Here is an 86,638-nt window from a genome sequence, read left to right as displayed (position 1 = left end):
TGACCTGGAGGCGCGCGCGAAGCAGCTGGACGCCACCTATGACTTCCGGCCCCTCATTAGCGCTCGGGGCTGGCTGCCGCCGGTCATCACCGAGGCCGTGGATGTGGCGCACCTCACCCCCGACCAGATTCGCACCGCGAGTCACGTGTACGAAATCATCCAGCCCGAGCGCTTCGTGAGCAACCCGCCGACGTGGCGGGGCTGGCTGATGGCCGGGCTCAGCACCGTGCCGCCGGACGAGCCGGTGGGCGGGCTGATACCGGAGAACGGCGTTCAGCGAGACATCTGGCAGGCGGCGGTGAACGAAGGCTGGGCGGAAGGGCGCCAGAGCGCCGATGAGACGCTGGAGGCCAACGTCAACCGCCTGACGCGCGACTACAACGGCATGCTGCAGTACGTGCTGCTGCGCCGTCAGAACCTCATCACCGCCCCGGTGGTCACCGAGCGTCAGCAGACGGTCACCGGCGACAGCAACAAGCTCACCACCGGCGACCGCGAGCGTCGCCTTGAGTCACGCGCCGGTTTTGTCACCGACAAGGCGAAGTGGAAGCCGGTCATCAATACGGAGAAACGCTGATGTCAGCCTCGGGACTGGAACTTTACGACTTTGGTGGCGGGCTGAACGCCGATACGCTGCGCGGCTTTATGGTGTGGTGTGCGCACAATAACGTGAGCGACATACACCTGCAGGGCGACAACCATTTCGTGGTGGGCCGCTACGGCCGCCTGCTCAGGGCGAGTCCGTTCGTGGTAGCGGACGACACCCTGTCCAAGCTGATGGACGAGGTGTTTACCCCGGAGCTGCGCCCGAAGGTGCGCGGCGGGGTGGCCGTTGACCGCGCGATGCAGCTCGACGGCGACATGACCGGCCGCTGGGGCCTGAACCGCGGCGAGCGCATCCGCTTTCGCGTGAACCTGCTGCAGGGGACGGCGGGGCGTCAGGACAGCACCATTGCCTGGACGCTGCGAGTTATCCCCTCGGACATTCCGCCGCTGGACAGTCTCGGGCTGGAGCCGGATCTGATGGCCAACCTCCTGCCAGCGGAGGGCATCGGGCTGTGGGGCGGTATCACCGGCTCGGGCAAGAGCACGTCGCTGGCCGCCTCCTATCGCTACTGCCTGGACACGGACCCGGACCGCAAGGTCACCACCAAAGAAGACCCGATCGAGTTCATCCTCGGGCGGTCGGGCGACGTGCTGCCGCCCCTGCAGTCGCAGGTCGGCAGGGACATTCCCGACTTTGCCAGCGGTATCCGCGCAGACCTGAGGCGCGCGCCGTCGGTTATCGGGGTGGGGGAGATGCGCGACCGCGAGACCATTGACGTGGGCATCCGCGCCGGTCAACTCGGTCACCTGATGCTGTCCACCACGCACATCAACTCGCCCGGCGAGGTTTTCCCCCGCCTCATCAACGAGTTCCCCCATGAAAGCCGCGACGCCATGGCCTGGTCGCTGCTGGGCGTGCTGCAGTACGTGGTGGTGCAGAGGCTGCTGCGCACCACCGACGGTAAGCGCGTTGCGGTGCGCGAGTACATCCTTTTCGACTACTACCTGCGCGAGAAGCTCGCCGGCATGCCGTGGTCGCAGTGGGGGGCGCACATTAACAACATTATCCGGCTGGAAAAGCGCCGCATCGTGGATCAGGCCTGGCAGCTGTTCCGCACCGGCCGCATCGCCGAATCCGAGCTGGCGGTGGTGATGTCGCCGCTCCAGCGCCGCGAGTTTGAGGAGGGCATCGCGTGAGTGAATTCAAAAAAGAGGATTACCCGCCGGGGTTCTGGCGGTGGGCGGGCAGCCCGCTGAACTTTCTTGGCATCCCCGCCTGGTTGTTTCTGCTTTATCTCTTCTGGTTCCGCTTTCCCGCCATGAACACGATTTACATCGTGACCGGCATCATCGCCGTGTTCCGCCTGCTGAAAGCCTTCGGCTGGGGCGTCACCGAGCTGCTGACGCGTCTGGCCCGCCTTGCGCGCGGCAAGAGCCTGAGCGGCCGTCCCTGGTGGTACCGGCGCTACACCGACGGTGAGTAGCCGTCTCTGACCCTGTAACAGGAGGCATCATGAGTACAGCTGACTACCCGGTATGGCTTGCGGTCCTGCCGGACCAGCGCGACACCGCGCGCGCCGACGCCGGGAAGCACCCGGACGGGCGCAGCGCGATCGCGTGGGATAAAGAGGCACAGCTCTGGTACGCCCGCCCGGGCGCGGACCTGAGCCGGCTGCAGGCCTGGCTCCCGGACCCGTCGCGGCGCAGTGGCGGCGGCGATCCGCAGACTGAGTTTCTGGACGCGCTGACCGACGCCGGGCTGATTATTGACGGCCTGCCGGTGATGGACGGTGAGATACACCGCGTGTCGGTCACCGACGGCCCCAAAGGCAACGGCGACGGCGTCTACCGCGGCTATCTGAACGGCAGCAAGCCGGGCGGCTGGTTCATCAACTACTGGACCGCCAAAACGCACAAGGACATCACGAAGTGGAAGGGCACCGGCGGTGAGTCAGACCCGGTGGCCCGTCTGCACATGAAGGCGGTTGCCCGCCAGTCCCGCGATGACTCCGCGCGACGCCTGGCCGACACGCACGCCCGGCAGACGGCCAAAGCGAAGGCGCTCTATGAACGCCTTCCGCCCGCCGACCCGGACCACGCCTATCTTCAGCGTAAGGGCGTGACGGCGGATGACGGTATCCGGCAGACGCGTAACGGTGCGCTGGTTATCCCGTTTCAGGACGTGGACGGTGTGTTCCGCACGCTGCAGTACATCCCGCCCGACGGCGAAAAATACCTGTTCTCCGAGGCGCCCAAGGCGGGCCACTTCAGGGTGGTGGGCGGAACGCTCACGGACGGGGAGCCCATCCTGTACGCCGAAGGCTATGCCACGGCGCGCAGCCTGAACGAAGTGACCGGTCGCCCGGTGGTGATGACCATTGACGCCGGGAATATGCTGAACGTGGCGAACGTGCTCAGCGCCCGCTACCTGAAAAGCCCTCACCTGTTCATGGTCGACTTTGACCACAGCAAGCCGGTCAACACCGGGCTCGTGATGGGTGAGCAGGCCGCGCTTAACACCGGCGGCAAAGTGATTATCCCTGACTTTACGGCCGCAGAGCGCGACGCAGGCCTGACCGATTTCAACGATGTGCACCAGTCCCGCGGTACTGAGGCCCTCCGGGCTGATCTCCTGCCGCAAATCAATCAGGCCCTTGCCGGCCTTAACTATAAGGAAAACGTCATGGCCATACCTGACGACGCACAGCCTGCGCCGGATAATGTACCTGCCGCGTCTTTGGACCCTGCAGCGGACTCCACTCCGGCACGCCGCCCGGGCACGGCCAAAGAGAAAACGGGTGAAATTCTGAAGCTGCGCGATGAGGGGCTGAAGCCTGCGCAGATTGCGGAACAGCTCGGCATCGGGCAGACCAGCGTTTACCGCATCCTGAAGGCGCAGCAGCCTGAATCTGCGGCGCCAGCCGCACCGGCCGCCGGTGGCAATGATTTGCCCGCTACGTCACCCGAAGCACCGCAGCCGGTTCCTGCCGCTTCAGCAGACGCCACCGCCGTGCCAGAGCCGGTCGTCCCGGCGCCTGCCGTGGCAGAGGCGCCTGTCGTCCCCGACCCGCAACCGGCACCCGCAGCGGCGGCTGAGGCTGATATCCTGCGCGCGCCGCCGGCTATTCAGGGCGAGCTGCGCGGAGCGCTGTCTGCCCTGATTCAGGGCAGCATTACCCCGGGGGCGTTTCAGGACACCGCCGATCGCCTGCAGCGCGAACTCAGCCAGGTGCGCGAGTCCGGGACCTACAACGACGCTTACGTCAGCGAAACGCAGGCGGTGTTTGACAGACTGACCGGTGGCGGGCTGGCAGTCAGCGAGCGTCCCGGCATGTTAAGCCGCGCGCTGAGCGCTGCGGGCCTGAAGGACAGCGACACCACGCTGTCTCTGCGCAGCAGCGGCCAGTCAGATGTGCGAACCATTCCGGCTCAGATCCAGTCGCTTTATACCCGCCTGGCGGACGGCGAGCTGTCGCGTCCGCAGCTGGAAAAGGCGCTGCGTGAGGTGCGCAACGATCTGCGCCGCGCCGAGTTGTCCGGTCAGCAGTCGTCCGCAGACGTTCAGTCATCCTGGGCGGCGTTCGGGCGCCTTGACCTGGCCGCCGGCGAGACGGAAGGCCGGGCGGTGACCGCAGCCGTTGCCTCACTGGCTGCGTCCCAGGCCGCTGCCACGGCACCTGCTGAAGCGGCCCCGACGGTCGCTGACGTTTCGGCGCACGCGGTACGGCCAGAACAAGCTGCCACCCCTGACGCCTTCTCTGCCTCTTCTGAAACAACAAAGCCGGTTCAGGATGCGCCTGCGTCAGAAGCATCACCGACCACTCCTGTTGCCGCAGCTGAGGCCACGACCGTTTCTGAACCGGCAGTGGCAGAGCCTGCAGCGGCAGTCGCTGATTCTGTACCTGTCCCGAACATGCCTGACGTTCAGCCATCCGAAGCACCACCGGCACCGCGTGCTGGCGCGGAACAGTCCGCCCCCGCCAGCACGGAGATACCGGACTTCAGCGCGGGCTTAGCCGACATCAATGAGCGCCTGCGGGCGCTGAAAGACGAAGCGGCCAGTCTGGATACGGACGTGCTGGCCATGCGGACGGGCGCGCTCATTAATGAGCGGATCGCGCTGACGGAAATGTGGTCGCAGGGTAACGATACTGAAAATGTTCGCTGGCCATCGGAGGAAAGCGAGGCGCTGGAGGCCGAGCTGCGCGCAGCTCTGGAGCAACGTCCTGACGCGCCACCTTTACCGCAGGCGGCTTTCGGTGAGGAAAACGCCATTCTGGTCGGCGCGCCTCGCGTGGCACCGCAGGACGAGGATAACCCTGCCTCTTCCGGGGCGTCATCGTCCCGCATCGATACCGATAAACTGCTAAGCCGCATCACGCACGACAGGCATCCGGACGGCAAAAGCGTTGTGTACAAGCTGGACGGCGAGCCTGCGTTTATTGACCGCGGTAACCGCCTGGTCATGGCGGAAGGCGCCAGCGCGCACGAAGAAAAAGTGCTGGCCGCGCTGCTGACCGCCGCCAATCACTATCAGGGCCGTATCGAACTCACTGGCAGCGATGAGTTTAAGGCGTTTGCGATCGGCGTAATCGTGGCCAACAAGCTGGACGTGAGCATGAAGAACGCCAGCCAGCAGGCCGACCTGGATGCTGCCCGCCGTGCTGCGGGCCAGCCCGTCACGCCAGCCGCCCCTGCCGATGCGGTGCGCGGCGACCCGCCGGCCGCCTGTGCCGCTGACGCGCCGCCAGTGACGCCCGCAGCCCCAACTGGCGCGCCTCAGCAGGCGACACAACCCGTGACAGCGTCACCGCCGCCAGTCACCACGCCCGAACCTGCCGCCCCGCGGATTTCGGCTGAGGTGCACACTCCGGCAGAAAAGGCCCGCGAGCCCATCACCGGTAAAGTTACCGCCTGCGGTCAGGCTCCCTTCCGCTTTGAAAAGGACGCCAGCGAGAGCACCTTTATTACGCTGCGTACGAAAGAAGGCTCTCAGACGTTCTGGGGTAAAGAGCTGGCCGGCCTGCTGCGCGAAAGCAACCTGCAGCCCGGGCGCATGGTCACACTGCAGTGGCTGGGCGAGCAGCCGGTCACCGTGAAGGTGCCACAGAGAAACGATGAGGGGCAGGTCACGCATTACAAGAGCGTTGACACGCACCGCAACCAGTGGTCGCTGGCACCGGCAGGCGGCAGCCGCGTCCAGACCGGCGGCACTGAGCTGGTATCGCTCTCTGCCGTTGACGTGAACCGTTACCAGCAGATACAGCACGTGCTGGTGAGCCGCCTCGGACTCGATATACAGGCGCCTCCGAAGCCCGCCGATGGCCTGTACTGGCTGAAGCCTGACGGGCAGGGCAGCAGCGTCCCGGGCGACCCACTGTCGGCGCCACGCCCGGAACATAACGACCGCGCCGGCACGGCGGTGATGTCGGCGTGGGGCGATGACGGCCGGCCGGACCTCTATCTGGTTCAGGGGGACGGCCACTACCTTCAGGGCGTGGTGCGGCAGGACGGTGCGTATCAGCACGTTCTGGTCAGCCTGCCGGACAACAAGGGGGCGCCGCCGATGGTGATTAACCTGCTCACCCCGGAGGGCGCGAAGCCCATCGGCAGCGGTAACGGCATCAACCGCTCAAACGGCCAGCCCGTGCCGCGCGAGCACGTGGTGGTGAAGCTTACCGGCGACGATCAGCCGCGCATCGCGAAGCTGGACGCGCCCGCCGACCTGCCCGCCGCGCTGCACGCCCGCCTCGGATACGACGAACGCTACAAAGCGGAGTCAGGCTGGGTAAAGGACCAGCCGGCAGCAGCACCACAGGCAGCACCGGCCACGCCGCCGCGGCCGGCCCAGTAATCGACCCATCCGGAGACTTCACATGACAAACAAAACAGCGACCGCCCTTGTGGCGGTCTTTTTCTGCTGCACCGCCTTTGGTGCCGGCGCCGCGACCTGCCGCGCGGGCAGCGCGGCGCAGACAGGCAGCGAGGCGGGCTATAACGCAGCGAAGAAGGCCAGCGACGCGTGGGCGGCCCGCGAGAGCCAGACGTCCGATCAGCTGCAGAACTGCCTGTCCGGCATCCGCAATATCTCCATCAGCCTGCCCAACCTGCCGAGCCTGCAGGACATCATGAATCAGGCGTCAGAGAAGGTCTGCGGGGCGCTGACGGACAAAATCAACAGCAACCTGCCCACCAGTATCGACCCGTGGCAGTCCTACGGCCTGTAAGGAACATCGCATGCAGAACCCCCAACCCGCAGTGCCGCCTGAGGAGGCGGCCGTGGTCCTGACCGACCCGAATATTTACGAGCACGCGGTACACGCCCAGCACGAGCGAACGCTGGGCGCCCGGTTTGCACACCGCTGCCTGACCGTCGCCGTCTGGAGCCTCATCGTTAACGGGATTCAGGCGATTACCATCGGCGTGCTGATTTATGTGCTGCTCAACATGCCCGGGCACTACGTGGCCACCGAAAACGGGCGCATCACGCCGTTTTACCCGACGGACAAGCCGGTGTGGAGCGAGAGCGACGTGCGTCAGTTCGGCGCCGAGACCATCAGCAAGGCCTTCACCCTGGACTTCGTGCACTACCGCGACCAGATGACGGCGGCCTCGCCGGACTTCTCTGAAGAGGGCTTTACCGGCTACAACCAGGCGCTGACCACCGGCTCCAACATTCTGTCGCTGGTGAAGGACAAGCGCATGAACCTCACCAACACCGTAGAGCCGGGCGTCATTACCCGCCGCGGCGTTATCGGAGGGCGCTACACGTGGGAGTTCCAGTATCCCGTCACGATGCGCCTGCAGGGGCAGAACAGCAGCAGCCCGCCGCTGCGCTACATCTTCACGCTGCGCATTCAGCAGGCCGACGTGCGCCTCAAGCCGCGCGGGCTTGAGGTCACGCAGACCATCACCAACAACGCAGGATAATCCTATGAGCAACTTTCGCACGCTGGCCCTGTGGCTGGCGCTTTGCGGCAGCGCGGGTGCCGCCACGTCAGCGGGGACCTCCCCGGCGGCCGGTACCGACGGCGGGTGGCGCTCCACCGCGTCCGCCAGTGGCGGTGCAGCCACCGGTCAGGCCGCATCTGCTCAGGCAGCGGGCACGCCTGCCGCTGCAGGTCCGCTGCCCGGACAGGCGCTGCCGCCGCCGTCATCGGTGTCTTACGATCAGGCGCAGGCGACCATCGCCCCGCTGACGCCGGAGGAAATCCGTCAGCTGCGCGCGCAGCAGACCGAGCAGAACCGGGCGCTGGCCACGCCGGGCATCACGGCGGTGCCGCGCATCACCGCGCAGACCGTGAGCCTGCAGCCGGGCGCGAGCCTGCCGCTGGTGCGCACCGCGGTGAACTGGCCCGCCACGGTGAGCTTTATCGACAGCACCGGCGCCCCCTGGAAAATTCTCGGGGACCCGGTGAGCGGCTCGCCGGACATCGACGTGAAGTGGATACCGGGCATGTCCTTTATGGTCATCACCGCAAAGCGCGACTTCGTGAACACGCTCATTACCGTGGGGCTGGAAGGCCTGCCGGTGCCGCTGCAGATAAGCGTGATGAGCGGCGAGGCCGACACCGCGAAGAAGACCTGGACGGTGGACGCGCGTCTTGACCTGCGCATACCCCGCCGCGGTCCGGGGGCGGCGCCCGACGCGCCGGGCCCCTCTCGCATCGGCCTGCACGACGACGTGCTGCAGGCGTTTCTGGACGGCGTTCCGCCATCGGGTGCGAAGCGCCTGAAGACAACCGGCAGCGTGCCGGATACGGCGGTATGGCAGCAGGGCGACGACCTCTACATCCGCTCGCGCGCGGACATCCGCGACGAGTTTGACACCACGCTCTCTTCCGCCGACGGCACGCACCTGTGGAAGCTGCCGCTGACGCCGCGCGTGGCCTTCTCAGTTGACGGGCGTACCGAAGCCCTCAGCATTGCCCTGGAGTAATCATGAGCGATCAACAGAACACCGGCGGCAACAACATCCGCCTGATGATGGGCCTGGTTTTTGGCGCTGTCGTGGGGGTGGTGGGCGGCGGCTACGCGCTGTGGAGCTGGCTTGCGACGCCGCCGCCCGCCGTCTCCCGCGTGGACCTGACCCGCGTCACGGGCACCACCCAGACCCGCGCGCAGGAGCAGCCGGCCTACCGCGAGCTGCTGCGCGAAAACAACGCCCGCGGGGCGCAGACGGCGGCGGCCTCGAACCAGAGCTTTATCGCCAGCATTCCGTTGCAGCAGGACGTGACGACGCCTGCTGAGCCGCCAAAGGCGGCACCGGTGACGGTGGCGCAAACGCTCCCCCGCCCGCAGAGCAGCGGGCGCACGCCGGAGCAGGAAAAGGCCCTGGCGGAGGCGCGGCAAAAGTCACTGGCTGCTTTGCTGACAAAGATGCAGGCGGAGACCAAAGCGGGTGAGCTGCCCCCGGCGCAGGTGCTGGGCGGTAAGGATGGGGGATGGACGGACTGGCGCGACTCGCTGCCCGGCAGCTATGTGCAACAGGCCGCCGCGCGCAGCCGTCAGAACGCGGCAAACACACCGCCGGCTTCTGTCGTTGTCGCGCCTTACTGGCGCGGTCCGGGTGAGATTTACACCGGAATAAATTCCGATAACGGCACCACGCCGGTGCTGGGGCGCATCACAACGGGCCAGTACGCGGGCGCGGTGCTGAAGGCCCCCGAAGGGGCGAAGCTGTCCGGGGACGGCGTCATCATTCACTTCACCACAATGGCGCTAAACGGACAGGACTATAAGGTGGACGCCTACGCGTTGCAGGACGATACGCTCGTGGCCAACATCGCCTCTGACGTTGACCATCATTATTTCCGCCGCGTCGTGCTGCCCTCAATCTTCGGAGGAACCGGCGAAGCGGGGCAGCTTTACGCGCAGTCCAACACGCAGCTGCTGAGCAACGGCTTTAACGCCGTCACTGCCCGTCCCGGGCTGCCCGATCCTACTGCTGTAGGAGGCGTAATTCTCGGCGGCATGGCTCAGCGTGCGGGACAGGTGCTGACCAGTGACGCCTCCCGCCTGCCGGACCGCACCGTCACCGTAAAAAACGGCGAGGTCGTTGCCATCCAGTTTATGCGCGGGGTGTACAGCACCGATGCCGAGTCGACTCAGGGCGCGACGGGAACAACGGGCAGCGTGCCATTACCCGCTTCCCTGAGCAGCAACCCGACCCCGACCGCTGCGGAACTGCGCGCGGAAACACAGACGCGCATCCGCGCGGCCGAACAAAGAGGAATCCCCCGTGAATGAATTCGATCCGCAGCCAGCGGTGAGCGCGCCCGATAACGCGCCGGTGCCCGCGCCGCCGGTACAGAAAAAAGAAAGCCTGCTGACGCGCAAGCTCTGGCTCGGGCAGTCGCTGCCGTGGCTGGCCGGTGGGGCGATCGTCCTCCTCGCCGCCAGCTGGTTTCTGCTCGTGCCGTCCTCCTCCGCGCCGGACGCCGGACAGCTTGCCTTCGGGCAGGACCCGGGCTTTGGCAGCGTGCAACCCGCGCCAGCGCCAGCGGCCTCCCCGGTCACGCCGGCTCCTGCGCCCGCCCCGCCGCAGACAGGCGGACTCAGCGTGCCGGCCGGCGCCCTGAACGATCCCGCAGCCGGGGGCAGCGTGCCGGATGACGTGGTGAAGCTTATCCACGAGGGCCGCGAGTTTGAAGCGGCTAACCGTGAGGCAATCACCCGCCTGTCGGACACGGTGCGCGCCCAGAGCAGGGCGCTGACCACGCTTCAGCAGCGGCTTGAAGGGGTGGAAAAAGAAAATGCGCGGCTGGGCAACCTGGTCACGGTGCTGGCCGTGAGGCCGGACGCGGCGCCGGGTCATGCCGCGGCAGGCCAGAAGCGCACGCGCTCCGCGCTGTCCGGGATGCGGCTGGAAAGCCTGCAGAACGGCATGGCGTGGATCAGCTGGCAGGGCCGGACGTGGGCGGTGCAGGCGGGCGACAGCCTCGGCGGCGTCACGGTGCGTGAGGTGAATACGGACGACCGCAGCATCACGACCAGCGCCGGCGTGCTGCGCTAGGAGGCGTCATGGGAGGATCGCTCGACGGCATCACCATGCTGTCAAATCTGGCCTCGGGGCTGCTGAGCGCGGGCATTAACCTCGCGCTCACGCTCGGCATTCTTTTTGGCGTGGTGGGCTCCAGCGGCTTTCTCGCCCGCCAGTCCTGGCTTGCCCGCAAGGCACCCGGGCAGGCGGCGAGCGGCGGCGCTGTCATTGCCTGGGTGCTGCTGTGCTGTGGGCTGGCGGGACTCGACCAGCTTATCGGCGCGGGCGCGCGTCAGATGGGCTGGCAGGTCTCGTTTGACGCCATCAGCTACGTTGACCAGGGCACGTTCGGTCAGGGGGCGGTGGCGGCCAACGCCCTGCTGACCCTGCTGCGCATGATTGGCGTCTGGTTCGCGCTCTCCGGCGTGCTGCTGTGGCGCCGGTCAAAAAAAGACGGCCACACCGGCCTGACCGCCGGGAACGACGTGAACACTGGCACCGCGAAATTTATCATTGGCGTGATGTTTATCTGTAATCCCTACCTGCTTGACGCCATTCAGAAAACGCTCGGACTGCACTGACGCAGACGGCGGAAATTCCGTCCTCACGGACGATTTAACCGGCCATCCGGCCACACTCATTCTTTAAGGAAAACACCATGATGACTCGCCTTTACTGCGCGCTGTACGCGCGCGCCCTGATGCTGTCGGAAGCTCTGCGCCGCCGGATGCTGCGCGTACTCTCCGCCTGGCTTGCGTTCATTTCACCGATGGCCATGGCCGACGGGGACATCGCTGATATTTTGAACCGCTTTGCCGAAGGTTCCAGGTCCGGCACGACCAGCGTGCTGGTAATGGTGCAACTGGCTGGGGTGTGCGGCGTTATCGGCAGCGTTTTTGCGGCCAAGGGGATGAAGAACAACCCGCAGATCAAACTCTGGATGGTCGCTCTGGGGCTGGTCACCAGCCTGCTGCTGCTGGGCATACCAGAGTTGATCAAGCGCGGCCAGACGCAGATGGGCATGACGCCGGTCAGCGTGGGTTAAGTCCGGATGCCGCCCCGCAGCGGGCGGCTATGTTCTCTTTTTTTTTATTTCCCTGAGTCTTTTCATGAAACAAATTTTCCGCACAGCGTTCGACGCGCTGGCGCTTTCTGCCGGCCTGTCCGGCGCCGTTTTTGCTGCCCAGCCGGTCAGTGACGTCATGGTCAGCCAGAAGCCGGACCAGATGAACGCTTCCGTGCAGCTCATCAACAGCAGCATGCAGCAGATGCTCATTGCGCTGAACCAGAGCGCGCAGAACGGCACCTGCTGGCTGGACGGTAAAGCCTTCAGCCAGGGCGCCGTCGCCACGGTGGCGGGGCATGCATCCGCCTGCGGCTTGCAGCACAAAACCGGCTGGCCACAGTGGCGCCCGGTTACAGAACATAATCCGGAGTTGTTCGGCGAATAACCTTCGACCGAGCGTTCTTTTCCACAGGAGGCTGACAATGAAGCTCTACCATATTGATAAAGCAAGAGACTATCGCAGGATTATGCTGGACGTGCTTGAGGTCTGCCCCCGCCCTTTCAGATACAAAATCATGCAGCATATGGCGGACATACGGGACGAGGGTGATTTTATTGCGGATACCTTCGCGGATCATCTGCATAGCGATCACTTGCAGTTCTTTTACCGCCTGAGGAGCAGCCGTTTATTCAGGCATGTCACGCCTCATCAGGTTGCTCTGCTGCGGAGCATCGTGGACAGGCTTGAAGAAGCCTATCGCTATGACACAGGACAGGCATTCAGGTTTGAGACTGCTGAGGAAAGGCAGGTAAGCAGAAAAGAATGGCAGGTAATCATTAGAAAATGTCGCGAAGTAAACCGACGCCGGAGTGAGTGGGAGCAGAAACATCCCCACCTGTCAACTCTTTCGTACTTTCTACAGTCTACGCCCTTTAAATTTTTTTTATTCGCCATTTTAGTCTGCTTGTTCACCATTTTTGTCTGCGTGCCGTTCGCTCTGGCCGTGACGAATTTTGTGTCAGGCAGCTGGCACCTGGATCTCTCTTTCCTGCGCTTAAGGTAATGCAGCGGCACGCTTCCGTTTGCCCCTGACTCAATTCCCCTCCCGACAGGACCCATTATGAATGCTTACAACGCCCCGGCTGCCGTGGCGGATTCGCTCATGCCGCTCATGCCGCTCATGCCGGACGTCAGCGGCGAAGACACGCCCCCGCGACCCGTTTCTGTTGAACCCGGCCCGGCCTGCCGCTGCTGCGGCACGCGGGCACAGCGACTCTGGCAGGGGCCGGACGCACAGCCGCTCTGCACGCTGTGCTGGCTGACCTTCAACCTCGACAGCCCCACCGCCGCGCACGGGCATTTCGCCTGGCTGCCGGACGCGCCGGCGGCGGACATCATCAACCTGCAGCGCCGGGCCCTTATCGGGCTGCGCAGCGACAGCAAAGCGGTGCGCAAAACGTCCCGCCGCCTCTGGAACTGGCTCGCCCGCCACGCGCGCGAGGTGGAGGGCATGTGGGGCACCTCCCGCACCAGTGAGTTTGCGGCGGCTTTTCGTCAGCTGCCGCCGGCGAAACGCGCGGTGCTGCAGCAGCAGCTGGAAGGCTGCGTGCTTATTCTGCCTCACGACGTGTTCAGTGACCTGACCCTGCTGCTGCCGCTGGGGCGCACCGCTGCAAGCGCCGTGCACACCCCGGCCTGGAATACCTATACCCGGAGCGACCTGTATGCCAAACCGCCTCATCCGCTGGACTGAAGAGATTATCACCGCCGCGACGCGCTTTGCCGTGTCGCGCGACCTGCCCGACTACTGCGACCTGCACACCGTTGTGCGCCTCAGCGACGACGATCGCATCCGCCATCCGGAGCTGAAGGCCCCCTATATCGGTGTCACTCAGAACGGCGACTTTGTGACGGTGTATGAAGTGGCCGGCAGCTACCGCGAGCCTGACGAAGATCTGCCGGCCACGTACGACGACGCCTGGCAGGGCCGGCTTGACCGCATGACCGAGTCGCTGACCGCGCATTACCGCTTTGCCGGTCACAAACTCAGTACCGTGCACGAATGCGATCCGGACGGGGGAGAGGCTGAAATCAGACGGCTGCTCAAACCGCAGTATCAGTCGCTGAAGCGCACCGGCCTGAAGCTGGATTATCTGCTGGACGAGCAGGTAACGAAGCTGTCGCCGTGGGTGAACGCCGAGCGCACCTGGCTTGTGTGCTACACCGGCCGCGGGGTGCTCGCCGGGCACGAACTGCGTGATGAAAACGCGCGTATCAGCGAGCTGGTCAAGGGCAGCCCGACGGCCGTGTTTGGCCAGAACCCGCTGCTGACCGAGCTGCCCGGCCTGAAAATTCGCCATGACGCCTTTCTTTCTCAGGTGGAGCGCGCGCTCGGCGACAGCGGCAAGGGCGTGCTGATGCGCCGCATTGACGTCCACGAGGCGGGCCGCGTGCTGCGCAGGCAGGTCGACCCGGGCACCGGCGAGCACTGGCAGCCGCTGCTGCCGGACGATCGCATCGTGGCCCGTGGCGTGCGGCAGGGCGACGACACCACGCCGTTTCTGGCGCCCTGGCTGAACTTTCAGGTGATGGGGACGAACGTCCAGGAAATCCAAAACAACCTGCTGAAAATCAGCGGCGTATGGCACGGCACGATCGCCGTGAACCTCGGCCCGCAGAACCCGCAGAGCTTTGCGAAGCTGCGCGAGCTTATTCCCCGCAGCGTGCCGTTCCGCATCCGTCAGGACCTGATGCCCGGCGGCATGCGCCGCCTCAGCGGAAAGCACGGCGTGCTGAGCTTCAGCGAGTGGGTGCCCGGTCTGAGACCCATCTTTCAGTCGATTTCGATGCTGGCCGCGCGCGAGATGCACGAGCCGGTGTGCGTGATGACCATCACCGCGGCCACCTGGGGAGACTCGCCCGCGACGGTGACGCGCAACCTGACGCTGCTGCAGCAGGCGCTGACCTCATGGGGCATCTGCGGCGTCACCCAGACCTTCGGCGACCCGGTGAAGGCGTGGGTGGCCACGCTCACCGGGTCATCGGCGGCAAGCGGGCCGTGCCTGATGTATCCGCCGTTGTCGGAGGCGCTGAACCTGCTGCCGCTCTCGCGGCCCACGACGGCGTGGAACGAAGAGGGCGATGCTCTGTTTGTGGGGCCGGACGGCAAGCTGATGCCGGTGGCGCTGGCGGCCTCCAACCAGACCAAGAAAACGTCCATCGTCGCCGGCGAATCCGGGGGCGGTAAATCGGTGTTTATCAACCGTCAGCCCATCATTCTGGCCATGTCCGCCCAGCGGCAGCTGCCCTTCTTTGCGGGGATTGAGAAAGGCTTCAGCGCAACGGGCATGACATCGATACTGCGGGCGGGCCTGCCGCCCGAGCGTCAGGACGAGGTGCTGAGCATCATCCTGCGCAACGACGTTAAATACTGCCGCAACCTGTTCGATATCCAGCTGGGGATGCGGGCACCGCTCAGCTACGAAGCGGAATTTATGGAAAATGCGCTGGCAGCCCTGTGTATCGACCCCGGGACCGGCGAACCGCCTAACGGGCGCGACACCCCCGCGATTCTGCGCCGGCTTGTCAGCGATTCGTTTAAGGCTGCACGCGAGGATCCGCGCCGCTATGAGCCCGGGCTGGTGCCGCCGGTCGACGCCGCGCTGGATGACGCCGGCATCTGGGAGAAGCATCCGGGATACCGCGACAACGCCACCTGGTATGAGGTGTGCGACCTGCTGCAGGACGCCGGCAAAACCGACGCCGCGCAGCTGGCGCAGTTTCAGGCCGTGCCGGAGCTTGCCGACATGTCGCCGCGCCTGCTCAGCGAGGATTACAGGAGCATGTACGGCACCATCCAGCGCGACGGCAGCAGTGAGGCCCTGATTGGATATATCGCCCGCTGCCTGAGCGACGCCTGCGGCCAGTACCGCATGTTTGCCGGGCGCACGCGCTTCATGATCAGCCCGAAGGCGCGCGTGATTACGGTCGACATTCAGTACGTGGCCGGGGACAAGTCAAAGGCGGGCTACCTGCAGACCGGGATGATGTACCTGTTCGCCGGGCACATCGCGGGCGGTGACTTCGTGCTGCCGCAGTATCAGGATGAGCTCTTTCCCGCGCTGCACGAACGCTGGCACGCCCTGCATCGCGCCCGCGTGCAGCAGCTGGACGAAGAGGTCAAAACCAAACAGTACGACGAGCTGCACAACGCGAAGGGCGTCCCCTTTATCTTCCCGATGCTGGAGACCGCTGACCGCGAGCAGCGTAAGTTCGGCGTGCGTACCGTGCTGGCTTCGCAGTATTTCCGCGACATGCCCGAGGCGCTGCGCCAGTCGGCTAACTCCGTCTATATGGTGGGCGTGGATCCGGAAGACCGCCGGCTTCTTAAAGAGCGATTTAAGGTGCCGGACGTCACGCTGGACCGCTTTGAGCGCATGGGCAGCGGGCCGTCGGCGGACGGCAGCGGCGTGCCGTTCCTCGGCATTTTCCGTATCAAAGGGGGCAGCACCATCGCCCACATCATGAAGAACACGGTGGGACCGGAGGAGCTGTGGGGCCACAGCACCACGCCGGTGGACATGTCGCTGCGCCGCACGCTGGAAAAAGACGTCGGCGCCGCGACCACCCGCCGCATTCTCGGCCGCTTCTTCCCGAACGGCTCTGCCGAAAAAGTCATCGAGCACCGCCGGCGCAACGCCGGTGAGGAGCGCGGCGACAGCGTCATCCGCCAGCTTGCCACCGAGCTTATCGATAAACAGGGCTACGACCTCTGACCCTTCAGGAGTGCTGATATGCAACCATCCACACAGTGGCGTCCCGCGGGGCGCCGGCTGCTTGCCGCCTGCGTGCTGGCGGCGCTTTCCCCCGGTGCCCTGGCCTATCCGACCGAGGAAATGAGCAGCGTTCCCATTCAGACGCAGGTGATGCCCGCGCTGCAGACCATGCAGGCCACGCTGGCTGAAATTCTGGCGGCCGAGCAGGAAACCGGCACGGCGGTGGTGCAGTCCTCGGACAAAACCACCACGGCCATCACCGAAGCGGCGCGCACCCAGCGTGAAGCGGATAACTTCAACCGTCAGGCGGACCGGCTGGAGAAGGCGCGCGCGGCCTACACCGTGCCGGACAGCATCTGCAGCGAGTCGGCCTCCGGTACGGCCTCACAGGTGAGTCAGGCGACCCGGGCATCGGCGTCGAAGCTTGCCGGCGGTAGCGGCGTATCGAGCGCGGCCGTGCGTGAAACGCTGGCCAGCCTCCCGGTCTCACCCCGACAGGGTGGCTACCGCAGCGCGCTGATTCACGCGGCCTACTGCACGGCGGAGGAGGCGGAACTCTACGGCGGCACCGGACTGTGCCCGTCCGTCTCTCAGCTTCCGGGCGGCGACACCGAAGCGCGTTCGCTTTACGACGGGGCGGGCCCGGCGGGTAAAGACCCCGAGCTCACCTTTACCCAGGCGCAGACTGATGCGGCGATGGCTTACGTGAAAAATTCGGCGAAGCTCGACGCCGGGCGCACGCCGGGCAAGGGTGAAATCCAGACCGCCACCGGGCAGGAGTATCAGGGCCTGCTCACGCAGTACAAGGCCATGCAGAGCGCGGCGATGCAGCCGCAGCTGGACATGGTCGCGGCGAGCCAGCCGCAGGACGCCACGCAGGCGGCGCTCACCGAGGCGCGGCAGGCACCGTCGGCGGAAAGCTACTTCCAGCAGACCGCGTCGGCGCAGGCAAAGCAGACCGGCACCATGAGCGAGCGCGAGTTTGAGGCGTTCGAGGTCGGGCGGCGCTACGCCAACACCGCGTGGGTCACCGACCTGCAGGGCATGGACGGCGACAACCTGGCACGTGAAATGGCGCGCCAGCAGAGTCTGGCCAACTGGCTGGCGCTCGGCATCAAAAACGAGCTGCGTCAGGCCAACATCATCAGCGGCCAGCAGCTGGCGCTGGCGGCAAAAAATGAATACGCCCCGCAGCTGCAGGCACTGTCCTCGCAGATGAGCGCCGGCGTGAGCGCAAAGTAATCCCTTACGGAGCATTCCATGACGACAAGCGGTACCTTCGCGCCGGCCGCCGGCGCGCTTTCTTCCCTGCTGGACGCGGCCGCCGGCCCGATTCTGGTGCTGGACCCCTGCGGTGCGCTGTGGGAGGGCTTCTGGCAGGCGCCCCGCTGGAAAACGCTGTGGCAGGCGTGGCGCCTGGCCCCGGGACAGACGCAGGAGGGGGACGTCTGGGACGTGCTGGGCGCGCTGCGCCACGTCCGCGCGACGGACGGCTGCGAGGCACTTGCCGCCGCGCTCTTTCCGGCAGATGCGCACAGCGACCTGACGCGCAACCTCATGACGTGCGTACTGGCGTTCGCCGACGATACGGGCCACTTCATCGGGCGGTCATCCGGGCTCGGCGCGCTGGCCGGTCAGCTGTGGGCCGATGACCTGTGGACCGCCATTGCCCGCTGGAGTCGTCAGTATCCGCATCACCCGTCGCTGCAGGCGGCGCGGGCGCTGCTGACACGTGAAGGGGCCGGTGAGTCTGTTCTCGCCATCAGTCACCGCATGGCCATCTTCCATCACCCGCACGTGGCGGAGACGTTCACGGGCGCGCCGGGGTTCAGCCTCAGCGCGCTGCGCCAGCGTCCGGGACAGGTCATTTTCCTGACGCCTGACATCCGCTGCATGGAAAGTGAGGAGCTGACGTCGGTGTACGGCTTCCTCTTTAATGCGCTGCAGGCGATGGCAGCGCTTCACCACGTGGCGTTTTCACTCGCTGAGCCCGCCCTGACCGCAGAAGGAGATCCCCTGTGAAAAAGTCTGATTCAGCCGCTCCGCAAGGCAGCACAAAAAAGGCCCGCATCACGCCGAAGCGCGTGGGCTGGATAGCGCTAAACGTTGTCCTGCCGGCGTGGGAGATCTCCAGTGTGACCCGTCACGCAGGGCGCAACGTCTCGCGCCTGTGGCAGCGCATCCGCGACGTCACGGCCGGGCGCGGCGCCGGTGACTACCGCCCTGCGGACTGGTCGCAGGCGGTGGCGGACAGTGGCATGGCGCCTGCGCGGCTGGCGCGTAACTTTCGCGTCAGCCGCTGGATCTGGTGGGGACTGATGTGGCTCACCGGCCTGCCCGCCGCCGGTTTTCTGCTGATGCTGACGGCCGCCGGCAGCAGCGTGAGCGGTACCGGCTGGCTGCGCGTGGGCTGCGTGGTGCTGGTCCTGCTGCTGCTCGCCGCTACCGGCTTTGTGCAGGCGCTGAAGGCGAGCTATCGCCTGTGGCAGCTGACAGAGAAGCGGGTGTCGGCGTCAGAGGCGGGGAGTTTTCAGGCGTACCTGCAGGAGACGCGCTGGTGCCGTCAGGTGCTGAGCGGCGGGCTATTGTGAGGATAAGGGCATATGCGAAATAACAAACGTGAAGAAATCATGATCCGCCTGATCACACTGCTGGACGATGCAGAGCTGGGTGAACGGGGTGATACCATTTTACACCTGCTGCACAGCGCGCGGCAGGCCAGCCGGGCGCGTGACTTTATGGCCGGACAGCACTGCCTTGATGCCCTGAGTCAGCTGCGTAAAGCCCGTCACAGCCTGCGGGTGGCTGGCGCGTCAGAGCAGGTTCTGACCCCGCTGGAGTACGCCGTCGAGCTGCTCCTGCCGGTGTGTGAGGACGCTCTGTCGGATCAGCGTGCACTTACCTTTGCACACTCGCAGGTGTGGCGTGTTCTGGTGCTCCTGTTCCTGCTGCCTGCCGGACTGGCGCTGACCGTAACGGCAGTGGTCTGGAGCACTCGCCAACTGCTGCAACTCTGAACGTACCGGGAGGAACTGAAATGTATATCCGGCTGGATGTGTTTGCCGGCCTGCTGAACGTCAGGCCGGGTAAATTGCTTCACGCCGCGCGGACGAACGGGGTGCTGGACGGCATGACGCTGCCCGCCCGCCGACAGGTGCGCGGAGCGGCGCTGATGTTCGATCAGGCAGAGGCCACGGCGTTTGCAGAGAAGTGGCACGCGCGGGAACCGGAAGCGGGACCTGCGGCATCCGGCGCCCCGCTGATGACGCTCAATGCCGTTGCCCGGGAGGCGGATATTCCGCCGCTAGTGCTGTGGCAGGCGGCGAATCGCGGAAAGCGCCTGCGCGGCGTGGCGCTGCCCGTGGCCGCAAGAGAGGGCGGGCAGCTGCTGTTTGAGCCGGCGGCGGTGGCGAAATTTGTGACTGAATATCGCCTTCTCCAGCACAAAAAGTAATTTAAATTCAGCCTATTCGCGGTGATGCGCACATCCCTTTTGCGTCAATATGCCGTTTCCGCATTGATACCCCACCCATGAGAAAAAAATGACCCGAACCGAATGGCTGATGAAGTTCCGTCGGTGCCAGACCCTGGACACGCTTGAAAAGGTTTATGAGCACCTGAGCTACACCGGAGATGCTCAGGAAGCATTTGTGATGACTCAGGCCTATGACCACCGTAAGGCGGAATTAGCCGCCGGCAAACTGTTTGATCGCGTGCCCATGCACGTCTGGCAGTACGTGAAGTAAATCCTTCTGACACCGCCTTTCTCCGGGCGGCGTCCGCCCGCCGGTTAAACACCGGCGCACTCAGAGACCCTTATCATGTTGAACAAAACACTGAGCGTCATCGCCCGGGTGGGCATGGTCGTATTCTTCATTTATGCATTGTGGCCACACATCATTACCCTCCACGACCACGCACAGTCGGGGAACATGACACCGGTGGAGTGGATGGTGATGATTGGTTCTGTGCTCTTCGCCGCCGACTTTGCGCTGGCGCTGGTTTTCATAGCGATGCTCGTTGCGTTCAGCGTGTTTTCCGCTGGCGTCCGTGTGCTGAAACATCATCTCACCCTCATCCTGCGCGACGCGGCCTCGCTGCCGTGCGGTCGCTGATAACGCCTTAACACCGCCGCACTGCGGCCTTCACTTATTCCATCCGGTCAGCTCCTGACCCGCAGGTAATCCATGAAGCTACTGACAAAAATTCAGGCGGCGGCTCTGCTGTGCGCCGCGTCCTGCCCGGCGCTCGCCGACGGCGTGGACTATCAGACCATCAGCGACGCCGCCAGTAAAACCGGAGACCTTTCCCGGCAGGCGCTGGTGATGATTTTCGGCGACGTGGTGATTTCGCCATTTCAGCCCGGGCAGGCCACGCTCATCGGCTCGCTGTTCGCGCTGCTGAACGGCGTGCTGTGTACGGTGGCGCTGGTGTGGTTCCTTATCGTGACGCTGAAAACACTGTTCAAGGGCGGGCAGGACGGTAAGGTCTTCAGCGCCGGACGCTCGATGCTGCACCCCGTGATGAGTTTTGCCGGCTTTATTACGCTGATCCCCACCGCGTCCGGATGGTCGCTGTCGCAGCTGGTGATGCTGTGGGCGGCCTCCACCATGGGCATCGGCAGCGCCAACCTGCTGACCGACAAGGCCGCCGACATGATAAGCAGCGGGATGTCGCTGGTCGTGCAGCCCACTGCGCCCTCCACGCGATCGGCGGCGCGCGCGGTGTTTGAAATGAACCTGTGCAAGTACGCCACCAACCGCGAGCTGTCCTCGCTGTATCAGGACGGGCAGGCGCGCACGGCGCTGATGGAAACGAAGGGCGGCAACGGCGACTACACCACCGGCAACGGCAGCGCGCTGTGCGGCAGCGCCCGTATCCCCGAACCGTCATCGGGGATGCTCGACAGCCTTTTCGGCTCAGCCGTGAACACGGCGAGCGTGACCACGGCGCAGCGGGGCGCCCTGGATACGATGCAGTCCACGCTCGATGCCGCCGCGCAGGCCTATGTCGATGCGTACCTAAGCAAGCGTGACCAGGACACAGGCACGCTGAGCGACCCGGAGACCACGATTCAGAATGCGGCCGCGGCCTATGAAACCACGGTCAACAACGCGCTGAACCAGCTCAACTATCAGGATTCGCTGCAGAGCCAGCTGATCTCGCAGCTCAAAACCTACGGCTGGATTTCGCTGGGTGCCTGGTATAACACCTTTGCGACGGCCAACAGCAAGACAAGCGAGGTGGCCAACGCGGCCCCGGTAACGTCAGGCGCAAGTCTCCACGGCGAAACGGGCACCGGCGATCTGTATCATCAGGTGCTTGCAGCGTACCGGTCTCAGGTACAGAACAGCACTTACACCGCGCCGCTGGGGACGCAAACAGCTAAGGATGATGGTGCGGCAGCAAATGCAACAGATCCAGATGCAGTATTCACCGGTATATTCAAATCGCCGATGCAGCAATTGACCAATTTTATTGCTACCAGAGAATTTGGCACTGACGCGGATTTCTCACATCAGGTTAATCCGCTTATTAAGATGCAGACCATCGGTGACTACACTTTGCTTGGAGCCGAAAGTGCGTTAACTATTTACAATCTCGCGTATGCAACTGCTTCTGCGGCAGATAACTCAGTTTTGGGTAAGATTAGCGGGCTTATTTTTGTTAATTCCGGAGCGGTAGTTAAAGACGCCCTTACGGCACTCTCGCCGCCTTTTTATTTTGTTTTATTACTCCTGTTTGCCTTGGGATTTTCACTGGCCGTGTTTCTGCCTGCGGTGCCGTTTCTGTACTGGATGGTCGGGGTATTCAACTGGATTGTCAGCGTCATGGTGGGTTGTGCCGCGGGCCCGATGTGGTCTGCGACGCACCTGGGGGCTGAAGAAGATAAGGGCAGCAGAAGTGCATACGGCTATATCTTCCTTATCGATATGATGCTGCGCCCGTCACTGATGGTGCTGGGATTCTTTTTTGCCTCCGTGGCAGTGATGGCAGGGGGCACACTGCTGAATCTGATGTTTGGTACGGCTATTGCTAACGCTAACGCAGACTCAATTATTGGCCTGTTCAAACTTGTAGGATGGCTGTGCATATACGCCCGCATCGCGACGTTTGGTGTCACGCGGGTATTCGGGCTGCAGGCCACGCTGGCAGACTATGTGATCACCTTCCTGGGTGGTGCAGGTATGGCCGGCATCATGGGCGGACTGGTCGATGACGTCAAAGGGATGTTTGCTGCTGCAGGCGGTGGTGCGCGTAGAGCGCCAGGGTTGCAGAAAGTGCAGAATAGCGGATCAAATAAAGAGGACGGAATCAAGTAATTATACCTGGTATTATGCACAGGTATGGGTATAATTTAATCAGAGGATTAGCGGCAGGAGGATGCCATGAAAACCGTACAACGTCATGATAACTGGCTGGATTATATTTGGGCTTTAACTCGTACCCTCTATTATTTTTTGGTACTTCCCAGCCTCGGATTCATTGCCCTTGCGAGTATTATTATTTATTCAAGTAAAGGTCCCACCGAGCCAGGTGCAGGCATGGGCTTTTTCTTTACGTTAGTTTGGTGTGGGATCTTACTTCCTTTAGGCTACCGTCGTTTCAGTATTACGCGTCGTCGTCGCCAGCTCAAAAAGATGGTCGCTTTGCTGACCAGCGATGAACGCTTCAGCCCGCAGAAGCAGCATCAGGTGCTTGATGTGGGGCGCGGCAAGTATCTGGGTATCGATACAAAACACGGCACCATCCTTTATATTCATATGGTCAAAAAGGGCATCGTGGACGTGATGGGGCTCACCATGGATGACTGGACGGACAGCGAACTGGAAGGCGGCACGCTGCGCGTGAAGACGAAGAGTCCTGACCTGCCAGAGTTGAGCATTAATGTACATCCGATTGCTGGCAGGGAATTGCTGAATACGCTGGGTGCGATGAGCCATAACAGTTATTCAGAGCCGTACCCGAAGGAGCCATGGCCGTTACACGTTGGTATCCAGAGCCGCTTTGTGGAATATGAGCACAACGTGGTGGTACCGCAGGCCGCCAACTTAGCCTGACACTGACATCCTGACGCTTTTCCTCTGACACCGGCCACGCGCCGGTGTTTTCTTATCTGCAGTCTGACGGGCTTCCCGTCTCCGTTTCCGGACACTCTCACATGTACTCCCAACATCCGAACGCCGCCGGCAGTAACGAGCCGGCCATGGTGCTGATTACCCTTTGCCTCACGGCACTGCTGTGCTGGCTCTATTTTGCCGACTTCGTGCGCTGGAGCTGCTGGCTACTTTACTGGCTGTGGCGTATGGCGGACTTTCCGCACATCCATCGCTACGCCGCCGAACGCATCAACCTGCTGGCTGCCACCGGCAACGGCGCCGAGGCGGTCAGCCTCAGCGAATGGCAGAGCGTGCTCAACGCCACGGCCGGCATCCTGTTCGTGCCGATGGTGCCGCTGATAGCCGTGACCGGCTGGGCGCTGGCGCGTCACCCCGCGCTGGGCTTTCGCAGCCGTCGCGCGATCGACATCCACTCACTGCCCCGCGTAATGGCCACCTTTGCGCCTTCCGTTATTCCCGTGCTGGCCGGGCATCGCGGCGACGGGCTGATGAACGACACCACCGCAGAAAATGCCTGGGCGCTCAAGCCGGAGGAGTTTGCGGAGCAGCACGGCCTGATTAAGCGCCGGATGCTTGACCGCGACGCCGCACGCGCTGTTTTTGACGCTCAGACTGGTCCGGTCATGACGTCACCGGACCAGTGGCAACTGCATGAGCGCGCGCTGCTGGCCGTGTTCGGGCTGCAGGTGTTTGCGGATGACCGGACGGCGGCAACCACCCTGCTGGACGACCTGAACCGGTCCTGCATGACCCGCCGGCTATTCCGGGCGCCGGAGTTCCGCAGCGTCCCTAACTGGAAGGTCTCCGAGGCGCAGGTCGGCAGGGTGCTCGCCTGCCCGGGCGTGAGCGAGTGGCTGAAGGGGCACGGCACGGTGCGCTCCGCGCTGGCGGGACTCTATGGTCGCGACCTCAGGCTGCCGCCGGCGCGCTTTCGCTGGCTGAAGGGCTGTGACCGCACGCTGTGGTACGGCCTGCACAGCGCCGATACCGCCAAGGTGTTTGTCGAGGGCGCGGGCATCGTGGCGCAGGCTCGCGCGGAGCAGATGGCCAGAAAGTTAAGCCTGCCCCGTCCGCCGCTGATGACGGATGAGGCGATTACGGGGCTCCAGTACGAGCTTGAATCGCTCGGCCTCGTGTATCCGCGCGATGCCCGGACCAGGCGTGCAAAACCTCAGCGCGAGGTGCCATTCCCGGACGCTCTGTATCTGCCCGACACGGGCGAAACCGAATTTACCGATGGCGCCGGTGTGCGCTGAGAAAAGGATATGACCATGAATTTTTCACGCAGAGAAGGCCCGTTCGTGGCCAAAATTAACGGCAACCTGCTGAGTGTCCATCGCTGTCAGACTGAAGAAAAATGGGGTGCGGAGTCAGGAACGCTGACAGGGAATGGTATCAGTACGTTGTTCTTTTGTTCTCTCCGTCAGATGCCGTGGTTTGTGGTGCATAGTGACGGGCTCTACGCTCAGAACGCACATGACGCGCTGACACCTCTTTACAGGGGGGAGGACGCAGCGCAGCTGCTTAGCTGCATTACTGGCCTAGTGACCACTGCAGCAGGAAAACGCCGTATCTGGCATGCGTTCGGTGGATGCTCTCTGGCAGTCGCGCTGGGGCTGCTGACGTGGTTTGCGCATGTGCCGCAGCCGGCCAGGATGGCGGAAGGGGCAGATTTACTCTCTACAGTGGGCGTTTCACCAGTATCCAATGCCCCGGCCATGACCTCATCATTTAAAAATGGCGGGCGCACTGACACTCCGGTACTGCCACAGCAACTGCAGCAGCGGCCTGCACCCCCAGCCCCTCCTGCCGACGGGTGGGACATGCCGCAGAGCGTGCGCGCAGAGCTGCCGGGCAATCTCAGAAAAGCGGCGGCCCGTGGACTGTTCACCGTGGCGCTTTCAAGTGGCCACGCGCGCACGATTTACGTATTCGCCGATCCGGCGTGCCCGAACTGCCAGCGCATGGAGCGACATTTTGAAACCGCAGCGGGCGTCGTCAACGTGGTGGTTTTCCCGGTCACCATTGAGGGCCGCGAGGCGTCGCTTAAAACGCTGACGCCAGTGATGGCGCTACCGAAGGCTGATCGTCCTGCGGCCTGGAAGCAGCTTTTCGCTGCCGATGCCGGCATCGGTGTGCCGGGCGCAACGCAGGCCGCGCCGGTGGTGACGGATGAGAAGAAGGCTGAAACGGCGCGCGCGGCGATTGGCGTCAACGAGGTTGCCTTCCGGGCCTACCGCCTGCCGGGCACGCCGTGGACGATTTCTGATGACGGGCGCTATGTACCGCAGAGCGTGCTGAGCTCGCCGGCGGCGCTGATAGCGTTTCTGAACGGAGGGGAGCATGTCGGACAATAATTCCACGCTGGATAACGCGCGCGTTAACCGGCACGTCGGCCGCTCCTGGCTGACAGATATGCTCAGCGAGGGCGGCTCGCTGTTCTGGGCCATGCCGGCGGCGGTGGTCGCGGGGCTCATCTGGCCCGCCACGCTGCTGCTGAGCCTGCCGGTGCTGCTGTTCTGGTCGATGGTCGTGGCGCCGGCCGGCCGCTGGAAGATGCCGATGCGCATGCCAACAGACATGAACCGCGACGACCCCTCCACCGAACGGCAGGTGCCGGCCAGGGTGCTGGGCTTTCTGCCGGTGGCCAGCATCCGCATTCACACCGGCCGCGCTGCCGGTATCCTGTACGCCGGCTACCTGCGCGGCAAAGACGCGGGGCGGGAGCTGTGGCTGTCGATGGACGACCTCACCCGGCACGTGCTGATGTTCGGCACCACCGGCGCCGGTAAAACGGAGACGCTGATGGGCTGGGTGTTCAACGCGCTGTGCTGGGGTAAGGGGCTTATCATCTCTGACCACAAGGCGCAGAACGACGTAGCGCTATCCGTAATGTCCATGGCGCGCCGATTCGGCCGCGAAGACGACCTGCGCGTGATGAATTTCATCACCGGGGGCACCTCGCGGGCGCAGCAGCTGCTGGACAACGCCAAAGGCCGGCCGCAGACCAATACCACCTCCGTGTTCGGGCTGGCGCAGGAAACCTACACAGTTAACCTGATGGACTCCATGCTGCCCAAAACCGGCAGCAGCGGCGGTGAGTGGCAGGAAAAGGCCAAGGCCATGAACCAGGCGCTGATTTTTGCACTGGTCTACAAGTGCCGGCGCGAGGGCACGACGCTGTCCCAGCGGACCATTCAGCAGCACCTGCCGCTGCGCAAAATCGCCGGCCTGTACATCCAGGCGGTGGAGGAGCAGTGGCATGAGGAAATCCGCCACGTGCTGCAGAACTACCTCGATACGCTCTCCGGCTTCGACATCGACAAGGTGGCCACGCCGTCGGAGTGGGATCCGGAGGCGAACCGTCAGCACGGCTACCTGATGCAGCAGTTCACCCGCATGCTGAGCCTGTTCAGTGACACCTACGGTCACGTGTTTGCACGCGACGCCGGCGACATCGACCTGCGCGACGTGGTGCACAACGACCGCATCCTGATCGTGCTGGTGCCGGCGCTGGAGCTTTCCTCCAGCGAGAGCTCCACGCTCGGCCGGCTTTATCAGTCGCAGCTGGCCATGATTTTAAGCCAGGACCTCGGCGAGAAGATTGAAGGGCGCCCGCAGGAAAACATGAAGGTGCGCCGGTACAGGGACCGCTTCCCTTTCCTGTGGATCATTGACGAGGTCGGCGCCGGTTACAGCGAGAAGCTCGGCGAGCTGGCCACGCAGATCCGCTCGCTGGGCTACTGCCTGCTGCTGGCCGGCCAGGAGGTGCAGCGCCTGAAGACGGCGGCGGGCGACGCGGTGTGGACGCTGATTGCCAACATGGGCACGCGCATCACCGGCAGTATCCGCGACCCCAAAGACACGCTGGAAATCCTGCAGCTGATGGCGGGCACCGAGTACCGCGCGCACATGGGCAGCATGGTGCAGCAGGGCGGTATTCTCGGCGGCTGGAACGATGACACCCGGCTGCAGGTGAGTGAGAAGAAAAAGGTCGACGTCGATGAAATTAAGGCGCTGCAGGAGGGCGAGAGCATCACGCTGTTCCGGGGGGAGGTCATTCGCGGCAGCTCGCTTTACATAAAAGATGCCGACAAGTTTTCGCAGGACGCGGTGCGGATAAACCGCTTTGTTGAGGTGAGCCCGCCATCCGAGCAGCAGCTGCTGGCTACCATGCCGTTTCGCGAGCGTCGCAGCTATGTGCGCGCTGATCGCGTGCAGCACATCTTACGCGTGCTCGATGCGGCACCGGGTCCGCAGGATACCCGCCGCTTGGTGATGACCGACCCGGCGCTGGCCACCGTCTGTGAGTTTGACCTTGAGTGTAAGTATAGCTGGAAGCGATCGCCGGCGGCCGCGGTTCGGGCGGCGGTTCTCTGGAACATGGTGCTGGCCAGCCTGCCGGCGCAGGGGCGGGGGTATAAGGTCCGGCTTCGTGAACCGCGACTGATGGGGGTGGCGCGCGAGGCGATTGAAAAAGCCGAGCAGAACTACGTGCCTCTGGCGCATGAAAATGTAAGGGAGTTTAGATAACCAGTTGTTACATATGATGATTGGTAGCAAATGGTTAAAGCTTTAGAGGCTGAGGTCGATAAGGAAAGTCAGACTGCTCCAAAGTCTGCCACGATTCAATTTGAACGTGGGCAACGCTGAACTTCTTAAGGGCCTGTATGGCCCTCTTTTTTTGCCTCTGCGACATGAATCTTCAGACTTATTGCCGGCCACGGCCGACTAACTGCAGGAACAAAACATGAAACTGACCTTTGCAGCGATCGCCATGGCGATCTCGCTGAGTTTTGGCGCGTGTGCGTCAGCCGGTTCTCCATCCATTGACGTGGGATTTTCGCCTGAAGGCAGCGCGGAACAGCTGGTTATCCGCACGCTGGACGACGCTCGGGAGAGCATCCGGTTGATGGGCTACAGCTTCACGTCACCTGAGGTGGTGAAGTCTCTGGTCGCGGCGAAGCGGCGCGGCGTGGACGTCAGGGTGGTTGTGGATGATAAAGGCAATCGGAGTAAGGCCAGCCAGGCTGCAATGAACGTAGTGATCAATGCCGGCATTCCGCTGCGAACCAACGGCCAGTACAAAATCATGCATGACAAGGTGATCATCACGGACGGGCAAAACGTTGAGGTTGGGTCATTTAACTACACCCGAAGCGCAGCGGAGTCGAACTCCGAGAACGCGCTGGTCGTTCGCGGGGTACCCTCGCTGGCGCAGATGTACCTGACGCACTGGCAGTCACGCTGGGATGACGGTACGGACTGGCGATCAACTTACTGAAATCCGCTTTTAAATTCTGAGTGCGGTCCGCGCGCCAACGCTGATCACACTCCTGCTTAAAGTTAAGTCGCTGATTTATGAGTTATGTAGTATTCTCTGCAAAATTCGCTCTGAATTTAGTGGAGGAGGCAGAGATGTCGCAGTCAGCTAACGCAGTCACTTCCTCAGCAGGATCTAAGCGCCCATATCGCAAAGGTAATCCGTTAAGTGCTTCTGAAAAGCAGCAGGCAGCTGTGGCCAGAAAAAAACTGACTCATAAAGAAGTTAAGATTTTTGTGCGCAATCCAATAAAAGACCGGCTTTTGGTCGAGTGTGACAAACAAGGCATGACTCAGGCTGAGTATATTGAACGTCTTTTAGAACAGGCATTTGAAGCTAGCAATAAGTAATGGCATTACTTTCTTGTCGTATGTCTGTTGAAGTGATAGATTGCAAACCGTAAAGAATTCTGGCGGGCCACGCCGCAAGGTGGCAGGAGACTGGTACTGACAGATTACTGAAGGCCAGAAAAAAGAAAACCCCGATAATCTCTGAGTTTGGCGACTGAGGAAGATTAACGGGGCTCACTGAATCTGCATAGAAGCTGTTGCTCTATGCGGGGAGTATAGTTTTATGCCCGGAAAACTGCAATACCTTCTGTGCGTACTCCTTCTGTGCAACATAAGCGCAGGAAGGCGTGACTGAACAGGTATCTGAAAACACTTCATTTTACCGGCAGGTAAAGAATCCTAATCCTGAATTTATTCCGGAGAAAGGAAAGAAAACGCTGCCGTTCTGCGAAAAACTTCGTGAGAAGGCGGTGGGCTTTACGCAACGCGTAGAATTCCAGATGCTGGTTGCGATGTCGATCGCCCGTGGCGAACGCAAACGCCGGCCACCAAAGCTCCGCATGCGCGCGCTGGAAGCAACGCTTCAGGCAATGTGCTGGTACCTGAATCCGCTGGCCAACCGCGTGGGCGCCTCGCTCACGACTATGAGCATCCGCTGCGGACTGGCCACGGAGAAAAAACGTCTCTCGATCACCCGATTCACGGGTGCCTGCCATACGCTTGAGCAGCTGAAGCTCATCACCTACAACACCGAGTATGATAAAGAGATCGGCTGCAACATTCCGACTGATATCACCTTCACACCGCTGATGTGGCAAGTGCTGGACGTGTCGGAGGAAGCCGTTGCAGCAGCGCGCCGTAGCCGTATTGAGTGGGAAAACCGCCAGCGTGAGAAGAAGGGGTTACCGCGCGCAGACGCCGGTGAACTCATTAACGCCGCCTGGGCATTCGTGCGCGAACGCTTCCGCGAGTACCAGAAGTCGCGCCGCGAACACGGTATGAAACGTCATCGTGCGCGTAAAGACGCACCGCGCAACCGTAAAGACATTGAGCAGCTGGTCCGCACTCAGCTGAATAAAGATATCGTTAACGGTCGCTTCTTTGGCGGCCTGGACGCGGTGAGAGCGGAAATCGAGCGCCGCGTGACGGAGCGTATGAAGATGTCGCGTGGCCACTATGCGCGGCTTGACGACGACCAGCTGGTTACCACCTGACGCGTTTCTGACATCATTCGGTTTCACTGACTGGCGCTTTGGCGCCGGCTTTCCCGTGTCCGCAAACCGGCCAGAAAGGCCGCTTTTTATCTTCACACCCTCTCTTTCAGCTATCCGGTTTGCGCCGGAGGCCCACGCTCGCCTGTTATTCCCATTCCGTATAAATATCATCCACTTTTCGCTGACATCCTCCATAAGTCCAGGTCAAACCCAGCCCATAAATTCACCGGTGCAGCGACGTTGAGGTCACGCACTGGTGCGTTTTTGAGTTATCCACATAAACCGCGAGAGGGTATTAAAATAATCTCCTGACCGAATAGCCGGTTAACTGCTATCCGGACTTTTTACAAACCGCGATGATCCTTTTAAAAACCCGATCTACCTTCTTTTAAAGATCTGTTATTACTTACCTTTAAAAATAAAACCTATACGGCTTCGCCATGTGAACAAGTTAATGCCCGCCCTTGCAGCGAACTGACGTTCGCGCCGGTTCGCTGCAGTCGCTACGCGCCTGAAGGTAGCTCCCGCAAATTGCGGGCAAAAAAACAGCGGTTACAGCATGACCACATCCATCTGCAGTAAACCCAAAACCATTAAAATCGTGCTTATCTCAGAACCAAGCGAAACCCACCCTGAAAAGCGCCGCCGCCCCGGCCCAAAGGGCCGGAACAGAGTCGCTTTATAGATGGATGATGTAACTACCTCTGACGTCGCTGTCACTCTGAGGCCCGCGATAACTATCTTTCGTCTGCGACCATCTGACTTATGCGCGCCTGAATGGCCGCTGCTTAAACGGCGTCTGGCAGGGAGGGGTTGGGCTTTCGCCACCATTGAGCCTGTAACCGGCTACGCCGGGCTGACGGCGCCAGTTGGCTCCTGAACCGTCCTTAGCTATTTAGGGCGCCTCCATGCCGCTGACGCGTCATTCAGGGGCAGGCTGCGCACTGCTCGCCGGCCTTTGCAGTTGCAGGATGTGTGTTACTTATGAAAAAACACGTAAGCTAGTAGCACTCACTATGGATAGGGGAAGTCAGGCAGATGAGAGATGGGACGGTAACACAGTTAGTTGATGAGATTGAAATACTTGCAGAGGCTGTTAAAGCCTCTCCCGCAGAGCTCATGGCTGCGCTAAGTATTATCATTGTGGAAAACCTGAACGCTCATGAAAGTAATATCCTGAAAGTGGACGCCGGTGAGCAGCGCTTACTTATAACCCTCGAAGGGCCGCCTCCTGCGCGACATTAATGAGGGTTGATGGCCAGAACCCATTGTGATGACCAACAAATTTTTCGTTACCCATTTGCCGGTAATCTAACTGCTGACTAATCTGGTATGCGCTTCGTATTTTCCACGAAGGCTACACACAGCACGCACACGATGCGAGAGACTTTCCACCCTGTCCAGTTTATGTCCCCGCTCTGGCGGGGATTTTTTTTGTCCACTTTTGCATGCAGCCTTCTTTCAGTCGGTTGCCTCATGAAGTTGCTCAATCAGTTCTTTTCCCTGATTGTGTATGTTTCCCACGGCCTTACTTACCGGATGCCATGTAAATTCTTTCTCCGGAATGGCTGCATCATGAGCAATTTCCTCTGCCCGCTCAGGTGATGTATCAGCACTCAGCCATTCACGGACGGCGTCAGCAGCGATCACTAGCGGCCTGCGATCGTGGATGTCGACCATGCCCTGGTTGCTCGATGAGGTCACAATGACAAACCCTTCCTTACCGTGGTCCTGTCCGTAAGGCTGCTTACCGATGGCGGCAAAAAACAGAGGCTGCTTTTTTCTGTGGTAGATAAAGAACGGCTGCTTTTTCCCACCCTCTTTCTGCCATTCGAACCAGCCGTCAGCCGGCACAATGGCGCGCCCGTGGTTCCACAGCGGCTTAAACATGCGCCCGCTCGCTGCCGTTTCGCCGCGTGCGTTAATGAGCGGCTGCTTATCCCACCACTCCGGGCCATAACCCCAGAACACGGGATCGAGGTGCAGCGCATCCTCACGCTCGCTGAGGAGCAGCACCTTTGTGCCTGGCGCCACGTTGAAGCGGCCAATGGGCTCCGGATCAAACGTGATTTCGTCTGGTTTCAGTCCGAGTGCGTCAAAATATTCATCACGGCTGCTGTACTGCGCAAATCGTCCACACATAGACACCTCCTGCTGTAAGGATAGCGGGGTATACTGACGTCAGGAGGATTTAACATGAAACACAATTTAGCCGCACGAAGCACGGAAGAACGCGCAAAGGTCAACGTGGATCTTGCCGCCTCAGGCGTGGCGTACAAAGAGCGCCTTAACCTTCCCGTTATCCCGGCCGAAGCTGAAAGGCAGCAGCCAGAGGAATTGCGTGAATACTTCAGGGAACGGCTGCAGTATTACCGTAATCTGGCACTGCAGTTCCCGCGCGGGACCGATCTGGTTTATCAAAAGGAACCGAAGGGAGAATGAAAGGCGATGACGTCCGGGGCAGGTATGGACATAAGCCCCCTGGCAGGGGCCCGGTTTACTTCTGATGCGATGAGGCTGGCGATCCCAGCATAATGCCGATCATCGAGAGCCCGGTAATAAACAGCCCTGCAATCACGATCACGCCGGTCAGCTCTGTCACCTGATTCATGTCCATCCATGAGTTCATCAGATGAGCGCCGTCATTCAGCAACGTGCGTAACCCTGCCGGCAGCCAGGACGACAGAGCCTGGGCGCCGCCGTCAATTAATTTCGTCAGTTCATTGGGCATGGTTTCGTTATCCCTGGATAAATCAGTGGTGAATTTTTGCGAGATCGTCGTCTGACAGCCCGGTCAGTTCCCTTACTGAGTCCAGCGGAATGCCTTTTGCCAGCAGGTTGCGCGCAACCTCCATTTTACCTTCCTGACGCCCTTCCTGACGCCCTTCCATGCGCCCTTTCTCCAGGCCCTTCTGCTCAAGCTGCTGTGCAATCGTCATCAGTTCGTCCTCATGCTGCGGCACTCTCTGCGCCAGGTTGCGTACGAAGGCTTCGGCATCGTCAGTTTCGCCCGCCTGTACGAGGTAGTTTATCAGCGAAACCAGCTGCTGTCCCGTCAGGTGACCGGCCATCAGGGTGGCGGCCAGCCGGTCCAGCAGGTCGGCAAGGTCGCGCCGGTGAATGTGCTTCTGCAGCAGCGTAAGCGCCGCCATGCTGCGATGGTTCATGATCTCCTCGTCCGGGATAACCGTGACGTCGACCAGCGGGAACGGAGCGCCGTAGAGGCTCCCGGCCAGTGCCGGGTCGTCAAACTCCTGCAGCCAGTCGGTGGAGTACGGGTACGGGCTGCGCCGTCCGGTGTAGAACAGCACGGGAATGACCAGCGGTAGCTTTTTATGGCCAGCATCGAGGTGGCGCTGCATGGCGGCCACGGCGTAGCGCATCAGGCGGAACGCCATGTGGCGATCGGGCGTCGACTGGTGCTCGATGAGCACGTGAATGTAGCCGTCGCCGGCGGCGGTTTTCAGGCTGTAAAGTACGTCGCTGTAGTAGGCGCGAAGGCTTTCCTCCACGAAGCTGCCCGACTCAAGTTTTAGCGTGCTGAGGTCGCAGACGGCGCGAAGCTCCGCTGGCAGGTGCAGCTCGATAAAGTCACGGGCGGTATCGGGATGCGTCAGGAAGGCCTTAAAGGCCGCATCGTGAGGCACCGGTGTCGTTTTTTTCACGTCTGGTTCCTTTCTTCTCAGGCCGGGGGAAGCGACGGCAGGCCCAGCGCGGTGACCAGTGACTCCGCGGTCATCGGCACGCTGAACCATTCCTGGTTGGATAGCACCACGCGGCATTCCTTCCCGTATTTATCTTCGCGAATAAAAGCAATCAACTCTTTCTGGATGACCCATATTTTATTTTCCCCATCCCGTAAAGTGACCAGGTTCGCGGGCGAACAAGCCGCCGCAGAGTAGCTCTCTGATGTGCTTCTGACGTTGGTATCAAACATCATCAAAATCCTTGTTTTCCGTTTTATATGAGTATTTAGTTGCCGGAAGAGTCCGGCTTATTACTGCAACTGCCGCTGCTTGAGCCCGCAGACATGTCAGGAGTCATACGGGCTTCTAAGCAAAGGAGCGTTTACTTCATGGACATAAGGCTTAACGTGAAATGGCTCCGGATTTTTCAGGTAGTCTGTCAGCGAGATAATTTTCCCCGCCTGTATTGCTGTGGTAATCCACTGACTGAGTCGCGCTTCATCCACTTTCAGCTCTGAACGAGGAATGAATGCCATCCTGATGTTCTCGCTGTAATGTACAGGCTGGAGATAGCCAATATGCTCACCGACCAGCTCACTCAGAGACAGCTGAAAGCCAGTGTCAGCGTCTCGTCTGTACCCCGTGGCGTCTTCCTTTTGTGGCCGGTAAATGAACGCAACATACCGGGCCTCCAGCTCGCGAACGGCTTCAGTATCGATAGACAGATATTCCACCACGGCTTCCCTGTTATAGGTGAGGTTATCCCGGAGAGCCTGATAAATAACCTTGGCCGCGTGGTGAGAACCGCCGGTATTTGAAACCACATACCGCTTGTACCATTCGTAGTACAGAACGTTGACCGGCCCGTCCGGTCTGAATCCTTCACGCTCTATGTGCCGGACATTTTCCTGCCAGTCCTGCAGGTTTTCCGATCGCAGATTCTTACCCGGGAACATCCCTTTTCCCCATGAGGACAGGTTTTTGTACCAGCTGCCATTTATGTGCGGGTTATGGCCTTTACCAAACCCTTTGGAGGCCGTCAGGCTCTCTATTTTCCTGAAGTCGAAATCAGGAACAGCAGAATTAGTTGAAGAAACAACTTTGGCGAGGATACGCTGAAGTTCCTCAGGCAGGTGCTCCATTGAATAACCCGTGAAGACGGTATCCAGCCTGAGCATCGTATCGGCATCAGCCGTCGGTCGATAGAGGGTGACGTCATCAAGAAAAAGCAGTGCTGCTTCGTTCATTCTGTAGCTGAAATTTTTGCGAATTAGCCAGTCAGTCTGATGGATCAGTGCAGCGCGGATGCGCATGAATAAATCATTCATTTAGTAATCTGTTCCTTGCCGTCACAAATCTATATGCGTTGTTTGTAGAGAAATACAAAAAAACTCGCGCTTTAACATCACTAAAACAAGTAAGCATGGTAACAAAAAATAGGCTGATTTAATATTAAAATGATGTCTAATTAATATCATAAATAATTCTTTTTACTGTTTTTTAATACTAGAATCAAATGTGCCAGATTAAGATTAAATCTGAGAGGAAGTCACTTGTCATCAGTGTTTTTAGGGGGAATGATTTACCCGTGAAAGCGGATCTTGTTTCTCAGATACGCGCAAAAGGATAAAGTGATTTCTATGACCAATCATTTATGAAACTGAAGGGAATCTCATGATAAATCTGATAATGAATGTGAATGATAGAGACTGGAAGGTCCCTGTAGGCGAGCTTGCTTACAGCTCGATGCCACTGAGTCGTTATCTGGAATACACGAGTGACCGGCTTTCGGTCATTTTCAGAGAGATTAACCAAACGGTCCTCGATGACCTCAAAGTTATGCCCTGTCTTCTAATGACCGAGTTCGTCAATGAGCAACGCCTAGACGGAACCTCGCGCTTATATTCCAATATCCGAGTAGGCGTGCTTGAAAGCGTGGCCGTCAAAGGGAAGAATTTAGAGTATTCGGTTCGCATTCACTATGTTTTTGAAAGAGCGAACGTCGATAACTACAGAGCCCTCGCCGACCGGTTCTTCTATCACCTGTTTGAAACAATGAGAACCCACTGGGCTATCAAAGAAGTCAGCCTTCCTGAGGTGATGGGCGCTTTTAATCTATATGTCCCGCTTCCCAATCCGGCAGCTCCTGTTGAAGAACCGCCTCAGCTGCATGCTCCTGTCGAAGAACCGCCTTTGCCGCAGCCTGTAACATCTGTAGAAGAGTTTCTGCAGAAAGTTAACGAATTTCAGGCTCAGGAAGGGCAGGAGGTGTTTTACCGAGGACATAGCGATTACCGATACAAGCTTGAACCGTCCCTGTTCCGGTCTGAGAAGGCCGTGCCGCTGTACCGGTACAAAGAAAAGAACATGATTAACGAGATCCTTACTGCCCATCCGGCAGAGTTTTATCAGGACCATTTCATGATTGATAAACTTGTCCGCATGCAGCACTACGGGCTGCCTACTCGCCTGCTGGACGTAACGGCCAATCCGCTTGTTGCCCTATATTTCTGCTGCGCCGACATGCTGGATAAAAACGAAGAGGAAGAGAAGATTGGAGATGTAAAAATCTTCTCCGTCCAGGCGGACGAGATCAAATTTTACAATTCTGACACCGCCAGCTGCATTGCTAATCTGTCGCTGCTAGATATGGATGACAAAAATACACTCATCCCGGAAACTGAAGTTCCACTTGATGAGCGTGGTGAAGGTTCTGCAGAATTGAAAAGGCTAATTCATTTTATCCGTGCGGAAAAACCATACTTTGAGAATGCAATTCGTCCGGGAGACTTGAGCCGTATCCTGTTTGTCCGTGGAAGAATTGCTAATCAAAGGATCTCATCTCAGTCCGGAGCATTTCTGCTCTACGGGCATGAAGCTGTGTTACCTGATACCGGACACAGTGGTCTCAAAATAGACCGTATATATGTCAGCAACAAGAAAGAGATTCTTCTGGAGCTCAGCAGGCTTAATATTAAACCGAGCACCATTTATCCCGGCATAGAGGAGACGGCCAAGGAAATCGCCCGCCGGACGAAAGGTGAAGAGACACTTAACAGGCTGAAATGAACAAAAGCGTTCACGAAGTGGGATGAATAAGGTCCGATGGCCAACTTTTATAAGCCTGAACGCTGGGAAATCGGTCAATGCTTAAAAGGTTGAGCGCCTAGATGAGATTGCCGGCTGGCATGCCAGCTATCGTGTGATGTGAACATGTCGGGCAAACTAGATGAGGTACTGGATCATCCATCCCTCTAGGTGAATGCTCATAGGGTAAAATAAACTTATAGGCAATGGAGATAAAACATCAATCTAATGAGTTTCTTTGCTCCTAAAGCAGTTTAAATGGACCCAGCATGCCGGCCTGAACCAGCGTTCCGAGAGCGCTCAGGCAGGTAAATACGACTGCAAGACCGCTCCAGAAAAGCGCCCAGGTCTTATCGCGATGATCCTTTTCATCCTGTTTAGCTTTAATCTTGTATTCTTCCAGCGTAGCAAGCGCTTTTGGTTCTGGAGCATAACTTCCAGTATTGATGAGTTTAAGATCGCCACTGGCTACCAGTGAGTTAAGAATAAACGTGGTTTTAGACATGAATGAATCACTGTCTGGATGATACATCCAGAAGAATTTGTGAAGTCTCGTTAAAATTTGAACCGTATAGACAGGTTCGCGCATGTTACTTTCAAAGTATATATCTGTTAACGCCTCCAAAATTGTCTGTCGACTGCTTAGCGTTAAAGGCCTTTTATTAAACTGAGCCTGTATACTTTTATTTTTTTTGTATAGTTAATGCAGCCTGTTTTTTATCTATTGAATTTTTTCCATTGAGTTGCTCAAGTCCGTTATATTTAAACTGATAACCCTTATACCAGTGCTCAACATAAAATTGGTCATCGCTTAAATCAGCTGGCTTTAAGGAAATCTCTGAGTTGAACATATTTCCTGTAAACTGAAGCGCCTTTAAATTATCGTCCTCATAATCAGTGACCAGAAATTCGGTTTTACTAAGCTCTTTATTTTTCACGTAAACCACATAAAAGTCGTATTCCAAAGAGTTACCCCTAACTCCAGAAAGGTTGTTATCGTCACTCTTTTTTAAATCAAACTCACGGAACCACCGGCTTCTATCCATAACATCACCATAGTTAGCAAATTAGATACTTTTCACCCATTATTGGATGTGATTTTTTAGGGTTTAGTTATCCTTTTTCTTCGTGGTAAAAGGAAATTCCCTGTAAACACAGACGATATTGAAATATTACTGTCTCCGGGAGTGACTTTCTTGGTTTCAATTACGTGTTTTTCAATAGACTTGGCCTGACGAATGAAAACATCAGATCCCGCAAGCGGAGGTATGGTATAAACCAGGCTTTTACTACTGAGTAATTCCCTGCCATCATTGATTACCTCAATCGTGACATCGAGATTGTTTGGCCAATTGTCTATAAGTTTCCTGAGCTCAATAAGTAGTTCCATTATATTTTTGTTCCAGTATTCATTGATTAAATCTAGAACAATCTTAATGCTGTTGTAAAAAACATCTGAAAATAGTGAGTTGGGTTTATTAAACTCGTTATCATTAAATTTTTTCTTCATGTCCTCCAGAGCATAGTTGACATCGCTCGGCAAATCCGTGACCTGCTCAAATGTGTTTACGACCACATTGTTTTTTCCTACCGGAACAAGCGTCTGACTGACCTTCTGCCTTGGCAGATTTTCGATTATTTTCAGATCATCCGGGGTCGGCGTTACACCAATACCGAAATGAAAACAGCGATTCTCGGCTAGTCCCTTTTTATCATTTATCCAGAAGGAAGGTCTGAGCAACTTGTCACCATGCTTGCCTTCAATTTCACCCAAAAAAAGCACCTTTATCTTTTCTTCGTAATAGCTAACCTGAATTGCTGCATCACAATGCTGCATATATTCTTTTATTTTTGATTTATCCGAGATCCAACCATCTTTCGTTTTAACCCGAAAGTCGAATCTGTCAATTTCAGGGTGCTGAGTGACAGAGTCTTTACCCAGTATAAAATATTTGCAGTATAAAGGGCTGCGGCTATCACAATCATTTTCTTCACAAAGTTTATCAATCAGATTGAAAAACAATGTTTGATATTTATAGGTGTTAAACATATTTCGAATAATGTATTCAAAGCTATGGTTTTTATATGTAGTGCTCAGAAGTGCGTTCAGTGTACTCATGTTTGAGTTGGCTTTAAGACTGGCGAGCGTCAGGGGGAGTTCTTTCTTTAAGAGCTGATGAAACCCGATAGACGTATTATTCTGGAAGACGAGCGATTCAAGTACGGAAAGATAAATCCCTGCCCAGTAGCTTTTAATATTATCTGCGTTTTCTAACTGAAGCGCGTTTTGAATGGCTATGCTGATTTCTGTAGTCAAGTGATGCTCCTGTTAAACATAACTCCTCACTCTGGGCTTAATGCAGTAACAACAATAATGCCGTGCATGCTGTCGGTGATCCATTGATTTGTTATTGCTTCTTTTCCGGTTTGTATGAGTCGACTGATGAGTGAGTTCGACTGTCGTCTATGATACCAGGCATTCAGAGTAAACTACCTGGTTTACAAATGTCTGCTTTGAAAGTTCAGTCATCGATGCCGTTTTGCCTGAGCTGCCCGGTGAACTGATCTAACTTACCCAACAGTGAGGCGCTGAGCCGCACTAGCGGCAGCGACATAATATCCGTGGTAGTGCCGTCATCAGCTACGATGATATGTTCATCTTTATAGTAAAAATCAGGCTTGTTCAGCGCCGTCAGCAGCGCCTGCTTGGCATTCAGGGCGCGTTGATAAAGCGCTCTGTCAGTTGATCGCAAAAATATATCCTGCGCGGCTATCATGTATTCATGCATGTAGGTTGGCGCGGGAATGTCGCCGGTCATAGCCTCCATTTCATTTTTGACGACAGCTTTCCATTTGTACGAATTCTGAAGCAGCGCCGTACGGTTAAAACCAACATGCATGTTAGCCAAAAATCCTGGCTTTCCATCGCGCATGCCAAACTCTTTTGTTGCCTCATAATTAATGGGCGGAAGACCACTGTGCTGCATATAATTGCGCAGTTCGTACATAAAGCGGTACGAAAATTTATCGTCATAATGACCGTTCTGAACGGATTTACAGCGCTGAAATTCCTCTGATCCTTTACCGTATTTATTGCTGAGCGATTTTTCAAGATATTCCAGCATTAATTTAACGGACGTCAAAAAATTTAGCAGCGTCAGGTTAAGATCCCGGCTAAACTCACCAAACAGGTTTTCGCCGGGGTTATTTCCGTAGTGCTTAAATTTTTCAATAAGTGCACTGTCAGCTGAAATAAACGAGTCATAGTTAATCATTGCGCATTCGTACACCAGATAGTGTTGAGCAAATGCTTCAATGTCCAGCATGCTCATAACCAGGCTGTCTGCGTCTTTATTGCTGAGTGTTCTCTTTAAAACTAATTTTCCGGGTTTGCCCGGCGTCAGCGATTTTTTTATGAGTATGAGTTTAGAAATCATCGGATTCACCACGAATTTTAATCTTCAAACTAGCATCGATCAGGTGGCTTATAGCCTTAGAGCGACGGACGTTACCGGAAGCTGCTGTTATTTTATGATAGATATTCTTAGTCGTTTATTCCTTTATTTGGACTCGATGTTAATTATTTTTATCTTTCGTTTTTGACGCCTTAAGTAGGAAATAGGAAGGATGACTCTGAATTTCAGCAGAGTGACTGTTGATGTCATACAGCCCCTTCAGTAGCGATATAGCGCCTGTTGTCATCGTAATCCAGCTTGGTGCACCTATGATTCCTATCACTGCCGGCGCGACATTCAGCAAGAGGTCTTTTTTACTTCTACGCTTATATGCGTGGATTTTTTGCTCAATATCACTCAGTCCTTCATCCCAGACTCTCTCTGTAAAACGTTTATTTATTAGCTCCCTCCGGTAAGGGTCGCTCTCTGCCTCCATATCAAAAGCAGTGTCACGTAACACCGCCCGGAATGCATTAAAGCTCGCCTCGAACTCAGTTCTTATGCTGAAAAGTTCACCGGGAGTCACTCCTTCCAAGAACGGCATATCTACGGAAAGTTTGACTCTCTGCACTTCATCTTTCGGATCCAGCTTACGAAGCACTTCACCCTGAAAAGGACAGTAGGTACCAAGGGAAGCCCTTCCTGCATGTGCCTGCTCAAGGTCAGCTATGAGATTCCTGTAGTGAAAGAGAACGGTGCGGTTTTTTGCTCCCTGGACCCATCTTTCATAGCTTTTTTTTCCGCTGTGATTACCCATCACAACATCTGAAAATACTATGCTATCACCATTATCAGTGACTTTTCCGGCGTGCTGATACATGTAGCCGTTGGTATACGGGCTTCTACAGTCCTCAATTTTAATCATAATTTCATTTGCTAGAACGCTTTTGTCTAAAAAACGGAATCTGTTGCTTTTCCCTAATCTTTCAATATTTTGAACAGATAATTTTTTTTCATAGAGCCGGGCTATTTCAGCCGGAAGATAACGGTAGATGAATTTCGATTCAGCGTTGTCGGCTAATATGCCGTCAGCCCTTTCAGATTCTTTAATTACCGATTTGCTCCTTGCGAAAACAATAAATTCACCTTGTATGAGCGGGAAGTTTTCCTTAGCAAAGCGTATAAAAGAAGATATCTCTTTCCTGAGAATAACAGACTTTTCATTACCATCAGTCTCGATAAATTTTTCAATGATGTTTTCTGTTAATTTCAACCTGTGTCGCTGACTTAGTGAGTAGAGAACGTCATCCAGAATGACTCTGTCCATCGAAAAAAGTCCGCTACGGTAGTTAGCAATGTTTTTGTCTCCGGCCATATAAACATTTAGGCGTGAAGATTGTAAATCGTTCGTTGGGTCGCTTATTAGCCGGTCTATTTTTTCGTTGTATTCATTCAGCTCATTCAGTAATTCTGTGAATTCTATATCTGCATATTCATTTTTTAACAGTTCATCAGACCAGAAGAGGCTGTCAGTCAGAGCGTAGAGATTGTTATACACGGTTTTTTCCTTTTACCAGGCTTTCATTCACAGCGATTACCGCATGGCGAATCTGTTTCCAGAGGGGAAGCCCTTCATCTTACAATCATATGCGCGACCAGGCATCTACCATAGAGTGCCTGGTGTCGCCCTGACCCCGTCGTTTTTGGCACTGACAATGGAAAAATTGAACCACGTCAGAGGGATAGCGATGTCGCAATCGTGCCCATTCCCGAAGCGGCGCCGCGTGCGCGCGCAGGCGTACCAGGTTATATTCCGTATAGGGGAAAAAAGACCGATTCGCCCTCACCCGATCACCGATTTATTGCGGTCGGTTTTTCTGGACAGATGCGCGAAAATACGCTCCACGGATGCAGATTGCGGAGATTGAAAAATTGAGAGGTTTTCCTCGCGAACTTTCGCAGATTTCACCCAGCGACGTCAGCGCGCAGAACGTGACCGGCGGCAGCGCGGCGCGCTACTTTGACTATGCCTCGGCGCTGGCGCTGCGCAACCTTGCGGCGCACTACGGCACGGCCATGCCCCGCTACCTGCTGGCGCCAGAGGTGGCGCTACTGCTCGACGCCGAACGCGACCAGCGGAAAAGGCTGCTGATCGAGACGTTCTGGAACACCGGCGGCCGGCTGAACGAGGTGCTGCCGCTGACGCCGGAAGATTTTGCGCTCGACGGCCCCGACGGGCGCGCGCTCGGGGCACCCTTCGCGGTGCTGCACACACTGAAGCAGCGGCGGGATGAGGACCGGCAGAAGCAGCGCGGCCGCGGCCGGCCGACCCGTGAGGACCAGGCTGCGCTGCGCGAGGCCGAAGCCAATCCCCCCCGCGCCGTCCCGCTCACCGATCCGGGCTACGTGCGCCGGCTGCGCGAGTATCTGGCCACTGTCAGGCTGAAAAAGGGCGAGCGCATCTGGGACATCGACAGCCCGGACACCGTCCGCACCTGGATTAGGCAGGCAGTCAAAGCCGCAGAGCGTGACGGCGTCACCTTCAGCATCCGGCCGATCACAACGAAAACTTTCAGGGACTCGTTTGCGATGCACCTGGTTCAGCACGGCGTGCCGAAAAAGGTCATCCAGTCGATGATGGGCCATAAGGATGAAAAGTCGACGGAGTGGTATACGCAGGTGATGGCGCTGGACGTCACGCGCCAGCTCGGCGTGCGGTTCTCGATGGCGCCGGAGGAAGCGCGCGCGCTGGTCATGCCCGACGAACTGCCCGCCAGAGGGCAGCGGAACTACCCGGGTATTAAGGGAGGCTAAGGACGATGACTTGTTTTGACAGGATGACTGACGCCGCGCTGGATGCGGAGATTGAACGTCTGGCGCGTGAAATAGCCGTGTATGAAGACAGCTACGACGCTGAATACCAGAATAAAAATGACGTAGAGAGAGAGTTCAACCAGGGAATGATTAAGAAACCAATGGAAGATACGATCGCCAGCTGGACGCGCGCCATGGATGAAAGACGGCGTCGTATGGGATTCTGGATTGCGCCCTGATGCGGGCTGAACGGGAGGCCGCAGCAACGACCTCCCGTGAACTACTGGCTGCCGGCGATCAAACCTGCAGCGTTTTGGTCTGCAGCATCTTGTCCGTTGCCCGGCAGTAAGCGTTTCCGCTGGTCTCCAGCTCAAGATAGCCGTTATTCATAAGCCAGCGGACCATGGCGATGATGTCCTCATCAAGCCCCTGCGTCTTTTCCTTCTCAATCAGAGCAGCGTCAATGGCAGCGGTTGGCTGCGCTGCAGAGGTCACCCTTATCGGGGAGCCTGAAACCCTAAAGCCTGAACTGGCCTGAGCAAGATGCGCATTAACAATATCTGCGGACTGCTTGGACACAGGGTGCGGCAGCGCGGCGGTAAAGTAATCACGCATGATGGTATACAGTGTGCTGAACGAGATGTGTCCGTTTTTCATAAAGTCCCTCAGGCTGGTTGTGTGCTCATGCCGGTTCAGTGCTGTTCAGACCTTACGGCTTTTCCTCCGTGTTTATCGGCAGCCTGCAGCGTTTCTGTATCCCTGCCCTATCCTTACCAGTTCCCTGCCCTATTGCGTTAAAGACATCCGGATTAACTACCTTTTATCAATGTTGTATTAATGCTATTTTAATATTAAAAATGCATCATAGTGATGTTGTTATGATTGTTTTTAAGATTCATCTTGACTACAATCAGTCTCAGATCGAAGGAATCCGTTTTGATATCAATTTAATATTAAAGTGAGGCGCTGTTGATATGATTTTAACTATCGTGAATACCAAAGGTGGCGTGGGCAAATCTACTCTCGCAGTCAACATTGCCATTGCCCGTGCGCTTCAGGGGAAGAAGGTCTGGCTCGTTGACGGGGACAAACAGGGCTCATCTCAGACGGCAATTCTGATCCGCTCTGAAGCGGATGTGCAGCCTGGTATCGCCTGCTCTCATTATCCTGACGGACCGGTGCTGAGAACGCAGGTTCTGCAGCAGAAAGATAACTATGATGACGTCATCATCGAATGTGGCGGGCGAGATTCAACAGCAATGAGGGCCGCGCTCACTCTAACGGATTATGCACTGGTACCGTTTGTGCCGGGCAGCTTTGAGGCCTGGGCTATGGAAGACGTCGTGAAAATGCTTCAGGAGGCACGTAGCATCCGTGAGCCTTTCCCTGCGTTCTCAATTCTCAACAGGGCTGACGTTAACCCGCGCAGTAAAGATAATCAGGAGATGGTGGCGGCTATGTCAGAGTATGCGGATGAGATCCCCGTACTGGACCACCTGCTGCATATGCGTAAAGCATTTGCCAATGCCGCCGGCAGCGGCCGCTCCGTTGTTGAGCTAAAACTTAAACCGCATGAGAAGCCTGCGAAGGAAGAACTCGAGAAACTCATTTCTATAGTATTTAAATATTGATGTGATATTATTGTAATATTAATTAAGTATTGAGGCGATGTGTAATGGCTATTACTTCCAGACCCAAATCATCAACTGCGCCACCACAGGAACAGGCGCAGATTGAGAAATTCATCAATGACGCACCTGATGGAAATAAAGTGGAAAAACGTGGCGTCAAGAAAGGCCAGCGTGAGCAGATCACGGTCACGTTTGATACCAGCATCATTTCCCAGCTGGACGACCTTGCTCAGCATGAAGGGTTGTCCCGTGCCGCACTCATCCGGATGGCGGTGCGGCAGCTGCTGGATAAAGGAGCGCAGGTAGGCGGGTAAGGTCGGGACGCTAGATTAATATTAAAGTGATATTACTATTATACTGTAGTGATAGTATTAACACATTGAAAGAATGTTTGATTAACATCTATCTGATGCGACTCAAAGACTGCATGCTGCACCCATCGTGAACTGTTAATGCAGCATTCTCTGCGCGATAATGCTGCTTCCCTGCACACGATGTATTTCTGAGTGGCTGAGGATCGCCGGTCAGACATACCGTATTCGGCCTGCTTATGTGAAGTGCCGCGTCGGTAAACCTGACCGTTCCCAGGTTGAAAGCCCTAAGCGTCCTGTTTCTGTCATCAGCCCGTTTTGATGTTGTGAGCTCCTGTATCCGTTTCTTAGCCTTCTGTTCATCTCGTCAGAAGGCTATGCTGATGACACGCTCCGGCCTGAACGACTGCAGCATGAAGGCAGCTGTGTAAACCAGTACCTCTCCGCAATTTTTCATCCCTTTCCCTGCTGATTTTAAACCCACACGTACTGCAGAGGATGGCGTCAGAAATGAGCCAAAGCCTTCTGCCGGTGCATCCTTATTTCCTTCGTATTCACGCCCATAATGAGAGCCGTTTCCTTCTCTGCACAGCACATAGCCGGAGACTCTCCTCAGATACGGCCACTCAGGATGCCGGCCAGCGACGGCGGTTTTACCAGGATATGCCTGCTATGGCAGGAAGACTTACTTAATGCGAAATGTGCTAATTCAGTGTTTAAATGATATTAAATAGATGCTTAAGTAATATTAAATTGATATCATTTCCTTTGTTTTCTAATTTGTTTGAGCGGTCGCTAGTCAACTTAAAAAAAATGCCGATCTACCCGGCAGCGTCACTGGACATTTATTCCGAATGTGCAGTTTCGTTCAAGCGTGAAAGCATGTTTTGCTGGCAGCGGGGATAGTGTCGGACGCGAGCGGGGAGGCAACAAAAATGCGGTGTGCCGGTCAGCTGTTGAAAGCTCTATACCCTGATTACCCACCGATTCAGGGGTTAGGGCGGGCTGATTGGAATGAATGACCGGAACGTCCAGGTTGGCGCGGTGATTACTTTACGGGGGAGCTTTGCCAGCATTTTTGCGGTCGCCGGCGGCTGGCGCCATGATAATTTGCCTGCATTTCTGGCGTTGGCTGCACGGCAGCAGCTGGCCTAATGCCAGCAATTATTTCTATGCAGGACAGGACAAAATCCGGCGTGAAGAAACCGCCTTGAGTTATCATTTCCTTGAAAACCAGAGTGATTTATTCCAGTAACCGGAGCGACAGATAATGAAATATCATAAGTCAAATACAAGTACAAAAATATCCGAACAAGTAATTGCCCTTTGTTACACGTTGGCAGTATCCGGTATTTATTTCATATCCAGATTTACAAATGAAGATATAGTACGCATGAAGAGTGATTCGGGCGAAATCGCCGCCAAACTCTATGCCCTATTTGGAGTAATTCTGATGCCTATTATTACTCTTTTCGCAGGGTACACCGCCATCTATCTGACGTTCCGCTTCATTCGCCAAATCACGGAGAAAGGGGGTAAATAATGGCTACAGTAAATGTGAATGTGCGTATTGACGCAGAACTCAAGCAAAGCGCCGACGAAGCGATGCAAATCGCCGGAACCACACCGACACAGGCCAAAATCAGTAGCGACTCGCAATCGAAAACAGTCGGACTCGCAATCAGCGCAAATTTTGGCTCACAATAATTGCAACTGAAATAGAGCACAGACTCACTATAACTGCAAATTCGTTGTTGACACCCTGACGCGCAAACCACAGATTGCCTAACCCGGACCGATTGATTCCATCCAGCACCTTCATCAGCTGCGCGCTATTTGCCCGGGGTTGCGAGTCATCAAAGAGATTAAGCAGACTGAAGCTTTTGAGGACTACAATCAGAGCCAATGGACAGAATAATGGTCGTGTCAGGTTAATTGGCAGGATGAGACTTTGAGCGTAAAAAAAGCCGCTGACACGGCGGCGGGTACGATGATGCGGTTTTAACGGTGCATCTGCCGGAACTGTTCAAGAACATCCTGACTGAACGGTGGTACTTCATCTAGGATGGGCTGCGTGTTTGTCGAAACTATGCGTGCGAGTATCGCTAACTGTTCAGGAGTCAAATGCTCGCTGAGCGTCGTCTGCGGGAAAGTTTCCTGTTCTTGTAAGTTTTCTGTTTCCATTGAGATGCCACTCCTAATGTGATGTATACATTTTCAACCAGCTGATCCGGGCATACCAGCACGGAATTAGTGTGCGCAATCTGGATAGAATAACCAGATTGTCCAGTGTGGCTTGATTTTAGGCTTTTCTAATCAGAATGCGTAGGTTGAGCAGTATGCCGATGAAAGCTACAGAACACATTGCTGCAGGCCAAAGTGCATCAATGATGGAATACAGGGAAAGACTATGGGTAGTAAGACGCCAGTACAAAAACACGCTCGATACGATAATGGTAAATATTGCCCAGGAAAGAATTTCCGATCTTTTAATCTTATTTTTCATTTTTGAACCTGCCGAGTGAAAAATTATTGAGAGTGACGGCTACTGACGTACCTTTAACGTTCCAGCGAACATTCACAGTGTAAATGCAGTAATTTACCCAACTCGCCTGGTCTCGCCAGATAGCCAGCAGTCATTGCTTTACCGCCTTCATCATCATCAAGACCATGCTCAAGCAGGTCTGAGCCGAAATCAGAACAGGCGCAGCGGAGAGTCATTACTTGTGTATCAGTAAGGGTGGTACCGTTAATAACAATTGTCGGTTCGGGTTGTGAACTCAGCATTGGCTCCGCTTATAGTAGTACTTTGATATTACCAGGATGGTTCACTCATCGCCAGCAGAACTGGACGGAATACAGGTGGGATAGAGATTAAAGGAACTGACGGTCTGACAGCAGTCAAGCGCCCGGCGCCAGCTGGAGCTCGCCGGTTGTGGCAGCAAAACAGATGCTTACCCCCGCAGCTGTAGCCGACCGGATGCCGGTAATGGACAGAATAACCTGTACGTCCAGTTGGCCGGGGAATTAAGCGAGGGGCAGAACTAAGGCCGCTGGCGCGGCCTTAGTTCGGTATCTGGTGCTGCTTCAGTTTGAACTGGCAATAAAGGAAACCTTTACGGCAAAGGACTGTAAGGGCAAAACAAATGGTGGCAAGAACAAAAGCCATCCCAGCCCTGATCGCATCGCTGCCCCCGAATGAATACGTCCATACTGATGCAAAAAGTCTTACAGCGACATTATTATTCCATGACTCCACGGTCAAACCATTCAACCAGGCTAGATCCGACACGGCCAGTGGAACTGGACAGAAAAACCTGCCTGTCAAATCCGCCGGGGATTTATACTGACAGCCAAGGTCATCATTGAAATAGAAGGGTTAGCAAATGGCGGTTGAGTGGGTGGATGTAGCTGACAGTGCCGTAAAAATTGGGCTGGGTGCGTTAATCACCATTGTTGGCGGCTGGGTTACGCTGAAACTAACACACCGCCAAGAAATATGGAAAGAAGAAGTAGCTCAACGACTGCGGGATATAGATAAAAAAACAGACCGCTATATCGATTTTCTTTCTTCATCGCAAACGCTAATGCAGAAATATCTTTTTGAATCATGTGATCCGGGTGGCGAGGACTACATCAATTATATGCGGTTGCATAATATTGTGAGTCTTACCTCTTCGTCAGAATTGCGAGGCTACGCGTTTGCCACACAGGAAAAGGTATCGCAATTTATTCTTCTCAGGAAACCCAATGAAATAGAAGTAATCGATTCCTGTCGTGATGCCGCGAGAGACTCCGTTTCACTGCTTCAGGGGGTAGTGAGTGCTGAATTGCTTCAGGATAAAGCAGCACTTCAGGGTAAACCCCATGCGTGGTGGTCGATCTGGCGTAGGCAGGGTACAAACGTAGACAGAAACACCTGAACGTCCAGGCTAGTGCGGAGTTTACGTAGCGGCGATGGTATGCCAGCAGTTCTGCGACCGCACCGCCGCATCGATGGCAAGTTATGCCAGCAATGGACACAAAGTGCTGTGCTTCAAATCGGGGCGGGAATTATGATGATGTCTAACTTTATCGGTGCAACCGACACAGACATAACGCTGTCATATTGGGGAGGTGTATATGAGAGAACAAATCCAACAAATTAATGAAATAATGAAAGAAGTGCTGGCTATAACTAATAAAAAGGAAGGTGTATGCCTGTATATGGGGGCGCTATTATTTGCTCAAATACATGATCACTTTGATCTAAAACCTAGGTTCGTTACTGGAAGTCTAACTTTATATGACAAACTTGTCTTTGCACACAAACCTATCAAACCCGTTTTTTCCGGTGGATCCGATTTTTCTGGCCTCTGGGATGGACACGCATGGGTTGAAGTGGATAATTATATTTTTGATGCATCTATATTCTGGACCATATATTCTTCAAAAATACCATTAGAGTTGCAATCCTTATTCAACTACGCCTTTGACGGGAAACATGACTACTTGATTGGGTCTCGTACTTTTCTTGAAAAATCTGGTGTTGTTTATAAAGTCTTTGAAGAGCTGTCAGATAGTGATGCGAATATTTTGATTAATAGCGGATTCAACGCCGGAATCTTTGACAGAATCATATGATATACCTTGTATTCAGAATTACCGGACTGTCCATAAGGCGTGGGGAATTACACGAAAGGCGTAAAAAGGCCGCTTACTCGTCCATTTTGTGATTATCTGGTTTAGCAAGTTCAGTACAAATGTCTTGCATAACTGCTTTGTATTCCTGCTCTGGTAGCTTGACGCTTACGTTATGCGTACCTGATTGGTTGGCTTGATTTATAGCGTTCTTAATTTTCTGAAGACCGAATTCAATAGCTGTATCTCTTTTCATGCGCAGATTCCTCTTATTAAAAAATGTTAATAGTAGGCCAGATCTCCACCTACCAGCAGAACTGGACGGAATTACCTGCACGTCCAGATAGACGAGGCAGATTACTGGCGGAGGTGATCATCAAGGGCTGGTACTGGTTTGAAACGGCAGGGGGAAATATCACTTGCAGCAAAAAGAGAATGAACAAAAATTAAAATAAAAACGCGGCCTTACGACCGCGAAAAATTCACCTAGAAGGTTTTTTTATGGTTACTTTGCCTTTTGGCCTACGACGATTACGATGGTGTTCCCGGAAAACCAGTTTGTGCTGGTTGACTTGGAATCATCGGTCGGCGTAAAACCTAGTGAGCTTAGAATTAGAGCGAAACCGGCAATGCATTTCGTTATCTTTTTCATAGTCGCGTCCCTTAAAAAGGGCTACCTGGCTCCGCCTGAGTTGAGTCCCCGCTTTGCCGCGACAAGCAATGTCGATTGAACATGTCTCAGTAGCGGTGTGGATACAGATCAGCAGCAAGCCCAACTGGAGTTCCTACGCTCCGACTGCTAACCATACGGTTAAAACGTCTTATTACATTACTTGGACAACTGTAATAAGGCGCATTGTAGGTATAAGAATTGGACGACAAATACTTACTACAAGTAACTGTTCAACCTTACCCTTACACCGAAACCGCAACATTCCGACAAGACAACGACGCTAAGATCATATCTCAAAGTATGTATAACTGTCAGCAGATTTTAATAAATTGTACTTATGTAAATAGTGAGTAGTCAGGGACGGACATGCAATATTGAAGTGGACACAGAAGTATGCAGGTACTACAATTGCTTTGTCGATTGAACATGTTTTAGTTACTTCTAGCCTGCTCCTAACAGGCCAAGAGAAAGAAACCGCCCATCCTACAGGCGGTTTTTTTTCGTCTGCATTCTATGATCCTGATATGGCCTGACCAGTTGAGGAGAATAAGAGGAAGGCTGGCTTAATAAAAGCCGCTCAAGTGGAATCACTCTGGATAAACCAGCACTGGACAGAATAACCAGATTGTCTAGTATGGCTTGATAAGGCACTGAATTCCAATGCAATTAGTACCAAATGAAACTAAAGATTCTCGGGTCGGGGCTGTTGTACCATTTCGTCGTTGGACAGAATAACCTGAACGCTCAGTATTTCACTTGTGACATCACTATTGGTGATAATGTGACGATAGGAGCTATGGCCTACGAGACTAAAGATGTGCCAGCAAACAGCGTGGTCTACTGTGAAAAAAGTACAATGATCCGGCCAAAGTATCAGTAGCTGATGCGCTGCTTCGATCTGGCAGCGCTTCTCAAATCAATCTTCTTATTTTACCCAGCCCTAAAGCCTTATTTAATAAACGCCACAGGGATATCTTTCCAGTTTGTTGTCCAGGCAGGAGAGAGCAACTCTCGTTTCATTTTCCATTCGTTGTTGACACCCTGACGCGCAAACCACAGGTTACCCAGCCCTGACTGGTTTATGCCATCCAGCACCTTCATCAGCTGCGCGCTATTTGCCCGGGGTTGCGTGTGATCAAAGAGATTCAGCTGACTGACGCCGTTCGGGGTGAAGTCATCGAGCATGATGCCGGCGGTCATATAACGGCGCTCTTCCAGCCAGATGCGGTCCAGCGATCGCATGGCCACCTCAATGATGTCTCGCGTATCCTGTGTTGGCAGGGCCAGCTTCTCGCCGGCGCTGTTTCCATAGAACACTTCATCCTTAGCGTGTGGAGAGGTTCGTATAAATACTCCAACGTGCCGACAGTACTGACGCTCTTTCCTGAGCTTTTCAGCTGCCCGAGCGGCGTACTGGCAGAGTGCCTCCTGCATGGCCACCTTTGTAGTGATGCGTTCGCCAAAAGAGCGGCTGGAAACGATTTGCTGCTTCGCCGGGGGCAGCTCCTCGAGCGGAATGCACGATTCTCCGTTGAGCTCGCGCACGGTTCGCTCGAGAACAACACTGAAATTTTTGCGGATCAGGGCAGGGTGCGCACGCGCCAGCTGCAAGGCGTTTTCGATTCCCATCAGATTAAGGCGCTTGCCGATGCGACGTCCCACACCCCAGATTTCCTCTACCGGCTGATTGCCCAGAAGGGTTTCAGTACGTTTAGGATTGCCAGGCGTCAGTGCAAATACGCCGCGGAACTGCTTCCATTCTTTACTCGCCCATTGCGCTGATTTTGCAAGGGTTTTAGTCGGACCCATGCCTACTCCTACGGTCAGACCTGTTGTGTTAAGCACGTGCGTGCGCAGGCGCCGGCCAAAGTGCTCAAAGTCTTCGCAGCCATCGATGCCGGTTAAATCAAGGAACATTTCATCAATTGAGTACTGTTCTACGCGAGGGGTCATTTCTTCCAGTGCCGTCATTACACGTTGCGACATGCTGTGGTACAGCGCATAATTCGAACTGAACACATGTACGCGTTCTGGATAGTCCTGGGTTTTTATCTGGAACCACGGCGCGCCCATTTTTATGCCGAGCTTTTTGGCGCCGGCGCTGCGCGCGATGACGCAACCATCATTGTTGCTGAGCACCACTACCGGTTTTCCGCGAAGATCAGGGCGGAAGAGCGCCTCACAGCTCGCATAAAACGAGTTCACATCGGCCAGACCGAACATAGGCATAGCTACCTCCGGCGCGCACGCGTGCTGTTAAAAAACCAGGTGACTACGCCAAGCAGCTGGAGTTCTTCCGGATAAATGACGGGGTAGGCCGGATTCATGGGCAGTAGTGCCAGGCGCGGTTGCAGCTGCAGGCGCTTGACGGTGAACTCGCCATCCACCTCTGCAATGACGATGTCGTGGTGCGCGGCCTCTTCTGCACGGTCTACCACCATGACGTCGCCATCAAACAGGCCGAGATCCTGCATGCTGCTGCCGCTGGCGCGTACGAAAAACGTCGATGCGCGCCGGCGGATGCACAGCTCGTTCAGGTCGAGCTCTTTTTCGACATAATCCTGTGCGGGGGAGGGGAAGCCAGCCGCGCAGGGCTCAGCATAAAGCGGCACGCGTATGCGAGGTGTAAAGAGGGGGGGCCAGAGCAGAGTCAGGTCCGGAGAACAGATAGCCGGTTTCATTGTGCAGTCCCCTGCAGATGGTTTGGCCATAAGTCGAGTGCTGTCTGTACGTCACGCATAAAAAATCCTCCTTAAACTAGTACTGTTTTTATATACAGTATTATTGAGGCGGATTTTTCTGGCAAGTATCCTTTGTCGAATGCACGTCGCTTAGAGTCTCATCTGCCTGAAAGGCGACCAGTTTTATTTTCCACAGACGTCGGCCGTCATTTCCCCGAGCATCTTCAGCAAGAGATCTTTGCTTATCTGATCGGACTTCAGTGCCGGCATGACGTTAATAAGTGACAACGTGAAGGTAGCCATTGCCACCGCCCGCTTCACGGTTTCGGCGTTTTCGTAGTCCTTGTAGGTGCGAAGGCTGACGCCCAGCTCTGTAGCGGCCTTTTCACGGCTCCACATCATCCCCTTGCGCCAGAGTCTCAGCTGCCATCCCGTCATGAGCATTCTCCTTACTGAAAGATCCAACCATAATATCGAGAAAAAGTGCAGAAATTGCACTTTTTACGGTTTTCTCTCCGCTGAGAATGAATTCTGTCGGACGTCGCTCTGCTCCGCTTCTTAACGGCGTCTTCGCTTCGCCTGACGCCGGCTGATCGCTTTAACACTCCTGCAGGGCTTCGCCTACTTAAACTGCACCGTGCCTTCACCTTAGCCGGGCGGCCTCGCCAACAAGGGAAGCTGCGCCGACATACTCACCCGTTCCCCGCCGTGCGCGGGACATTCAGTCCGCTCCGGCGGAGCGTGCGGCTTCCGTTGTCGCCCCTGTTTGCTCAGCTGTTTGCCCGGCTTCCGTGGCGGCACGGTGCAGATGGCACCGTGCAACCCTTAACGGAGGAGTCGACATGCCGAACTGGTGTGCCAACAGGCTGCGGGTCACAGGCCCGGAAGAGGAAGTATCGAAGGTGAAAACGCTGATGGAAGGGTGCGCTGGCGCGCCCGGATACGTGCGGGCTGCGGGGGAGGGGATCCAGCTTTTTCTGGCGGGCTGCGCCGGGCTGCTGCGCCCAACGACCGCAACGGAATATGCGCCTTATCCGGCACTGACCGTGACGGCGGGCAGCGATACGCCGGAAAACCACGCGTTTACGCAGTGGCTGGAACTGCTGCGCAGCGGCGCGGAGCTGACGCCGGAGACCTGCGAACGGCTGCACGATTTGTGGCTGGCCAGCGGTCTGCAACACATGACGTGGGCGTCCCTGACCGGAGAGCAGCAGACGGCGATCAGCGCGCTGTGGGAGAAAAAGAAGGGTGACTGGCACTGGACAATCAGCGGGCAGGCACTGACTGACAAATGGGACGGACTCTGCCTTGAAGAGGCGCTTCCCCTCAGATCCCTGCCGTTCGACATGCTGCAGCTGATCCCGCCGCGCCTGGATGCCGAAATCAACGGCTATAACGGCCGCCTGCTTGAGGGCGTACCGGACGGATTTACGGATACCGTGGACCGCTGCGGCACGAAGTGGCCACACGGGCACGACCTTAACCTGTCGTACTTCGCCGACACCACCTTTGACGCGGATTTTGATACGCCCTGGTCGCCGCCCTCGCCGGAGGTGCTGTGCGCCCTGACCGCACGTTACGGCGTCACCGCTGAGCACTGGTATGCCGAAGCAGGCTGCGACTACTGCGGATGGGCGACCTACTCAGGCGGCATTCAGCTGGATGAGCGCTGTGAGACGCTCGAGTGGAGTGAGGACGCGGATGATGACGGGTACCGGGACGTGACCGGCCCGGACTGGATTATCGACAACGTGGCCAGCTACGGCGGCTAAACCGGAGGCGGCGGGGCGACCCGCCGGATAGCAATGAGATCAATGACCGTACGGGAATTCAGGATGCGGCTGGCTGCAGTCGGCGATGACGAGCTGTGCTGCGGCACCTTCTGGCTGGCAGAGGATTTTCTGGCCATTAAACCCTCCCTGACGCCGCAGGAGATTGCGGCGGCCATGGAGTATGCCGAAGACCATCATGATGCGAACGAGGGCTTTAACTGGTGGCATCTGGAGCAGGCTATTGAGGCCGCCATGCTGCAGGAGGAGTAAGGAGGCCGGTCTGAGGGTAAGACTTCAGACCGGATTTATCGCAGCGGTGGAGCGCAGAACGTGCCACGTTATTTGCGACGGCTGATTTTTCCGCCCTTACGGCCTGCTTCCCGCGCGCGATCAGGGTCATTGCGGAAGTTGCCGCCACTCACCCTGCCCCCCTTGCTTCCGGCTTCTGCCGCGCGGGCACGGTCTGCTGCAAAGTTTCCGGCTCCCCCGCGTAATGGGTCAGTATTCATCGGTAAACTCCTTATTTAGTATCAGTTAAGCTTTAAATATAGCGTGATTACTAAAATTTTCAGGATCGCTATTCTTTTTTTTAAATTAAATTAATCTATGTAATACAGTTGGATAGGTGCTAACTCTGAATGTGGGCGGCTCTGTAGTCCTCCCTAAAATCATAAATAAACTTAAACTAAATCGTAGCGCGTACCCTGACTTTTCAGGAGTGAGCGATTAAACCGACTTCCCTGATGTAGTCATCCTCATATGACACCCGCTCCGGCGGGATTTTTTTTGCCCTTAGCAGTGCCACGGAATTTCAGACAAAAAAATACCCGCTCAGGGCGGGTGAAATTCGTTACAGAGAACAATCTTTTCACTCATTGTGACAGGTATTTCCGGGACTGGTTCAAAACGGCCGTTGCACCCTGGGGAACCGACCACCTTGTCCGGCGGCCTGTTTAGTGTTCCTGACTGTCGCAGGCTAACTTGATTTCAGCCCGTACGGGTCGGCGCGGTCGGACAACCTTAGCCGATACGCTGACTGGGCCTGAGGTGCGTTGCCTTAATCGGTTGTCAGTATCACCGCTCACCCGCCAACCTCCCGTTTCTCATTATTAAAAGGTTGTCGCTACGCTCCGCTTTCATGCCGTCTCCCGTCCTGCGGCCGGAAAACGGCGGGCGTAAAGTGCCGTGCCCTCACGGTAGCCGGGCGGCCTCGCAAACAAGGGAAGCTGTCGCCGACATCCTCACCCGTTCCCCGCCGTGCGCGGGACATTCAGTCCGCTCCGGCGGGGCGTGCGGCTTGCGGTGTCGCCCCTGTTTGCTCCGCTGTTCGCCCGTCTGTGTGGAGGTCACGGCACCACTACCGGTGCCCCCTTCATACACAGGAGCATCACTATGTCTCGATTCATGCACGGCGACAGCGTACAGGTTATGGGCGGCTTTCCGGACAAGAGTATTGATTTCATCCTCACCGATCCGCCTTACCTGGTTGGCTTTAAGGACCGTTCCGGCCGTTCAATTGCCAACGACGTGAACAGCGAGTGGGTGCAGCCGGCGAGCAACGAAATGTTCCGGGTGCTGAAAGACAACAGCCTGGCGGTGAGCTTCTACGGCTGGAACCGGATAGACATTTTTATGCAGGCGTGGAAGGCGGCGGGGTTCCGCGTGGTGGGCCACATCGTCTTCACCAAGCCTTACGCCTCAAAGTCTGCCTTTGTGGGCTACCAGCACGAAAGCGCCTACGTGCTGGCCAAAGGGCGTCCGGCGCTGCCGGCGAAGCCGCTGCCTGATGTGATGCCGTGGGAGTACACCGGCAACCGCCATCACCCGACCGAAAAGCCGGTCAGTGCCCTGCGGCCGCTGATTGAGACCTTCACGCAGCCCGGCGCCATTGTCCTGGATCCGTTTGCCGGCAGCGGTTCAACGTGCGTGGCCGCTCAGGCGTGCGGGCGCCGCTGGATTGGTATCGAGCTGATGGAGCAGTACCACGCCGCCGGCCTGCGCCGCCTGTATGCCCACCGCGACGCCCGCGCGGCCTGATGAAAGGAGATAACCCGATGAACGATCACACTATGCACCCTGACAACGATACCCTGGCGGCCGACATCGCCGACCTTGAGGAATCGCTGTACGAGTTTCACTTGCGCCTGCGCGACATGATTGCGCGCCAGCTCTGGCACGGCGCCAGCCGCGAACAGCGCATGACGGGCCTGCTGATCGAGGGGATCGATAACGACCTGGTTGAACTGTACCGCCGCGCGGCCGTGATACAGAAACACCTGAGGGCGTGACTGGTTAAAAAACGAACGCCACTCTGCACCCCTGCCGGCGCACGGCAGGGCCAGTTTTATCCACAGGGTTCCGGGGCGGATATGCACCCCGGATGTGGACAAGACAATATGGATGTTGCTGCGCGCCTCATTGATGCCGCCTGCGGCGGGGGGAATAAAAACCGTGCGGTCTGCGGCCGGTGCCGTGACTTCACTTTAGCCCGGCCGCTGCGTGTTCAAGAGCCGCAAGCTCGTCTCCTCCCCCGTTCGCACTCTCTCCGGCGCGCTTACTCCCGTCGCGCCTCCGCTCATGCTTCGCGTCTGCGCCGTCCGTAATCCCGCCTCCGTTCGCTTGCGCTGCGGCCTCGTCACCGCTCCTGAACACTCCGCTTTTCGCCGGGCTGTCATTCAGTCACGGCACAGGCCGGAACTGTTCACCACCCTGACTGCGGAGATTTCTGATGAATACTGCCACCCCTGCTTTTGAGTCCGCGCGCGTCCTTGACGGCTACGTGCGTCTGCGTTTCCTGCCCGTGCTGTTCGGCGATGATTTTATGCGCGCCGAAAACAACGTGTACCTGTACGCCGATCGTTACCTTGCGGACTACGACGGCGGCGTGTGGGACTTCGCGCTGCTGCCGTCCGGCGGTGGCTTCATGAAGCCCGCAGCGGAGGAAACCTGGCGTTTCGTTAACCCGGCAAATCACAGCGACGTGCGCCTGAGCAGCGAGGCGGCGGGCATCGTGATCACCTCTCTGGTGCTGAACCACCGCAGCTGGATGTATGACCGCCATGATGACACGGAGCTGTGTGCGCTTTACTGCCGCCGCCACCGCCAGCTGACCGACTATGCCTTTGCCCACCCCGAAGCCGCCGCGATTTTTGCCGCGCTGGACTGATTAACCCACGGGGCGGCACAGGCCGCCCCGTTAACAGGAGAAAAAACATGATGCACGGTAACGTTAAAGAGGTGTGCACCCATCTGCTGGAGTCATTCGGTGAAGACAGCCCGGTTGCTGTACTGGTCTGGACGCTGGAAGACGTGCTGGAAAGCGCGGAGTGCATGGATATCACAGAAAAAGAGGCGGGTAGGGTGCTGGAGTTCATCGCAGAGGATGGCGACCACCGCCGCTATGGAATCGGGCGGGACGAGGTAAGGGAAATGCTGACAAACCTGCGCGAGGAGGAAGCGCAGGCGCGGGAAGTCACCGTGTCCGCCAGCGCGCTGGCACAGGTGCTGCGCGTGGCGGGCGATTATATGCGGCTTGAGGATGCGCAGGGCGGAGAGGGAACGGCGGTTCGCCTCTGGCCAGAGGAACATGAGGCCATCAGAACGGTTATCGCGGCACTGGAAAAATAAGCCGGGGCAGGGCAGGGAAGCCCGGCGCCCCTTTCCGGCCGAAAAACCTTCCTGTCGCCCGCGGCGACCGGCGGGAGGAGGCGCCTCCGGCGCCCGCTTCCGCGCCTGTATGCATCTGAGTTGTCCAGTCAAAATGTGGAAGTTTTATGCGGGGAAAAGCCATTTCCATCGAAAACTGCCCAGATATAACGATTTTTTGTGGGTTTTATGTCGCCAAATCCAAATCCAAATCCAAATCCAAATCCAAATCCGAAGCCTGCCCCCCTTCGGCTCCCCGGCAAGCCGGGTCGTCGAGCCCTACTGCGCTAACCGGCAAAGCCGGTAAGCTCCGCCGGAACGCGAAAGGCCGCGCTCCGTGCCTGACGGCTAGGGTCTGATGGCTGAAGTCAACGGCTGCTGCCGGCTTCGCCGTCGCTTTCACCGTCCCGGCAAACCCCGCCGGGACTTCAGGGCCAGCCCGCGGGGCGGTCTGCAACGTTCCTTCTGACGCTTCCCTGCGTTCCGGCCAGCCCTTGCGCGGAGGGCTGGTCGTAGCACCGCCGGTTCAGGCAGAAAGGGGTTAAATGCACTCCGGCAAAAACTTTTTGCGAAAGGGCTACAAAAACTTTTTGCCTCCGCCCCTTTATACCCTCTCTTCGTCGTTGCTACTTGGCCCTTGCCGCGAAAGGCCAGACCGGAAAGAAGAAACCCGCGTCAGAGAAGGTCTTTTTCGGGTCCGCAGCGCGAGCTGCACTTACTCAGCCGGATTTAAGGAGCCATACCATGCAAAACACACTCGTAAACGTCACCTCTGATGCGACCACCGAACGCGCGCCGATCTCCGCTGGCGGTGAAGTGATTTCAGATACCTTTTTTGCGCCTGTTGAAACCGACCTCATTGACGGCCTGCTGGGCCGCTATGGACATATGCACGCAAAATTAAAAAATATCTCGGCCACAATTCGCGAAGGTGAGAACGGCGAGGCGGTGGAGTATTTTCTGCGCGGCAACGTGCGCGATTCCCGTCTGAATATGCAGCCCGTGCGCGTGGTGTTTGACCTGCCCGGCGCTGTTGCGTCACTGAATGCGGATTTCTGGCAGAAGGCGCTGAACCTGACCGACGTTTACGAGTACATGCCTAACGACCGTCGCAACGACTGGAACGAGCAGATCCGCGAAATGAAAACGCCGGAGTTTGAAGAAAATGCCGTGCGCGCGACGCTCTCCGAATTGCTTTTCTCACGTCAGAAATTTTTCTCCGAGCGCGTTGACGGTATTTTCCGCTGCCTGTCACGCAGCCACGTGACCAACCGGCCGGAAGGCTTCAGCAAGCGCATGATTATCGAATGCATGTTCGATCAGTGGGGCATGTGCAACTACGACCGCACCGGCTATGTGGACGACCTGCGTAAGGTGATCGCGAAGTTTATGGGGCGCGACGCGACCGGCCTGAACACGACCAACCAAATTCTGACCATCGCGCGCGACCGTTCGGGGGAGTGGGTTGCCATCGACGGCGGTGCGCTGCGCGTCAAAACCTTCCAGAAAGGCACCATTCATCTTGAAATTCATCCGGACATGGCCTGGCGTCTGAATGAGATTCTGGCCTTCCTGCATCCGGCGGCCATCCCGGCGGAGCACCGCCAGAAACCGCGCACGAAGCAGAAAAACTATGAGCTGCAAACTAATCTGCTGCCGTTTTCCGTTCTGAGCGTGCTCAGCGACCTGGAGACAGAGCGCACAGAGCCACTGCAGCGTAACCGCTGGGAAGAGCCACGCCCACCAGTCACAACGAATCCATTTAACCGCCGCGTTAAGGGCTATTCGGACGAAAACAAGGCAGCACGCGCGGAAGCCGAAAAAGTGCTGATGAGCCTGGGCGGCGTAAAAAAGAATATCAACGCCTTTACCTGGTTTGAATTCGATTACGACCCGACCACGGCACTTGAAGATATTCAGCTTTCCGGCGCGCTGCCGGAACAGAAATCGCACCAGTTTTACCCGACCACGGGCGAACTCGCCGCGCAGCTGCTTGACGAGGCGGACATCCGCGAGGGTGAAACCTGCCTGGAGCCGAGCGCGGGCATGGGCGGACTGGCCGACCTGATGCCGCAGGCGCATACAACCTGCGTGGAAATTTCGCCGCTGCACTGCCGCGTACTGGAGGCCAAAGGCCACAACGTGATCGAAGCCGATTTTCTGGCGTGGGCATCGGTGACCGATCAGCGGTTCGATGTTGTCGTGATGAATCCGCCATTCAGCGAAGGCCGCGCCGTGGCGCACCTGAACGCGGCGGCGGCGCTGGTGAAGGACGGCGGACGCCTGGCGGCCATCCTGCCCGCAGGCAGCGACCGCAAAGATCTTCTGCCGGGCTGGGACTGCAGCTGGTCCGCGCCGATGGAGGGTATGTTTGCGGGAACCGGGGCTTGTGTGGTGCGCCTCATGGCGTACAAGCCGGAATAAACCCGGCCCGGCTGGCAGGGGCGACCCTGCCGGACACCGCACCGGCCCGCTAAACGGGCCGGAAAACTGAACCCCGAGACAGAGCAGAACATCATGACCCAGGAAGAAAAATTCACGCTTAACACCCTGCAGACCTTCACCGGCTGCGATTTTGAAGCCTACCGCAACCGGGGCGAAGCCTTTCGCCAGCGCCTGAGCGGTGCCGTGCTGAACGCGCTGCAGCTGACGGACAGCTGGCGCACAGACTGCGAGATGCGCGGCGAGTGGGGCGGAGCCTATCCCGTACACCTGCGGCTGACCCGCGCCGATGCGCCCGGGCTTGCCGTTGAGCTGGCCAGCCCGTCACCCGATTCGCCGCTGTGGTGCGCAGTGCTGACTGATGCCCGCACCCGGTCGCGCATCTCGCTGAGCGTCAGCTATCACTTTGAACCTGCAACGCTTCGCAGCACGCTTGAAAAAATCGCAGAGTACACGCGGGCGGGCTTCACCGGTGCCGGTGAGCTGGTCGCCGCGCTTCGGATGGGAGGGCACGCCGCATGATCCCGAACTCACTCTCTCTGGTCACCCTGCTGCCGGAACGTCAGGCCGCCCTGCAGGCCATCGCAGCGGTTGAGCACGCGCAGCAGCGTGGGACGCGGCTGGCCCGCTATCCCTACGCCGCCGCGTTTATGAAGCAGCTGAGCGGCAGCGGCCGCGTCAGCGTCCAGGCACTGAACCGCATCCGGGGCATTTACCTGCGCCCGCGTGAAAAACGCGCGCCGCTACCGGAGTGGGAAGGGGCTCTGGATATTTTCCTCAGCACTGCGGGCGAAGTGTGCCCGCTGCCGCTGCCGGGCGAGCTGGCCACAACGCTGTTTCCGGAGGCCGTTTTCCGCCGGGCAGAACGTGCAAAACACGCTGCAGATAAGTCCGTCAGCCACGCGGCGCGGCGGGAATGGCAGGCGGCCGACTATCAGGAGCGCCAGCTGGAGAACCGCATCCGGCAGGCTGAAACCGAGCTGGCTTTCCGCACGCCGGACACGCTGCGCGGCTGGTTCGTCGCCTGGTGTGACAGCGTGCCGGAAAACGACCTGAAGAACATGATCGCCGCGTGGGCGCGGCGCTTTCCGTCACTGAACGGCCTGGAAACGCTGCAGCCGTACGCCGGAGATGTTGCCTGTGAAGTGGCTGGAGAAATTCACCTGCGATCGCTGCACATGGACAGCGAACAGAAGGACATGAACCGCTGGCTGGTACCAAACAAGCTGACGGCCCATGCTGAGACTTTACTCTTTGATGATAAGGATTGAACTATCCCCAACTTGAGGATAGAATGTCCTCAAGTTGGGGATAGGAACTAACCATGCACGCGCTATTTATTGAGCTTTCCACTTTCCAGAAATACAGGGCTGACTACCTGAACGATGATCAGTTCAGGCTATTTCAGAACATGCTGCTGGCCGACCCGGAAAAAGGTGATGTGATCCCGGATACTGGCGGCCTGCGAAAGGTCCGCTTCCGGGATGAGCGACGAAACAAAGGCAGCCGGGGCGGGATCAGGGTTATCTATTACTGGACCAATGAAAAAGGCCAGTTCATCCTGTTCACCATCTACGATAAAGATCAGCGTGACGATCTGACGAAACAGCAGCGCGACGCCCTGGCGGAGGCGCTGAACGTAATTAAAAAGGGGCTGAGACATGACTGAACGCGACATTTTCAGTGAGCTGATGACGGGTATGCAGGAGCTGAAAGATCACCAGGACGGAAAAATCACGCTCAAAACTTACAAGGTCAGCAAGCGCGCGCCCGTCACCATCGCGCCGCAGGAGCTGCGCGACGTGCGCGAAAAACTTAACCTGTCACAGGCGGTCTTCGCACACTATCTTCACACGGGCGAGTCCACCTATCAGAACTGGGAGCAGGGCAGAGCTAAGCCGAATGCTCAGGCCGTCCTGCTGATCCGCATGGTTCAGCAGAATCCGGAGACGTTGCGGACACTCGCGCAGCTGTAAGGCGGATCCATACGACATCCACAACACTCGCATAACTTAATATCAGCGCTGCCTGACTGCTCGGCGCATGAGGAAACGATAATGAGTTTTTTAATGCTGGGTTCCCTGCTGAGCCTGGGTTATGCGCTGGCCTTCCAGTTCTTTGTGCCGGGCGAGATAAGCAGCCTGACATACTGGTGCGGCTACGCGATGTGTTTCGTGCTGGCGCGCCTGCTGGCCTCGAAACACCCGCAGCCTGCAGGTGACTTAATAGTGATTAAACTCCTTGCACTGGCTGTACCGGCAGGCGGCGTGTTTCTGTGCGTGTGGGGCGGAATGAACTTGCTGGCTGACCCGGCGGCGGGCGGGCAGGAAGGCGCTGACATGCTGTACTCTGCCCACGGGCGGCTACTGCCGCTTTTGTCCATGATTATGGGTGCGGTCATCGTTGCGGTTGCGCTGTACCGCATCAGGTCGCGTGCGCAGGGATAAACTCCGCGACTCTGCAGGTAAAAACCCGGTGCTGACGCACCGGCTATTTTCCTTCGCGGACGCTTCCTCATGTGATACAGACATCCCTCTGTCTTGCTCTCTTTGCTCCTGCAGTTGTGCTTAAGCCATTTCCCTCCTGAAAGAATACACACCCGCAGGTCACGGGCCATGGCCCCCTTCGGCTCCCCGGCAAGCCGGGTCGTCGAGCCCTACTGCGCTAACCGGCAAAGCCGGTAAGCTCCGCCGGAACGCGAAAGGCCGCGCTCCGTGCCTGACGGCTAGGGTCTGATGGCTGAGGTCAACGGCTGCTGCCGGCTTCGCCGTCGCTTTCACCGTCCCGGCAAACCCCGCCGGGACTTCAGGGCCAGCCCGCGGGGCGGTCTGCAACGTCCCTTCTGACGCTTCCCTGCGTTCCGGCCAGCCCTTGCGCGGAGGGCTGGTCGTAGCACCGCCGGTTCAGGCAGAAAGGGGTTAAATGCACTCCGGCAAAAACTTTTTGCGAAAGGGCCACAAAAACTTTTTGCCTCCGCCCCTTTATGCCTTCACTTCGACGTTGCTCCTTTGCCCTTTGCCGCGAAAGGCCAGACCGGAAAGAAGAAACCCGCGTCAGAGAAGGGCTTTTCAGGCACCGCGCGGCGGTCAGCCGGATCATTAATTTCAGACAGGAGCACATCATGATTTCAACCCAGACGGGCACCACCACCGAACTGCGCTGCGTAGCGGCGCTGGGCAACGGCACTTTTACGCGCGACCAGGCGATGAACGTAACAGCCGCTTTCAGCAACGTCTTCATTGAGGACGATCAGGGCACTCACTTCCGCCTGGTCGTACGCGAGCCGTCGGGCTGCCTTATCTGGCGAGCGTTTAACTTTGAAGCAGAAGCTGGCCGCGGGCTTCGTACTGACATCAACCGCAGCGGTGTGCGTAAGACGCTGCATGACCGTCTGGAATCACTGACCGGACTGAACGATAAGACGCTGGCGCTCAGCGTGCGCCGTGAGTTTTTCTGGTTTGAATTGCATGACTTGGCAAAGGCCGTGAGGGTTCAGGCGATGAATGTGCCTGAGTCTACCCTGCCTGCTGACGTTCTGGAGGTCTGGACAAAAGCCGGTCATCTGGCACTGAACCATTTCGGAGAGCAAGGCGAGAAAGCGTGGATGAACGCCAGCCAGTGGCTGGCCGAAGAACTGAAGAAGGATAGCGCGGCAGAAACAGCCGCCGTTCAGGCGTAAAAAAAGCAGGGTAGCCCCTGCTTCATTCACGGCGGCCAGTCCCACCTGGCTGCCTCATCAAAGACCAGACTCTCTGGAGAGCAATATGATTTTTGACCCGCAAATCCTCGCACAGGCAACGGCATTTGTAAAAGCTTTCAACAGCGGACGTGGTGTGCGCGTACCGAAAATGACCTTTAACCAGTGGCCACACTTCATGCGCGCCGTACGTCAGCAGCTGGAGGTACAGGCATGAGCATCGCAACGCCCCTGAATTTACCTTTCGCGCTGGCACCCGTGACGCAGAACGACATCATCCGCGTGCTGGGCGAATATGCCTTTATCCGCCTGGATAACGGCGACGAAGCGTTTTATCACCACGGCAACTGGATCACCGGCGCAGACGCGAGCTGCGGTGAGCCTTCCGTATTAGGGCTGGCGCAGAGCATGGCGCGCGCGGGGTGTAAGTCCCTGCGCTCCGTCGAACTGCCTGTCCCGGATGATAAGGAGTGGAGCTGGGACGATGTGGTGACGCAGCTGGTGCGCGCGTCATTTACGCGTCAGGTGCGCGGCGAACTGATCGTAACGGTAAGCGACAATAACCGACATGGTCGCGGCGTGCACGTGTGCTCCGATCCGCTGCTGAGCGGAATGAACAATAACCTCTGGTTTCCTTTGAACGCGGCAGAAGACTGGCACGCAGGCATCGAGCGTGTGCTGACCATGAACGGCGTAGCGGAAAACGTGGTGCGGCTGGAGCCACTGCGAGACAGTCCCGAATACACCGATTTTAAGGTGATTTATAACCGGAAAATTTGCGCCTGATGCGCAGAGGGGCCGGAGAAAATCCGGCCTCATGACGTTGTTTTTCTGTCCCGTTCTGAGCGTCACAGCATTAAAGAGGTCTTCACAATGAAATCCGAATCTATCAACTCACTGACCGCTTCACCGTCAGAAGAAACGTTCAGCATCCTTGATTTACAGGCGCTGTCACAGCGGGCAGAAGCTTCTGAAGAGGGGAACGATAACGCCCGCCGCATCAGCCTGGCGGCATCCGCACTATTGGACTTCGCGGACCAGACGGGGATCGGAGACAGCACCGAACCGGCAGAGACCGCCGTCACCGACCTTCTGACAGACCTTATGCACCTGTGCGCACACTGCTGGCCGGATGATGGTGAAATCTCCTTTGAAAGCGCGCTGAATACCGCCCGTATGCACTTCGCAGCGGAATCCGATGAACATGCTAAGTGGGACTAAATAAAATGAATTTGACCATCACAGATATTTCGGAAGGCATGAACAGTTCTCACGAAGGATATGCGGATCTGGTTGCTGAGTCTGTTTCCTTCAGCCTCGGCCGCCCGCTAACAAATGAGGAATACACGCAAATCTATAGCATCACCGAACGCGCCATCTCTGATGCGGTTCAGCAGCTCGAAAACAGCGAAACTGAGGAAGATAAACCTCTCACGCAGGAGCAGTTCAATGACCTTGCTGACTACATTTGTCACTGGGGTGTATTCACCGGACCGGGGGGCATTCAGGGGCATGAGTTTCAGGAACTGACCGTCATTGATGAGCCTACCGACGAACCGGAAGGGCGTAAAATTTACGTCGGTGTTCGTTACCCGTTAGCGGTATATGACTTTGACACCGGATTTACGGTTCTTCGCTGCTAACGGGAAAAACAACGTTACCGTGAGTGGGAGAAAAACCAAGCCTGCTCACGAATTAGAACCGAAATGAACTTCACACAATATCGGGGACCGTCATTCATACGGTATGCACAAATGACTTCATTAAATGATATTCAATGCCAGCCAAATGAACCGGAAATCTGTCGCTGCGCGGTTATCAGTAATGCACACATGACGCAGGCTGATTCTGAAATTCTGGATTCACTGTCGCCCTGGCTGAGCGGTGAAGAGGGGGTCTGTCACTGGATACATCCCACGCGGTACGGATTTCTGCTCCGCCTGTCAGCGAGTTCTGACGCGATTAAGGAACTCAGGAGGGCGGGGCTGTCTGATGACTTCTGTCACGTTGTCACCTTTCTGTCTGAAAAGTGCCAGGCTTCGATGATTCACTTCGACGCTGATGCTGACCTTCTTGAAGGATTCAGCGTACATAACTGGTAAAAAATAATTCCGGCAGGCACTCATTAAACCTGCCGGAATTCTTCATGATGCAGGCTGATTGTCCTGCGGCGTGGTTTTCTGCTGTACTGCCTCCGCCTTACGCGGAGTCCGTTTTTTCTTTCCACTTCCCTCGTTCACCACAGCGGAAATCGCCTTCTCACTGAAACGGAATTCCATGGCATCCAGCGCCGACTTAATATCCGTAACCGTGTAACCTTTCTCTTTCGCCAGCACCAGAATGGTGTCCTTCAGATTTTCCAGCGCCGCTTCTCTGGTGATGCGCTGAGGCGTCAAATCCGGGAGATTTTCCAGCTTCCTGCGCGCCTCATCCAGCTGCTCCTGCGTGAAAACATTACGTACCGCCATCTTATTTCTTCCTTCAGAATGGTAAAAACACGATTTTGCTGGATTTGCACCACTATTTCCACCCCCATCACCTCCCATGACGCTGGTTTACTTCTAAGCAGCTAAGTGGCAAAATACAAATAGTTGATTAAAAGATGGGACAGGAAATGTTTTGTCATTACCGCCTGCACGCAGACGGTAACGCCAAAACGACCTGCTCAGGGCTCCGCCCCGAGACCCGGGTAATGTGCCAAGGTTGAGTTATGTCGAAAAGTGAAAAGCGTCAGAAGAACACATTGATCCAGCTTCGCTGTACGGAAGCTGAGGCTGATGCCATTAAAAAGAAGGCCATCGCCGCAGGCCTGACGACCTCTGAATACCTGCGCCGTACGGCATTGAATCGCCGCATTACCGTGCGTACCGATATTCGCATGATGAATGAGCTGCTGCGTCTGGGTGGCCTGCAGAAACACCTTTACACCCAGATGCAGGCGAACATGACCACCGAACTCAGCCACCAGTTTTCTGAGGTGCTGGCCAGCATCAAGCACGCCATTAACGCGCTGGACATGACGCCGGTTCCCGTTGAGGACATGAAAAACTAATGAATGTGATCATCCCGCCGAAGCGTCGCGATAAGAAGACCAGCTTTAAAAAGCTGGTCAGCTACGTGAGCACGCGCGAGGAAAAGAAACCGGGTGAAGCCGTGACGCACGAAGCGGCCCATACCTCGGGAACTGAGTATGTCGCCACGCCGGGATTTGGTCAGCTGGTTGATTACGTCGGCCGTAAGCGCGCAACACCTGTTACCGAGATCGTCAGCATTTCACCCGAGGGCATTCAGCGCGTGCTCTCCGGTGAAGTGCTGTGTGAAACCAACTGCTTCTCACTGGATACCGCTGCGTCAGAAATGAACCTGACGGCCTCGCAGAACCGCCACTGCAAAGACGCGGTTTATCACTTTATCCTGTCCTGGCAGAGCGACGAAGATCCGTCACCCGATGCGGTATTCCGCTCAGTGCGTTACAGCCTCAAGCAGCTGGGTATGGAAGAACATCAGTACGTGGCCGCCATTCACCGCGACACGGACAATATCCACTGTCACGTATCAGCTAACCGCGTTCACCCGGCCACGTTCCGCGCGCAAAACATGTGGAACGACGCCGACGAACTGCAGAAGTGCTGCCGCGTGCTGGAGCGCGAGCTCGGCTTTAAAGTTGATAACGGCAGCTGGCATATGGATGCGTATGGTGATCTTCACCGTACCCGTCGCGATATGCCCTCTGCTCCACGCGGTGCGGCTAAGCGTGAAATCTTCTCAGATAAAGAAAGCCTGCATGGCTATGCTGTACGCGAAACCCGTCAGATTCTTTCTGACGTGATTGCTCAGGACAAAATGAGCTGGGACCGCCTTCATAATATTCTCTATACCCGCGGGCTGGGATTACGCGAGCAGAACGGTGGCCTTGCCGTATACGATCTGATGAACCCGGAAGGCGTCAGCGTGAAAGCTTCAGACGTTCATCCGGACATCAGCCTGACCTCAATGGTCAGTCAGCACGGCAAGTATCAACCAGCCCCGCCCGTTTATAATCCTGACCGTCCTGAAGACGGCATGCTGGACATGCAGAACTGTTACCTGCCTCAGTTGCACGTGCGTGATCAGGAAGCTCGTCGTGAACGTCGCGAAGCCCGAGCGATAGCGCGAGACATTCTGCGTGCGCGCTATGAGGCTTATCGTAACGGCTGGGAAAAACCTGACCTGCGAGCAGGTGAGCGGTTCCGTCAGATTGCCTCCCACTGCGTGGTGGCCAAAGCCCACGTCCGTGAAAGCGTGAGGGATCCGCTGATGCGCAAACTGATGTACCGCGTTGCCGAGTTTGAAAAGATGAAGGCCATGGCCGAACTGCGCCTGCAGCTGCGACAAGAACGCCAGACTCTGAAAGAGACCGGAGAAAACCGGCCGCTGAGCTGGAAGTCATGGGTTGAACGTGAAGCGGTGAAAGGCGATGCGGCCGCACTAAGTCAGATGCGTGGCTGGGCTTATCGTGAGAAACGCGCTGCCCGTCAACAGAAAACTGCGTGGCCGGAACCTAATGCCGTTATTCATTATGGCCCGGGTGATGATGTGCCAACGTTTAAATCGAGCGAACATGAGACGCGACTCCTGCGTGATGGAACGGTCAGCTATCTTCGCGACGGTAAACCAGCCGTCACAGACTTTGGTGACAGAGTCGAAGTCTACCCTGCACCTGACAGCAAGTCGGATCGTTTCAATAATGACCTTGCGGCTGAGCTGACTGCCTGGCGCAGTGGAGATAACACGGTTCTGAGCGGCGAACAAAAGGCCATTAACCGCGTACTGTACTCGGGCGTGGTGAGAAACCTTACTAAAGATAACGGGCGTGTATTTAAGGTGAGCGATCCTAAGCTGATGGCCAGCGTACATGCGACTGAAGAAAGCCTGCGCAATCGTGATGTTCAGCCGGAGCTGAAACAGGCCGAACCTCAACACCGGGACGATGAAAATGTGCGTCCTGTATACAGAGATTTACCACGACCATAGGGAGATTAACAGAAGAGACATAAGCCAAACGGAAGTACTTAGTCGCTGATTGCACAGGGTTGAAGGCCTGTACAACCAGCTAACCATAACAACCTTACAGGGAGGCTGCCATGGCTGCCGAGGATCCTATTGTATATGCACAATTGTGCAAGCTATTTCCTGCGCTCACACCCAAGCAGGCACTAAATCTTTGTTATTATTCATTGGGCTCTAACTATGAGGGGGTATCCAGCCTTACTGATTCCACCCCGGCTGCATCAAAAAAATCTCTTGAGTCAATTCAAAAGTATTTTGATGTAAGGTCCCTCACAGATCTCAAAAGTGAATTCTGGGCCAGGTTCTTTACTCATCAGATTAATAAGAAATACAGCTGGACTGATGCTCATTCTTTAAAAGTATTGGGGGCTGATAATGTTTCTTCATTGCTTCCCCTTTTTCCCGAACTGACACGTGACCTTCTCATTAACACTATCTTCCATTACTTCGGCTATTCAATGAATGATATTGCTTTATCAAGGGGCATTAGCGCTACGCATGCTGAAATTTCAGTGCATGAAGCGATGTCTGCTTTAGGCGCAGGATCTGATCAGCTACTCAGGACGGTAATATCAAGTCGTTTTATGGGCGATTTGTGTTAGTTAAACTTTCATAACGTTAGGTGATTTTTTTTAAAAAAATGCAGAAATAATATTTCTGCATTTGTTTTTTTATCCAAATGAAAAATAAGGGTTTTTTATACTTTCTAACATTAAATTAATACTGTTTATCCATCCAGTAACTTTTTAGGTAGTTTTCAAATTAGGACCAATCCTATTTAATGGCGACCACTTACTTAAAGCTTACAAAACACATACACGGAGTTGACATGGCAGCCCCTAAAAACCATAAAGGCATCGCAATCATGCTGTACATGTCTACGGAACTGAACGAAAAGCTATCCGCTTCAGCTAAGAAGTCCGGCCGCTCGAAAGTCACAGAAGCGATGTTCCGTTTAGAAGACCATCTTAATTTGTTTGAATCGATCGCCACACCAGGGCAACGTTTTGCTGCCGGAACTGGCAGCAAAGACTAATAAATTATCTGAGCCGGCTCATTAATTGCCGGCACTCATCTCTGATGAATTATGCGCATCCGCGCAGGGCTTCTTTTTGCCCGAAAACCGCCTCCGCTCTTTAACAATGTGCCCGAAACCCTGATCTCAAGGTCCTCTCTTGCCGGCATGCAGTTTTGGTGCGCGGAAGACGTCCGGAGGCTATGTCATGGCCAGAATCACATCAGGGGAACCCAAAGCAATACGGGGCAGGTTATAAGCGACTGAGGCATGCATTTCAGGTCGCTTATTTCGCTGACGGGCACAACTCAAAGTCGGAATGTCGGGTAGTACGTCCATATCCCAACGAATCAGTTCGATACACCTTTTCTGGATTCACCTGCGGGATTCGCGGTGCCGGTTTCCGGAAATTCAGTTTCCGGAGTGTATTAGCGTTGCGCACACGCGCAGCAGCGAACGGGTTGTTAACCAGTTTCATATTATTCTCCCTGCGAATCAGTTCGACGTAGCCACTGCAGGCCCCGGGGCGATCCGTCGGGCCCCCTGCAACTGGTGATGATTAGCTCTTCAGGGAACTGAAGGCGCGAACGGGTTTCCCTGCCGTAATACGCCACATACGCAAAGATGACGCAGAGCAGTCTGTGCGGGCTCACTCCTTCGGGAGTGGGTCAGCCCGGTGCGGTTCTGGCCGAGCTGATATTACATAACAGGCATCTGTGAGATGCGGGACGTATTCAGAGGACAATCAGGGGATAACATGAACCTTACAAAACGAAAACGGGAAGCGCTGCGTGAGCAGTTCAGAGGGCGCTGCGCCTTCTGCGGCAGCAAGCTGCCTGCCCGCGAGTGGCATGCAGAATTTATTGGCGAGGAATATATCCAGGGGGGCATTGCGCCAGTGTGTAAGGAATGCCGCACCGCCAAGGGCAATGCCTCGCCGGAAGCCTTTCGCGCGCTGCTCGCCGAGCAGGTGGAGCGGGCCCGTCGCCACAGCGCTAATTTCCGCACAGCGGAACGGTTCGGGCTCTGCCGCGTCAAAGCCGAACCCGTTGTGTTCTGGTTTGAGAACTGCGCGTCATCTCCTGCCGTTTCATCCGCTCCGACTCTAATCACATCACAGAACACCGCATCCGCCGCCTGACGGGGGATGTTATCGTTAAATCTTACCCAGGATAATTTTTATGTACCGTTCATTCATGCGCGGAGCGGCGCTTTGCCTTGCACTTATATGCCCGCTGCTGGTTAGCTCCTGTTCTTCGCCAGTAAGCAACGGGATGCCTGATGGACTGACATCGCTGAACTGCCCGGAGTGCGTGCACTTTGACGTCACTATCGGCTTCTATAAACCCGCGCACACGGGGGCACTGGCGGAGGCGCTCCAGCAGTTGCCTGGTTTAACTTCAGAGGCCAGGGAAGGGGCTGCGGAGAGTCGCATCATCTCACCGCTTAACAGTGGCGCCATCCCTGCATTTTTCCGTAAGCATGGCACGTTCGATTTGATCTCCCGCGCCGAAGCTATGACTACGACGGGAGAGCATCTGCCCGTGAGTCTGCGCGACCCGTCAGGTGATTTTGATGCGGTCTTCACACCGCGCGCTTCATCAGGCAACACTTCGGGGCTGGTCAGCTATGATGTTCGTGCAGAGCCTGCATCAGGACCGTATGAACCCGCAGTTAAGGCGCATAACACGGGGCGCGTTGTACTTAACAGCGGTGCGTCCCTGCTGATTATTCAGAAGGCTAATCACGGGTATGTCGTCTGGCTGGTGCGAGCGGATTATCCCCGCTGACGAGGTTCTGGTTTGAGCACTGCGAGTCATCTCCTGCCGTTTCATCCGCTCCGACTCTGATCACATCGCAGAACACCGCATCCGCCGCCTGACGGCGGGTTTTATTCTCCCTACCTAGCATGGATACCCATTATGAACCGTTCCTTTCTGTGGCGTGCGGCGATTGCGTTTGCCCTGATAACGGGCGCGACCGGCTCAGCCCTGTCTTCTGATGCCGCCGGCGACATCGGAGCAACTTATGACCAGATTCTTGACCGTTTTGAAATCACTGCGCTGATATTTAAACCGGCACAGCCTGGCACCATGAGCGCCGTTATCAGCGATATGCACTTAACCCCCCAAGGGGATGATGCAGGCGGGAACGGCCAGTATGTTCTGGATGCCGCTGACAGAGCTGAAATCATGAGCGTCCTGCACAAATACGGTAAGGTTGAACGACAGCTGCACAGCCGGGGGCCGCTGGGTGACGACGGCAGGGCTGGCGCGTTTTCCAGGTGGCCTGAAAGGCAGTTCAGCGCCAGTCTGAAAACACGCTATATCCCTTCGGTTAAACAAAAGCCGCCTGCTTTCATCATGGATTACTCGCTTAAAGCCAGCCTTGAGCATCCATTGCCGGGAGAGGTCGAGACTGGTGACAGCGCCCGGCTTCGTTATACCAGCACGGGGAGCATGCTGCTGCCTGATAAAGGCGCTCTTATGAGCATCAGAGAGACGAGTAGTGGATTCCTCATCTGGATTCTCAGCGCCTACTGACCCGGAGCCCGGAAATACGCCGGGCTGAACCTGAAGACTTCTCTTCATAACGCAAAGCGCACTCACCCTTACAGGTCAGTGCGCTTTGCGTTGTGGCGGACCTGCGGCCAGCGCACGCGGTCAGACTGACATCGTTTAATAACTCATTATTGCGATGCTACAAGTCTAAGTCATGCCGCTCTGGCGTCTGTCAGTCTGGCCAGAGCACCGGGAGGCACCCGGCGCCATAACGCCCCTTCTGACTGGCAGGCTGCCGCCTGCCTTCCCGCACGGTTTTTGCTGGTCCGGCTCCGGCCGCCGCAGAGACGGTGCAGCCCTGAGTTATCCGGAGTTCTCTCTATGTCATTTACCGAACGGGCAGGGCTGATACCGGTCCTGCTGCTGACCGGCTGCGCGCAGCAGACGGTTTACACCGGGCCGCCCTCCGGGAGCGTGGTCGACAGCATGCTCTCGCGCAGCGCGGCCGACATCAGCGCCATGCAGTACCGGGTGCACCAGACCGGGCCCACAGCGCAGCGTCCGGTCCCGCCCGCCGCGAAACCTGTCAGACCTCTGACGCCGGGCATCACCGGTGCTTCCGCGCTGACGGCTAAGTCCGCGTCTTCACCTCCGGCCTCCGCGGCGGGCACCGGACCGGCCGACGGCTTTATCCGGCAGGACGGCGCGGCCCCCACGATGCGCGCGGCCCTGCGCAAAATCGTGCCGCCCGGACATACCGTGACATTCGATAAGGCGGTCTCTGCTGACGCGCCAGAGCTGTGGCGCTGGACGGGTAACGATCGCTGGCAGTACGTCGCCGACAAGATGCTGGCGCCGCACGGGCTGAAGATCACCCTGAACGACAAGACCCGGACGGTGACCGTTGAACCGGCGCAGCAGGCGCAGAACGCGCCAGCGTCTGGTAAGAACGTGTCGCCACCGGTGCCGCCCGCTGCGCCCGCGAAGGCTACAGCAGCCGACACGGTGAAAGTACCATCGCCGGCTACCGGCCGTAATCCGTTCCACGGTGATAAAGGTGCTGCCCCAGTCTCAGCCCCACCGGCATCCCGCATCCCCGCCGCGCCGGCTATCGCGCCTGCCGCCGTTCAGCTGCGGCACTGGCGCATCGAGACGGGCAGCACCGTGAAGGACTGGCTCTACACCCAGGGTGTCGCGGAGACCTGTGCCGTACCGGGCATCAAAACCTGGACCATCGCCTGGCTCACGCCGACCAACTACCGGGTGGATGCACCGTTGAACTTTGACGGCAGCTTCCGCGAGATGCTTAACCGGCTCTTTACCCTCTACGGCACGGCGAAGGTTCCGCTTTACGCCGGGGTGCGTGCCGCGCAGTGCGTGGTGACCGTGGACGATAAGGAGGTGCAGTAATGTTCATGTACTGGCTGCTGGCGCTGTTTTTGGGGGCGCTTCTGGTAGGGCTCACGCCTGACCAGCGCGCCGTTCAGCAGGCGGGGCAGTTGCAGGACCAGACGCTGAGCCTGCAGGCCGCGCAGATGGTGCGCTACATGAACCGCATCAACGACTGGCGGTACAGCAACCCCGCGGCGGACAACGTCAGCGTGACTGACGTGCAGCTGCCCGGCTGGAAAAACGTCGCCGGCCTGAACAACCTCATATCCGGTGGCCGGACGTTTGTCTGGCGCACCAGTCAGCCCGGACTGATGTCCGCGCTGCTCACGCAGACACACCGCTCAGCGCTGGCCGGGCGGGTGGCCTCCCGGCGCCTGCTCGACGGCACCGGTGCCGACATGCAGATCACCGTCCCCGCCGCTATTCCCGACGGCAGCGTGGTGTGGGTCAACTGATTCTCTTTTCCTGACAGGATACCGTAATGAAAATACCTCACCGGCTGACCGCGGCGGCAATGCTCTGCCTGCTGGCCAGCAGCTGCAGCACGCTGGACCGTGTCGGCGCCACGGAAAAACGAGCGGCCGCTGCCGAAGCGCAGGCCGCCGAACACAAACGCGCGCTCGACAGCGGCCAGGTCGTGCGCGACCTGACCTCGCAGTGGATCAACCCCGTGCCGATTAACGGCGTGGCCGGGCAGCGCCCGGCGCTGCCTCCCTGCACGGTCAAAATTAACCGCCCCGGCACCGTCACGCTGGCGTACGTCAGCGCCTTCATTACCGACCAGTGCCGCATCCCGGTGGTGGTGACGCCGGACGCGCAGGCCGCGATGGCCGGCGGCGGTGATGCCGGCGGCCGGACCGAGAAGATGCCGGGTACGCTGCCGCCGCCCGATGCCAGCGGGATGGTGCCGCTTGCCGCCATGGGGCAGACAACAGGCCGGCCGGTCGCCGTGCCGCAGGGCGAGGGCGGCCTGCGGGGCGTCAGCTGGAACGGCTCGCTTAGCGGCCTGCTGGACAACGTAACCACGCGCCTCGGCCTGTCGTGGCGCTACGAGTACGGGCACATCGCCATTTTCTGGCTCGATACCCGCAACTTCGCCATTAACTTCATGGACAGCGACGCGAGCTTCGTGTCGAAAACGGTGAGCGGCACCACGACCACCACCGGGACCAGCGGCGGCAGCGGCGGGGGCAGCACCGGCGACAACAGCACCACTCAGACCACCACGGCGACCATCAAGTCCAACATCTTCAAGGACGTAGAAAATACGGTGAAGTCGATGCTGACGCCGGGCTCCGGGCGCCTGAATCTCTCCGCCGGCGTGCTGACGGTGACCGACACGCCGCGCGTGCTGGACGCCATCGGGCGCTACATTGACGATCGTAACCGCGAGCTGAACCGTCAGGTAATGATTTCGGTGAAGGTTTTCAGCGTGGAGAACCGGCACCAGAACCAGCTGGGCATCGACTGGAACGCGGTGCTGAACACCGGCAGCGTGGGCCTGTCCCTGACCAGCCCGTTTACGGGCGCGGCCTCCGACGCGCTGAGCGGCGGCGTGGCCATTCTGGACGGCAAGGGGGAGGGTACGCAGACGTTTCTGAAGGCGCTGGACGAGCAGGCGAAGCTCAGCGTGGTGACATCCGCCTCGGCGCTGACCACCAACCTGTCCGCTGTGCCCGTTCAGAACGCCATCCAGCAGGACTATGTGCCGAACATCAGCACCAGTCAGACGGCGAACGTCGGGACCAGCACCTCCATCACCACGGCGACCATCACCACCGGCTTTAACATGACGGCGCTGCCGCTGCTGTTCCCTGACTCACCGAAGATGCAGCTGGAGTTCTCCATCAGCATGTCGGATGACCCGACGTTCAAGGACTTCACCTCCGGCGGGCAGAATGCCCAGCTGGCGAAGACCACCCCGAAAACCATCGTCCAGCGCGTGATCATGCAGTCCGGCCAGACGCTGGTGCTGAGCGGTTACGAGCAGCTGAGCGACTCGGCCAACCGTCAGGGCACAGGCAGCTACAACTTCTTTGGCCTGGGCGGCGGCGCGCGCGGTGACGACAGCCGCCGCATGTTTATCATCCTCGTGACGCCCGTGGTGCTGGGTTAAGGAGCTCTTATGACGTCAGAACTGACGCCGGCGCCGGCGGTGAGCGTGGTGCCCGCAGGCAAAACCCCGCTGGTCGCCGGGCTGCACTGGCAGTGGGTGGCCGCGCGCGGCCGCCGGCGCATGCGCATTGAGGCCCGCGACCAGCTGGCGAGCCACTGGCTGGCGCTGCCGGCGGGCACGGGCGACGATCCGGCCACCTGGCTGGGCTGCCTCACCGACGAGGCGGACATGCTGCCGAAGGGAAAACGGCCCGCGTCGCTGGCAGCGGCGGTGCTCGGCAACGTGCCCGCGGACTGCTGGGGCGTGTTTCTGCTTCCCGGCGGAAAGTACTGGTTTATGGCGGTCACCGGCGGCCATCCCTCTCCCTACGGCGACATGGTGGGGGACGCGCCCACGGTGCTGCGCGCGTCCGAACGGTTCCGCACCACGGCGCCGGCGCCGTCATCGGGCTGGACGGTGTTCGATCCGGACAGCCTGCTGGAAGTGCCTGACGCCCGCCGCGACCCGCTTGCGGACCTGATACCGGCCGCCGTGCCGGCGCGTGCGAAGCTGCACAAAACCGACAGCCGCACGGCCTCCCGCCTACTGCTGCTGGGCGCGGTGTGCGCCGCCGCGCTCTGGTATGGCAACAACTGGCTGGAGGCCAGGAAAAAGGCCGAACACGATGCCTGGGTGCAGGCCGAGCTCGTCCGGGCTAAAGCCGCCGCGGCGACTAAACCGGGCAGCCTCGCCCGGCCGTGGGGCGGCCAGCCTGACTTTTCGGGGATGCTCAGCGCGTGCGTGAAACAGTGGCGTCAGGCGCCGCTGTCAATCGCCGGCTGGGTATTCCGCCAGGCGATGTGCGAGTCCACCGGGCAGCTCACGCTGCACTATGCCCTGCCGGACGGCGGCACGGTCGGCGACTTTGCCGCCCGGCTGCCGGCGCTCTACGGCCCGGGTACGCCGGTCACGTTCAACATGCCCGGCCCCTCGGACGACGCGTCCTTTAAGGAAGCGGTGCATTTTGCCCCTGCGCCGGCGGAAACGCTGCTGCCAGGCGACGAGCAGCTGCGCCGCATGACCAGCTACGCGCAGCGCCTGCGGGCAAACCTGCGCTTCAGCGAGCCCATCTTGCTGACACAGACGGTCGGGCAGGACCATATCCCGCTGCCGTGGAAGCGTTACAGCTTCACCTTTATCACCGATATCCCGCCGGACCGGCTGTTTGACGCATCGCGCTTCCCGGGTAACGGGCTGCGGCTGAGTTCCGTGAAGGCCGAACTGCATAGCAGCCGGCTGACCTATACCCTGGAAGGAACACTCTATGCAGAGAAATAAGTGGCGTTACCTGCTGCTGCCCGCGCTGATCAGCGGCCAGATGGCCGTGGCCGCCCCGGCAGCACCGGATGGCCTCAGCCCGCAGGGCGTGGCCAGAAACGAAGCACCGTCGTCCGGCCTCGCGCCGGCCGCCACGGTTGTCGTCACCGACACCGGCGGGCGGGACAATAGCATGGGACGCCTGGAGGACATTCAGGCCAAAACCCTGCTGTATGAGGCGCAGCTGGCGCAGGCCAAGGCGTTTAACGAGCTGCAGAAAAATGGCTACGACGCGGTGCTGGGCGGCCCGTTCAACCCGCAGCCGGCGGCGCCGGTGAAAGACAATGCCGACGCGAAGCCGGCACAGGAAAGCAAGGCACCGCCGCTGATTGTGGAAATCTCCGGCGGCCAGCAGCTCTCCGCCACGCTGCGGCTTGACGGCGGCAACGAGGTGCGGGTGCAGGCGGGCAGCCGCATCCCGGGCACCGGGTGGACGGTCACGAAAATCACCTTCAGCGAGGTCACCGTCAGCAGCGCCGGCGGCGGCCTCGTGTCACTGGCCTTTGCGGGGTAGACGTCATGGAATTTACCGAAAGTACCGTGAACTGGCTGCATCTGGACAACAGCAACCCGGATCAGGGGCAGCTGTACGTGTCTACCGAACACTGCGCGGATCCGGCCGTTCAGTCCGACATAGCCCGAGCACTGCGTGAGTTTCCGCGTCTGAACGTGCAGCGCGTACATCTGGGCGAGCTGCGCCGCCATCAGCTGCAGCGCGCCGGGGTGACCGGCACCGCCGGCAGCTGGTCGCCGGAGCAGAAAAAGGTCGTGGATTTTATGCGCCGCGCGGGCGAGGCCCATGCCTCGGACATTCATATCCTGATTGGCATGGAAAACCTGACCGCCGTGGTGTTCCGCATCCACGGCGACCTGGCGCTGCAGGCCGAACTGTCCATTGAAGAGGGCATGAGCCTCGCCGCGACCATCGTGATGTCGATGTGCGATGCGGCGCCGCAGCAGTTCAGTGAGACGGACGAACAGGACGGGCGCCTGCGCAACGAGTTCGTGAAGGCGCTGGGCCTGTACGCCGCGCGCTACTCGGCCGTGCCCACCGAGTCCGGCCTTTACGTGGTGCTGCGCGTGATTCTGGATGAGAGCGAGGATATTCCTTCACTCGACGCGCTGGGCTACCTGCCGGAGCAGCAGAAGCTTATCAACCGCATGCTGCGCCGACCGGAGGGGCTGATCATCACCGCCGGCCCGACCGGGTCGGGTAAAAGCACCACGCTGCGAACCTTTTGTAAAATGTACGTTGACCTCACCGGCGGCAAGCGCCGGCTGATAACGGTGGAGGACCCGGTCGAGGGTAAGGTGCCGGGCGCCGTGCAGACCACCATCATTGCCGATCGCAACGACCCCGAGTCCGTGACCCGCGCGTGGCAGCGGCGCCTTTCGGCTCTTAAGCGACTTGATTACAACGCCGCGGTGGTAGGCGAAATCCGCGATACCTGGTCGGCCAATGCCAGCATCAGCGAGGCCAAGAGCGGCACGCTCGTCGAGACGACCACGCACGCCAACGACGCGACGGGCATTATCGACCGCCTCACCGATACGCTGGGCATCGCGCCGGGCATGGTGATGGACCCGCAGGTGGTTATAGGGCTGATTGCCCAGCGCCTGGTGCAGATGCTCTGTCCGGCCTGCAAAAAGAGCTGGGCCGACGTCAGGGAAAACCTGTCCGAAGACGATCGCGAGCTGGTCGAAACCTACTGCGATACCGACACCGTTGCGTTTCGTCATTACGACGGCTGCAGCGCGCCGGGCTGCTGGCACGGCATCACGGGACGTAAGGTCATTGCCGAGGTCATCCGCCCTGACGCCCGCTTTATGCAGCTCTACCGTGTGCACGGCAAGCTTGCCGCACGCAGCTACTGGGTGCATCACATGAACGGCATCACACGCGGCGCGCACCTGCAGCGCTACATTGCGGCCGGTGAGGTTGACCCGCTGGATGCGGACAAAATGAGCCCACTGGACGAGGATGCCCTGAACCTGCTGCCGCCGGAAGCCGTCCAGGCGTTTCTCAGCGGAGGTGGCCATGAGTGACCTGCTTAACCGGCTGCGGGGCTGGCTGAAGGCCTCGCTTGCCACGGGCAGTACCCGCTCTGAGGGGCTGGGCCGCTGGATAGGGCAGAAGACCTTCAGCACCAGCGACCGCATGACGCTGTATGAAGACCTGGCGTTTCTGCTGGAGAACAAACAGAAAACCGAAGACGCCATCGCGGGCCTGCAGCGCACGCGCCGGCGTAAAAACGATCCGGTGCTGCTGTGCCTGAACGACGTGCACCACGCGCTCACGCGCGGGCGGGGCCTCGACGCGGGGCTTGCCGGCTGGGTGCCGGCGCAGGAGACCACCATCCTGCGCGCGGGGCGCGTAGCCAAAGACCTGAGGGGAGCCCTGCTGCGGGCCATTGAGGTCGTGAAGGGCGTTGGCGAGATGAAGTCTACCGCGCTGGTCAATCTGGCCTACCCGGCCATGTTACTGGGCGGGACGTTTTACATGATGCAGATGGTGAGCGAGCGCTTTCTGCCCCGCCTGGAGCAGCTGAGCCCCGCTGACAGCTGGACCGGCTGGATGTGGTGGCTCGGCGCCATTACGCACTTCTTCGTGGATAACCGCTATCTCCTCGGCGGAGCGCTGGGGGCCTTTACCGTCTGGGTCATCTGGTCACTGCCGCGCCTCACCGGCCCGGTCCGCGGCAGGGTGCTCGACCACATGTTTCCGTGGAGCCTGTACCGGGAGGTGCAGGGGGTGTCGTTTTTGCTGAACCTCAGCGCGCTGCTGCGCGCCCAGCTGCGCACGGAGGAGGCGCTAGACATGCTGAGCCGCAACGCCACGCCCTGGATGTATGAGCGCCTGACGGCTACACGTCGGCAGGTGTCCCGCGGCAAGCACCTCGGTCAGGCGCTGGCGGACAGCGGCTACGCGTTTCCCTCACGCGAGGCCATTGACCGTCTGATGCTCCTGACCGCCGGTCCGGGCGGCGAGGACAACATCGAAAACTTCGCCAGGATGTGGCTCAAAAAGGCCATCGGGCGCATCAAACGTGTCTGCCAGGTGTTTCAGCTGGTCGGCATGCTGGCCACTGCCGGCTATCTCCTGCTCACGTTCCTGGCGACTCAGGACCTGAGCTCTATTATTGGCAACCGCTGATTTCAATACCGAGAGGATTTACCTATGACACTGCTTTCAAAACGTTCCGGACGTTCCGGCGTTCACCGCGGGGCTCTGACCCTTCCTGAAGCCATTATCGTCAGCGCCGTGGCGATGATTATCATTGTCACTGTTTATGCCGGGGGCGGGGGACTCTTCAAAAGCGCGGACTATACCGAGGAGATGTCCAACGTCAGCGACATCATGACCAACACGCGCAGCATGCTGAAAACCGGCGGTGTGTACGACTTCAGCTCGGCCGCCACCATGACCGGTGCGCTCGTTCAGTTTGGCGGCTCGCCCGGCAGCATGGCCATTATCGGCACCAAGTCTTCCGGGAGCGCGACGCTGAACAACCGCTGGGGCGGCACCGTCACGGTCACGCCGGTGAGCACGAACGGCGGACAGAACACGGCATTTTCCCTGACGTATACGCAGGTGCCGCAGGAGGCCTGCGCGCAGATGACGCAGAAGCTTTCGGGCGCGAACAACGTGGCGTCGACCAGCATTAACGGCAGTATAACCAGCGGCGTGGTCAGCAGCTCGGTGGCGGGCTCGCAGTGCACGGCGGACAGCGGCTCGACCGGCACCAACACGCTGGTCTTCACCAGTAGCACCTGACGGCAGGCCGGGGGCAACCCCGGCACTGAGCGGCTCAGCGCACGACCGCTGTGTGCTGGCCCCTTCTTTCCGTCCTCTGTCATTTTCACGGTATGCATTATGAAGAAACTTTTCCCCCTGCTGATCGCCGGCGGACTGCTGCTGTGCGCCTCCCGCTCTGCGATGGCGTTCTGCTATAACGAGGCGGGCGCACGTTATCACGTCGACCCGCAGCTGCTGCGCTCCATCAGCAAGGTGGAAAGTGGCTTCAACCCCGGTGCCATTGGCTATAACCGCAATAAAAAAGGTCAGGTCACGAGCCGGGACTTTGGCCTGATGCAGATTAACTCCACGCACGTGCCGCAGCTGCGCACGATGGGCGTGCTGCAGAGCGAGCAGGACCTCCTGACCAAACCCTGCCTGAACGTCATGGTGGGGGCCTGGATTCTGGCACGCCACCTGCAGGTCTGCGGCGTCACCTGGGAGTGTCTCGGCAGCTATAACGCCGGCTTCGCCGATGACAACACGGCCCGCCGCATGCTTTACGCCCGCAAGGTTTACGCCGACTACATGGCCCGCCGCTGACCCCCTGACACGGAAACATGATGACTTCACTTACTTACAGCGTGACCGTCGGGCTGTGGCTCGCCGGCTGCGCGGCACTGTTCGTGCTGCAGGCCTTCCGGGCCCGTCGCTTTCTGCAGTTGTATGAGGGGCCGCCGCTGACGTGGCCTCTGCTGACGCCGGTTGCCCTTATTTACATGCTGACAGCCGGCTGGCTCATGGCGCTGCTGCCGGTGCTACCGGTATCCACGATATGGCGAAGTGCGGTTCTGCTGGTGCTGGCCCTGCCCATGACGCTGACGGACCTGCGCTGCCAGTGGCTCCCGATGCGCTACACGGTGTCGTTCTGGGCGGGCGGCCTGCTGTCCGCCGCGCTGCCCGCCGCCGTGATGCCCTGGACAGCGTCACTGATAGCAAGCCTGGTGGCTTTCGTACTGGCTGCGACGGTTCGCGGGCTCGCCAACTTTCGTCAGCAGGAGGAGCGCATCGGGCTCGGCGACGTCTACCTGATGGCCGGGCTGTGCGCGTGGCTGCCCTGGCGCAGCGCCGTGTATGCCGCTGCGGGTGGCCTTCTGCTCTGCAGTCTGTGCGCGCTTCTTACGCGGAAGCCGTCAAAACCCTTTGCGCCCGCGCTGTTTGGTTATCTGTGCGGCGTGTGCCTCTTCTTTCCCCAGCAACTGGCGGGAGTGCTCTGATGAAATTGCTGAAACGAAAAAAACGTCCGATTCACAGTGGCAACATGCTGCTTCAGGCGGGCATTGCGCTGGCCATTGTACTGTTCATCACGCCCGGCGCCATCGATCGTTACGCCGGCTGGCAGCAGGAAAAGGTCTGGACGAATACCGCCTCGCACCTGAGCTTTGTGAGTGACGCGGGCAAGCGATACGTACGCGACAACCGTGACACGCTGCTGATGCAGGTCGCCGGCGGTCCGGTGGTCATTACCGGCGCCACGCTGCGTACGCAGGGCTATCTACCTGCGGGCTTTTCGCTCACCAACGACAGCGGCCAGACCTACCAGCTGGCGGTTGCAAAAGACCCCGCTCAGGCCGGACAACTGGTCGCGTTCGTATTAACCACCGGCGGCAGCGAAATCCCTTACAAAGGGCTGCGTCAGATAGCGTCTGACACGGACGGCATGGGCGGCTACGTTTGGCCCGCCAATACGGCGGTTGGCGCGGACGGCGGCTGGCAGGCGAAGCTAGCGGACTACGGCCTGAGCGGCCAGCAGGGCAGGCTCGCGGCGTTTCTTTCCGCCGACGTGCTGGGCACGGACGCGGACGAAAGCGACAGGCTGTACCGCTATCAGGTTAACGGCCGGCCGGACCTGAACCGGATGCACACCGCCATCGACATGAACAGCAACGACATCAACAACGGCGGCACGGTCAACGCGGCCACGGGCGCTTTCACCGGTAAGGTAGCCGCGGGCACCGACGTCACTGCCGGAAACAACGTGACGGCCGGCAACGGCATCACGGCGAATAACGATATCCGCAGCAACAACGGCTGGGTTATCACCCGCGGCGGTAAAGGCTGGCTGAATGAAACCTACGGTGGCGGCTTTTACATGTCGGACGATCAGTGGGTGCGCTCGGTCAATAACAAGAACATTTATACAGGTGGTCAGGTTCGGGGCGGGAGCGTTCGTGCTGATGGGCGTCTATCAGCAGGGGAAAACTTACAACTGGATGGCGTTAATACTGCCGGCGCTGGATGTAGTCCAAACGGTATGGTGAGCCGTGATGGCTTAGGTGCAATTTTGTCATGCGTGAATGGTTCCTGGAAAACACCTTCAATCACCGAGTCAACGACTACCTATGGTGATATCAAGTGCAATAACAAATCTGGTCAGACTGTAGCTTATTGTCCTTCTGGGTATCGCCTCATGTCAGGAGGATTTGAGATGACGCAATGGACAAATGATGATGCAGGCCGAAACTCTCCAGACTCATCATTTCCAAATGTCTCTGCCAACGCATGGGTTGTCACTCCTCCCGGTAATTTCGGTGGTTGCGTCAGAGCAGTTGCATACTGTGCCCGTTGAAAACCACGAACAATATCTCCCACAAGTCAATGCAATCAATCATCATCATTTCAATTTGGTAATGATAAAGTGTCGCTTTTCATACATTCATTACGATAAACATGCATAAAATGGTCAATAAAAATACATCATATCGGGGCGTGCAGGCACTCCGGGGGCTTGCTGCTTTAAGCGTCATGCTTTTTCATTTCAGATGGAATCTCAATGAGGTTACTCCAGACTTAGGTAATCGTTTATTTGGATGGGGTGCCACCGGCGTCGACCTGTTTTTCATGATAAGTGGCTTTGTAATTACTTTGAGCATTAGGCGCTCTCCTTCAGGAATGTTCGCAGCTTTACAGTTCATGAAAAACAGAGCTCTTAGAATATTACCTGCTTATTACATTATTCTGCTGATAACTTTTTTGCTGGGTGGTGCAATGAGCACATTCCATTATGAGGATAAGACCGCCAATTTAATTAGTGCAATTATTTTTCAGCCAATTTACCCTGATCATCCGCCATTTTATGTCGATGATGACGGAATGTATGGCGTCCGCTGGACACTCAATTATGAAATGTACTTCTATTTCGCGATGAGTTGCATGCTGCTGTTTAATCGAAAGTGGTTGGCGACAAGCATGTTTTTCCTCTCCTCTTTGATAATTGTTCCTCTTTATGTATTTGGTAAATGGACAACGGACCCAGCAGGCTATCAGACTACGTCTGCTTTACTTGGCCTCATAACGAACCCTATCATTCTGCTGTTTCTTGCAGGCATGGTTATAGGGCTTATTCTTCCCACACTTAACAAGATACCCGCTTCATTCAGTGCTGCACTCCTGACAATTAGCCTGCTCATGGCAGCATATTTCTTTAGCCAAGGAATGTATCTTGCTCACGGCCTGATATCATCAGGATGGCTTTACGTTCTCATACTGATGTTCACTGTTTTATCTGAGCCGTTTATTGGGAAGTATGTTCCAACAGTTTTAATTAAGCTCGGTGATGTATCGTTCTCTCTTTATCTTATCCACACTATGATGAATGGTGGTGTTGGTAAAAGGTTCGAAGATTTCGGCATTGAACCCGGTTGGCTGCGATTTGTACTTTCTGTTGTTATATCATTAGGGCTGGCATGGGTTTCATGGCGATTCATTGAAAAAAGATTTACCAGCAAGAAAATGGCCCAGCCCCAAACTCATAAAATTGCGCCAAATAATTAAATTTTAAAAAGTCCGGCTTGTGTGTCATGCATGAGTCGGAACACCATCCATATCGGTTACTACTTCTGTATTAATCAGCGTTTAAAAAACCTCCATATTTATATCTATTCATGACTATTTAGCTATTAATTGTGCAAGGTCATTAGGCCTGCATTTCAGATTTCGTAAGCCAGAATTAACTCAATCTCTTCGGAGTTCTCATGAAACCTCTATCCCCTGCTGTTTTAACAGCGGCATCACTGTTGCTGTGCGGCTGTCAGCTACCCGCGCTACAGCGTGCAACTGCTCCGGCTGCAGCACAGATTACTCCATCACCCCGGACAGCGCTGCAGATGACGCAGCTCTGGACTCAGAGCGACCTTGACGACGGCACGCCGCTGCCGGTGGCGTCCATCCGGGCCGACAGCGACCGCGTGACTTTCAGCTGGGACGGCGATGCGGTGGAGCTCCTGAGCCAGCTGGCCCGGGCGCGCGGGCAGGCCTTCAGCTACACGGGCGTGCGACTGCCGCTGCCCGTGGACATCGACGTGCAGGGCGTCACCTATGCCAACGTGATGCGTATGATTGAGATGCAGACCGCCTGGCGCGCGACGATCGTCACCTATCCCGGCCAGATGGTGCTGCAGTTCATGCCGTCTCTGCCCGCTGTTCATACCCGCCACACCAGGGGGAACCGCTGATGAAATCCCGACTCATCGTCCTGCTGCTGCCCGCGCTGCTGGCGGGCTGCGCGGGATTTCACTTCACGAAGGCGGCTCCCGCGCCCGGGCCGGACGGCGCACCGCCGCCGGGCCCGGAGGCTTACCTGTCGCCGCGAGAGCGCGACACGTCAGACGTGTCCGATAACCGCCGCCAGATGCTGACCGAAGGCGGGCGCACCACCGGCTTTCGCGGGGGTAAGGCGCAGCGCGCGTGGGAGCTCCGGCG

At 57.6% G+C, this 86,638-nt stretch carries 100 protein-coding genes and 3 pseudogenes; 83 read left to right on the top strand and 20 right to left on the bottom strand.

Features of this window, described 5'->3' with window-relative positions; genetic code table 11:
• The 32 genes from CRO19_RS25485 to CRO19_RS25330 form a co-directional block, all read left to right on the top strand.
• A partial coding sequence (locus CRO19_RS25485) for a type IV secretory system conjugative DNA transfer family protein (protein WP_097098617.1) occupies positions 1 to 577 on the top strand: 577 nt, incomplete at its 5' end.
• Complete coding sequence (gene traJ / locus CRO19_RS25480; protein ID WP_097098616.1) at positions 577 to 1,743, top strand: plasmid transfer ATPase TraJ; 1,167 nt, start codon at positions 577 to 579, stop codon at positions 1,741 to 1,743. The genes CRO19_RS25485 and traJ, both read left to right, overlap by 1 nt.
• Positions 1,740 to 2,030, top strand: a complete 291-nt coding sequence (gene icmT, locus CRO19_RS25475; RefSeq protein ID WP_097098614.1) for an IcmT/TraK family protein — start codon at positions 1,740 to 1,742, stop codon at positions 2,028 to 2,030. Before traJ ends, icmT begins: the two co-directional genes overlap by 4 nt.
• Before the next feature lie 29 nt (positions 2,031 to 2,059).
• Positions 2,060 to 6,400, top strand: coding sequence for an LPD7 domain-containing protein (locus CRO19_RS25470; RefSeq protein WP_097098613.1), 4,341 nt, complete (start codon positions 2,060 to 2,062; stop codon positions 6,398 to 6,400).
• Between the two features lie 22 nt (positions 6,401 to 6,422).
• The gene (locus tag CRO19_RS25465; protein ID WP_097098611.1) at positions 6,423 to 6,773 is read left to right on the top strand and encodes a conjugal transfer protein; all 351 of its coding nucleotides are present in this window, start codon (positions 6,423 to 6,425) and stop codon (positions 6,771 to 6,773) included.
• A 10-nt stretch (positions 6,774 to 6,783) separates the two neighbouring features.
• On the top strand, positions 6,784 to 7,476 hold the full coding sequence (locus CRO19_RS25460) for a DotI/IcmL/TraM family protein (protein WP_097098610.1): 693 nt from the start codon (positions 6,784 to 6,786) through the stop codon (positions 7,474 to 7,476).
• Between the two features lie 4 nt (positions 7,477 to 7,480).
• The gene (locus CRO19_RS25455; protein WP_097098609.1) at positions 7,481 to 8,485 is read left to right on the top strand and encodes a DotH/IcmK family type IV secretion protein; all 1,005 of its coding nucleotides are present in this window, start codon (positions 7,481 to 7,483) and stop codon (positions 8,483 to 8,485) included.
• A gap of 2 nt (positions 8,486 to 8,487) precedes the next feature.
• Positions 8,488 to 9,795: a conjugal transfer protein TraO gene (traO, locus tag CRO19_RS25450; RefSeq protein ID WP_097098608.1), complete on the top strand. Its 1,308-nt coding sequence runs from the start codon at positions 8,488 to 8,490 to the stop codon at positions 9,793 to 9,795.
• A complete protein-coding gene (gene traP / locus CRO19_RS25445; protein WP_097098607.1) occupies positions 9,788 to 10,561 on the top strand; it encodes a conjugal transfer protein TraP in 774 nt (257 codons plus the stop codon). The genes traO and traP overlap by 8 nt, the downstream gene beginning before the upstream one ends.
• A gap of 8 nt (positions 10,562 to 10,569) precedes the next feature.
• On the top strand, positions 10,570 to 11,109 hold the full coding sequence (traQ, locus tag CRO19_RS25440; RefSeq protein ID WP_097098606.1) for a conjugal transfer protein TraQ: 540 nt from the start codon (positions 10,570 to 10,572) through the stop codon (positions 11,107 to 11,109).
• A gap of 77 nt (positions 11,110 to 11,186) precedes the next feature.
• Positions 11,187 to 11,573 (top strand): DUF6750 family protein, encoded by a 387-nt coding sequence (locus CRO19_RS25435; RefSeq protein ID WP_097098605.1) that lies wholly within the window; start codon positions 11,187 to 11,189, stop codon positions 11,571 to 11,573.
• Between the two features lie 64 nt (positions 11,574 to 11,637).
• On the top strand, positions 11,638 to 11,979 hold the full coding sequence (locus CRO19_RS25430) for a hypothetical protein (RefSeq protein ID WP_097098604.1): 342 nt from the start codon (positions 11,638 to 11,640) through the stop codon (positions 11,977 to 11,979).
• Positions 11,980 to 12,016: 37 nt separating this feature from the next.
• Positions 12,017 to 12,598 (top strand): hypothetical protein, encoded by a 582-nt coding sequence (locus CRO19_RS25425; protein WP_097098603.1) that lies wholly within the window; start codon positions 12,017 to 12,019, stop codon positions 12,596 to 12,598.
• 57 nt (positions 12,599 to 12,655) lie between these two features.
• A complete protein-coding gene (locus tag CRO19_RS25420; protein WP_320204578.1) occupies positions 12,656 to 13,288 on the top strand; it encodes a conjugal transfer protein in 633 nt (210 codons plus the stop codon).
• Positions 13,260 to 16,310 (top strand): ATP-binding protein, encoded by a 3,051-nt coding sequence (locus CRO19_RS25415; protein WP_097098602.1) that lies wholly within the window; start codon positions 13,260 to 13,262, stop codon positions 16,308 to 16,310. Before CRO19_RS25420 ends, CRO19_RS25415 begins: the two co-directional genes overlap by 29 nt.
• A gap of 18 nt (positions 16,311 to 16,328) precedes the next feature.
• On the top strand, positions 16,329 to 17,552 hold the full coding sequence (traW, locus tag CRO19_RS25410; RefSeq protein ID WP_097098601.1) for a conjugal transfer protein TraW: 1,224 nt from the start codon (positions 16,329 to 16,331) through the stop codon (positions 17,550 to 17,552).
• Between the two features lie 18 nt (positions 17,553 to 17,570).
• Positions 17,571 to 18,332 carry a prepilin peptidase-dependent protein gene (locus CRO19_RS25405; protein WP_097098600.1) on the top strand — a complete coding sequence of 254 codons (762 nt, stop codon included), beginning with the start codon at positions 17,571 to 17,573 and terminating at the stop codon, positions 18,330 to 18,332.
• Positions 18,329 to 18,901: a conjugal transfer protein TraX gene (gene traX, locus CRO19_RS25400; protein WP_097098599.1), complete on the top strand. Its 573-nt coding sequence runs from the start codon at positions 18,329 to 18,331 to the stop codon at positions 18,899 to 18,901. The genes CRO19_RS25405 and traX overlap by 4 nt, the downstream gene beginning before the upstream one ends.
• A 12-nt stretch (positions 18,902 to 18,913) precedes the next feature.
• Complete coding sequence (locus tag CRO19_RS25395; protein WP_320204577.1) at positions 18,914 to 19,327, top strand: hypothetical protein; 414 nt, start codon at positions 18,914 to 18,916, stop codon at positions 19,325 to 19,327.
• Between the two features lie 20 nt (positions 19,328 to 19,347).
• Positions 19,348 to 19,764 carry a hypothetical protein gene (locus tag CRO19_RS25390; protein WP_097098598.1) on the top strand — a complete coding sequence of 139 codons (417 nt, stop codon included), beginning with the start codon at positions 19,348 to 19,350 and terminating at the stop codon, positions 19,762 to 19,764.
• An 88-nt stretch (positions 19,765 to 19,852) separates the two neighbouring features.
• Positions 19,853 to 20,056: an Hha/YmoA family nucleoid-associated regulatory protein gene (locus tag CRO19_RS25385; RefSeq protein ID WP_097098597.1), complete on the top strand. Its 204-nt coding sequence runs from the start codon at positions 19,853 to 19,855 to the stop codon at positions 20,054 to 20,056.
• Positions 20,057 to 20,131: 75 nt separating this feature from the next.
• Positions 20,132 to 20,425 carry a hypothetical protein gene (locus CRO19_RS25380; RefSeq protein WP_097098596.1) on the top strand — a complete coding sequence of 98 codons (294 nt, stop codon included), beginning with the start codon at positions 20,132 to 20,134 and terminating at the stop codon, positions 20,423 to 20,425.
• 72 nt (positions 20,426 to 20,497) lie between these two features.
• The gene (locus CRO19_RS25375) at positions 20,498 to 22,633 is read left to right on the top strand and encodes a DotA/TraY family protein (RefSeq protein ID WP_097098595.1); all 2,136 of its coding nucleotides are present in this window, start codon (positions 20,498 to 20,500) and stop codon (positions 22,631 to 22,633) included.
• Positions 22,634 to 22,699: 66 nt separating this feature from the next.
• A complete protein-coding gene (gene excA, locus CRO19_RS25370; RefSeq protein ID WP_097098594.1) occupies positions 22,700 to 23,371 on the top strand; it encodes a plasmid IncI1-type surface exclusion protein ExcA in 672 nt (223 codons plus the stop codon).
• Between the two features lie 101 nt (positions 23,372 to 23,472).
• Positions 23,473 to 24,687 carry a secretion/conjugation apparatus DotM-related subunit gene (locus CRO19_RS25365; RefSeq protein WP_097098593.1) on the top strand — a complete coding sequence of 405 codons (1,215 nt, stop codon included), beginning with the start codon at positions 23,473 to 23,475 and terminating at the stop codon, positions 24,685 to 24,687.
• 45 nt (positions 24,688 to 24,732) lie between these two features.
• Positions 24,733 to 25,788, top strand: a complete 1,056-nt coding sequence (locus CRO19_RS25360) for a thioredoxin fold domain-containing protein (protein ID WP_320204576.1) — start codon at positions 24,733 to 24,735, stop codon at positions 25,786 to 25,788.
• A complete protein-coding gene (trbC, locus tag CRO19_RS25355; RefSeq protein WP_097098591.1) occupies positions 25,775 to 27,964 on the top strand; it encodes an F-type conjugative transfer protein TrbC in 2,190 nt (729 codons plus the stop codon). The genes CRO19_RS25360 and trbC overlap by 14 nt, the downstream gene beginning before the upstream one ends.
• A 217-nt stretch (positions 27,965 to 28,181) precedes the next feature.
• Positions 28,182 to 28,715, top strand: coding sequence for a phospholipase D family nuclease (locus CRO19_RS25350; RefSeq protein WP_097098590.1), 534 nt, complete (start codon positions 28,182 to 28,184; stop codon positions 28,713 to 28,715).
• A 134-nt stretch (positions 28,716 to 28,849) separates the two neighbouring features.
• Positions 28,850 to 29,104, top strand: coding sequence for a replication regulatory protein RepA (locus tag CRO19_RS25345; protein WP_097098589.1), 255 nt, complete (start codon positions 28,850 to 28,852; stop codon positions 29,102 to 29,104).
• A 223-nt stretch (positions 29,105 to 29,327) separates the two neighbouring features.
• Positions 29,328 to 29,399 (top strand): RepA leader peptide Tap, encoded by a 72-nt coding sequence (gene tap, locus CRO19_RS26510; RefSeq protein ID WP_072034413.1) that lies wholly within the window; start codon positions 29,328 to 29,330, stop codon positions 29,397 to 29,399.
• Positions 29,392 to 30,258 carry a plasmid replication initiator RepA gene (repA, locus tag CRO19_RS25335; protein WP_097098588.1) on the top strand — a complete coding sequence of 289 codons (867 nt, stop codon included), beginning with the start codon at positions 29,392 to 29,394 and terminating at the stop codon, positions 30,256 to 30,258. Before tap ends, repA begins: the two co-directional genes overlap by 8 nt.
• 1,038 nt (positions 30,259 to 31,296) lie before the next feature.
• A complete protein-coding gene (locus CRO19_RS25330; RefSeq protein WP_097098587.1) occupies positions 31,297 to 31,503 on the top strand; it encodes a hypothetical protein in 207 nt (68 codons plus the stop codon).
• A gap of 216 nt (positions 31,504 to 31,719) precedes the next feature.
• Here the strand turns inward: CRO19_RS25330 and CRO19_RS25325 are convergent, their stop codons facing one another.
• Positions 31,720 to 32,400, bottom strand: coding sequence for an SOS response-associated peptidase family protein (locus CRO19_RS25325; protein WP_097098586.1), 681 nt, complete (start codon positions 32,398 to 32,400; stop codon positions 31,720 to 31,722).
• A gap of 54 nt (positions 32,401 to 32,454) precedes the next feature.
• Between CRO19_RS25325 and CRO19_RS25320 the strand changes: the two genes are divergently transcribed.
• Complete coding sequence (locus tag CRO19_RS25320; protein WP_097098585.1) at positions 32,455 to 32,700, top strand: DNA polymerase III subunit theta; 246 nt, start codon at positions 32,455 to 32,457, stop codon at positions 32,698 to 32,700.
• A 55-nt stretch (positions 32,701 to 32,755) separates the two neighbouring features.
• Here the strand turns inward: CRO19_RS25320 and CRO19_RS25315 are convergent, their stop codons facing one another.
• The 4 genes from CRO19_RS25315 to CRO19_RS25300 all read right to left on the bottom strand — a co-directional run bounded on the left by CRO19_RS25315 (position 32,756) and on the right by CRO19_RS25300 (position 35,272).
• Positions 32,756 to 32,989 (bottom strand): hypothetical protein, encoded by a 234-nt coding sequence (locus CRO19_RS25315; RefSeq protein WP_097098584.1) that lies wholly within the window; start codon positions 32,987 to 32,989, stop codon positions 32,756 to 32,758.
• A gap of 22 nt (positions 32,990 to 33,011) precedes the next feature.
• Positions 33,012 to 33,923 carry an Rpn family recombination-promoting nuclease/putative transposase gene (locus CRO19_RS25310; RefSeq protein WP_097098583.1) on the bottom strand — a complete coding sequence of 304 codons (912 nt, stop codon included), beginning with the start codon at positions 33,921 to 33,923 and terminating at the stop codon, positions 33,012 to 33,014.
• Positions 33,924 to 33,940: 17 nt separating this feature from the next.
• On the bottom strand, positions 33,941 to 34,198 hold the full coding sequence (locus CRO19_RS25305) for a hypothetical protein (RefSeq protein WP_141400302.1): 258 nt from the start codon (positions 34,196 to 34,198) through the stop codon (positions 33,941 to 33,943).
• Between the two features lie 93 nt (positions 34,199 to 34,291).
• Positions 34,292 to 35,272 carry a DUF6685 family protein gene (locus CRO19_RS25300; RefSeq protein ID WP_097098581.1) on the bottom strand — a complete coding sequence of 327 codons (981 nt, stop codon included), beginning with the start codon at positions 35,270 to 35,272 and terminating at the stop codon, positions 34,292 to 34,294.
• A gap of 346 nt (positions 35,273 to 35,618) precedes the next feature.
• Here CRO19_RS25300 and CRO19_RS25295 point away from each other — a divergent pair, with 346 nt between their 5' ends.
• Positions 35,619 to 37,013 (top strand): FRG domain-containing protein, encoded by a 1,395-nt coding sequence (locus CRO19_RS25295; protein WP_097098580.1) that lies wholly within the window; start codon positions 35,619 to 35,621, stop codon positions 37,011 to 37,013.
• Positions 37,014 to 37,275: 262 nt separating this feature from the next.
• On the opposite strand, the gene CRO19_RS25290 is transcribed toward CRO19_RS25295, so the two are convergent.
• From CRO19_RS25290 to CRO19_RS25270, 5 genes are all read right to left on the bottom strand, one after another.
• A complete protein-coding gene (locus CRO19_RS25290) occupies positions 37,276 to 37,536 on the bottom strand; it encodes a hypothetical protein (protein ID WP_097098579.1) in 261 nt (86 codons plus the stop codon).
• A 178-nt stretch (positions 37,537 to 37,714) separates the two neighbouring features.
• On the bottom strand, positions 37,715 to 38,077 hold the full coding sequence (locus tag CRO19_RS25285) for a hypothetical protein (RefSeq protein ID WP_097098578.1): 363 nt from the start codon (positions 38,075 to 38,077) through the stop codon (positions 37,715 to 37,717).
• Positions 38,078 to 38,133: 56 nt separating this feature from the next.
• Entirely contained in the window at positions 38,134 to 39,348 is a 1,215-nt protein-coding gene (locus CRO19_RS25280; protein ID WP_097098577.1) for a hypothetical protein, read from the bottom strand.
• 205 nt (positions 39,349 to 39,553) lie between these two features.
• Positions 39,554 to 40,468 carry a hypothetical protein gene (locus CRO19_RS25275; RefSeq protein WP_097098576.1) on the bottom strand — a complete coding sequence of 305 codons (915 nt, stop codon included), beginning with the start codon at positions 40,466 to 40,468 and terminating at the stop codon, positions 39,554 to 39,556.
• A 139-nt stretch (positions 40,469 to 40,607) separates the two neighbouring features.
• Entirely contained in the window at positions 40,608 to 41,984 is a 1,377-nt protein-coding gene (locus CRO19_RS25270; protein WP_097098575.1) for a hypothetical protein, read from the bottom strand.
• A 350-nt stretch (positions 41,985 to 42,334) separates the two neighbouring features.
• On the opposite strand from CRO19_RS25270, the gene CRO19_RS25260 reads away from it, so the two are divergent.
• Together CRO19_RS25260 and CRO19_RS25255 are read left to right on the top strand one after the other, a co-directional pair.
• Complete coding sequence (locus CRO19_RS25260; protein ID WP_320204575.1) at positions 42,335 to 43,240, top strand: tyrosine-type recombinase/integrase; 906 nt, start codon at positions 42,335 to 42,337, stop codon at positions 43,238 to 43,240.
• 5 nt (positions 43,241 to 43,245) lie between these two features.
• Positions 43,246 to 43,479 carry a hypothetical protein gene (locus CRO19_RS25255; protein ID WP_097098574.1) on the top strand — a complete coding sequence of 78 codons (234 nt, stop codon included), beginning with the start codon at positions 43,246 to 43,248 and terminating at the stop codon, positions 43,477 to 43,479.
• 58 nt (positions 43,480 to 43,537) lie between these two features.
• Here the strand turns inward: CRO19_RS25255 and CRO19_RS25250 are convergent, their stop codons facing one another.
• The gene (locus tag CRO19_RS25250; protein WP_097098573.1) at positions 43,538 to 43,897 is read right to left on the bottom strand and encodes a hypothetical protein; all 360 of its coding nucleotides are present in this window, start codon (positions 43,895 to 43,897) and stop codon (positions 43,538 to 43,540) included.
• Positions 43,898 to 44,214: 317 nt separating this feature from the next.
• On the opposite strand from CRO19_RS25250, the gene CRO19_RS25245 reads away from it, so the two are divergent.
• From CRO19_RS25245 to CRO19_RS26205, 5 genes are all read left to right on the top strand, one after another.
• Entirely contained in the window at positions 44,215 to 44,871 is a 657-nt protein-coding gene (locus tag CRO19_RS25245; RefSeq protein ID WP_097098572.1) for an AAA family ATPase, read from the top strand.
• A gap of 44 nt (positions 44,872 to 44,915) precedes the next feature.
• The gene (locus tag CRO19_RS25240) at positions 44,916 to 45,185 is read left to right on the top strand and encodes a ribbon-helix-helix domain-containing protein (RefSeq protein WP_097098571.1); all 270 of its coding nucleotides are present in this window, start codon (positions 44,916 to 44,918) and stop codon (positions 45,183 to 45,185) included.
• A gap of 1,011 nt (positions 45,186 to 46,196) precedes the next feature.
• Positions 46,197 to 46,337: a hypothetical protein gene (locus CRO19_RS26210; protein ID WP_176519267.1), complete on the top strand. Its 141-nt coding sequence runs from the start codon at positions 46,197 to 46,199 to the stop codon at positions 46,335 to 46,337.
• A gap of 115 nt (positions 46,338 to 46,452) precedes the next feature.
• The gene (locus tag CRO19_RS25235; protein WP_097098570.1) at positions 46,453 to 46,725 is read left to right on the top strand and encodes a hypothetical protein; all 273 of its coding nucleotides are present in this window, start codon (positions 46,453 to 46,455) and stop codon (positions 46,723 to 46,725) included.
• Positions 46,725 to 46,889, top strand: coding sequence for a hypothetical protein (locus CRO19_RS26205; RefSeq protein WP_176519266.1), 165 nt, complete (start codon positions 46,725 to 46,727; stop codon positions 46,887 to 46,889). The genes CRO19_RS25235 and CRO19_RS26205 overlap by 1 nt, the downstream gene beginning before the upstream one ends.
• Before the next feature lie 37 nt (positions 46,890 to 46,926).
• Here CRO19_RS26205 and CRO19_RS26555 read toward each other — a convergent pair.
• Both CRO19_RS26555 and CRO19_RS25225 read right to left on the bottom strand, forming a co-directional pair.
• Positions 46,927 to 47,058: pseudogene (locus tag CRO19_RS26555) on the bottom strand (DNA polymerase V subunit UmuC); the annotation flags it as partial.
• A 125-nt stretch (positions 47,059 to 47,183) separates the two neighbouring features.
• Positions 47,184 to 47,366: a hypothetical protein gene (locus CRO19_RS25225; RefSeq protein WP_097098569.1), complete on the bottom strand. Its 183-nt coding sequence runs from the start codon at positions 47,364 to 47,366 to the stop codon at positions 47,184 to 47,186.
• A 161-nt stretch (positions 47,367 to 47,527) separates the two neighbouring features.
• Here CRO19_RS25225 and CRO19_RS25220 point away from each other — a divergent pair, with 161 nt between their 5' ends.
• A complete protein-coding gene (locus CRO19_RS25220) occupies positions 47,528 to 47,707 on the top strand; it encodes a hypothetical protein (RefSeq protein ID WP_097098568.1) in 180 nt (59 codons plus the stop codon).
• Positions 47,708 to 47,741: 34 nt separating this feature from the next.
• On the opposite strand, the gene CRO19_RS25215 is transcribed toward CRO19_RS25220, so the two are convergent.
• On the bottom strand, positions 47,742 to 47,969 hold the full coding sequence (locus CRO19_RS25215; RefSeq protein ID WP_097098567.1) for a hypothetical protein: 228 nt from the start codon (positions 47,967 to 47,969) through the stop codon (positions 47,742 to 47,744).
• A gap of 599 nt (positions 47,970 to 48,568) precedes the next feature.
• Between CRO19_RS25215 and CRO19_RS25205 the strand changes: the two genes are divergently transcribed.
• Positions 48,569 to 49,105 carry an HAD family hydrolase gene (locus CRO19_RS25205; protein ID WP_097098565.1) on the top strand — a complete coding sequence of 179 codons (537 nt, stop codon included), beginning with the start codon at positions 48,569 to 48,571 and terminating at the stop codon, positions 49,103 to 49,105.
• A 199-nt stretch (positions 49,106 to 49,304) separates the two neighbouring features.
• Positions 49,305 to 49,805 (top strand): hypothetical protein, encoded by a 501-nt coding sequence (locus CRO19_RS25200; RefSeq protein WP_097098564.1) that lies wholly within the window; start codon positions 49,305 to 49,307, stop codon positions 49,803 to 49,805.
• Between the two features lie 73 nt (positions 49,806 to 49,878).
• On the opposite strand, the gene CRO19_RS25195 is transcribed toward CRO19_RS25200, so the two are convergent.
• The 4 genes from CRO19_RS25195 to CRO19_RS25175 all read right to left on the bottom strand — a co-directional run bounded on the left by CRO19_RS25195 (position 49,879) and on the right by CRO19_RS25175 (position 53,594).
• Positions 49,879 to 50,058 (bottom strand): hypothetical protein, encoded by a 180-nt coding sequence (locus CRO19_RS25195; RefSeq protein ID WP_097098563.1) that lies wholly within the window; start codon positions 50,056 to 50,058, stop codon positions 49,879 to 49,881.
• Between the two features lie 1,365 nt (positions 50,059 to 51,423).
• Positions 51,424 to 52,698, bottom strand: a complete 1,275-nt coding sequence (gene umuC / locus CRO19_RS25185; protein ID WP_097098621.1) for a translesion error-prone DNA polymerase V subunit UmuC — start codon at positions 52,696 to 52,698, stop codon at positions 51,424 to 51,426.
• A gap of 8 nt (positions 52,699 to 52,706) precedes the next feature.
• Entirely contained in the window at positions 52,707 to 53,156 is a 450-nt protein-coding gene (gene umuD / locus CRO19_RS25180) for a translesion error-prone DNA polymerase V autoproteolytic subunit (RefSeq protein ID WP_097098561.1), read from the bottom strand.
• Positions 53,157 to 53,339: 183 nt separating this feature from the next.
• Positions 53,340 to 53,594: a helix-turn-helix domain-containing protein gene (locus CRO19_RS25175; RefSeq protein ID WP_097098560.1), complete on the bottom strand. Its 255-nt coding sequence runs from the start codon at positions 53,592 to 53,594 to the stop codon at positions 53,340 to 53,342.
• 404 nt (positions 53,595 to 53,998) lie between these two features.
• Between CRO19_RS25175 and CRO19_RS25170 the strand changes: the two genes are divergently transcribed.
• Positions 53,999 to 54,928: a DUF1281 domain-containing protein gene (locus CRO19_RS25170; RefSeq protein ID WP_097098559.1), complete on the top strand. Its 930-nt coding sequence runs from the start codon at positions 53,999 to 54,001 to the stop codon at positions 54,926 to 54,928.
• A 63-nt stretch (positions 54,929 to 54,991) separates the two neighbouring features.
• Complete coding sequence (locus tag CRO19_RS25165; protein WP_320204574.1) at positions 54,992 to 55,198, top strand: hypothetical protein; 207 nt, start codon at positions 54,992 to 54,994, stop codon at positions 55,196 to 55,198.
• 68 nt (positions 55,199 to 55,266) lie between these two features.
• Here the strand turns inward: CRO19_RS25165 and CRO19_RS25160 are convergent, their stop codons facing one another.
• Positions 55,267 to 55,437, bottom strand: coding sequence for a con-10 family general stress protein (locus CRO19_RS25160; RefSeq protein WP_097098557.1), 171 nt, complete (start codon positions 55,435 to 55,437; stop codon positions 55,267 to 55,269).
• An 883-nt stretch (positions 55,438 to 56,320) separates the two neighbouring features.
• Between CRO19_RS25160 and CRO19_RS25155 the strand changes: the two genes are divergently transcribed.
• The 16 genes and pseudogenes from CRO19_RS25155 to CRO19_RS26505 all read left to right on the top strand — a co-directional run bounded on the left by CRO19_RS25155 (position 56,321) and on the right by CRO19_RS26505 (position 66,814).
• Positions 56,321 to 56,965, top strand: coding sequence for a DNA methyltransferase (locus CRO19_RS25155; protein WP_097098556.1), 645 nt, complete (start codon positions 56,321 to 56,323; stop codon positions 56,963 to 56,965).
• A gap of 17 nt (positions 56,966 to 56,982) precedes the next feature.
• Entirely contained in the window at positions 56,983 to 57,216 is a 234-nt protein-coding gene (locus CRO19_RS25150; protein WP_097098555.1) for a YubE family protein, read from the top strand.
• Between the two features lie 440 nt (positions 57,217 to 57,656).
• Positions 57,657 to 58,094 carry an antirestriction protein gene (locus CRO19_RS25145; RefSeq protein WP_097098554.1) on the top strand — a complete coding sequence of 146 codons (438 nt, stop codon included), beginning with the start codon at positions 57,657 to 57,659 and terminating at the stop codon, positions 58,092 to 58,094.
• A gap of 47 nt (positions 58,095 to 58,141) precedes the next feature.
• The gene (locus CRO19_RS25140) at positions 58,142 to 58,555 is read left to right on the top strand and encodes a DUF1380 family protein (RefSeq protein ID WP_097098553.1); all 414 of its coding nucleotides are present in this window, start codon (positions 58,142 to 58,144) and stop codon (positions 58,553 to 58,555) included.
• A gap of 762 nt (positions 58,556 to 59,317) precedes the next feature.
• The gene (locus CRO19_RS25130) at positions 59,318 to 60,997 is read left to right on the top strand and encodes a DUF4942 domain-containing protein (protein WP_097098551.1); all 1,680 of its coding nucleotides are present in this window, start codon (positions 59,318 to 59,320) and stop codon (positions 60,995 to 60,997) included.
• A 93-nt stretch (positions 60,998 to 61,090) separates the two neighbouring features.
• A complete protein-coding gene (locus CRO19_RS25125) occupies positions 61,091 to 61,537 on the top strand; it encodes a conjugation system SOS inhibitor PsiB family protein (RefSeq protein ID WP_097098550.1) in 447 nt (148 codons plus the stop codon).
• Positions 61,534 to 62,286, top strand: a complete 753-nt coding sequence (locus tag CRO19_RS25120) for a plasmid SOS inhibition protein A (protein WP_097098549.1) — start codon at positions 61,534 to 61,536, stop codon at positions 62,284 to 62,286. Before CRO19_RS25125 ends, CRO19_RS25120 begins: the two co-directional genes overlap by 4 nt.
• A 53-nt stretch (positions 62,287 to 62,339) precedes the next feature.
• Entirely contained in the window at positions 62,340 to 62,684 is a 345-nt protein-coding gene (locus tag CRO19_RS25115) for a toxin (protein WP_097098548.1), read from the top strand.
• Complete coding sequence (locus CRO19_RS25110; protein WP_097098547.1) at positions 62,677 to 62,991, top strand: helix-turn-helix domain-containing protein; 315 nt, start codon at positions 62,677 to 62,679, stop codon at positions 62,989 to 62,991. The genes CRO19_RS25115 and CRO19_RS25110 overlap by 8 nt, the downstream gene beginning before the upstream one ends.
• An 81-nt stretch (positions 62,992 to 63,072) precedes the next feature.
• Positions 63,073 to 63,462, top strand: a complete 390-nt coding sequence (locus tag CRO19_RS25105; protein ID WP_097098546.1) for a hypothetical protein — start codon at positions 63,073 to 63,075, stop codon at positions 63,460 to 63,462.
• Between the two features lie 674 nt (positions 63,463 to 64,136).
• Positions 64,137 to 64,388 (top strand): annotated as a pseudogene (locus CRO19_RS26410) (DUF905 family protein); the annotation flags it as partial.
• A 391-nt stretch (positions 64,389 to 64,779) separates the two neighbouring features.
• Positions 64,780 to 64,929 carry a hypothetical protein gene (locus tag CRO19_RS25095; RefSeq protein ID WP_045834345.1) on the top strand — a complete coding sequence of 50 codons (150 nt, stop codon included), beginning with the start codon at positions 64,780 to 64,782 and terminating at the stop codon, positions 64,927 to 64,929.
• Positions 64,926 to 65,498, top strand: coding sequence for a hypothetical protein (locus tag CRO19_RS25090; protein ID WP_097098544.1), 573 nt, complete (start codon positions 64,926 to 64,928; stop codon positions 65,496 to 65,498). The genes CRO19_RS25095 and CRO19_RS25090 overlap by 4 nt, the downstream gene beginning before the upstream one ends.
• Before the next feature lie 87 nt (positions 65,499 to 65,585).
• Entirely contained in the window at positions 65,586 to 65,933 is a 348-nt protein-coding gene (locus CRO19_RS25085; protein ID WP_097098543.1) for a hypothetical protein, read from the top strand.
• Between the two features lie 5 nt (positions 65,934 to 65,938).
• A complete protein-coding gene (locus CRO19_RS25080; RefSeq protein WP_097098542.1) occupies positions 65,939 to 66,355 on the top strand; it encodes a hypothetical protein in 417 nt (138 codons plus the stop codon).
• A gap of 63 nt (positions 66,356 to 66,418) precedes the next feature.
• Positions 66,419 to 66,814 carry a DUF5983 family protein gene (locus CRO19_RS26505; RefSeq protein ID WP_370659840.1) on the top strand — a complete coding sequence of 132 codons (396 nt, stop codon included), beginning with the start codon at positions 66,419 to 66,421 and terminating at the stop codon, positions 66,812 to 66,814.
• A gap of 42 nt (positions 66,815 to 66,856) precedes the next feature.
• Here the strand turns inward: CRO19_RS26505 and CRO19_RS25070 are convergent, their stop codons facing one another.
• A complete protein-coding gene (locus CRO19_RS25070) occupies positions 66,857 to 67,180 on the bottom strand; it encodes a DUF3368 domain-containing protein (RefSeq protein ID WP_097098540.1) in 324 nt (107 codons plus the stop codon).
• A gap of 242 nt (positions 67,181 to 67,422) precedes the next feature.
• Here CRO19_RS25070 and mobA point away from each other — a divergent pair, with 242 nt between their 5' ends.
• The 21 genes and pseudogenes from mobA to CRO19_RS24965 form a co-directional block, all read left to right on the top strand.
• On the top strand, positions 67,423 to 67,764 hold the full coding sequence (mobA, locus tag CRO19_RS25065) for a plasmid mobilization protein MobA (RefSeq protein ID WP_097098539.1): 342 nt from the start codon (positions 67,423 to 67,425) through the stop codon (positions 67,762 to 67,764).
• Positions 67,764 to 69,725, top strand: a complete 1,962-nt coding sequence (gene traI, locus CRO19_RS25060; RefSeq protein WP_097098538.1) for a TraI/MobA(P) family conjugative relaxase — start codon at positions 67,764 to 67,766, stop codon at positions 69,723 to 69,725. The genes mobA and traI overlap by 1 nt, the downstream gene beginning before the upstream one ends.
• A 110-nt stretch (positions 69,726 to 69,835) precedes the next feature.
• On the top strand, positions 69,836 to 70,363 hold the full coding sequence (locus tag CRO19_RS25055; protein WP_097098537.1) for a hypothetical protein: 528 nt from the start codon (positions 69,836 to 69,838) through the stop codon (positions 70,361 to 70,363).
• A gap of 227 nt (positions 70,364 to 70,590) precedes the next feature.
• A complete protein-coding gene (locus CRO19_RS25050; RefSeq protein WP_097098536.1) occupies positions 70,591 to 70,797 on the top strand; it encodes a TraY domain-containing protein in 207 nt (68 codons plus the stop codon).
• A gap of 736 nt (positions 70,798 to 71,533) precedes the next feature.
• Complete coding sequence (locus tag CRO19_RS25045; RefSeq protein WP_320204573.1) at positions 71,534 to 71,917, top strand: HNH endonuclease; 384 nt, start codon at positions 71,534 to 71,536, stop codon at positions 71,915 to 71,917.
• 40 nt (positions 71,918 to 71,957) lie between these two features.
• Positions 71,958 to 72,566 carry a hypothetical protein gene (locus CRO19_RS25040; RefSeq protein WP_141400301.1) on the top strand — a complete coding sequence of 203 codons (609 nt, stop codon included), beginning with the start codon at positions 71,958 to 71,960 and terminating at the stop codon, positions 72,564 to 72,566.
• 132 nt (positions 72,567 to 72,698) lie between these two features.
• Positions 72,699 to 73,319 (top strand): hypothetical protein, encoded by a 621-nt coding sequence (locus CRO19_RS25035; RefSeq protein ID WP_097098534.1) that lies wholly within the window; start codon positions 72,699 to 72,701, stop codon positions 73,317 to 73,319.
• A 339-nt stretch (positions 73,320 to 73,658) separates the two neighbouring features.
• Entirely contained in the window at positions 73,659 to 74,687 is a 1,029-nt protein-coding gene (locus CRO19_RS25030) for a TcpQ domain-containing protein (RefSeq protein WP_097098533.1), read from the top strand.
• Positions 74,687 to 75,124, top strand: a complete 438-nt coding sequence (gene pilM / locus CRO19_RS25025) for a type IV pilus biogenesis protein PilM (protein ID WP_097098532.1) — start codon at positions 74,687 to 74,689, stop codon at positions 75,122 to 75,124. Before CRO19_RS25030 ends, pilM begins: the two co-directional genes overlap by 1 nt.
• A 26-nt stretch (positions 75,125 to 75,150) precedes the next feature.
• Positions 75,151 to 76,785: a PilN family type IVB pilus formation outer membrane protein gene (gene pilN / locus CRO19_RS25020; protein WP_097098531.1), complete on the top strand. Its 1,635-nt coding sequence runs from the start codon at positions 75,151 to 75,153 to the stop codon at positions 76,783 to 76,785.
• A gap of 9 nt (positions 76,786 to 76,794) precedes the next feature.
• Positions 76,795 to 78,102, top strand: coding sequence for a type 4b pilus protein PilO2 (gene pilO2 / locus CRO19_RS25015; protein ID WP_097098530.1), 1,308 nt, complete (start codon positions 76,795 to 76,797; stop codon positions 78,100 to 78,102).
• A complete protein-coding gene (gene pilP, locus CRO19_RS25010; RefSeq protein WP_097098529.1) occupies positions 78,089 to 78,655 on the top strand; it encodes a type IV pilus biogenesis protein PilP in 567 nt (188 codons plus the stop codon). Before pilO2 ends, pilP begins: the two co-directional genes overlap by 14 nt.
• 5 nt (positions 78,656 to 78,660) lie before the next feature.
• Positions 78,661 to 80,187 carry a GspE/PulE family protein gene (locus CRO19_RS25005; RefSeq protein WP_097098528.1) on the top strand — a complete coding sequence of 509 codons (1,527 nt, stop codon included), beginning with the start codon at positions 78,661 to 78,663 and terminating at the stop codon, positions 80,185 to 80,187.
• On the top strand, positions 80,180 to 81,295 hold the full coding sequence (locus tag CRO19_RS25000; protein WP_097098527.1) for a type II secretion system F family protein: 1,116 nt from the start codon (positions 80,180 to 80,182) through the stop codon (positions 81,293 to 81,295). Before CRO19_RS25005 ends, CRO19_RS25000 begins: the two co-directional genes overlap by 8 nt.
• A 24-nt stretch (positions 81,296 to 81,319) precedes the next feature.
• The gene (locus tag CRO19_RS24995; RefSeq protein ID WP_097098526.1) at positions 81,320 to 81,916 is read left to right on the top strand and encodes a type 4 pilus major pilin; all 597 of its coding nucleotides are present in this window, start codon (positions 81,320 to 81,322) and stop codon (positions 81,914 to 81,916) included.
• A 99-nt stretch (positions 81,917 to 82,015) separates the two neighbouring features.
• Positions 82,016 to 82,480 (top strand): lytic transglycosylase domain-containing protein, encoded by a 465-nt coding sequence (locus CRO19_RS24990; protein WP_097098525.1) that lies wholly within the window; start codon positions 82,016 to 82,018, stop codon positions 82,478 to 82,480.
• Between the two features lie 17 nt (positions 82,481 to 82,497).
• Complete coding sequence (locus tag CRO19_RS24985) at positions 82,498 to 83,154, top strand: prepilin peptidase (protein WP_097098524.1); 657 nt, start codon at positions 82,498 to 82,500, stop codon at positions 83,152 to 83,154.
• Positions 83,154 to 84,506 (top strand): shufflon system plasmid conjugative transfer pilus tip adhesin PilV, encoded by a 1,353-nt coding sequence (pilV, locus tag CRO19_RS24980; protein WP_320204572.1) that lies wholly within the window; start codon positions 83,154 to 83,156, stop codon positions 84,504 to 84,506. Before CRO19_RS24985 ends, pilV begins: the two co-directional genes overlap by 1 nt.
• A 101-nt stretch (positions 84,507 to 84,607) precedes the next feature.
• Positions 84,608 to 85,711 carry an acyltransferase family protein gene (locus CRO19_RS24975; protein ID WP_320204571.1) on the top strand — a complete coding sequence of 368 codons (1,104 nt, stop codon included), beginning with the start codon at positions 84,608 to 84,610 and terminating at the stop codon, positions 85,709 to 85,711.
• Between the two features lie 332 nt (positions 85,712 to 86,043).
• Positions 86,044 to 86,391, top strand: a complete 348-nt coding sequence (locus tag CRO19_RS24970) for a DotD/TraH family lipoprotein (RefSeq protein ID WP_320204570.1) — start codon at positions 86,044 to 86,046, stop codon at positions 86,389 to 86,391.
• Positions 86,391 to 86,638, top strand: a pseudogene (locus CRO19_RS24965) (conjugal transfer protein); the annotation flags it as partial. The gene CRO19_RS24970 and the pseudogene CRO19_RS24965, both read left to right, overlap by 1 nt.

The sequence above is a fragment of the Candidatus Pantoea floridensis genome, assembly GCF_900215435.1.
In the GTDB taxonomy this organism is placed as follows: domain Bacteria; phylum Pseudomonadota; class Gammaproteobacteria; order Enterobacterales; family Enterobacteriaceae; genus Pantoea; species Pantoea floridensis.
Note: the sequence above shows the minus strand (reverse complement) of the source record. Positions and strands in the feature narration are given on the sequence as shown.

What these genes read in the sequence shown, in the direction of transcription:
- traJ (WP_097098616.1), top strand. Translation starts at nt 577, where the DNA reads ATGTCAGCCTCGGGACTGGAACTTTACGACTTTGGTGGCGGGCTGAAC.
- CRO19_RS25470 (WP_097098613.1), top strand. Translation starts at nt 2,060, where the DNA reads ATGAGTACAGCTGACTACCCGGTATGGCTTGCGGTCCTGCCGGACCAG.
- CRO19_RS25465 (WP_097098611.1), top strand. Translation starts at nt 6,423, where the DNA reads ATGACAAACAAAACAGCGACCGCCCTTGTGGCGGTCTTTTTCTGCTGC.
- CRO19_RS25460 (WP_097098610.1), top strand. Translation starts at nt 6,784, where the DNA reads ATGCAGAACCCCCAACCCGCAGTGCCGCCTGAGGAGGCGGCCGTGGTC.
- CRO19_RS25455 (WP_097098609.1), top strand. Translation starts at nt 7,481, where the DNA reads ATGAGCAACTTTCGCACGCTGGCCCTGTGGCTGGCGCTTTGCGGCAGC.
- traO (WP_097098608.1), top strand. Translation starts at nt 8,488, where the DNA reads ATGAGCGATCAACAGAACACCGGCGGCAACAACATCCGCCTGATGATG.
- traQ (WP_097098606.1), top strand. Translation starts at nt 10,570, where the DNA reads ATGGGAGGATCGCTCGACGGCATCACCATGCTGTCAAATCTGGCCTCG.
- CRO19_RS25435 (WP_097098605.1), top strand. Translation starts at nt 11,187, where the DNA reads ATGATGACTCGCCTTTACTGCGCGCTGTACGCGCGCGCCCTGATGCTG.
- CRO19_RS25430 (WP_097098604.1), top strand. Translation starts at nt 11,638, where the DNA reads ATGAAACAAATTTTCCGCACAGCGTTCGACGCGCTGGCGCTTTCTGCC.
- CRO19_RS25425 (WP_097098603.1), top strand. Translation starts at nt 12,017, where the DNA reads ATGAAGCTCTACCATATTGATAAAGCAAGAGACTATCGCAGGATTATG.
- CRO19_RS25420 (WP_320204578.1), top strand. Translation starts at nt 12,656, where the DNA reads ATGAATGCTTACAACGCCCCGGCTGCCGTGGCGGATTCGCTCATGCCG.
- CRO19_RS25415 (WP_097098602.1), top strand. Translation starts at nt 13,260, where the DNA reads ATGCCAAACCGCCTCATCCGCTGGACTGAAGAGATTATCACCGCCGCG.
- traW (WP_097098601.1), top strand. Translation starts at nt 16,329, where the DNA reads ATGCAACCATCCACACAGTGGCGTCCCGCGGGGCGCCGGCTGCTTGCC.
- CRO19_RS25405 (WP_097098600.1), top strand. Translation starts at nt 17,571, where the DNA reads ATGACGACAAGCGGTACCTTCGCGCCGGCCGCCGGCGCGCTTTCTTCC.
- CRO19_RS25395 (WP_320204577.1), top strand. Translation starts at nt 18,914, where the DNA reads ATGCGAAATAACAAACGTGAAGAAATCATGATCCGCCTGATCACACTG.
- CRO19_RS25390 (WP_097098598.1), top strand. Translation starts at nt 19,348, where the DNA reads ATGTATATCCGGCTGGATGTGTTTGCCGGCCTGCTGAACGTCAGGCCG.
- CRO19_RS25385 (WP_097098597.1), top strand. Translation starts at nt 19,853, where the DNA reads ATGACCCGAACCGAATGGCTGATGAAGTTCCGTCGGTGCCAGACCCTG.
- CRO19_RS25380 (WP_097098596.1), top strand. Translation starts at nt 20,132, where the DNA reads ATGTTGAACAAAACACTGAGCGTCATCGCCCGGGTGGGCATGGTCGTA.
- CRO19_RS25375 (WP_097098595.1), top strand. Translation starts at nt 20,498, where the DNA reads ATGAAGCTACTGACAAAAATTCAGGCGGCGGCTCTGCTGTGCGCCGCG.
- excA (WP_097098594.1), top strand. Translation starts at nt 22,700, where the DNA reads ATGAAAACCGTACAACGTCATGATAACTGGCTGGATTATATTTGGGCT.
- CRO19_RS25365 (WP_097098593.1), top strand. Translation starts at nt 23,473, where the DNA reads ATGTACTCCCAACATCCGAACGCCGCCGGCAGTAACGAGCCGGCCATG.
- trbC (WP_097098591.1), top strand. Translation starts at nt 25,775, where the DNA reads ATGTCGGACAATAATTCCACGCTGGATAACGCGCGCGTTAACCGGCAC.
- CRO19_RS25350 (WP_097098590.1), top strand. Translation starts at nt 28,182, where the DNA reads ATGAAACTGACCTTTGCAGCGATCGCCATGGCGATCTCGCTGAGTTTT.
- CRO19_RS25345 (WP_097098589.1), top strand. Translation starts at nt 28,850, where the DNA reads ATGTCGCAGTCAGCTAACGCAGTCACTTCCTCAGCAGGATCTAAGCGC.
- CRO19_RS25330 (WP_097098587.1), top strand. Translation starts at nt 31,297, where the DNA reads ATGAGAGATGGGACGGTAACACAGTTAGTTGATGAGATTGAAATACTT.
- CRO19_RS25325 (WP_097098586.1), bottom strand. Translation starts at nt 32,400, where the DNA reads ATGTGTGGACGATTTGCGCAGTACAGCAGCCGTGATGAATATTTTGAC.
- CRO19_RS25320 (WP_097098585.1), top strand. Translation starts at nt 32,455, where the DNA reads ATGAAACACAATTTAGCCGCACGAAGCACGGAAGAACGCGCAAAGGTC.
- CRO19_RS25315 (WP_097098584.1), bottom strand. Translation starts at nt 32,989, where the DNA reads ATGCCCAATGAACTGACGAAATTAATTGACGGCGGCGCCCAGGCTCTG.
- CRO19_RS25305 (WP_141400302.1), bottom strand. Translation starts at nt 34,198, where the DNA reads ATGATGTTTGATACCAACGTCAGAAGCACATCAGAGAGCTACTCTGCG.
- CRO19_RS25300 (WP_097098581.1), bottom strand. Translation starts at nt 35,272, where the DNA reads ATGAATGATTTATTCATGCGCATCCGCGCTGCACTGATCCATCAGACT.
- CRO19_RS25295 (WP_097098580.1), top strand. Translation starts at nt 35,619, where the DNA reads ATGATAAATCTGATAATGAATGTGAATGATAGAGACTGGAAGGTCCCT.
- CRO19_RS25290 (WP_097098579.1), bottom strand. Translation starts at nt 37,536, where the DNA reads ATGTCTAAAACCACGTTTATTCTTAACTCACTGGTAGCCAGTGGCGAT.
- CRO19_RS25285 (WP_097098578.1), bottom strand. Translation starts at nt 38,077, where the DNA reads ATGGATAGAAGCCGGTGGTTCCGTGAGTTTGATTTAAAAAAGAGTGAC.
- CRO19_RS25275 (WP_097098576.1), bottom strand. Translation starts at nt 40,468, where the DNA reads ATGATTTCTAAACTCATACTCATAAAAAAATCGCTGACGCCGGGCAAA.
- CRO19_RS25260 (WP_320204575.1), top strand. Translation starts at nt 42,335, where the DNA reads ATGCAGATTGCGGAGATTGAAAAATTGAGAGGTTTTCCTCGCGAACTT.
- CRO19_RS25255 (WP_097098574.1), top strand. Translation starts at nt 43,246, where the DNA reads ATGACTTGTTTTGACAGGATGACTGACGCCGCGCTGGATGCGGAGATT.
- CRO19_RS25250 (WP_097098573.1), bottom strand. Translation starts at nt 43,897, where the DNA reads ATGAAAAACGGACACATCTCGTTCAGCACACTGTATACCATCATGCGT.
- CRO19_RS25245 (WP_097098572.1), top strand. Translation starts at nt 44,215, where the DNA reads ATGATTTTAACTATCGTGAATACCAAAGGTGGCGTGGGCAAATCTACT.
- CRO19_RS25240 (WP_097098571.1), top strand. Translation starts at nt 44,916, where the DNA reads ATGGCTATTACTTCCAGACCCAAATCATCAACTGCGCCACCACAGGAA.
- CRO19_RS26210 (WP_176519267.1), top strand. Translation starts at nt 46,197, where the DNA reads ATGAATGACCGGAACGTCCAGGTTGGCGCGGTGATTACTTTACGGGGG.
- CRO19_RS25235 (WP_097098570.1), top strand. Translation starts at nt 46,453, where the DNA reads ATGAAATATCATAAGTCAAATACAAGTACAAAAATATCCGAACAAGTA.
- CRO19_RS26205 (WP_176519266.1), top strand. Translation starts at nt 46,725, where the DNA reads ATGGCTACAGTAAATGTGAATGTGCGTATTGACGCAGAACTCAAGCAA.
- CRO19_RS25225 (WP_097098569.1), bottom strand. Translation starts at nt 47,366, where the DNA reads ATGGAAACAGAAAACTTACAAGAACAGGAAACTTTCCCGCAGACGACG.
- CRO19_RS25220 (WP_097098568.1), top strand. Translation starts at nt 47,528, where the DNA reads ATGAAAGCTACAGAACACATTGCTGCAGGCCAAAGTGCATCAATGATG.
- CRO19_RS25215 (WP_097098567.1), bottom strand. Translation starts at nt 47,969, where the DNA reads ATGCTGAGTTCACAACCCGAACCGACAATTGTTATTAACGGTACCACC.
- CRO19_RS25205 (WP_097098565.1), top strand. Translation starts at nt 48,569, where the DNA reads ATGGCGGTTGAGTGGGTGGATGTAGCTGACAGTGCCGTAAAAATTGGG.
- CRO19_RS25200 (WP_097098564.1), top strand. Translation starts at nt 49,305, where the DNA reads ATGAGAGAACAAATCCAACAAATTAATGAAATAATGAAAGAAGTGCTG.
- CRO19_RS25195 (WP_097098563.1), bottom strand. Translation starts at nt 50,058, where the DNA reads ATGAAAAGAGATACAGCTATTGAATTCGGTCTTCAGAAAATTAAGAAC.
- umuC (WP_097098621.1), bottom strand. Translation starts at nt 52,698, where the DNA reads ATGTTCGGTCTGGCCGATGTGAACTCGTTTTATGCGAGCTGTGAGGCG.
- umuD (WP_097098561.1), bottom strand. Translation starts at nt 53,156, where the DNA reads ATGAAACCGGCTATCTGTTCTCCGGACCTGACTCTGCTCTGGCCCCCC.
- CRO19_RS25175 (WP_097098560.1), bottom strand. Translation starts at nt 53,594, where the DNA reads ATGACGGGATGGCAGCTGAGACTCTGGCGCAAGGGGATGATGTGGAGC.
- CRO19_RS25170 (WP_097098559.1), top strand. Translation starts at nt 53,999, where the DNA reads ATGCCGAACTGGTGTGCCAACAGGCTGCGGGTCACAGGCCCGGAAGAG.
- CRO19_RS25165 (WP_320204574.1), top strand. Translation starts at nt 54,992, where the DNA reads ATGCGGCTGGCTGCAGTCGGCGATGACGAGCTGTGCTGCGGCACCTTC.
- CRO19_RS25160 (WP_097098557.1), bottom strand. Translation starts at nt 55,437, where the DNA reads ATGAATACTGACCCATTACGCGGGGGAGCCGGAAACTTTGCAGCAGAC.
- CRO19_RS25155 (WP_097098556.1), top strand. Translation starts at nt 56,321, where the DNA reads ATGTCTCGATTCATGCACGGCGACAGCGTACAGGTTATGGGCGGCTTT.
- CRO19_RS25150 (WP_097098555.1), top strand. Translation starts at nt 56,983, where the DNA reads ATGAACGATCACACTATGCACCCTGACAACGATACCCTGGCGGCCGAC.
- CRO19_RS25145 (WP_097098554.1), top strand. Translation starts at nt 57,657, where the DNA reads ATGAATACTGCCACCCCTGCTTTTGAGTCCGCGCGCGTCCTTGACGGC.
- CRO19_RS25140 (WP_097098553.1), top strand. Translation starts at nt 58,142, where the DNA reads ATGATGCACGGTAACGTTAAAGAGGTGTGCACCCATCTGCTGGAGTCA.
- CRO19_RS25130 (WP_097098551.1), top strand. Translation starts at nt 59,318, where the DNA reads ATGCAAAACACACTCGTAAACGTCACCTCTGATGCGACCACCGAACGC.
- CRO19_RS25125 (WP_097098550.1), top strand. Translation starts at nt 61,091, where the DNA reads ATGACCCAGGAAGAAAAATTCACGCTTAACACCCTGCAGACCTTCACC.
- CRO19_RS25120 (WP_097098549.1), top strand. Translation starts at nt 61,534, where the DNA reads ATGATCCCGAACTCACTCTCTCTGGTCACCCTGCTGCCGGAACGTCAG.
- CRO19_RS25115 (WP_097098548.1), top strand. Translation starts at nt 62,340, where the DNA reads ATGCACGCGCTATTTATTGAGCTTTCCACTTTCCAGAAATACAGGGCT.
- CRO19_RS25110 (WP_097098547.1), top strand. Translation starts at nt 62,677, where the DNA reads ATGACTGAACGCGACATTTTCAGTGAGCTGATGACGGGTATGCAGGAG.
- CRO19_RS25105 (WP_097098546.1), top strand. Translation starts at nt 63,073, where the DNA reads ATGAGTTTTTTAATGCTGGGTTCCCTGCTGAGCCTGGGTTATGCGCTG.
- CRO19_RS25095 (WP_045834345.1), top strand. Translation starts at nt 64,780, where the DNA reads ATGATTTTTGACCCGCAAATCCTCGCACAGGCAACGGCATTTGTAAAA.
- CRO19_RS25090 (WP_097098544.1), top strand. Translation starts at nt 64,926, where the DNA reads ATGAGCATCGCAACGCCCCTGAATTTACCTTTCGCGCTGGCACCCGTG.
- CRO19_RS25085 (WP_097098543.1), top strand. Translation starts at nt 65,586, where the DNA reads ATGAAATCCGAATCTATCAACTCACTGACCGCTTCACCGTCAGAAGAA.
- CRO19_RS25080 (WP_097098542.1), top strand. Translation starts at nt 65,939, where the DNA reads ATGAATTTGACCATCACAGATATTTCGGAAGGCATGAACAGTTCTCAC.
- CRO19_RS26505 (WP_370659840.1), top strand. Translation starts at nt 66,419, where the DNA reads ATGAACTTCACACAATATCGGGGACCGTCATTCATACGGTATGCACAA.
- CRO19_RS25070 (WP_097098540.1), bottom strand. Translation starts at nt 67,180, where the DNA reads ATGGCGGTACGTAATGTTTTCACGCAGGAGCAGCTGGATGAGGCGCGC.
- mobA (WP_097098539.1), top strand. Translation starts at nt 67,423, where the DNA reads ATGTCGAAAAGTGAAAAGCGTCAGAAGAACACATTGATCCAGCTTCGC.
- traI (WP_097098538.1), top strand. Translation starts at nt 67,764, where the DNA reads ATGAATGTGATCATCCCGCCGAAGCGTCGCGATAAGAAGACCAGCTTT.
- CRO19_RS25055 (WP_097098537.1), top strand. Translation starts at nt 69,836, where the DNA reads ATGGCTGCCGAGGATCCTATTGTATATGCACAATTGTGCAAGCTATTT.
- CRO19_RS25050 (WP_097098536.1), top strand. Translation starts at nt 70,591, where the DNA reads ATGGCAGCCCCTAAAAACCATAAAGGCATCGCAATCATGCTGTACATG.
- CRO19_RS25045 (WP_320204573.1), top strand. Translation starts at nt 71,534, where the DNA reads ATGAACCTTACAAAACGAAAACGGGAAGCGCTGCGTGAGCAGTTCAGA.
- CRO19_RS25040 (WP_141400301.1), top strand. Translation starts at nt 71,958, where the DNA reads ATGTACCGTTCATTCATGCGCGGAGCGGCGCTTTGCCTTGCACTTATA.
- CRO19_RS25035 (WP_097098534.1), top strand. Translation starts at nt 72,699, where the DNA reads ATGAACCGTTCCTTTCTGTGGCGTGCGGCGATTGCGTTTGCCCTGATA.
- CRO19_RS25030 (WP_097098533.1), top strand. Translation starts at nt 73,659, where the DNA reads ATGTCATTTACCGAACGGGCAGGGCTGATACCGGTCCTGCTGCTGACC.
- pilM (WP_097098532.1), top strand. Translation starts at nt 74,687, where the DNA reads ATGTTCATGTACTGGCTGCTGGCGCTGTTTTTGGGGGCGCTTCTGGTA.
- pilN (WP_097098531.1), top strand. Translation starts at nt 75,151, where the DNA reads ATGAAAATACCTCACCGGCTGACCGCGGCGGCAATGCTCTGCCTGCTG.
- pilO2 (WP_097098530.1), top strand. Translation starts at nt 76,795, where the DNA reads ATGACGTCAGAACTGACGCCGGCGCCGGCGGTGAGCGTGGTGCCCGCA.
- pilP (WP_097098529.1), top strand. Translation starts at nt 78,089, where the DNA reads ATGCAGAGAAATAAGTGGCGTTACCTGCTGCTGCCCGCGCTGATCAGC.
- CRO19_RS25005 (WP_097098528.1), top strand. Translation starts at nt 78,661, where the DNA reads ATGGAATTTACCGAAAGTACCGTGAACTGGCTGCATCTGGACAACAGC.
- CRO19_RS25000 (WP_097098527.1), top strand. Translation starts at nt 80,180, where the DNA reads ATGAGTGACCTGCTTAACCGGCTGCGGGGCTGGCTGAAGGCCTCGCTT.
- CRO19_RS24995 (WP_097098526.1), top strand. Translation starts at nt 81,320, where the DNA reads ATGACACTGCTTTCAAAACGTTCCGGACGTTCCGGCGTTCACCGCGGG.
- CRO19_RS24990 (WP_097098525.1), top strand. Translation starts at nt 82,016, where the DNA reads ATGAAGAAACTTTTCCCCCTGCTGATCGCCGGCGGACTGCTGCTGTGC.
- CRO19_RS24985 (WP_097098524.1), top strand. Translation starts at nt 82,498, where the DNA reads ATGATGACTTCACTTACTTACAGCGTGACCGTCGGGCTGTGGCTCGCC.
- pilV (WP_320204572.1), top strand. Translation starts at nt 83,154, where the DNA reads ATGAAATTGCTGAAACGAAAAAAACGTCCGATTCACAGTGGCAACATG.
- CRO19_RS24975 (WP_320204571.1), top strand. Translation starts at nt 84,608, where the DNA reads ATGCATAAAATGGTCAATAAAAATACATCATATCGGGGCGTGCAGGCA.
- CRO19_RS24970 (WP_320204570.1), top strand. Translation starts at nt 86,044, where the DNA reads ATGACGCAGCTCTGGACTCAGAGCGACCTTGACGACGGCACGCCGCTG.